Source organism: Actinophytocola sp. NPDC049390, from assembly GCF_044466355.1.
Classification (GTDB): domain Bacteria; phylum Actinomycetota; class Actinomycetes; order Mycobacteriales; family Pseudonocardiaceae; genus Actinophytocola.
In genome coordinates, this window is record NZ_JBITMQ010000001.1 from 143,415 (window position 1) to 258,757 (window position 115,343).

Below are 115,343 nucleotides of genomic sequence, written 5' to 3' on the forward strand. Positions count from 1 at the left end.
CGCGGCTGGGCGATCGCGGTCACCGCCGACAACGAGCGCGTCGTCGTGTTCGACGGCTTCACGTGGACGTTGCGGGTCCTGACCCGCACCGGCGAGGAGCTGTGGCGGGTGGACGGCCTGCGGCACAGCTGCGCCATCAGTCCCTCCGCCCGGTACGCGCTTTCGGCCACGCACGACAACAAGATGGCACTGCTGGACCTGACGACGTTCGACGTCACGGTCCTGGGCAGCGCCCGGCTGTGGAACAACGGTTTCGGCTGGCTCGCGGTCGGCGACGACGGCCGGACCGCGGTGAACACCTTCGACGTCCTGCTCCAGAGCTGGCGGCTCGACGAGGGCCGGTGCACCTTCACCACGACCGTCCACTCCCGCGATCCGATGGACGTCGCCGTGGACGCAGCCGGCAGCACGGCGCTGGTTCTCCTCGGCAGCCGCACCCCGCGCACGGTGCACACCACGGCCGTCGTCCACGTGCCCGAGCCGGGGCCCGCCGCGCCGTGGAGCTACGCCCGCCCGCAGCCGACCGACCGCATCGCCGGGGACGCGCTGGTCGCCGAGGAAAACCTCGAGCTGGCCGCCGACTTCCTCGAAACCGGCCGCGTCGCCGACGCCCAGCGGCAGCTGGAGATCGTGCGCGCACTGCCCGCCTACCGGCGGCACCCGCGGCTGCGGAAGTTGTGGCGGCGGGTCGGCGCGGTCGGCGCGCGGACCGCGTTCGCCGGTGTCTGGCCGTCCCGCCGCTTCGATGCCGTGCTGCACGGTTCCTCGGCGCTCACGCGGGACGGGCGCTACGCCTTCGCGAACTTCTTCGGCCGGGAGGCCCGGATCATCGACCTGCGCACCGGCGACGTGGTGGTGTCACGGGACCGGCACGAGGTGGACTCCGAATTCGCGACCGCCTGCGCCGACGACCGCCATGTCCTCACGCGCGACGCCGATGGCGCCGAGGTGCTGTGGCACCTCCGGACGGCCAGGCAAGCCGGTGTGATCGTGCGGGACGAGGCGGGACATCCCGTGTTCAGGGACGAGAACCCCGCTTTCGAGTTCTGGCGCCGAAGCGGACTCAGCCTCCTGCGCAACCGGGCGACCCGCCGACCGGTGCACGGGTGGTCGGCGCACGAGGACGAGTGGGTGGTGCTGTTCGGCGACGTCGCCGTCCTGGTCCGAGGCGAACGCGCCTTCGTGTTCGATACCGGGGACTTCGGGCTCGTGCGGGAGACACGCGTCTTCGCGGAGGCGGGGAAGGTCGCGGCGAGCACCGACGGCCGCGTGCTCGCCGCCGCGCCGGGCTTCGTGGACAGCAGCGGGCAGATCGTGCTTTCGGTGGCGGGGTCGGCCGAAACCGTGGCCGAGGTGGCCGACGACCGGGTGGTGTCCCTGGCGTTGTCGGCGGATGGCGACCTCCTGCTCACGGCGTCGCCGCGGCTGCTGCGCCTGTGGCACCTGCCGAGCGACAGCCTGGTCACCGAGGTCGAATGCCGCCAGGACGTCATCGACGTCGAGCTGTCCGCCGACGGCTCCACCGTGGCGGCCATCCTGGGCCACCACGACGTCCAGTGCTGGGAGCTGGACTGGGACTACCGCGTGTAGCCGTTGCGCCGCGTCACATCGCCGGTGCGCTCGCAGGCGGCGTGCGCGGGTTTCCTCAGTGCGGTTCGATCCAGTGGCGCACCCGGTGGAACGGGTAGCCGGGCAGTGAGACGCGGTTGCCGGGGAGGTCGGGGGCCGGGCCGCCCGTCAGCCAGGTGCGGGCGGCCTCCCGCAGCGGGGCGGGGCCGTCCAGTTCTGGCACGCGGTTCTCACTGAACTCGGTCAGGGCGGCGATCGTGTCGTCGATGTCCCGGCAGGTGAGCGCCGCTCGCCGCGGGAGAGCCCGGCGGCCGGTGGCCAGGGTGTGCGCGGTGTCCCGCACTGTCACGTGCCCCTCGCGCAGGTGGGTGGCCAGACGGCGGGCGAGGTCGGTCAGCGCGCGGTCGTCGGCGGCGGAGAGGGCGAGGACTGTCCAATCCGGACCGGCGGTGGACGGGGGCCGCTGGGCTGCCTGCTCGACCAGCACGTGGGCGTTGGTGCCGCCGAGGCCGAACGAGCTCACCCCGGCCCGTCGCGGCCCCGTCCAGTCCCGCGCGGTGCTCAGCACCTCGAAGGGCCCGGCGGCCAGGTTGACCTCCGGGTGGCCACGGGTGAAGTGCGGCGTCGGCGGCAACACCCCGTCGCGCACCGCGAGCACCGTCTTCACCAGGCCCACCACACCGGCGGCGGCGTCGAGGTTGCCCAGGTTCGCCTTCACCGACCCGAGCACCCACGCACCGGCGCGCGGGACGCCGCCCGCGAAGGCCCGCCGCAACGCGTCGACCTCGATCGCGTCGCCGACCGGGGTGCCGCTGCCGTGGGCCTCGACGTAGCCGAGGTCGGCCGGGGCCCAGCCCGTCGCGGCCAGCGCTTCGGCCACCACGGCCGCCTGACCGCTCACCCCCGGCAGCAGCAACCCGGCACGCGCGGCGCCGTCGTTGTTGACCGCCCAGCCCGGCAGCACCGCGTGCACCCGGTCCCCGTCGGCGTGTGCGTCGGCGAGTCGTTTGAGGACCACCGCGCCCGCGCCGTTGCCGAACACCTGTCCGGTCCCCTCGGCGTCGAACGGCCGGCACACCCCGTCCACGGCGAGGGTGCCGCCGACGCGGTGCCGGTAACCCGCCTGCCGCGTCGACACGACCGCCGCCCCGCCGGCGACCGCGACGTCGCACCGGTAGTCGAGCAGGCTCTGCGCGGCCTGGCACACCGCGACCAGGGACGACGAACACGCCGTCCGCACGGCGACCGCCGGGCCCGTGAGCCCCAGCGCGTAGGCGACCCTCGTCGGCAGGTAGTCGCACGTGCCGCCGACGAGCAGGTCGTCCCAGTCCTCGGCGAGCGTCCCGGCCGGTCGCAGTGCCGGGTTGCCGAGCAGGTGGTGGCGCAGGTACCGGTTGGTGGCGCAGCCCGCGAACACGCCGATCTGCGCCTCGGAGCGAGCCGGGTCGCACCCCGCGTCCTCCAGCGCCCACCAGGCCACCTCCAGGAACAGCCGGTGCTGCGGGTCGAGCAGCGCCGCCTCCGCCGACGGGTAGCCGAAGAGGTCGGCGTCGAAGCCCTCCAGGTCGTCCAGCACACCGAACGCGGGCACCCACGACGGGTCGTCGGCCGGGCCACCGGCGGCGGCCACGTCCTTGGGCGAGAGGCGGCGCACCGAGTCCACACCGGCGACCACGTTCCGCCACAGCCGCGCCACGTCGTCCGCGCCCGGCACCCGGCACGCCAGGCCGACCACGGCGATCCCGTCGGCGGTCGCGTCGTCGCTCATCGTCTGGCCTCTCGCCGCCTGCGCATCCGGTCCGCGGCCCTGCGCACCGCGTGTTCGGTGTGCTCGGTGTCTGCCGGGGCGCCGCGCAGGTACGCGGCCAGGCCGGCCACCGTCGGGTGTTCGAACAGTCGCGTCATCGGCACCTCGGTGCCCAGCGCGGTCCGCAGCCGCCGCTGCACGACGGCGAGCTGCAGCGAGTGCCCGCCCAGTTCGACGAAGCTCACGTCCCGCGGCACCGCCCGCAGACCGAGCACCGCGCACCAGATCCCGGCCACCACGCGCTCCAGCTCGTCGGCCGTACCGTCCACTGTGGACCCCGCGGTGGGGGTCCCCGGCACGGGCAGCGCTTCGGCGTCCAGCTTGCCGGTCGCGGTCATCGGCAACGCGGGCACGACGACCACGGCTCTGGGCAGCATGAAGTCCGGCAGCACGGCGGCGAGCCGCGTGCGCACCGCGGTGACGTCCACGTCCCGGCCCGGCGCCGGAACCACGTAGCCGATGATCTCGCGCTCGTCCGCGGCAGTGGGTCGTGCCACCACCGCCGCCTGTCCCACGCCGGGCAACGCGGCCAGCCGCGCCTCGACCTCACCCAGTTCGACCCGGAACCCGCGGATCTTCACCAGCCGGTCGGTGCGGCCGAGGAAGACGAGTCGTCCGTCCGGTTGCCGGGTCGCCAGGTCGCCGGTGCGGTAGGCCCGCGTTCCCCGGTGCTCGACGAACCGGGCCTCGGTGAGCTCCGGCCTGCGCCAGTAGCCCGGCGCCACGTGCGCGCTGCGGGCCAGCACCTCGCCACGCAGGCAGGCGGGCCGCCCGGCCGGGCTCACGAGCACCACCTCGATGCCGGACATCGGGTGGCCGACCGGGACCACCGCCTGTCCGGGCCGCTCGTCCGGCCCGATGTGGTTCTGCGCGACGAAGCTGACCTCGGTGGTGCCGTAGCCGTTGACGAACACCACGTCCGGTGCGAAGTGCCGCCGTGCCAGCGCGACGTCGTGCGCGGTGACCTCCTCGCCGCCCAGCAGCACCGCGCGGACGTTCGGCAGTCTGCCGGCGTCGCCGAGCCCGGCGACCAGGTACCGGTACACCGTGGGCGTCGAGTGGTAGACGCTGACCCGGTGTCTGTCCAGTGTGGACGTCAGGTGGTCCAGGCCGGTGTTCCTGATGTCCACCGGCACCGCGGCCGCGCCGGCGAGCAGCGCGCCGAACGTGTCGGTGACGGCCATGTCGAAGCCGAAGGAGGTGACCACGCTGGTCCGGTCCGCCGGGGTGATGCCGAAGTTGCGGACGTGGTTGGCGATCCCGAACAGCACGTTGCGGTGGCTCTGCACCACACCCTTCGGCCTGCCGGTGGACCCCGACGTGTAGAGCAGGTAGGCGATGTCGTCCGGCTCGGCCGGGCCGGCGAGCCCGGTCAGGTCCGCGTCCCCCGGCTGTCCGATGTGGACCACGGGCAGATCGCGTCCCGCGTCGGCGAGCACCCCGGCGGCCAGCCCCTCGTGTTCGGCGTCGACGAGCAGCACCTCCGCGTCGCTGTCGAGCAGGATGTCGGCCAGCCGGGCGCGCGGGTAGGTCGGATCCAGCGGCACGTACGACTTGCCCGCGGCCAGCGCGGCCAGCAGCGCGGTCACCGTCGCCGCCCCGTGCCCGCACAGCAGCGCGGCCGCCCCGCCCGGGGTCAGGGCCGCCGCCGTGCGCGCCACCGCGGTGGCCAGCTCCCGGTAGGTGAGGCACGCGTCGTCGGCCAGCACGGCGGGCCGGGCCGGATGCTCGGCGACCTGTGCGGCGAACGCCGCCGGGATCGACCGGTGCGCGGCGATCCGGTCGGCCAGGAGCACCGCGTCCGGGTGCGGGTCCGCGACCACCGGCCGGGTTCGCTCGTACGCGCAGACCGGCAGCAGGTCGGCGGTCGACCGGGCCGGGTCGGCGGCCAGCTCGGCGAACAACCCGGCGAGGTCGGCGTGCAGCGGCTCGGTCAGCCCGGCCGGACAGTCCGGCACGGACACCGTCCACATCGGACCGGACACGTCCAGTGCGCACCGCACCACCCCGGACAGCGGCAGCCCCGGGTCCGCGGGGGGCAGCGGCCCGGTCACGGACCGGACCCGTGGCGGCACGTCGGCGAACGGCCGGTCCTCGGTCAGGTCCACCGCCACGGTGCCGCCCGTCCAGGACAGCACCTGCTCCGCCGTGCCGGTGTACCGGCGCAGCAGCAGCGCGACGGCCGCGAGCACGACCCGTTCCCGGCCCGCACCCGCCACGTCCGCCAGCGCGTCCAGCTCCGCGACGTCGTCGACGACGACCTCCGGCACGTCAGCCTCCATGAGCGACACCCGGTGGCCCCGGTACTCGCCGAGCCCGCGCCACGTCGCGGTGGCGGCCCCGAGGAAACTCCCGGACGTCGTCGGTCAGCTCGGGCAGCGCGAACGCGGGTGCGAACCCGGGTGTGCCCGGGGCGTCCGCCGGTTCCGCGCCACACCCCGCCGCGGCGGCCGCGATGGTGTCGTAGTAGTCCACGATCAGGTTCCGGATGATCGCGCCGGTGTCGGTGGGCGGTGCGAGCATGGTGCGCGCTCCCTCGGTGCTCTTCTGGCCGTCAGGGGTCGGGGTGGTGCGCACGAGGACACACGACCAGGAAAAGGGAAGGGAGATCAATCAGCCAAATGGCCCCACCCGGGCCCGTCTGCGCGAAATGTGGCGGAAATTTGATCCAATCGAGCCGCCGGGAACGCCCGTTCGGGAAGGTAGATTCCGACCGTGTGTGAGCGGACTGGCCCCGGACCGACCGGCGCGGTGAACCCGGCGGCACCGGCGTTCGGTCCCCGGCTCGCCTATCCCGACCGTTGCCTGCACGACCTCGTCGCCGACCAGGCGCGGCTGCGCCCGGACGCGGTGGCTGTCGAGCAGGGCGACCGCCACCTGACCTACCGCGACCTGCTCGGCGCCACGGGCGCGGTCGCCGCGGCACTGCGTGCGCGGGGCGTGCGCGCGGACGACCTGGTCGGGGTGTGCCTGGACCGCCGCCCGGAACTGGCCGCCGCCCTGCTGGGCGTGCTCGCCGCGGGCGCGGGCTGCGTGCCCCTGGACCCGGCGCTCCCACCCGAGCGGCTGCGGGCCATGGCCGAGGAGGCCGGGCTCACGACCGTCGTGGGGGAGAACCCGTTCGGAGGGGACGTCGAGGTGGTGCCCGTGCCCGAGCACCCGGCGCCCTACCGGCCCGGGCCCGCCACGCTCGGCACGACCGCGCTCGTGCTGTTCACCTCGGGCTCCACGGGCAGGCCCAAGGGTGCCGTGCTCGAGCACCGGGGCATCACCGAGTTCGTCACCAGCTTCGCCGCGTTCGCCGGGATGAACCACGACACCCGGTGCCTCGGGTTCGCCACGATCAGCTTCGACGCCTCGGTCATCGACCTGCTCGCGCCGCTCGCCGCGGGCGGGACCGTCGCGCTGGCGAGCGCCGCCCACCGCGCCGACCCCACCCGCCTGCACCGGTTCTGCGCCGACCACGCCGTCAACACGGTGTACCTGCCAGCGGCGCTGCTGCCGGTGGCGGACCCTGCCCTCCTGCCCGACGTGCGGTTGATCATGACCGGTGGCGAGGCGCCCGGGCCCGAGCAGGTCGAGCGGTGGACCGCGGGAGGCAGGCGGTTCTTCAGCGTGTACGGCCCGACCGAGGCGACCGTGCTCGTGACGTGGTTCGACGCGAGCGGTCACTGGGAACGGCCGCTGCCCATCGGCGTCCCGGCCACGAACCACAGCATCCACGTGGTCGACGCCGAGCTGCGCGAGGTACCCGCCGGGGCACCGGGGGAGGTGCTGACCGGCGGGCCCGGCCTCGCGCGGGGCTACCTCGGCGACCCGGTCCGCACCGCCGTCCGGTTCGTGCCCGACCCGTTCTCCGGCGAGCCCGGCGCCCGGCTCTACCGCACCGGCGACCTCGCCCGCCGGCTCCCGGACGGCAACCTGGAGTTCCTCGGCCGCATCGACAGGCAGGTCAAGATCCGCGGCCAGCGCATCGAGCTGGGTGAGGTCGAGGCGGTGCTGCGCGGGCACCCCGGCGTGCGCCACGCCGCCGTCGAGGCGCTCCCCGGACCGGAACTGGTCGCCTACGTGAGCGGTGCCGTCGACGCCACCGAGCTGCGCGCCCACTGCGCGCGACGGCTCGCCGACGCGTCGGTCCCGACCCGGATCCACGTCCTCGCCGAGCTGCCGGTGAACGCCAACGGCAAGGTGGACTTCGCGAAGGTCCGTGAGCTGGCCGTCGAGGGGCCCGCCCCTCGGCAGGCGCCTTCGCCGCCCGCCACCGCCGTCGAGATCCAGGTCGCCGACGGCTGGGCGGCCGTGCTGGGCGCGCCGCCCGAGGACCGCGACACCGACTTCTTCACCCGCGGCGGCCACTCCATCACCGCGATGCGGCTGGTGACCGACCTGCGCGCCCGGCTGCGCCGCGACGTGGCGATCGAGGACGTGCTGACCGGCCGCACGCTGCGCGGGATCGCCGCCAAGGCCGGGGCCGCGGCCCCGGCCGGCACCGAACCACCCGTGCGGGGGCGCCCACCCGCGCTCTCCCCGGCGCAGCGGCGGCTGTGGTTCCTCGACCGCTACTCACCCGCCGCGGGCGCGGCGTACAACGCGGTGCTGGCCGAGCGGCTCACCGGGCCGCTCGACGTCCCCGCGTTGACGGCCGCGCTCGCCGCCGTCGCCGCCCGGCAGCAGGTGCTGCGCTGGCGCGTCCCCGACACCGACGGCAGGCCGTACGCCGTGGTCGACCCGCCGGGCCCGGTGCCGCTGCCCGTCGTCCCGGTGCGGGCGGCGGACCTGCCCGCGCGGCTCGCCGCCGGGGTCGCGCGGCCGTTCGACCTCGCCACCGACACGCTGTGGCGGGCGGAGCTGTACCGGCTCGGACCCGACGACCACGTCCTCGCCGTCCACGCGCACCACGCCGTGTTCGACGGCTGGTCACAGGCGCTGCTGTACGACGACCTGGCCGCGGCCTACGCGCGTGCCCTGACCGGTGCGCCCGCCGACCTGCCCGCCCTGCCCGCCACCTACGGCGACTACGTGGCCTGGCGCGCCGAGCGGAGCGGGCGGCGCGGAGCGGACGACCTGGCGTGGTGGGTCGACCACCTCACCGGCGTGCCCGCCGTGCTGCAGCTGCCCAGTGCCCGGCAGCGGCCCGCCGAGCAGACCTACAGCAGCGCGTCGGTCACCGCGGCGCTCGACCCGGCCCGTACCGCCGAGGTCGCGGCGCTCGCCGCCCGGCTCGGCGCCACCCCGGCCGCGGTGCTGCTCGCCGCGTTCGGGCTGGTCCTGTCCTGGCAGAGCGGGCTGCCCGACCTCGTGGTCGGCACCCCGGCCGTGGACCGCAGGCACGCCGACTTCGAGCGCATGGTCGGGTTCTTCATCGACATCGCGCCGCTGCGGCTGCGGTGTTCCGACGAGGCGGGGTTCGCCCAGCACGTCCGCGCCGCCCGCGACGAGCTGCTGGCCGCGCTCGCCCACCCCGAGGCGCCGCTGGAGCGGATCGTCGACGGGCTGGGGCTCGGTGGCAGGCTGGACCGCAACCCGCTGGTGCAGGTGCTGTTCAACATGTACACCTTCCCCGCGCCCCGCCTGGAGCTGACCGGGGTCGCAGGCGAACCCGTGCCGGTGACCGCGCCCGGCTCGCCCTTCGACCTCACCCTCTACGGCGTCGAGCGGGACGGCCGCCTGCGGCTGGAGATCCTCTACAGCACCGACGTCTACGACCACGCGCGGATGGCGGCGGTGCTGGACGCGGTCCAGCGGGTCGTGGCCGCGGGTGTCGCCGACCCGGACATCCCGGTGCGCGACCTGCCGGGCGCCGAGCGGGTCCCGCGTGACGGCGTGCTCGACGGCGTCGAGCGGGCTGCGCCACGCGCTGTCCGCGGCGGCCTCGGCACCGTGCCGCCCGCCACCGCGACCGAGCGTGCGGTGGCCGCCGTGTGGCGCGAGGTGCTCGGCCTGAGCGGGGTCGGGGCCACCGACAACTTCTTCGACGTCGGCGGCACGTCCCTGACCGCGGCCGCGGTGCAGCGGCGGGTCAACCGGGTGCTCGGCCGCGACCTGCGGGTGATGGACCTGTTCCGCCACCCGACCGTGCGCACGCTCGCCGCACACCTCGACGCCGGTGGCGAGCACGACGGCAACGGCGGGGATGTCGCCAGGGACCCGGCCGTGGTCAAGGCGGCGAGCCGGGGCGCGGTCCGCCGGGCGCGGTCCCGGCGGGGACAGCCGGGCCGGGCCGGAGGCCCCGCATGACCCACCTGGTTCCGCTCGGGGACACCGGCTGGTCGGTGTGGCGCGACGTGCTCGTGCGCAGCGCGGGGTTCCCCGCGGACGGGCTCGCCCGCTTCGCGGCACCCGACTGCGCGGCCACGGCCGACCGGCACCTGGCGGGCGAGGTCGGCGAGAACGTCTTCGCCAAGGCCCACGCCGAAGCGGTCGACGCCGCGGCCGCGCACGTGTGCGCGATCGCCGCCGACCCGCTGTTCCGGGAGGCCGTGGCCTGGCAGAACCCGGGCGTCCTGGTGGCACTGGACGGGCTCGTGGCCGCCGGACCGGCCGGTCCGCGCAACGTGCGGCGCCGCGAGCGGGAGAACGTGGTCGCCGGGTACTGGCAGCGCTACGTCGCCAAGACCGAGACGATCGGGTTTTTCGGCCCGGTGTGCTGGGGCACCGTGGCGCCCGGGCAGGCGGGACTGTCCCCGCGCCCCGGTCCCGGTCTGGTCCGCGAACGCAGGCTCTACCTCGAGTACTGGGCGCTCGCCGCGTACGCCGACCGGGTCGCGGCCGACCCGGAGGTGCGGCCGTGGCTCGCCCCGGTCCTGCCACCGCACCTGACCCTGACCGACCGCGAGGTGCTGCGCCCCGCGCAACCCCCGGCGCCCGTGTCGCTGGCCGAGGCCCAGTTCCTGCGCCGCTGCTACGGCACCCGCACGGCCCGCGACCTCGTCGACGCGTTCCTGCGCGACGGTGAGGCCGACCCCGGCAGCGGCGTGCGCAGACCCGCGGACGGGTACCTGCTGCTGGCCAACCTCGTCGATCGCCGTCTGCTGCGCTGGGACCTCGACCTGCCGCAGGGCTTCGACGCCGAGCAGGTGCTGGCCGCCAAGCTGGCCGCGATCGGCGAACCCGCGGTCCGCGACCGGGCGCTGGCCGGGCTGGCGCGGTTGTCGGCGGCCAAGGTCCGTGTCGCGGCCGCGGCCGGGGACGCGGCCGCGCTCACCGCGGCGCTGTCCGGACTCGACGCCGAGTTCACCGCGCTCACCGGGAAGGCACCCCGGCGCCGCGCAGGCCAGCCGTACGCCGGCCGCGCGCTCTGCCACGAGGAAACGGTCCGCGACCTGGACGTCACCATCGGCTCCGGGCTGCTCGACGCGCTGGCTCCGGCGCTCGAACTGCCGCTGCGGGCGGCGCGCTGGCTCACCGGTGCCCTCGCCGCGGCGTACCGGGAGGCGCTGGGTGAGCTGCACGCCGAGCTGGCGGCCGACGGCGGGCCGGTGCGGCTCGCCGACCTGTGGTTCCTCGCCCAGGGCCCCCTGTTCGGCAGCGGTGACCGGCCGCTCGACGCGGTGGCGCGGGACTTCGCCGCCCGCTGGGACCGGGTGCTCGGGCTCGCGGGCACGCCCGAGGGCACGACCCGGCTGACGTTCACCGCCGAGGAGCTGGCGCCACGGGTCGCGGCCGAGTTCCCCGCGACGCGTCCCGGGTGGAGCGCCGGCCGGATCCACAGCCCCGACCTGCAGCTGTGCGCCGACTCGGCCGACGCGGTGGCACGCGGCGACTTCCTCGCCGTCCTCGGCGAGCTGCACGCCGCCTGGCCCACCTTCGACAGCGCGCTGTTCACCGACGGCCACCCGGACGTCGCGGCCCTGCGCGAGGCGCTGGCGGCCGACCTCGGGCCACACCGGCTGCGCCCGCTCTACCCGCCGGACTACCCCCGCACCGGCGGGCGGCTGGTGCCCTCGCTGACCGGGCCGACCGACCGGGAGCTGGCCTTCGCCGACGCGCCGGGCGCCGACCGGACCCGGCTGCTGCCCGCGACCGCGGCCACCGTGTCCGAGGTGGGCGGCGAGCTGGTCGTCACCGCGCCGGACGGCACGCGCTGGCCCGTCGTCGAGGCGTTCTCGGCGCTCGTCGCCATGCACGCCGCGGAGGCGTTCAAGGTCATGACCGACCGCCCCCACACGCCGCGCGTCACGGTCGGCAGGCTGGTGCTCGCCCGCGAGACCTGGCGGACCACGGTCGCCGCGACCGGCCTGGCCGAGGGCACCGACCCCGCCCGCCGCTACCTCGCGGTGCGCCGCTGGCGAGCGGGCCTCGGCCTGCCGGACCGCGTGTTCGTGCGCGTCGCCACCGAGCTCAAACCCACGTACGTGGACCTCACCAGCCCGCTGTACGCGACGCGGCTGTGCCTGATGGTGCGCGCGGCACACCGCGCGGGTGGTGGCGACGTGCCGGTGGTGGTCACCGAACCGCTGCCGGAACCAGGGCAGGCGTGGCTGCCCGACGCGCGGGGCCGCCGCTACGTGAGCGAGCTGCGGCTGCAGGTGCGCGATCCGGCCGACCCAGGAGGAGGACCGCGGTGACCGACGACGCAGTGGAGCCGATCGCGATCGTCGGCATCAGCCTGGCGGTGCCCGGCGCCGACTCGGTCGAGGCGTTCTGGCGGAACCTGGTCGACGGCGTCGAGTCCAGGACCGTGTTCGACCGCGCCGAGCAGACCGCGCTCGGCGTGCCCGACGCCGTGCTGGACGACCCCGCGTTCGTGCCGGTGTCCTGCGTGCTCGACCGGCTGGAGTACTTCGACCCGGTGCTGTTCGGCATGACCGCGCAGGAGGCGGACCTGGCCGACCCGCAGCAGCGGCTGTTCCTCGAGCACGCGCACGCCGCGCTGCTCGACGCGGGCTGCGACCCGGCGCGCTACCCGGGCGAGGTGGGCGTGTACGCGGGCACCAACACCGACCTCTACCACTGGCTCAACGTCCGGCGGAACCCGCGGGTGGTGGCCGCGGCCGGGGACATGCGCATCGGCCTGGCCAACAAGCCCGACTACCTGGCCAGCACCGTGTCCTACCGGCTGAACCTGCGGGGACCCAGCCTCGCCGTGCACACCGCGTGCTCGTCCTCGCTGGTGGCGGTGCACCTGGCCGCGGAAGCGCTGCGGGCGGGCGAGTGCGACGCGGCGCTGGCGGGCGGGGTGTGCGTGGAGCTGCCGCACCGCGTCGGGTACGTCGCCGACGAGGGCTACACCTCCCTCGCGGGGCACTGCAGGCCGTTCGACGCGCGCGCGGACGGCACCGTGTACGGCAGCGGGGTCGGCGTCGTCGTGCTCAAACGGCTCGCCGACGCCCAGGCCGACGGTGACGCGATCCGCGGGCTGATCATCGGCAACGCCGTCAACAACGACGGCGCCACGAAGGCGGGCTTCACCGCGCCCAGCGTCGGCGGGCAGCTCGAGGTGGTCGCGCAAGCGCTTTCCGTCGCGGGGATCGACCCGCGCACGGTCGGCTACGTCGAGGCGCACGGCACCGGCACCGTGCTCGGTGACTCGATCGAGGTCGCGGCGCTGTCCGCCGCCTACGGCGACGGCACCGCCGAACGCGGCTGGTGCGGGATCGGGTCGGTCAAGTCGAACATCGGCCACCTCAGCCAGGCGGGTGGGGTGGTGGGGCTGATCAAGGCCGTGCTCGCCATGGAGCACGGGGTGATCCCGCCGACCGCGGGCTTCGAACGCCCCAACCCGGAGATCGACTTCGCGGCGAGCCCGTGCTACGTGGTCTCGACGCTCACCGCCTGGGAGGCGGACGGGACGACACCGCGCCGGGCCGGGGTCAACTCGCTGGGCCTCGGCGGCACCAACGTGCACGTGGTCCTGGAGGAAGCGCCGCGGGCGGCCCCGTCCGCGGAACCGTCGGCGGCCGAGCCCCGACTGGTCCAGGTCTCCGCGGCCACCCCGACCGCGCTCACCGCCGCCTGCACCCGCCTCGCCGCGCACCTCACCGAACACCCCGGCCTCGACCTGCGCGACATCGCGGGCACCCTGGCGGACGGCAGGCCCGCCTACCGGCACCGGGCGGCCGTCGTCGCCGCGGACCCGCGTGCCGCCGCGGCCGCGCTGACCGACAAGAAGCGGCGCGTCACCGGTGACGCGGCCGGAGCGCCGCGCGTGGCGTTCCTGTTCCCTGGGCACGGCGCGCAGTACGCGGGCATGGGCGCGCACCTGTACGCGAACGAGCCGGTGTTCGCACGGGCGGTCGACGAGTGCGTCGACGTCCTGGGACAGGACCTGCGGAAGGGGTTGGCCGCCACCGGCGCGGACGCGGAGGCGTGGCTCGACGAGCCCGCGCACCAGCAGCCCGCGCTGTTCACCGTGGAGTACGCACTGGCCGCGCTGTGGCAGCACTGGGGTGTGCGGCCCGCCGGGATGATCGGTCACTCCGTCGGCGAGTACGTCGCGGCCACGGTGTCCGGGGTGTTCGACCTGCCCGACGCGCTGCGCGTGGTGGCCGCGCGGGGACGGCTGGTCGAGGCGGCTCCGCCGGGACGCATGCTCGCCGTGCAGCACGGCGCGGACGAGGTGGCCGGGTGGTTGCCCGACGGCGTCTCGATCGCGGTGGTGAACGGACCGAGGACGTGTGTGGTGGCCGGTGCGCCGGACGCCGTCGCGGCGTTCGAGGAGACACTGCGTGAGCGCGGCGTCGGCTGCACGCTGCTGCGCACGACCCACGCGCCGCACTCACCGGTGCTCGACCCCGTGCGTGCCGAGTTCCGTGCCGTCCTCGACGGCGTCGCGTTGCGGGCGCCGGAGGTGCCGTTCTGGTCGAACCTCACCGCCGCGCCGGTGACCGCCGACCAGGCCACCGACCCGGCCTACTGGGTGGACCAGCTGTGCGGCCCGGTCCACTTCGGCGCGTCGGTGGCGGACCTCGTGCGTGACGACCCGGCCGACTGGCTGCTGCTGGAGTGCGGACCCGGCAGGCAGCTCGCCGGCCTCGCCAGGACGAACCTGCCCGCGGGCGCCCGCGCCCCGCTGCGCAGCCTGCCCGCCGCGAACGAGCGGCTCACCGACCAGCAGACGTGCCTCGACGCGGTCGGCAGGCTGTGGGTGGCGGGCGTGCCGGTCCACCGGGGCGCGGCCCACGGGGCGCGGCGCGTCCCGCTCCCGGGCTACCCCTACGAACGCACCCGGCACTGGGTCGACCCGGTCCCCGAGCAGGAACGGCCCGCGACGGTATCCGCGGCCACCACGGGACAGGAGACGGTCGTCGAGGTCCCGGTGTGGCACCAGCTGCCCGACGCCGCGGCCGGGCCGCCGCCCCGGCACTGCCTGGTGTTCGCCGCCGACGACCGGGGCCACGCGCTGGCCGACCGGCTGCGTGCCGCCGGGACCGCCGTGACGGTGGTGGCGCCCGGCACCGAGTTCGCCGCCGGACCGGAGGGCTACCGGATCCGCCCGGCGGAACCGGCGGACTGCACGCGGCTGCTGGCCGCGCTGGGCGAGGGACCGGGCCTGCCCGACCACGTCGTGCACGCCTGGGCGCTGGCGGGAGAACCCGCCGGGGACGACGCCGACGCGGTGCCGGCCGCCCAGCGGCTGGGCTACCTCAGCCTCCTCGCTCTTGTCGGCGCGCTGCCCGATACCCCGGTGCGGCTCGACGTGGTTACCGCCGACACCGAGGACGTGCTCGGCGGCGATCTGCTGCGACCCGAGCACGCGACGGTCGCCGGGGTCGTCCGGGTGCTGCCGCTCGAACGGCAGAGGAGCACGGTCCGGTGGACCGACATCGCCACCGGCGACCCGGCCGCGGCGGACGCGCTGGTGGCCGAACTGTGCGTGGCGGAACGTCCCGCGCAGGTCGCCCTGCGCCGGGGCAGGCGCTGGCACCGCGGGTTCGACGCGGTCAGCCTGCCCTCGGCCGCACCGCCCGTCCGCCCGGGCGGCCGCTACCTGATCACCGGTGGCCTCGGCAGGATCGGCACCGCCATCGCGGAGCAGCTGGCCGGGCACGGCGCGCGGCTCGTGCTGCTGTCCCGGACCGCGCTGCCGCCCCGCGCCGAGTGGACCCGCTGGCTCGACGCTCCCGACGGCAACGGACACGCCGGACCCGTCCGCACCGCCATCGCCACCATCGACCGCCTCGAACGCGCGGGTGCGCAGGTGCGGCACGTCGCTGCCGACGTCACCGACGCGACCCGCCTGCGGGCGGTCCGCGCGGAGATCGAGGCCGCCCTCGGAGGCCTCGACGGCATCGTGCACGCCGCCCGCCTCCCGGAGACCGGCGTGGTCGCGGCTGATCGACGGGCGGAAGCGGTGGACGAACTGGCTCCGAAGGTCGCCGGTGCCCTCGCCCTGGGCGCCGTGTTCGGGGACATGGCGTTGGACTTCGCCGTGCTGTGCTCGTCGGTCAGCGCCCACGCGGGCGGCCTCGGCCGGATGGACGACTGCGCCGCGAACGCGTTCCTGGGCGCCTACGCCCGCCGCGGTCCCGGCTGGCGCACCCGGGTGCTGGCCGTCGACTGGGGCGTGTGGCGCGAGCCAGGGCTGCCCGACCAGGACGGCGTCGCCCCGGCCGACGCGGTCGCGGCACTGCACCGGGTGCTCGCCGCGGGCCGGGGACCGGAGGTCGCGATCGGGGCGTACCCGGTCGCCGCGGTCGTCGAGCACGAGCAGGAGGTCGCGGCACAGCTGAGCACCGGTACGGCCACAGTGGACACGAGCACCGCGGCGGGGGAGGACCTGCAGGGGACCGTCGCGCGGATCTGGGCCGAGGTGCTCGGCGTGCCGGACGTCGGTCCGCACGACGACTTCTTCCGCGCGGGCGGGACCTCGCTCGTGGCGGCCCAGCTCGTGCTGCGGATCCGGCAGGCGGTCGGCGTCCGGCTGTCCATGCGCGCGCTCTTCGACGCCCCGACCGTGGCCACGATGGTCGCCCGAGTCGAACGCCTCCGCGCCACGCCCTCGGCGCCAGCCGCCGAGGAGGCGCCGATCCCGCGCCTCGCGCGCCCGGGGCGGCGGCCGTGACCGAGGTCGAGGCGGGCGCCGCACCGGCGGAGGCGGACGACCTGTTCGTCGTCCCCGCCTCCTACGCGCAGGAACGGGTCTGGTTCACCGACCAGCTCAGCGCGGGACGACCGCTGTTCAACGTCGTGGACCGGATCATCCTGCCGTCCGGCGCCGACGCCGGGACCGCCCGCGCCGCGCTCGCCGAGGTGGTGGACCGGCACGAGACGCTGCGCACCGCGCTGCGGCTGGAGGACGGCGGGCTCTGCCAGGTAGTCCACCCCGCCCTGGCGGTGGAGCTGCCGGTGGCGGACCTGACCGGGCTGACCGACGAGGCCAGGGCGAACGCGTGCACCGACGCCATCGCCGAGTACGCCCGCGCCGACCTGCCCGTCGACGGGTTCCCGCTGTGGCGGGCCCGGCTGCTGCGCCTCGACGCGACCACGTGGTGGCTGCTACTGGTGGCGCACCACGCGGTCGTCGACGGCACCGCGCTGCTCAACCTGCGTGCCGAGGTACTCGAACTGTGCGCGGCCGCCGTCGAGCACCGCGCCCCGGAACTGCCCGACCTGCCCGTCCAGTACGCGGACCACGCCGTCTGGGAACGGGAGCGGCTCGGCGACGGCACCGCCCGGATGGCGGAGCTGCTGGCGTACTGGCGGGACGCACTGGCCGGGTTGCCCGCCGTGCACTCCCTCGCCACCGACCACCCCCGGCCCGCCGTGCGTGGCTTCGCGGGCGCCGACGCGCGACGCGAGGTGCCCTCGCGGGTGTGGGCGCGGCTGCCGGAGCTGACCGGCGCTGTGGCGGCCAGCCCGTTCATGGTGCTGCTGTCCGCGTTCGCGGCCACGCTGCACCGCCAGGGCGGCGGGGACGACATCGTGGTCGGCCTGCCCGTCGCGGGCCGGGACCGTGCCGAGGCGCAGCCGTTGCTCGGCATGTTCGTCAACGTGCTGGTCCTGCGGATCGACGTGTCCGGGAACCCGCCGTTCCGCGAGCTGGTCCGCCGCGTCCGCCGGACCGTCCTGGACGCCTGGGAGCACCAGGACATGCCGTTCCAGAAGCTTGTCGAGGACCTCGCGCCCGGCCGTGAAGCCGGTGTGCCGCCGCTGTACCAGATCACGTTCAACCACCTGCCCACCGGCCGTGGCTCCGCGTTCGGCGTCGCCGCCGACGACCTGGCGCTGGAGGTCGCGGGCACCGAGGTGCGGCTCGAGTACGACACCGCGCTGTTCGACGACGCCACCGCACAGGGGATGGCCGACCGCTACCTGCGGCTGCTCACCGCCGCCGTCACCGACCCGGACACGAGGGTCGGCGACCTGCCGGTGGCCGCGCCGGACGAGCTGGCGCGGGTGCTGGTGGAGTGGAACGCCACCGGCGGCTCACCACCGGACACGACGCTCCACGACCTGGTGGCGGCCCAGGCCCGCCGGACGCCCGGCGCCGTCGCGGTCAGCGACGAGGACGGCGGGCTCACCTACGCGGAACTGGACGCCGCCGCCGACGCCGTGGCGCGCAGGCTGACCCGGCACGGCGCCGGCCCGGAGACCGTCGTCGCCGTGCACGCCCCGCGGTCCACGGCGCTGGTCGTCGGCCTGCTCGGCGTGCTGAAGGCGGGCGCCGCGTACCTGCCCCTCGACCCGGACCTCCCGGCCGAGCGGCTGGCGTTCATGCTCGCCGACGCGGGCGCTCCGCTCATCCTCACCGACGGGCTGCCGCCCGATGCGGACGTACCCGCCACCGTGCTGCCACTGTCCGATGTGGAGGGTGCGGAGATGGCGCTGCAACCCGCCGGGCCGGGCAACGCCGCCTACGTCATCTACACCTCCGGGTCGACCGGGCGGCCCAAGGGCGTGGTCAACACCCACGCGGGCATCGTGAACCGCCTGCGGTGGATGCAGGACGCGTTCGCGCTCGGCCCGGACGACACCGTCCTGCACAAGACGCCGATCGGGTTCGACGTCTCGGTCTGGGAGATCTTCTGGCCGTTGACCACCGGCGCCCGCATGGTGCTCGCCCGGCCCGGCGGCCACCGCGATCCCGGTCACCTGTGGGAGGTCATGGCGCGGCACCGCGTCACCACTGTCCACTTCGTACCGTCCATGTTGGACGTGTTCCTGTCCGGCTCCGGTGCCGGAGACCTCCCCGCCCTGGCGCGGATCGTGTGCAGCGGCGAGGAACTCCCCCTCGACCTCGCGCGGCGGTGTGTCGCGCTGCTCCCGGGCGCCGAACTGCACAACCTCTACGGGCCCACCGAGGCCGCCGTCGACGTGACCGCCTGGCACTGCGCGCCCGCCGCGCTGTCCTCGGTGTCACGGGTGCCGATCGGCGCGCCGATCACCGGCGTGCGGACCTACGTGCTCGACGAACGCCAGCGGCCGGTGCCCGTGGGCGTCGCGGGGCAGCTGTACCTGGGCGGTGTCCAGGTCGCCCGCGGCTACCACGGCCGCCCGGCGCTCACGGCGGAACGCTTCGTGCCCGACCCGTTCGGACCGCCGGGCGGCAGGCTGTACGCCACCGGCGACGTGGCCCGGTGGCGCCACGACGGAACACTGGAGTTCCTCGGCCGCGCCGACGACCAGGTGAAGCTGCGCGGGCTGCGGATCGAGCCCGGGGAGATCGCGGCGGTGCTCCGCGAACAACCCGGCGTCGCCGCCGCGGCCGTGGTCGTGCGCGAGCAGCGGCTCGTCGCCTACCTCACCGGCGACGCGGCGGTCGCCGACCTGCGGGAGGCGCTGCGGCGCGGGCTGCCGGAGTACATGGTGCCCTCGGCGTTCGTCACCCTCGACGCGCTCCCGTTGTCCCCCAACGGGAAGCTCGACCGCGTGGCGCTGCCCGCGCCCACGATCAGCACCGAGAGCACCGCGGCACCGGAGACCGCCACCCAGCGCGTCGTCGCGAGCGTGTGGCAGGACGTGCTCGGGGTCGCCTCCGTCGGTCTCGACGACGACTTCTTCGACCTCGGCGGCCACTCCCTGCTCGCCATCGCCGTCCTGGCCCGCCTGCGCGACGCGCACGGCATCACCGGGATCGCCGTGATGGACCTGTTCGGCCACCCCACGGTCCGCAGTCTCGCCACCATCGCCGACGGACCCGACCGCGGTGCGCGGCCGCTGCTGTACGAGCTGACCCCGCCGGTGGACCCGGCGCGGCGGGCGTGCTCGTACGTGTGCGTGCCCTACGGCGGCGGTCTCGCGACGGTCTTCCAGCCTCTGGCCGACGCCCTGCCGCCCGGGCACTCGCTGTACTCGGTGGCGATTCCCGGCCACGACGTCGGCGTGGCCGACGAGGAGCTGCCCTTCGACGAGCTGGTGGCGCGGTGCGTCGCCGAGATCCAGGAGCGGGTGCGCGGTCCGCTGGTGCTGTACGGCCACTGCGTCGGCGGCGCGCTGCTGGCGGGCATCGCGCGGGAGCTGGAGGCGCTCGGCCGCCCGATCGAGGCGGTCTACGCGGGCGGGGTCTTCCCGACCGCTCGTCCCGGCGGGCTGCTCGGCCGCCTCGTCGACTGGGTGGACGAGCGCGGCGCCGACCGGGGGTACGAGAACTTCCTGCGGTCCATCGGCGCCGAGCTGGGCGACATGGACCCGGCGCAGGTGGACCGCTTCGTGCACCACGTCCGGCGGGAGGCGGCCGTCGGCGCGGAGGCGTTCACGCGCTGGCTCGACGAGGCGCCCGTCGACGTGCGCGCCCCGGTGATCTCGGTGGTGGGCAGCCACGACGTGCTCACCGAGTACCACGAGGAGCGGTACCGGGAGTGGGGCTTCCTCGGCGGGACCACCGCGCTGGTGGTGCTCGACGAGGCGGGCCACTACTTCGTCAACCACCGCGCCGACGAGCTGGCGGAGATCGTCACGCGCACCCACCGCGAGCTGGCCGGCCCGGCGCCTGCCGGTGACCGCTGGCGGCTCGCGGCGGTCAGCAGGCCGGGGGACACGGCCACCGCGCCCGCCGGGGAGGTCCAGCCCGGGGTGCGCCGTTTCCTCGCGGTCGCCGCGGGACAGCTCATCTCGCTGACCGGCTCGGCGCTGACGCAGTGGGCGGTGCCGGTGTGGGTGTACCTGACGACCGGCTCGCTGCTGTGGTTCGGCCTGGCCGGGCTGATCGCGTACCTGCCCGCGCTGCTGACCCTGCCGGTCGCGGGCGCGGTCGCGGACCGCTACGACCGGCGCAGGGTGCTGATCCTGGCCTGCCTGGTGTCCGCCGGGGTCGAAGGCCTCCTGGCGGTGTTGCTGTGGACCGACGGGTACTCCCTCGGCACGGTCTACGTACTCGTCTCGGTCCTCGGCGCGGCCTCGGTCTTCCAGCGCATCGCCTTCCTGGCCGCGATCCCGCAGGTGATGCCCAAGCGGTACCTGGGCCACGCGAACGGCATCGCGCAGCTCGCGAGCGGCATGTCCGCGCTCGCGGTGCCGTTGCTGGCCGCCGGTCTGCTGGCCGCGGTCGGGCTGACCGGCGTGCTCCTGATCGACATCGTGAGCTACGTGTTCGCGCTCGGTGTGCTCGTCGCGGTGCGGTTCCCGGCGCTGATGGGCCGCCGCCGCAAGGAGACCTTCCTCGCCGAGCTGGTCGGCGGGGTGCGGATGGCGTGGGCCGACCGGGGTTTCCGCGCCATGCTCGGGTTCTTCACCCTCTACAACCTGTGCCTGTCCACGCTGTTGCTGGTGCCGCCGCTGGTGCTGGCGTTCGGCACGATGGGCCAGGTCGGCCAGGTGGCGTTCGCGGAGGCCGCGGGCACTGTGCTGGGCGGGCTGGTGATCGCCGTGTGGGGCGGCCCGACCCGCCACCGCATGCCCGCGATCATCGGCATCGCGTTCGGCGTCGCGTGCTGCCTCGTGCTGAGCGGCCTGCGGCCCGAGCTGGCGCTGGTCGCGGCGGGCAGCTTCGGCATCGGCCTCGGGCTCGGCCTGCACAACGGCATCTACCTGTCGATCATCCAGGTGAAGGTGCCGCAACGGTTCCACGGCCGGGTCCTGGCGACGATCCAGACGCTGACGTGGGCGACGCTGCCGCTCGGGTTCGCCGTCCTGGTGCCCGCGAGCGGAGCGTTCCTGGAGCCGTTGTTCACCCCGGGCGGTGCGCTCGCCGGGTCGGTCGGCGCCGTCATCGGCACCGGGCCCGGCCGAGGGCTCGCGTTCGCGATGATCGTGGCGGGGCTGGTGCTGGCGGTGGTGGCGCTCGGGGCGTACCGGTTCCGGCGGCTGCGGCTGCTGGACGTCCTCACTCCCGACGCCCCCGCCGACGCGGCCGTGTGGTCACCGGGGGAGCGGTAGCGCGGGATCGCGGATCTGCAGGCGCAGCTCCGAGGTGTACCGGTGGCCGCGCGCGTCGGTGAGCCAGGCGTCGCCGGGGCCCGGCAGCAGCTCGGTGACCGTCAGGACCGCGCCGTCGCCCGCCTTCGTGCGGGCGGACCGCAGCAGCGTGCACAGCAGCCGGGTGTAGACCGGGCTGGTCAGGTCGAGGAAGCAGGGTTTGAGCTCGGTGTCGACGCGGACGAACACCTGCTCGGGCAGGCCGAGCGCCCGGCGCCAGCGGCGGACCGCGAGGTAGCGGTCCCGGTCGCCGGTCACGCCGGCCAGCCCGGTCTCGCCGACCGTGGCCCGCCAGGTCTCCCGGACCAGCACCAGGCCGTCGACGGTGACCCTCGGGGTGTGCCCCGCCGTGCCCGCGAGCTTCCAGGTGTCCCACGCCTGGTAGTCGAAGAGCTGGGCGAACATGTCGAGAACCGGCCACTGCCGCCCGTCGTCCGCGCGCACCCGCAGACCGTGCGGTCCGGGGACGACGGTGAGCGCGGTGACCGGCACCAGCCTGCCGGGGTCCGCGCCGGGCGCGGGTACGAACCCGAGTTGCACGTCGTGTGGCCCGTGCAGCCACTCGGCGTTCCTGGCCGAGTGGCGCGGCCAGTCGGCGGGCAGCAGCAGCCGGACCCGCCCGTCCGGCAGGTCGTCGGCCATGGCGGCGACCAGCGCGGCCGGATCCCCGTGGCCCAGCGAGAAGAAGTGGGTGTCGAACGCGGGCATCGCGATGTGCAGCTCGCCGAGCACCACGGTGAACTCGCCGCGCGCCAGGGCGTCCCGGTCGGTGGCACAGAGCTGCAGGTCCGGGCTGTGCACGCGGGCACCGGCCCACCCGGGTGCGTCGGCGGGGAAGGCGGCGGCCACCCGCTCGCCCAGCTCGGCAGTGGACAGCCGCAGTTCACGCGTGCCGGGCGGGACGTCCGCCAGGCGCAGCACGCCGCGCCAGCGGGCGAGGAAGTCCTCGGTCACCGCCGCGGCGGGGGAGCCCGCGCCGAACACCACGCCCTGGGCGAGGCCCCAGAGGTCGGCGAGCGGGACCTCCTCGGCGCCGGTTTCGGCGGCCAGGTCGTCGTACAGGCCGCGCAGCGCGTGCTCGTAGGCGTGCCCGATCGCCGCGGTCAGCCAACGGGCGGAACGCAGCAGCGGCTCCAGCGGGGTGAGCCGCCGCAGGACCTCGTCGCCGAAGGCGATGTCGAGGTCCCGCGCGGTGTCCAGGTGGCACAACGTGCGGCCGGCGTAGGGCTCGCCGGGGCGGCGGCGGGCGGACTTCCCGGTCAGCGCGGCGAACCGCTCGTCGAGCGCGGCCATGGCGGCCGCCAGCTCGTCCGGACCGGGCGCGTCCCGCACCGCGTCGCGGTGGGCGGACAGCGCGTCCAGCTCATCGAGCGCCCAGGCACGCGCGTCCCGGTCGTCGACGTCGGCGAGCTGTGCCCGCAGCGCGTCCTCCGCGGAGAGGTCCAGCGGTAGGTCGAAGCCGACCCGGAGCACCCCGCGGGCGACCAGCTCGGTCACCTGGACGTGCACGTCCGCGGCCCGCCGGAAACCGGTGTCGGCGTCGGAATCGGTCACCAGGTCGGTGACGAGGTCGGCCACCCGGCACCGCCGGGCCGCCAGCGCCAGCAGCCGCGCGGTGGGCGGGGACAGCGGCTGCGGCGGCCGGTGCGGGGTCAGCAGGTCAGCCCCGCGGACCGTGAGGTGCGGCTGGAGCCGCACCGGCAGCCACGGCGCGACCCGAGGGTCCGCCGCGATCCGCTCGCCGATCGCGACCAGGGCCCACCACTCGAAGAACACGTGGCGCCCGCGCACCAGACCCGGTCCCGGTGTCGCGGACACGGTCTGCGCGCCCGCGCCGATCTCGCCCCAGCACATCGGGCCGAAGAAGCCGACGGTGTCGTTCTTGAGGCAGTACCGCTGCCAGTACCGCGCGACGAGGTCCTCGCGGGTGCGTCGCCTGCGTTCGGTGCGGACCGCGTCCCGGCCGTCCCGCAGCACACTGGCCACCGCGCTCAGCGCGCCGGGGTTCTGCCACGTCAGCGCGGTGCGGAACGCGGGGTCGGCGGCGGTGTCGTGGACCGCGGCGGTCAGGGCACGGGAGGCGGCCTCGAACGCCGCGCCCAGCTCCTCCTCGGTGGCGGCCCCGTCGAGGAACCGGTCGACGACCGCGGCCAGGGCCGGGGCGGCGAAGCGGGCCATGCCCGTCACCGGGAAACCTGCCGACCGGACCAGCGCCGAACGCCACACCTGCCACCCCGTGCCCGGCAACTCGGTGCGGTGCTCGTCGATCACCGCGTCATGATAGGCACCATGACCTTCGGACTGGTCTCCTTCGGGGAGGCGCTCGGCGAACCGGCGGCGGTGGCCGACGTGGTCGCCGAGTACACCGACGACGTGCACCGGGTCCTCGGCCACGGCTACGAAACGGTGCACCGGTGCCCGCCGGAGACCGGCCTCACCGACCTCGCGGTGGCGGCAGGTACGGCGGCACTGAAGGCGGCCGACGTCCCGGCGGCCGAGGTGGACCTGGTGGTCCTGGCGGTCACCGACGTCGTCGAGTACGTGTACTGGGACGCGGCCGCGGAGCTGTGCCACCGCCTCGGCGCGACGCGGGCCGAGGCGGTGCTGCTCACCCAGGCCTGCACCACCGGCGTGGTCAGCCTCGACACCGTCGCGGGCCGGTTCGCCACCCACCCCGGCTACCGCACCGCGCTGGTCGTCGCGGCGAACCGCACCTGCGAGGCGTACTGGAACCGGATGGACGTCCAGCCGATGGTGTTCTCCGACGGCGCGGTCGGAGTGGTGGCCCGGCGCGACCACCCGTCCCTGCGGTGGCTGGCGACCGAGGTGGCCACCGACGGCCGGTACGCGCGCTTCTACCGGATGGACGAGGGCGGCGCGGCGGCTCCGTTCGACGGGTCGGCCGCGGACGAGCCGCCGCGCGTGCGGGACGTCTGGGACGTCATGGAGTTCTTCGACTACGACGCCGAGGTCTTCCAGGGCTTCGCGCGGGAGCTCGACGAGCGGGCCGTGCGGGTCACCGAGCGGGCGTGCGCACGCGCCGGGACCGCTGTCACGGACCTGGCACGGCTGGTCCTGGTGAACGACAACGCCCGCGCGATGACCTCGCTCGCCGACGCGTTCGGCGTCCCGCTGTCGCGCACGAACCGGGACCTGGCCGCCCGGCACGGCCACCTCGGCGCCGCGGACCAGCTGTTCTGCCTCGGCAGGCACGTCGCCTCGGGCGAGCTGCGGCCCGGGGAGAAGGTGGCGCTGGTGTCGATGGGCCGCGGGATGCACTGGGCCTGCACGGTTCTTGAGGTCTGACCGGCCCGTCGCTGTCTTGACACGGTGGCGTCGCCGCTGCCTACGATCACGCCCGGTCCCGCCATGGAAAAGGGGTGTCGATGCCGAGTCGGCTCGCGCAGCTCGTCGCCGACGTGCTCGAGATCCCCGTCGCCGAGATCAGGTCCGACACCGGGCCCGCCACCACCGCCGAGTGGGTGAGCCTGAAGCACCTGCAGATCGTCGCGGCCGTGGAGGACGCGTACCGGGTGTCCTTCACCCCGAGGGAGATCCGGGCCATCCGGTCGGTGGGGGACCTGAGCGAGTTCCTGCGCGGCAGGGACGTCGCCGAATGAGCCTCCCACCCGGCCGATTACCCGACGACGACCTCGACCTCGCGGTGCTGATCCGGCGCTTCGAGGAGCGGGTGCTGCGGTTGTTCGCCGCCGGCGAGGTCAGCGGCACCACGCACACCTGCCTCGGCCAGGAGTACGTACCGGTGGCGCTCGCGCCGTTGCTGGCCGGGGACTTCGTGTTCAGCAACCACCGCGGCCACGGCCACTACCTCGCCCACTGCGGCGACCCGAAGGGTCTGCTGGCCGAGCTGACGGGCCGCGAGGGCGGCGTGTGCGGCGGGGTCGGCGGCAGCCAGCACCTGCGGCGGGACCGCTTCCTGTCCACCGGCGTGCAGGGCGAGAGCGTGCCCGCCGCGGTCGGGGTCGCGCTGCACTACAAGCACACCCGGCAGGCGCGGATCGCCGCCGCGTACGTCGGCGACGGCACCTGGGGCGAGGGCGCGGTGTACGAGGCGCTCAACATGGCGGCGCTGTGGCGGGTACCGCTGCTGGTGGTCGTCGAACACAACCGCATCGCCCAGTCCACGCCGACCGAAAACCAGCTCGCGGGCACCATTCCCGACCGCGCCGCCGCCTTCGGCGTCAGCGTCAGCGAGACGGACTCGACCGACATCACCACGATCCGCGCCGAGGCGGCGCCGCACGTGGCCAGCGTCCGCGACAGCCACACCCCGCACGTGCTGGTGGCCCACACCACCCGGCTCGGCCCGCACAGCAAGGGCGACGACACCCGCCCGGCCGAGGAGGTCGCCAGGCTGTGGGCGCAGGACTGGCTCGCCGGCTACGCCCGCCGCTTCCCCGCGCAGTTCGAGGATGCGGACGAGCGGGCCCGGCAGCGGGTGGACGCCGTGGTGGCGGAGGTTCTGGCCCGCCCGCTCGCGGCGGGGAGCGCGCGGTGACCGGCCGGCCGGTGCGCGCCGAACGGGTGGCGGAGAACCTGAACCGTGCGCTGCACGGCCTGTTCGCGCGGGACGAGCGGGTGTTCCTGCTCGGCGAGGACGTGGCCGACCCGTACGGCGGCGCGTTCCGCGTCACCACGGGGCTGTCCACCGCGTACCCCGGCCGGGTCCTGTCGACCCCGCTCAGCGAGAACGGCATGGTCGGTGTCGCGAGCGGTCTCGCGCTGTGCGGTGACACGGTGGTCGTCGAGATCATGTTCGGTGACTTCGCCGGCCTGGCGTTCGACCAGATCCTGAACTTCGCCACCAAGTCGGTCACCATGTACGGCACCCACGTCCCGATGCGCGTGGTCGTCCGCTGCCCGGTGGGCGGCGGTCGGGGGTACGGCGCCACGCACAGCCAGAGCGTGCAGAAGCACTTCATCGGCATCCCGAACCTCGCGCTGTACGAGCTCTCCCCGTTCCACGACGCGGCGGACGTCCTGACGTCCGCCATCGCCGGGGAACGGCCGTGCCTGCTGTTCGAGGACAAGGTCCTCTACACCCGGCGGATGTTCCGCGACGGGGAGGTGGACGGCCGCTTCCGCTTCGAGCTGATCGGCGAGGGCGGGAACTGGGCACGCGTCCACGTCCCTGGCGCGTCCGGTCCGCCGGTGCTGCTGATCGCACCCGGCGGGGTGGCACACCGGGCGCTGGACGCGGCCCGGTCGCTGCTCGACCAGGGCCGCGACGTCGAGGTGCTGGTCCCGTCCCGCCTGTACCCGGTCGCGGTGGAGGACCTGGCCGAGCTCGTGGCCGGGGCGGCCGGGGTGTGGGTCGTGGAGGAGAGCACGGCGGGCGGCACGTGGGGTGCGGAGGTGGCGACCAGGCTGTACGACACGGCGTGGCACCTGCTCCCCGGTCCCGTCCGGCTGATCAACTCCGCGGACAGCGTCATCCCGGCCGCACCACACCTGGAGAACGAGGTGCTGGTGGGAGCGGACACCATCCGGACCCGTCTGCTGGCGGACACCGCGCCCCGCGACGTGCCGACCGCGCCCGTGCCGGCCGGTGCCGTCCGGGTCCCGAAGCTGAACAACAACGACGCGACCTACGAACTCGTGGAGTGGCTGGTCGCCGACGGGTCCGCGGTGGCGGCTGGCGACCCCGTGGCCGTGGTCGAGACGTCCAAGGCGACCGAGGAGGTGGCGGCCGAGCAGGCAGGCACACTCCGGCACGCGGTGGCGGCGGGCACCGACTGCGCACCGGGCACGGTCATCGGCCACCTGACGCTCGACACCGACACGCCACCTGACGCCCCGCCCGAAGCCCCGCGCCGCGCCGAGGGCCACCCGCTGTCCCCGACCCAACGCCGGGTCGCGGAGGTCGTCACGGCGTCCCACCGCGACATCCCGGCGGCCTTCACGGTGCTGCGCCTCGACGTGGACACGGCCCTGGCCACGACCCGCCTGCTCACCGAGCGGACCGGCGCCGCCGTCGACCTCGCGGCACTCCTGATCAAGGCGGTCGCCGGCCTGCACGAGGCCCATCCGCACGTCTTCGCCACCCGCACCCCCGACGGCCTGGTCCACGCCGCCGACGCTCCCGCGGTGGGCGTGACGGTGGACGTGGGCACCGGCCTGTACACCCCGGTCATCCGCGACGCGTCGACGTCGTCGGTCAGCGACATCGCCGACGCGCTGGCGGAGCTGCGCATGAAGGCCCTCCGCACCAGACTTCGCGAGGACGACCTGACGGGCATGAACCTCTTGGTGGCGCTCAACAACAGCCCGGGTGTGGTCATGGCCCAGCCGATCATCCCGCCTGGCGTCACCTGCGCCCTCTCCCTGGCCGACGTCCACGACGAGGTAGTCCTGACCCCCGCGGGAACCCCGCGCACGAGAACGGTCACCGACCTGGGCCTGGCCTACGACCACCGCATGGTCAACGGCGCCGGGGCGGCGGCCTTCCTGTCCGCGGTCCGGGACGCGCTGAACGCCCCGGCCGAGGCCGCCGAGGAGGCGTGACCACGGCGGCGCGCCTTCAGAGTCCACTGTGGACCGGTGGCCCGAATTCCCACTGTGCGTCAGTGGTTGTGCGCGATGTCCACGACGATCCGCCGGACGCGGTCGGTCTGGTCGAGTTGGCTGAACACCCGGAACGGCAGCGTTTCGCGTACGCCCACCGCCAGTGTGGTCTGGCCCTCGAAGAAGCCGGCGTACCGCACGGCGCGCAGGCTGCGCCAGCCGCTGAGCTGGGCGGGGGAGTAGAGGTGGTCGCCGGTGTCGGCGAATGTCCTGCCGGGTTGGTGCCCGCTGTCGTCGAGGCCCTGTGGTGGTACGTGCGCGATGACGGCCAGCGCCGCTTTCCCTGCCACCGGCACGGGTTCTCCGGAGCCGTCAGCGGTGACGACGGGAACGTAGCCCACCGTGTAGCCGACATCGGACGGGCCGTTGACGTCGAGCACGACGCGGTCGTAGCAGTCGTGCCGGCCCACCCGTACCAGGTAGAGCGCGTCGGTGGAATACGGTTCCGAGGTCTCCTCGGCCGTGTTCCATTCCCGGGTTTCCGCGCAGGCCATCACGGGGATCGGCGTCGTCTCCGGACGGGGTTGCGCTGGGGGCGGGTGTGGTCGGTGCGCCACGCGCGGTCGGTTCGGCGGCGCGCGTCGTCGTGGGTGTGTCCGATCGGGACGGCTCCGTGCCGGTGGCACAGGATGCGAGCGAGGCCACGACAGCGGCCGCGGCAACCGTCAGTGCCCCGATGGTGATTGTTCGCATTCGAGCTCCTCGTCCCTGCTCCGTTGGGTGGTGACAGGACGCTCGATCACGGCGATCGGTTGCACCCGCGCTCGCGGCGGTCAGGGCGCCCTGTCAGTCCTTGGCGTGGACGAGTTGTGCTTCGAGAACGTCGGCCGCGGTTGAGGCGCCGTCGTGGTCGCGTGTTTCGGTGCCGAGCCGGTGCGCGGCTTCGCGGTGGGGGCCGTCGGCGAGCAGGGTGAGGGCTGCTGCGCGGATCGTGGCCGCGCGGGCGTGTTTGGACAGGACCCTGCCCGCACCGAGGCGGGTGACCGCGCGGGCGACGGCGGGCTGGTCCATCAGTGGGTGCATCGGCATGGTGAGCAGTGGGATGCCGTGGGCGAGGGCACGGGCGGTGGTGGCGTGCCCGCCGTGGCCGATGACGAGTGCGGTGGTCGGCAGCAGGGTGCCGTGGTCGGCGTGGCGTACCACGCGGGCGCCCGGGGGGATGCGGAGCTGTGCGGGGTCGACGGCGCCGGTGGTGGCGACCAGTTCGATGGGCAGGCCGTCGAGCGCGTCGAGGACCCGCCGCATGGCGCGGGCCTGGCCGGGGAAGTGCGTGGTGCTGAAGCTGACCAGGACTCGTGGACGGTCCGGGTTCGGTGTCGCTTCGACCGGCCGGTCCTGCCAGACCAGGCCGAGGTGGCGCACCTGGTCGGGGAAGGTGTTGTCGGGCTTGGGTTCGAGGTCTCGCCGGGTGGTGACGAGGATGACCTTGGCGGCGGTGGCCGCGCGTACGGGGTTGACGCCGCGTACGCGTGCGATGGCTCCGACGGGACCGCGGGCCAGGTCGCGGAAGTAGCTCCATTGGCTGTGCACCAGGGAGGCGACGGGAAGTCCGGCGCGGACGGTGTGGTCGAGTGCGCCCCAGAGCAGGCAGTCGACCACGACCGCGTCGACCGGTTCCGCCGTGGCCGCGGCGATGGCGTCGTCGCCGATGCCGCGGTCGGCGAACAGCGCGGCGAAGTCGCGGATGCCGCGCAGGGTGCCGCGTGGTGCGGAGGCGTCGTAGTCGCGGCCGTTGCGCAGCGGGTCGAAGCGGAAGCCGGCGCGTTCGATGGTGGACCGTTGGATCTCGTGCCCGAGGAACCGGGCGGTGCCGCCGCGGCGTTCGACCTCGCGGGCGATGCCGAGTGCGGGTGGGAGGTTCCCTCCTCCGTCAACGGTGACGAACAGAGCGCGCATCACGACGCTCCTTCCCGGGATTCGTTGAGGATGGACCGGGTCATGGTCCGGATCCGGTCCTCGGTGGTGTGGACGTCGAGGCCGCGGTCGAGGCGCAGCAGCTTCCAGGCGTACACGTCAGTCGTGACGACCAGCATGTCCACCAGCGAGTCGTGGCGCGGGCCGCGTGCCGGTAGCTCGTCGGCGAAGACGTCCTCGACCCAGCGCCGGTGCAACAGCTTGCCCGGCCCGGTGACGGTGCGGGCCGCCTCGTCGCCAGTGGCGTCCCCGGCGGTGTCGTCCGCGGCGAGCAGGCGCAGCACGAACCGGCCCCGGCGTTCGTAGTGGGATACCAGCCGGGCGATGTTCGCGTCGATACCGCCGGCGGGATCGCGCCGCTCCTCGGCCACGTCGGCGCCGGCGTGCTCGATCGCGGCGGTCATCAACCCGTCCCGGGTCCCGAAGTGGCGAAGAATCGTCTGGACGCTCGTCTCCGCGCGACGCGCGATCTGATCGAGCGTCGCGTCCACGCGTTCCAGCTCGAACGCGAGGTCGATCGTGGCCCGCACGATGCGTTGCCGGGTGGCCGCGCTCGAGTCCGCTCGTGCCCGCATCTCGTAACGGCGTGGCGACATGGTGACGACGCTAGGCTCGTCATCGATTTCGCGTCAACGACACTAACGCGAAATCATGGGCTCGGACACCAACGGTGAGCACACGGCGGCCCCAGCCCGTCATCGATGTCCGGTGTGCTCGGCCTGCCGCGGATGTGGACCCGCGCTACACGTCGTCCGGGTACACAGTGGACATAGTGGGGTGGTCGACCGCGGTGGTTTCTCACGTGCGGTGTACGCGGTGGTGGCTGTGGATCAGGCCGCACTCGGAAAGTGTGAACACGTCGGCGAAGTCGACCGTGCCGGTGCCGCACGTGTGCCGGCCGGTGACCGTGAGGACCTCTCCGCTCGGCTCGATCGTCCAGAGTTCGTGCGTGCCGGGGGATTGCTCGCGCAGCGTGCGTACCGCGTCGTCGCGGGTGTTCGTGTCGCGCGGGCCGACGCCGCGGACGTGGGCGTCCTCGTGGATGAGTGACGCGTAGCCGTCGAGTTCGAGCGCGTCCAGGTAGGCGTACAGGAGGCGGACGTGGTCGATACCCGCGGTGGTGACGGCCGCGCTGGGCGGGAGGCTCTGCGGGGTGCCGGTCATGAGGATCTCCTCGGGCGCACCGTGGTCGTACCACCGATCCTTCTGCTGCCGGACATCTCCCCGCAATCCCCGTACTATCCGCGCCCGCCGAGCCTTGATGCGCCGAACGGCGCAATTCGCCGGTGGTCAAACGATGCATTCGTTCGGACCCGTGAGCGATAGGCAGGGACGGGCCGCCGCACGTACATTTGAGGGGCCGTCCCCAGGTCGGACCATCGGCGAGAGTGGCAAGGAGTTGGCTGCGCTGCACAGAGCCCCGCACCCGAGGTTCTGCATCCTCGGTCCGGTGGACGTGGAGGGGCCCGACGGCTCCGTTCGCGTCCCGCCCGGCCGGCAGCAGGTCGTCCTCGCGTTCCTGCTGCTGGAAGCGAACCAGGTCGTCAGCATCGACAACCTAGTGGACGCGCTGTGGGACGAGAACCCGCCGAACACCGCCCGGACCCAGGTGCAGATCTGCGTGTCCCGCCTCCGCAAGAACCTCGCGGTCGGTGGGGTGAGCGCCGCGCTCGAGACCAAGGGGCCCGGATACGTGCTGCGGGTGCCGGAGGGCTACCTCGACGCGCAGGTGTTCACCGCGACGGTGGCCGAGGCGCGGGCCATCGCGGTGGAGGGCCGGACGGCCGAGGCGGCGAACATGCTCCGCGCGGCGGCCGCGCTGTGGCGCGGGGCGTGCCTCGACGGGCTGCCGAGCCGTGCCCTGCGGACCAGGGCGCTGCGGCTCGACGAGGAACGCCTGAGCGCCGTCGAGGACTACCTCGAACTGGAGCTGCACCTCGGCCGGCACCGCAGGCTCGTCGGCGAGATCACACACCTGACGCACGAGAACCCGCTGCGCGAACGACTGCGCGCGTTGCTCATGATCGCGCTCTACCGGTCCGGCCGGCAGGCCGAGGCACTCGACGTGTACCGCGAGGGCCGGGAGATGCTCGTGGAGGAGCTGGGTCTCGAACCAGGACCCGAGCTGCGGCTGCTGGAGAACGCGATCTTCGCGGGCGACGAGCACCTGCCGTTCACCCGCACGGCGCCCGTGGCCACGCCGTCGGCGCGGGAACCGGAGTCCGTGCCACCGGCGTCCCGGATGACCTGCCCGCACCAACTGCCCGCGGACACAGCCGACTTCGTCGGGCACGAAACCGTCCTCCACGCGGCGGAGTCCGTGTTGACCGGCCGCCACCGCGCCGTCGGCATCGTCGTGGTCAGCGGGCGGCCCGGCGTGGGGAAGAGCACCGTGGCCGCACATCTCGCCCACCGCGTCGCCACCGACCACTTCCCGGACGGTCAGCTGTACTGCGACCTGCGCGGCACCCGCGCCGAGCCGAGCGATGCGTTCGACGTGCTGGGCCGTTTCCTCGGCGCCCTCGGCATCCCCGGTGCCGCGATCCCGGCGGACCTCGACGGGCGCTCCGACATGTACCGCACGATCCTGACCGAGCGGCGGGTGCTCGTGGTGCTCGACGACGCGACGAGCGAACGCCAGGTGCTCCCGCTCCTCCCCGGCAGCAGTACCTGCGCGGTCATCGTGACCAGCCGCGCCCGGCTCACCGGCGTGCCCGGCGCGCACCGCGTCGACCTGCCGGTGCTGGACCTCGCCCAGTCGCTCGCCCTGTTCGTCGCGGTGCTGGGCGAGGACCGGGTGAACGCCGAGGACGCGGCGGCCAAGGCGCTCGTCGCGACGGTCGGCGGGCTGCCGCTCGCGGTGCGCATCATCGCGGCCCGGCTCGCCGCCAGGCCGCACTGGACGCTCGCGTCGATGGTGCACCGGCTCGCGAGTGAACGGCACCGCCTCGACGAGCTCGCCCACGGTGAGATGACCGTCCGCGCGAGCCTGTCGCTCACCCACGACGGCCTCGACGACCGGTCACGGGAACTGTTCGCGCTGCTCAGCCGGTTCGAGGGGCCGACCCTGCCCGGCTGGCTCGCCGGCGCGGTGCTCGACGACGACCGCCGCTTCCCGTCCGACCTGCTCGAACCGCTCGTGGACGTCCAGATGCTCGAGGTTTCCTCGGTGGCGCCGACCGGTGAGTTCCGCTATCGCTTCCAGGACATGCTGCGCCTGTTCGCCAGGGAGAAGGCGGACACCGACGTCCCGGCGGACCGCAGGGCGGGTGCGGTGGCCCGGGCGGTCGGCGGCTGGCTGGCGCTGACCGAGGAGGCGCACCGGCGCGTGTACGGCGGGGACTTCGCCGTGCTGCACGGCGACGGCGCCCGCTGGCGGCCCCATCCGGAGTACGTCGACCAGGCGATGATCGACCCGCTCGACTGGATGGAGGGCGAGCGGGAGAACCTGTGCCTGGCCGTCGGGCAGGCGGTCGACGCCGGTCTGCACGAGGTGGCCTGGGACCTCGCGGTCACGATCGCGACGCTGTGCGAACTGCGCGGCTACCTCGACGAGTGGCAGCACACGCACCAGGTCGCCCTCACCGCCACCCGCGCGGCGGGCGACGTCCGTGGCACGGCGGCGCTGCTCGGCTCACTGGGGACGCTGCACCTGACGCGGGGCCAGTACCGGCCCGCGCACGAGGCGCTCGGTGCCGCGCTGACCGAGTTCGTGACGCTGGACGAACCGCGCGGTGCCGGCTTGTGCCGCCGGGATCTCGCGTTGCTGGCCCGGTACGCGGGCGACGACGAGCTGGCATTGTCGTTGTACGCACAGGCGATCGCCGACTTCGGGCGCGTCGACGACGTCGTCGGCCGTGCGACCGTGCTGACGCAACGTGCCTACATCCTGTGCCTGCACGGGGAGTTCGACGGCGCGCGGGCCGATCTCGCCGAGGCGATGGAGATCAACCGCGGCGTGGGCTACGCGGGCGGGGTGGCGCGCGCGCTGCGGCGGCTCGGTCAGGTGCAGTCCCGCAGCGGAGCGCACGAGGACGCGGAACGGACGTTCGCCGAGGTGCTCGCGATGGTGCGCCGCAGCCGGGACGTGATCGGGGAAGGTCACCTGCTGTTCAACCTCGGTGAGGTGACGGCCGCGGCGGGCCGGTACGACGTCGCGAGCCGCTGGTTCGAGAAGGCCCTGGAGATCCGCGAGACGATCATGGACCGCCGAGGGTGCGCGGTCGTCCGGGCCGCGCTCGCCGACGTCCTGGCGCGAACGGGCGAGCGGCGACGGGCGGCGGAGCTGTTGGAGCAGGCGGTCGCGGTGTTCGCGGAGCGCGAGATGGAACCGGAGCGTGCCGCCGCCGACCGGATGTTCGGTGACCTCACCGGTGACCAGGGCGGCGGCACGCGCTGAGGTCAGTCCCAGGGGTCGCTGGCCGGCGTGGCGGCGGTCGTCGCGGCTGAGCCGTCCGCGGGGGCCGCTGTGGCGACGGCCGCGCCGGCCAGCAGGGCCGCGGCGGCGAGGGTGGCGGCGAGGGTTGTGCGGGCGGCGACGATCGTGCGGAACACGGTGTTTCCTCTCGACTTTCACTAGTGCCGGGCTGGAGTTTCGCTCGACGACACCGACGCTAATCGACCGGTCCTATCCCGCGGCTATCCCGGCGTTTGCACCTCGCTGACGCGTCGCCGCGGCCGTGTCTGGGCAGGTGACGGGGTTAAGGCCGGGATGCCGCGGTGATAGCGGACCGGAGCGAGATTGGGGCGAGCAGACGGCGCGATCGGAAGGACGAGCGATGGCCAACCCCGTACTGGCGGACGACGCCGCGACCCAGTTCGGCCCGCTGTTACGCAGGCACCGCAGCGCCGCGGGCCTGACGCAGCGCGTGCTGGCCGACCTGTCCACCGTTAGCGTCCGCACGATCCGCGACCTCGAACGGGGCAAGGTCCGGCCACGCCCGGACACCGTGCGGCTGCTGACCGGCGCGCTGCGGCTCGGTGCGAACGCCAGCGACGACCTGGAGCTCGCGGCCGGTGCCCACGCCGGCCCGACGCTGCGCGAGGAGTACGGCCCGCACATCGCGGCACCCCCGACCATGCTCACCCCGATGTTCGGCCGGGAGGCCGAACTCGCCGTCCTCACCGGGGAACTGGTGAGCGGCGACGGCAGGCTCCTTACCCTGCACGGCCTTCCCGGCGTCGGCCGCACCCGGCTCGCCGCGGCGGTCGCGGCCGACCTGCATCACGCGGGCACGCCGGTGCTGTGGGTGAGCGCTCCCGAGGCGGACGGCGCGCTCACCCAGCCGGTGCGCGACGTGCGCCTGGCGGCTCTGGTCACCTCCGCCGCGGCCGCGCTGTTCGGCCCGGGCACGACCGCGCTGGCCGGGCTGATCGGTGACCGCGACACCCTCCTGGTGCTCGACGACGTCACCGCCGCGGGCCTGCGCGCCGACGCGCTGCTCGATCTGCTCGGCGACTGCCCGCGGCTGCGGGTGCTCGTCACCGCCGACGGTCCGTGCGGTCTGCCCGGTGAGCGGCCGTTCCCCCTCGCCCCACTGCCGGTGCCCGCGACCGCCGAACCCCGCGCGCTCGCCGAGGAACCCGCCGTGCGCCTGTTCGTCCACCACGCCGCCGCCGTGCGGCAGCGGCTGACCGCCGCCGACGCGCCGGACATCGCCGAGGTGTGCGCCCTGACCGACGGGCTGCCGCCCGCGCTTGCCGCCGCCGCGTCCTGGCTGGGGGTCTACGACCTGCCGACGCTGCGCGAGGTGCTGGCCGCCGACCCCGCCGCGCTCGTCGGCGCCGACCTGATGGGCAGGCTCGCCGCCCGGGTCGCCGCGCTCGCCCCCGCGGACCGCGCCGCGCTCGCCGGGCTGACCGGGCCCGCCCGCACCCTCGCCGAGGTCGCCGACCGCACCGGTCGCACCGCCGCCGCCAGCGCCGCACTGGTGCGGGACCTGATGCAGCGCGGTCTGATCCGTGCCCGCCACGTCGCGGGGCGGTCCCGGTTCGCCGTGCCCGCGCTCGTCGACGCCCTGCTCTGACGCGGGCACCGCAGGGCCGCAACTGCCGCTGAGATGCCGGTTCCACTGCCGCTCGCGCCGCGGTGATCGCCATAGGTTCCGAACCGGAAACGCCACAACCGCTGGAGGAGTGCCGTGATGGCAGCAAACACAGCCAAGGGATCGCCCCCACAGGTGGGGCTGACGGTGCTCGTCTCGAGCGTGGCGTCCGACGCGCACACCTGGAATCTCGTCTACCTCCAGCTGCTCCTGGAGGAGTTCGGCCACCGGGTGGTCAACCTCGGTGCCTGCGTCCCGGACGACCTGCTGGTCGCGGAGTGCCTGCGGGTGCGCCCGGACCTGGTCGTGCTCAGCACGGTGAACGGCCACGGCAGGCAGGACGGCCGCAGGGTGATCGGCCGCCTCCGCGCCTGCCCGGAACTGGTCGCGACGCCCGTGGTGATCGGCGGGAAGCTCGGCATCGACGGGCCGCGCGCGCAGGACCACCGGGCGGCGCTCCTCGACGCCGGGTTCGACGCGGTGTTCGAGGACGGGTCCGGCCCAGCCCAACTCCGCTCCTATGTGGACTCGGTCTTACCCGGACTGTCCGCGAGCGTGACCAGATGACCGGGTTCGACGGCTCCTTCGGCGCGTTCGTCGCGCGGGCGGGCGCGGCGGGCAGGCTGGTCGTGCAACCGAGAATGGGGATGAGCGACCCCCGCGCGATGCGGGCCGGCCTGGTCGCCACCCGCGACGCGGCGGCGACCACGGTCGGCACGATCACCCTGGACAGCTACACCCGCGTGGGCGACCACGCCGCGGCGGGCGCCGCGCTGCGCGACGGTCTGGGCCTCAACGGGTACCCCGTTGTCGCGCACGACCGCGCCACCACGGCGGGCGTGCTCGACGGCGTGCAGGACGCCCGGTTCCCGGTGCAGGTGCGTCACGGTTCGGCGGCGCCGCAGGACATCGTGGCCGCACTGGTCGCCGCCGGGCTGCACGCCACCGAGGGCGGCCCGGTGTCCTACTGCCTGCCCTACAGCAGGACCCCGCTGCGCGAGTCGGTGCTGAACTGGGCCGAGTGCTGCGCGCGGCTCGACGCCGTCCGCGAGCACGGCGTCGAACCGCACCTGGAGTCCTTCGGCGGCTGCATGATGGGCCAGCTGTGCCCGCCGAGCCTGCTGGTGGCGATCTCCGTGCTGGAGGGCCTGTTCTTCCGCAGGCACGGGCTGCGCAGCGTGTCGCTGAGCTACGCCCAGCAGACCAACCGGGAACAGGACGTGGAGGCGGTGCGTGCCCTGCGCACGCTGGCCGCCGAGCACCTGGGCGGGCTGGACTGGCACGTCGTGATCTACGCGTACATGGGTGTCTACCCGCGCACCCCGGACGGCGCGAACCTGTTGCTGGCACAGGCCGCGCGCCTGGCGGTGCGGTCCGGCGCGCAACGGCTGATCGTCAAGACCGTCGCCGAGGCACACCGGATCCCGACGATCGCCGAGAACGTGGCCGCGCTGGAACTGGCCGCCCGGGTCGCCGCCGACGAACGCGTCGCGGTGACCGGCACCGGAACTCGCCCGGGCCTGCCCGAGGACACCGGCATCCTCGCGGAGGCCCGGGCGCTCGTGGACGCCGTTCTCGACCTGTCGCCCGACATCGGCCGGGCACTGGTCCTGGCGTTCGAGCGCGGCTACCTGGACGTCCCGTACTGCCTGCACCCCGACAACCCTGGCCTGGCCCGCAGCCGACTCGACGACGACGGGCGCCTGCACTGGTCGCGGACCGGCTCGCTGCCGCTCCCCGGGACCGCGCGCCCTGGGCCGGCGCCCGGACCGACCGCGGCCGGACTGCTCCGCTCACTGTCCTATGTGGAACGCCGCTACGACCACGCCGCACTCGAACGCCTGGCGCCCGCACCACCCGCGGTCGCCGCCACCGGTCTGATTGGAGACGAACCCGTGAACACCGGCATCGACGCCGCGCTGCCGCCCGGGCCGCGCGAGCACCTGGCCTCACCCGTCACCCGGGCAGTGCTGACCATCCAGCACCGGATGCTCGACGCCGTGCGGGAGTACCTGCGCGGCGAGGGTTTCACCGAGCTGCTGCCGCCGGTCATCGGCCCCGTCACCGATCCCGGCGCGCGCGGCGCCAAGCAGGTCGACGTCGACTACTACGGCCACCGCTACAAACTGATGACCAGCGCGATCCTCTACAAGCAGGCCTCGCTCACCGCGTTCGACAGGATCTTCTGCATCGCGCCGAACGTGCGGCTCGAGCCGCTGGAGACGTCGTCGACGAGCCGCCACCTCGCCGAGTTCCACCAGATCGACGTCGAGGTGGCGGGCGCGACGCGTGAGCAGATCATGGCGGTCGCCGAGGGCCTGGTCAGCCACGTGGTGCGGCGGGTGGTGACCGACCTGCCCGCCGAGCTGGAGGCGCTCGGCCGGGACACCAGCGCGTTCGCCGACCTGCTCGACGGCGGGTTCGAGCGGCGCCCGCACGCCGCCGCGGTCGCCGACCTGCACGGGATGGGGCACGACCAGAACCCCGACGCCGAGATCGACTGGGTGGGCGAGGCGATGCTGTCCCGCAAGTCCAGCAGGCCGTTCTTCATCACCGACTACCCCAAGGGCTCGCGCGGGTTCTACGACCGCGAGAACACCGAGCGGCCCGGTTACCTGCGCAACTTCGACCTGATAGCCGCCGAGGGCTACGGCGAGCTGTGCAGTGGCAGCGAGCGGGAGAACGACTACGCCACCATCGTCACCCGGATGCGCGAGACGGGGGAGAACCCGGCCAAGTACGGCTGGTACCTGGAGATGGTGCGTGACGGCGTGCCCGCCAGCGCCGGGTTCGGCATCGGCCTGGAGCGGTTCACCCGGTACGTCGCCGGCCTGGACCACGTGTGGCAGGCCAGTGCCTACCCGAAGGTCCCCGGCGTGGTGGCGCCGTGAACGCGCTGGCGGCGGACACCTTCCCGGAGGAGATGGTTCGCGAGCGGGCCCGCGCGGGCACGGCCGCCGCGTTCCCGCCGGAAAGCGCCTACGGGCGCACCCTGTTCGGTGCGGATCGTCCACAGGAGACGGACGAGCTGGCGGCCGCGCGGCTGGTGCCGCCGGTGTTCGTGCCGCGGCGGCTGGAGAAGCTGATCGAGCTGGCACGCGAACCGGGGTACCGCGACGTCGAGCTGGACACCGTGATCGGCGGGTTCCGCTCGCCGCTGCCGGTGTACCTGTCGGCGTTCGGGTCCACGCGGGTGGCCAGCGTGGACCTCGGCGTGGCGGCCAGCGCGCAGGCCGGTCGCCTCGGCATCCCGATGGTCGTCGGGGAGAACGTGGTGCCGGTCGACGGGTACGGCCGCGGCGGGGACGCGGGTGCGCGGTCGCTGCTCGGCCGGATCACCGCCTACGCCGGCGCGCTCCCCGACGGGCTCGGCGGGCTGGTGGTGCAGCAGAGCACCGAGGACGCTGACGCGGAGGTGTGGAACCTCGTCTACAGCGACCCGTCGGCGCGGCCCCTGCTGGAGTCGGGACGTCTGGGCTTCGAACTGAAGGTGGGGCAGGGCGCCAAGCCGGGCCTCGGCGGGATGACCGTCCTCGACGCGGCGGCCGCCGCGCGGCTTTCCGAAGCGTTCGCCCTGGACGCGGTGTTCGGGCCCGGATCGGACCGGCGGCTGCGGTGCGCGAGCCCCGGCACCTTCACCGATGAGGTGCTGCGCCAGCAGATCCGGTTGATGCGCAACAACTTCCCGCGCGCGCGGGTGTGGGTGAAGCTGCCGCCCGGCCGCGACGTGGGCTTGGCCGCGTCGGTGGCCTGGGAGGCGGGCGCGGACGCGGTCACCGTCGACGGCGCCGAGGGCGGGACGGGCTTCGCACCGGTGTCCTTCCTGGACCACGTCGGCCTGCCGCTGGCGGAGTGCCTGCGCCGAGTCGGCGCGCCCGGCGGGTGCCTGCTGGCGTCCGGGCGGATGTGGGAGGGCACGCGCGCGGTCAAGTGCCTCGCGCTCGGTGCCCGCGCGGTCGGGCTCGGCCGCGCGGCCCTGCTCGCCGCCGACACCGACGCCGAGGAGGGGCTGGTGAACCTGGTCGCCTGTCTCGCCCTGGAGATGCGGCTGCTGATCAGCGCGCTGGGCAAGTACAGCCCCGCCGACCTCGGCGCCGACGACGTGTGGTGGTCGGCCGCACAGGCGCGCGAGCCGGTCGCCGAACCGATGGGAGGCGTGCGCGGATGACCGCCGTCCACACAGGACCTGAGATGGCGACGCGCCTGATGGCCAACCGGGAGTTCCGGTTGCTGTGGGCGGGCGAGGCGACGAGCAAGGTGGGCAGCGCCATCACGGGCGTCGCGTTCCCGCTGGTCGCCGTCGTCACCCTGCAGGCGGGCACGGTCACCATGGGCGTGCTCAACGCCATGGCCTGGCTGCCGTGGCTGCTGCTCGGCCTGCCCGCCGGAGCGTGGATCGACCGCCGCTCGCGGCGCACCACCATGCTCACCTCCGACGTGGTGTCGATCGTGGCGCTGCTCAGCGTGCCGCTCGCGGCGCTCTTCGGGGTGCTCACCATCGCCCATCTGGTCGTCGTCGCCTTCGTCGCGGGCGCGGCCTCGATGTTCTTCAGCACCGCCTACCAGGCGTTCCTGCCCTCGGTGGTCGAGAAGAAGCACCTCACCGAGGCGAACGCGAAACTGCAGGGCACCGACCAGGTCGCCAACCTCGGCGGGCCGGGCCTCGGCGGCCTGATCACCCAGTGGGTCGGCGCCGTCGCCGGGCTGGTCGTCGACGTCGTCACCTTCGCGGTGTCGGCGCTGTGCCTGAGCCGGATGAACGTGGCGGAGAAGGTCGAGCGGAAGCGGCGCGACACCACGCTGCGGCGCGAGATCGGCGACGGCCTGCGGTTCGTGTTCCGCGACCGCTACCTGCGGGTGCTCACCCTGAGCGCCGCCGTCGACAACCTCACCCTCAACGCGATGTACGCGCTGACCGTGTTCTTCCTGGTCCGCACGGTCGGGGCGGAGCCGGGAGTGATCGGCTTCCTGTTCGCGGCGGACTTCGTCGGCGGGTTGATCGGCGCGATGATCGCCCGCAGGGTGGGGGAGCGGTTCGGCACCGCGCGCACCCTGCTGGGGTTCTCCATCGGGTGCGCACCGTTCGGGCTGCTGATCCCGCTCACCCAGGACGGGCTCGGACTCGGCTTCTTCGTGGCCGGTCTGCTGGTGCCCTCCATCGGCATGGTCGTCGGCAACGTCATGTCCACCGGGTTCCGGCAGGCCTACTGCCCGCCGGAGCTGCTCGGCCGGATGTACGCCAGCTCGCGGTTCATCCAGTTCGGGGTGAACCCGCTCGGTGCCGTGCTCGGCGGCGTGCTCGGCGCGGCCGTCGGTGTCCGCGAGGCGCTGTGGATCGTGCTGGTCGCAGCGGTGCTCGGCCGGTTCGTCCGGCTGATCGGCCCCATCAAGTCCCACCGTGACCTACCGACCGAACCGCCCGCGCACCTGCGGCCGGCCACCACAGAGGAGACATCGTGACCAACCCGTTCGACAACCCCGACGGCGTGTTCCTCGTGCTCGTCAACGCCGAGAACCAGCACTCGCTGTGGCCGGAGCACATCGCCGTGCCCGCGGGCTGGACCACCGCGTTCGGCCCGGACAGCCGGCAGGCCTGCCTCGACCACGTCGAAGCCAACTGGACCGACCTGCGGCCGGCGAGCCTCGCTCGCGGCTGACGGTCCACACGCGAATCGAAAGGTGCGGTTGACGGTGACCCAGTCGCAGCAGCCGGTGCGCAAGCTCGCCGACCCGTGGGCGGGCCCGGCACGCACGTGCCTGCACCACATGGTCGAGGGCCACGCCCGGCTCTCGCCCGACGCCATCGCCGTGGTGTTCGGGGACGACCGGTCGACCTACGGCGAACTGGACCTGCGTGCCTCGGTCCTGGCCGGTGCGCTCGTCACGGCGGGCGTCGGCCGGGGTGACGTCGTCGGGGTGCACCTCGACCGCGGCATCGACATGGTGGTGGCGGTGCTCGCCGTGCTCAAGGCGGGCGCCGCGTACACCATGCTCGACACGGCGTTCCCCCCGGCGCGGCTGTGGGAGGCGCTCACCCAGACCGGCGCGTCGGTGGTGGTCACGGAGGACGGGTCACTGTTCCCCGGCATGACCGTCGTGCCGGGGACCACCGAGGGCCCGGTTCTCCCGTCGGTGCCGGTGCACCCGGGCGACCCGGCGTGCGTGATGTTCACGTCGGGCTCGTCGGGGCGGCCCAAGGGGATCGTCACGCCACACGGCGCCATCGTCGACACCCTGCTCGGACAGTCCTATGCGGACTTCACCCCGGCGGAGGTCTGGCTGCAGTGCGCCCCGGTGTCGTGGGACGGCTTCGCGCTGGAGCTGTTCGGCGCGCTCCTGTCCGGTGCGGCCTGCGTCCTGCACCCGGGTGGCAGCCCGTCGCCGGAGGTGATCGCCGGCCTGCTGGTCACGCACGGGGTCACCACGATGTACGCGTCGGCGAGCCTGCTCAACTACCTGGTCGACGAGCACCCGTCGGCCTTCGCCGCGGTACGCCAGGTGCTGACCGGCGGCGAGGCGGCGTCGGCCGTGCACGTCGAGCGGTTGCTGCGGCTGCGCCCGGAGCTGCGGCTGGTCAACGGCTACGGCCCGGCGGAGACCACGATCTTCCTGTCGGCGCACACCGTGACCCCCGCCGACTTCGGCCTGCCCACGATCCCGGTCGGCCGGGTGCTGGCCGGCAAACGCGCCTACGTGCTCGACGCCGCCATGAACCCGGCGACCAGCGGCGAGTTGTACATGGCCGGTGCCGGCCTCGCGCACGGCTATGCCGGCCAGCCGGCGTTGTCCGCGGAACGGTTCGTGGCCGACGTCTTCGCACCCGGTGAGCGGATGTACCGCACCGGCGACGTCGTGCGGTGGCGCGCGGACGGGGCACTGGAGTTCCTCGGCCGCGCCGACGACCAGGTCAAGATCCGCGGCTTCCGGGTCGAACCGGCCGAGGTGCGGACGGCGCTGCTGCGCCATCCCGGGGTGCGGCAGGCCGCGGTGGTGGTCCGCGAGGACACACCGGGCGCCAAGCGCCTGGTCGCGTATGTGGTGGGCGAGGTGGACGGCCTGCGGGCGCACGCGCGCGGCCTGTTGCCCGACCACATGGTGCCGTCGGCCTTCGTGGGGCTGGAGGCGCTGCCGGTCACCCCGAACGGCAAGCTCGACAAGGCGGCGCTGCCCGCGCCCCGGGCGACCGGGGTGGCGCCGCGCACCCCGCGCGAGGCGGCGCTGTGCGAGCTGTTCGCCGACGTGCTCGGCACGGGTCCGGTCGGCGTCGACGACGACTTCTTCGCGCTCGGCGGCCACTCGCTGCTTGCCGCCCGGCTGATCGGCAAGGTCCGCGCGCGGCTGGGGCTGGAGCTGGACCTGCGGACGCTGTTCGACCGGCCGACCGTGGCCGAGCTGGCGCCGGGGCTGGTGACCGGGTCGGCGCGGCCGCCGCTGACCGTCCGCCCGCGCCCGGAGCACGTGCCGCTGTCGCACGCCCAGCACCGGTTGTGGTTCGTCGACCACCTGGAGAGCGGGCGCGCCAAGCACAACATCGCCCGGCTGGTGCGCTTCGCCGGCCCGGCGGACCCCGCCGCGCTGCGGGCCGCCGCGATGGACCTGACTCACCGGCACGAGCCGCTGCGCACGATCTTCCCCTCGGTGGCCGGCGAGCCGGTGCAGCAGGTCGTGGACCGCGACCTCGCCCGCCCGCCGGTACGCGTGGCCGCGGCACCGGATCTCGGCGCCGCGGTCCGCGCGGAGGTCGAACGGGTCTTCGACCTCGAACGGGAGCTGCCGCTGCGGCTGCGCGTGTTCGACGCCGACGGCGATCACCTGGTGCTGCTCGTCGTGCACCACATCGCCTGTGACGGCTGGTCGATGCGCCCACTGCTGCGCGACCTCACCACCGCCTACGACGCGCGCAGGAACGGCACCGCGCCGGTGTGGCCGGACCTGCCCGTCAGCTACGTCGACTACGCCCTGTGGCACCGCCAGCTGCCGCACGAGTCCCAACTGGACTTCTGGCGAACCGAGCTCGACGGCCTGCCCGCCGAACTCGCGCTGCCGACCGACCGGCCGCGCCCCGCCACGCCGACGTTCCGCGGCGCCACCGTCGGCTTCCGGCTCGACGCCGAGGCGACCGCACGCGTCGCCGAACTCGCCAGGCAGACCAGGACGACGACGTTCATGGTGTTGCACGCGGCACTGGCCGCGCTGCTCACCAGGCTCGGCGCCGGCACGGACGTCCCGATCGGCTCGGTGGTCGCGGGCCGCACCGACGAGGCGCTGGCCGACCTGGTCGGGTTCTTCGTCAACACCGTCACCCTGCGCGTGGACACGGCGGGGGATCCGTCGCTGCGTGAGCTGCTCGGCCGGGTCCGCGAGACCGACCTGCGCGCCTTCGCACACCAGGACGTGCCGTTCGACCAGGTGGTCGAGGCGGTCAACCCACCCCGCGGCGCCCGGCACCCCCTGTTTCAGGTGATGCTGGTCCTGCAGAACAACGAGGACGACAGCGCCCCCATCCGTCCGGAGTGGACGAAGTTCGACCTGATGGTGGACGTCGCCGAGCGGGCGGACGGGATCGAGGGCGTACTGGAGTACGCGACCGACCTGTTCGACGCGGAGACCGTCGCCGCCACGGCCGGGCGGCTGGCCCGCCTGCTGACCGCCGACCCGGACACCCCGATCTCCGCGGTGGACCTGCTCACCGCGGAGGAACACGCGGTCATCCGTGCCGGTAACGAGACCTCGGCCGCCATCCCCGGCCGCACGCTGCACGACCTGTTCGCCGAGCGGGCCGCGGCGCACCCGGCCGCGATCGCGGTGGTCGACGCCGACGGCGCGATCACCTACGGCGAGCTGGACGCGCGCGCGGACCGGCTCGCGCACGCGCTGGACGTGCGGGGCCAGGTCGTCGGTGTGTGCATGAACCGGGGCATCGGCCAGGTGGTGGCACTGCTGGCCGTGCTGAAGGCGGGCGCGGCCTACACACTGCTCGACCCGGCCTTCCCGGACGCCCGGCTGAACGCGCTCGCGCTGCCGCTGGTGATCACCGACCGCGCGCTCGCGCCGCGGCTGACCGGCCCGGTGCTGTGCGCCGAGGACGCCGAGCCCCGGTACGAGCTGCCCGCGGCGACGGACCCGAGGGCGTGGGCGTGTGTCATGTTCACCTCCGGGTCGACCGGCGAGCCCAAGGGCGTCACCACGTCCCACCAGGCGCTGGTCGGCACCTACTTCGCCCAGCGCTACGCCACCTTCGGACCGGACGAGGTGTTCCTGCAGTGCGCCCCGGTGTCATGGGACGCGTTCGCCCTGGAGCTGTTCGGCGCGTTGCTGCACGGCGGCCTGTGCGTCCTGCACCCCGACGGGCTGCCGGACCCCGACCTGATCGCCGACCTGGTCGTCCGGCACGGGGTGACCACGCTGCAGGCCTCCGCGAGTCTGTTCAACCACCTCGCCGACCACCACCCGCACGCCTTCGCCGGGTTGCGGCAGGCGTTCACCGGCGGCGAGGCCGCCTCGCCCGCGCACGTGGTCGAGGCGCACCGCCGCAACCCCGGCACGCGGGTGGTGAACGGCTACGGCCCGGCCGAGAGCATGGGGTTCACCACGTGGCACGAGGTCGACGACACCACCGACCCGGCCGCGTCGTCCGTCCCCATCGGACTCCCGCTCGTCAACAAGCGGGTGCACGTGCTCGACGCGCGGCTCCGTCCGGCGCCGCCGGGCGTGGCAGGGGAGATCTACGTCGCAGGGATCGGCCTCGCCGACGGCTACCTCGGTCGTGCGGACCTGACCGCGGAGCGGTTCGTGGCCGACCCGTACGGGCGGCCCGGCACCCGGATGTACCGCACGGGCGACCTCGGCCGCCGTGACCGTGCGGGCGTGCTCGACCACCTCGGCCGCGTCGACGAGCAGGTCAAGATCCGCGGCTTCCGGGTCGAGCCGGCCGAGGTCGCCGCCGCGGTCACCCGGCACCCCGACGTCGCGCAGGTCGCGGTGCTGGCCGTGGACGACCGACTGGTCGCCTACGTGGTGGCCGCCCGCCCGGCCGCCGCCGCGGACCTGCGCCGCCACACCGCCGACAGGCTGCCCGCGCACATGGTGCCGGTCGTGGTCCTGCTCGACGAGCTGCCACGCACCCCGAACGGCAAGCTCGACCGGGCGGCGCTGCCCGCGCCCGGCCCCGTCGCCGACCCGGCCGGTCGCGCGCCGCGCGACCCGCGCGAGGAGATCCTCTGCGGCCTGTTCGCCGAGGTGCTCGGCATCGACGACGTGACGATCGACGACGACTTCTTCGCGCTGGGCGGGCACTCCCTGCTCGCGACCCGGGTGGTGAGCAGGGCACGCACCGCGCTCGGTGTGGAGCTCGCGATCGCCGAGCTGTTCGCCGCGCCGACCGTCGCCGGGCTCGCGGCCCGGCTCGACACCGCCGCGACGGCCCGCGCCGCGCTGGTCCGCACGCCCCGGCCCGCGCACGTCCCGCTGTCGTCCGCGCAGTACCGGCTCTGGTTCCTCCACCAGTCGAGCGAGGCGACCGAGACCTACAACGCGCCGCAGGCGCTGCACGTCGACGGGCCGCTCGACCTCGAGGCGCTCCGGGCGGCGGTGGCCGACCTCGCACACCGCCACGACGTGCTGCGCACCGTGTTCCCACTCGTCGACGGCACCCCGCACCAGGTGGTCGGTGACACCGTTCCCGAGGTCACCACCGTCGACTCCGCCGACGGTCTGGCCGCCGCGGCGCGGCACCGCTTCGACCTGGCGGCCGAGCCGCCGTTGCGGGTCGTGGTCCACCGCGCCGCGGCCGACCGGCACGTGGTCCTGCTCGTGCTGCACCACATCGCGTGCGACGGCTGGTCGATGCGCCCGCTGCTCGCCGACCTCGCCACCGCCTACAACGCGCGCCGCACCGGCACCACTCCACAGTGGACGGAACTGCCGGTCATGTACGCCGACTACGCGGTCTGGCACCGTGCGCTGCTGGGCGCCGAGGACGACCCGGACAGCCTCGCCGCGGCACAGCTGGCGTTCTGGCGGGCGGAGCTGGCCGGGCTGCCGACGGCGTTGCCCACCGAACGGCCGCGGCCCGCGGTGTTCGACCAGGCCGGTGTCACGGTCCCGTTCACCGTCCCGGCAGACGTGCACGCGAGGCTGCGCGCACTGACCCGCACCGACGAGGTGACGGTGTTCATGGTGCTGCAGGCGGCCCTGGCCGCGGTGCTGACCCGGCACGGCGCGGGCACCGACGTCCCGATCGGCACGCCGGTCGCCGGCCGGACCGACGACGCGCTGGACGACCTGGTCGGGTTCTTCGTCAACACGCTGGTGCTGCGCACCGACACCTCGGGCGACCCGACCTTCCGCGAGCTGCTCGCCAGGGTCCGCGAACGCGACCTCGCCGCGTTCGCCAACCAGGACGTGCCGTTCGAGCGGGTCGTGGACGCGATCGGCCCCGATCGTTCGCCCGCCTGGCACCCGCTGTTCCAGGTCATGCTCGTCCTGCAGAACAACGCGGCGACGGACCTGCGTCTCGGCGGCGCACCGGTCCGGGTGGCTCCGATCCGCACCGGCACCGCCAAGTTCGACCTCCTCGTCGAAGCCCACGAGTACGACGACGGCATCACCGGCGTGCTGGAGTTCCCCCGCGTCCTGTTCGACGAGGGTTCCGTCGAACGGCTCGGCGACCGGCTGGTGCGCCTGCTCGACCGGGTCACCGCGGCACCCGACACCCCGATCGGCGCCGTCGACCTCACCGACGACGCGGAGCGGCGGCTGTTCGCCGACTGGAACGACACCGCGGGCACCCCGGTGGACGCACCGGTGCACGAACTGTTCGCGCGGCAGGCCGCCCGGCGCCCGGACGCGCTCGCGGTGGTCGCCGGCCAGGACCGCGTCTCCTACGGCGAGCTGGACGCGCGGGCCAACCGCACGGCGCGCGTGCTGGTCGCCGAGGGCGTGGCCCCGGGCACGGTCGTCGGCGTGCACCTCGACCGCGGCGTGGACATGGTCGTCGCCGTCCTCGCGGTACTGAAGGCGGGCGCGGCCTACACGATGCTCGACCCGGCGTTCCCGCGGGCCAGGCTCGCCGCCGCCATGGCAGCGGCCGGGGTAGGGCTCGCCGTCACCGACACGGCCCTGTCCGGCGTCCGTGCCGTGCGGGTCGCGACCGACGGTGACGCGAGCCCGCCCGCCGTCGGTGGCTCGGCCGAGGACCTCGCGTGCGTGATGTTCACCTCCGGCTCGACCGGGCGGCCCAAGGGAATCCTCACCCCGCACCGGGCGCTGGCGGCCACCCTCACCGGACAGTCCTATGTGGACTTCGGAGACGACGAGGTGTGGCTGCAGTGCTCACCCGTCTCGTGGGACGCCTTCGCGCTGGAGCTGTTCGGCCCGCTGCTCTCCGGCGGGACGTGCGTGCTGCACCCGGGCGGCAGCCCGCGGCCGGACACGATCGCCGACCTGGTCGCCCGGCACGGCGTCACCACGCTGCACGTGTCGGCGAGCCTGCTCAACTACCTGGTCGACGAGCACCCGGAGACCTTCGACGGGGTCCGCCAGGTGATGACCGGCGGCGAGGCCGCCTCGGTCGCACACGTCAGCCGCCTGCTCGCCAGACGCCCGGACCTGCGGCTGGTCAACGGCTACGCCCCGGCCGAATGCACGATCTTCACCGTCACCCACCGGATGCGGCGGGCCGACGTCGACCGCGGCTCGATCCCGGTCGGCGGCCCGATCGCGGGCAAGGGCTGCCACGTCCTGGACGACCGGCTCGCGCTCGTGCCGATCGGTGTCCCCGGCGAGCTGTACATGTCCGGCACGGGCACCGCGCACGGCTACGCGGGGGAACCCGGCCTGACGGCCCAGCGGTTCGTGGCGAGCCCGTTCGGCGCGGGGGAGCGGCTGTACCGCACCGGCGACCTCGTGCGGTGGCGCGCCGACGGGGTGCTGGAGTACCTCGGCCGCGCCGACGACCAGGTCAAGATCCGCGGCTTCCGCGTCGAGCCCGCCGAGGTGGCCGCGGCGCTGCTGCGCCACCCCGGCGCACGGCAGGCGGCGGTCGTGGTCCGCGAGGACGTGCCGGGGGACAAGCGGCTCGTGGCCTACGTCGTCACCGACGGCGGGGTCACCCCGGCCGCGCTGCGCGACCACCTCCGCGACCTGGTGCCCGACCACCTGGTGCCGTCGGCGATCGTGCCGCTCGACGCGCTGCCGATCACCGGCAACGGCAAGCTCGACCGGGCCGCGCTGCCCGTACCGGAGGTGCGGGCGCTCACCCGGCAGCCGGGCACACCGGCCGAGGAGATCCTCTGCGGGTTGTTCGCCGACGTGCTCGGCCTGCCCGAGGTCGGCCCGGACGACGACTTCTTCGCCCTCGGCGGGCATTCGCTGCTCGCCGCCAAACTGCTCGGCCGCGTCCGGGCCGCGCTGTCGGCCGAGGTCGACCTCCGCACCCTGTTCCGGACCCCGACCCCGGCGGCCGTTGCCCGCGCCCTCACCACGACGACCCGCCCCGCGCTCCGGCGCGGCGACGGCGGTGACCAGAGCGGTGAGCCGCCGGTCTCCTTCGCCCAGCAGCGCATGTGGTTCCTCGGCGAGGTCGAGCGGGCCGCCGCCTACAACGTCCCACTGGCCTACCGCCTGCGTGGCGCGCTCGACGAGGCCGCGCTCTACCGGGCGGTGTCCGACCTGATGGCCCGCCACGACGTCCTGCGCACGGTGTACCCCACGACCGGCGGTCGGCCCCGGCCGCGGCTGGTGGACCCGCGCCCCGTGGTCGAGGTCTTCCGCAGCACGCCCGAGGAGTACCCGGCCGCGCGCGACCGCGCGATCGGGCACGTCTTCGACCTCGCCAACGAGGTCCCGCTGCGGGTGTCGGTGTTCGTGCTCGGCCCGGACGAGGCGGTGCTGCTGCTGGTGCTGCACCACATCGCGTGCGACGGCTGGTCCGTCGCGCCACTCGTCGGCGACCTCACCGAGGCCTACGCCGCCCGCCTGGCCGGCGCGAGTCCCGAGTGGACGGAGCTGCCGGTCCGCTACGCGGACTACGCGCGCTGGCAGCGGGAACTGCTCGGCACCGAGGACGACCCGACGGACGTCGCGACCGGTCAGCTGGAGTTCTGGCGGACCGAGCTCGCCGGGCTACCGGAGTCGCCGGTGGTGCCGACCGACCGTGCCCGCCCGGTGTCGGCCGCGCTCGACGGCGACGTCGTCGGGTTCGGCCTGCCAGAGGGTCTCGCCGCCCGGCTCGCCGAGGTGGCCCGCGCCCACCAGGTCACGGTGTTCATGGTCTGGCACGCGGTGCTCGCCGCGGTGCTGAACCGGATCGGCGCGGGCACCGACATCCCGGTCGGCACCCCGGTCGCCGGCCGGAGCGACCAGGCGCTCGACGACCTGGTCGGGTTCTTCGTCAACACCCTGGTGCTGCGCACCGACACCAGCGGCGACCCGACGTTCGCGCAGTTGCTGGCCAGGGTCCGCGAGCACGACCTGGCCGCGTTCGCCAACCAGGACGTGCCCTTCGAACGCGTGGTGGAGGCGGTCAACCCGGCGCGGTCGCTGTCGTGGCACCCGCTGTTCCAGGTGATGCTGGTCGTCGACGGCGACGAGACCGCCTGCCCGCGCCTGCCCGGGACCGACTGCGCCGTCGAGCCGATCGAGGTGCCGGTCGCGAAGTTCGACCTCACCCTGACCATCGACGGTGCGGGCGGCGCGCTTTGCTACGCCACGGGCCTGTTCGAGCGCGCCACCGCCGAGTCGCTCGTCGCGCGCATGGTGCGCCTGCTCGACGCCGTCCTCGCCGACCAGGACGTCCCGATCGGTGCGATCGACCTGCTCGACGACGCCGAGCGGCACCGGGTACTGGTTGAGTGGAACGACACCGCGGCCGACGCGCCGCTGCACCGGTGCGTGCACGAGCTGTTCGCCGAGCAGGCGGCGCGCACCCCTCAGGCCACCGCGCTGGTGCTCGGCGACGAGCGGTGGACCTACCGGGAGCTGGACGGGCGCGCCAACCGGCTCGCCCACCACCTCGTGGCGCTCGGCGTGCGGCCGGGGGTGGTCGTCGGCGTCCACCTCGACCGCGGGTTCGACATGGTCGCCGCGCTGCTCGCGGTCCTCAAGGCGGGTGCCGCGTACACGTTGCTCGACCCGGACTTCCCGGTGCCGCGGCTGCGGGCGGCCGTCGAGCAGACCGCCGCGCCCGTCGTGGTGACCACGGCCGACCGGGCCGGGCTGCTGCCCGGGGTGCGGACCGTGGTCGCGGCCGACGTGGCCGGGACGGCGGAGACCGCGCCCGCGGTGCCGGTCGGCCCGGACGCGCTGGCGTGCGTCATGTTCACCTCGGGCTCGACGGGCGGCCCCAAGGGCGTCGCAGCCCCGCACCGGGCACTGACCGGGACGTTCACCGGCCAGTCCTATGTGGACTTCGGGGCGGACGAGGTGTTCCTCCAGTGCGCGCCGGTGTCCTGGGACGCCTTCGCGCTCGAGCTGTTCGGCGCGCTGCTGTTCGGCGCGACCTGCGTGCTGCACCCCGGTCAGCGGCCGGAGCCCGCGTTGATCGCCGAGCTCACCGCCCGGCACGGGGTCACCATGCTCCAGATGTCGGCCAGTCTGTTCAACCACATGCTCGACGAGCACCCCGCGGTCTTCCGGGGGCTTCGCTGGGCGATTACCGCAGGGGAGTCCGCTTCCGTGACACACGTCGAAGAGGTGTCCAGGCGACACCCGCGTCTGGGAGTCGTGAACGGGTACGGTCCGGCCGAGAGCATGGGCCTCACCACGGCACACCGAGCCGGCGCCGGGGTGGCACCGCTGCCGTCGGTGCCGATCGGCGGACCCGTCGCCAACAAGCGCGCCTACGTGCTCGACGACGCGTTGCGGCTGGTCCCGCCGGGCGTGCCCGGTGAGCTGTACGTGGCGGGCGTCGGCCTCGCCAGGGGCTACGTCAACCGGCCCGCGCTGTCCGCCGAGCGGTTCGTCGCCAACCCCTACGGTGCGCCCGGCGAGCGGATGTACCGCACCGGCGACCTGGTGCGCTGGCGCGCCGACGGTGTGCTGGAGTTCCTCGGCCGCGCCGACGACCAGGTCAAGATCCGCGGTTTCCGGGTCGAGCCCGGCGAAGTGGCGACCGTGCTGTCCGCGCACCCCGCCGCGGCGCAGGTGGCGGCCATCGTCCGCGAGGACCGCCCCGGCGACAAGCGGCTCGTCGCCTACGTCGTGCCCGCCCGCGGCGCGAGCGACGTGCCCTCGGCGCTGCGCCGGTACGCCGAGGACCGGCTGCCGCAGTACCTGGTGCCGTCGTCCATCGTGGAGCTGACCGCTCTGCCGCTCACCCCCAACGGCAAGCTCGACCGGCGGGCCCTGCCCGCCCCCGACCTCGGCCCCGACCTCGCGGGCCGCGGCCCGCGCAACCCGCGCGAGGAGATCCTCTGCGGACTGTTCGCCGAACTGCTCGGCCTCCCCGAGGTCGGCATCGACGACGACTTCTTCCTGCTGGGCGGCCACTCCCTGCTGGCGACCCGGCTGATCAGCAGGGTGCGCACGGCACTCGGCGTCGAGGTGCCCATCCGGGGGCTGTTCCAGTGGCCGACGGTCGCGGGCATCAGCGAGCGGATCGCCGACACCGACACCGCCCGTCCGCCCCTGCGGCCCGCCGAACGTCCGGAGACCGTGCCGCTGTCGTTCGCCCAGCGGCGCCTGTGGTTCCTCGACCGGCTCGACGGCCCCAGCGCCACCTACAACGCGCCGCTGGCGCTGCGGCTGCGCGGGGACCTCGACCTCGCCGCGCTGACCGAGGCGCTCGGCGACGTCGTCGGCAGGCACGAGGCGCTGCGGACGGTGTTCCCGGTCGTCGACGGGCAGCCGCACCAGGTGCTCGTCGACACATGCGTCGAGCCGGCGGTGGTGAGCTGCGCGGAGGAGGACCTGGCCGGGGCACTCGCCGCCGCGGTCGCGCGGCCGCACGACCTGTCCCGCACCGACCGGCCACCGCTTTCCGCCACGGTGTTCGAGCTGGCCCCCGACGACCACGTGCTGCTGCTCCTGCTGCACCACATCGCGAGCGACGGCTGGTCGCTCGGCCCGCTGCTCACCGACCTGTCCACCGCCTACGCCGCCCGCCGGGACCGCACGAGTCCCGAGTGGACGGAGCTGCCGGTGCAGTACGCGGACTACACGCTGTGGCAGCACGAGCTGCTCGGCGACGAGACCGACCCGGAGAGCCTGGCCGCCCGCCAGGTGGCGTTCTGGCGTGAGACCCTCGCCGACCTGCCCGAGGAGCTCGCGCTGCCGACCGACCGGCCCCGCCCGGCCGTCGCGGGCAACCGGGGCGACGTCGTGTCCCTGCGCCTGGACGGCGAGCTGCGCGACCGCCTGGTCGAGCTGGCCCGCGCCAACCAGGTCACCCTCTTCATGACGTTGCAGGCCGCGCTCGCCGCGCTGCTCACCCGGCTCGGTGCGGGCGAGGACGTCCCGATCGGCTCACCGGTGGCCGGGCGGACCGACGAGGCGCTCGACGACCTGGTCGGGTTCTTCGTCAACACGCTGGTGCTGCGCACCGACACCTCCGGCGACCCGACGTTCCGCACGCTCCTCGCGCGGGTCCGGGAGGCCGACCTCGCCGCCTACGCCAACCAGGACGTGCCGTTCGAGCGGCTGGTCGAGGCGCTCAACCCGGAGCGGACGCTCGCGAGGCACCCACTGTTCCAGGTCAACATGGTGCTGCAGAACAACACCCGCGCCGAGGCGGACCTCGCCGGGCTGGCCGCCGAGGAGGTGCCGGTCGGGGCAGACGTCGCCAAGTTCGACCTGTCCGTCGCCTTCTCCGAGGACGACGCGGGGCTGACCGCGCACCTGGAGTACGCGGTCGACCTCTTCGACCGGTCCACAGTGGACGCCATGGCGCGCAGGCTCGGCCTGCTGCTGGCCGCCGTCGTCGCCGACCCGGACGCCCGCATCGGCAGGATCGACGTCATGGCGCCCGGCGAACGCGCCCGGGTGCTCACCGAGTGGAACGCCACCGCCACCGGACCGGTCGCGGAGGCTTGCGTCCACGAGGTGGTCGCCGGCCACGCCGCCGCCACCCCGGACGCCACGGCGCTCGTGTTCGCGGGCCACCGCGTCAGCTACGGCGACCTCGACACCGCGGCCAACCGGATGGCGCACCGGCTCATCTCCCTCGGCGTCGGCCGCGGCGCACTGGTGGGCATCCACCTCGACCGGGGACCGGACCTCGTCACCGCACTGCTCGCGGTGCTCAAGACGGGCGCGGGCTACACGCTGCTCGACACCGACTTCCCGACCCGGCGGCTCGCGGGCGTGCTCGCCGACGCCGCCTGCCGGCTGGTGATCACCACGGGGGACAACCCCTTCGACGTCCCCGCGCTCGACGCCGGCGAGGACCTGTCCGGCCAGCCCGCCACCGCCCCGGCAGGCGCCGCCCGCCCCGGTGACGTCGCGTGCGTCATGTTCACCTCGGGGTCGACCGGCAGGCCCAAGGGCATCGCCGCACCGCACCGCGGTCTGGTCAACACGTTCCTCGGCCAGTCCTATGTGGACTTCGGTCCGGACGAGGTGGTGCTCCAGTGCGCACCGGTGTCCTGGGACGGTTTCGCGCTCGAGCTGTTCGGCGCGCTGCTGTTCGGCGGCACCTGCGTGCTGCAGCCGGGGCAGAAGCCCGAACCGCACGTGATCGCCGAGCTGATCGCCGGGCACGGCGTCACCACGGCGCACCTGTCGGCGAGCCTGCTCAACCACCTGCTCGACGAGTACCCGGACCTGTTCGCCGGTGTGCGGCAGGTGATGACGGGCGGCGAGGCGGCGTCGGTCCCGCACGTCGCGGCCATGCTCGCCCGCTACCCGCAGATCCGTCTGGTCAACGGCTACTCGCCCGCCGAGAGCACGATCTTCACGCTGACCCACCGGGTCGTGCCCGCCGACACGGAACGGGCGTCCATCCCGGTCGGCAGGCCGCTGGCGCACAAACGGGTGCACGTGCTCGACCGCGGGCTGCGCCCGGTCCCGCCCGGGGTGGTCGGCGAGCTCTACATGTCCGGCATCGGCCTGGCCGACGGCTACGTCGGGCAGCCAGGGCTCACCGCGGAGCGCTTCGTCGCGAACCCGTTCGACCCCGGCACGCGCATGTACCGCACCGGCGACCTGGTGCGCTGGCGCGCCGACGGCGTCATGGAGTTCCTCGGCCGCGCCGACGACCAGGTCAAGATCCGCGGTTTCCGGGTCGAGCCGCGCGAGGTGGAGGCCGTGGTCGGCACCTACCCGTCGGTGGCCAGGACCGCGGTCGTGGTGCGTGACGTCGCGCCGGGGGACCGGCGGCTGGTCGCCTACGTCGTGCCGGCCCCCGGCACCGCGCTGAGCGTGCCGGACCTGCGCAGGCACGTGACCGACCGGCTGCCCGAGCACCTGGTGCCGTCGGCGTTCGTGCCGGTGGACGCGTTCCCGATCACCGCGAGCGGCAAGCTCGACCGTGACGCGCTGCCCGCCCCCGACTTCGCCGCGGCGGCGACCGGCCGGGCACCGCGCACCCCGCGCGAGGAGATCCTCTGCGGGCTGTTCGCGGACGTGCTCGGCCTGCCGGGTGTCGGCATCGACGACGGCTTCTTCGACCTCGGCGGCCACTCCCTCCTCGCCGCGAAGCTGATCAGCCGGGTGCGCACCGCGCTCGGTGCGGAGCTCGGCATCCGCACCCTGTTCCAGTCGCCGACCGTCGCGGGTCTCGCCGCGCGGCTGGACGACGAGCAGCGCGTCAGGACGCCGCTGCGTCCCATGCCGCGCCCCGAGCTGCTGCCGCTGTCCTCGGCCCAGCAGCGCCTGTGGTTCGTCGACCAGCTCGACGGCCCCAACCCCACCTACAACGCGCCGTTCGCGCTGCGGCTGCGTGGCGAGCTGGACCGGGCGGCGCTTACCGCGGCGGTCCGCGACGTGGTCGGCAGGCACGAGTCACTGCGCACGGTGTTCCCGGTCGTCGACGGCAGGCCCCACCAGCGGATCCGCACCGACGCGGACGTGCTCGTGGCGTTCGAGCCGTGCACGGAGGCTGAGCTGCCCGAGCGGCTCGACCGGGCGGCCCGCGTGGTGTTCGACCTCGCCGAGGACCTGCCGATCCGGGTGACCGTGTTCGAGACCGCACCGGACGAGGCGGTCATGGTGCTGGTGTTGCACCACATCGCGAGCGACGGCTGGTCCATGGGGCCGCTGCTGTCGGACCTGTCCACCGCCTACGCCGCCCGCGTGGCCGGGGCCGGTCCGGAGTGGACGGAGCTGCCGGTGCAGTACGCGGACTACACGCTGTGGCAGCAGGAGCTGCTCGGCGCCGAGGACGACCCGGACAGCCTCGTGTCCCGCCAGCTGAACTACTGGGCGAGCGCGCTCGCCGACCTGCCGGAGGAGCTCGCCCTGCCGACCGACCGGCCGCGGCCGCCGGTCGCCGGACACGACGGCGGGGTCGTGGACGTGCGGATCGACGCCGACCTGCACGCCCGGCTCGCCGACCTCGCGCGGGCACACCAGGTGACGCTGTTCATGGTCGTGCAGGCCGCGCTGGCCGCGCTGCTCACCCGGCACGGCGCGGGCACCGACATCCCGATCGGCTCACCGGTGGCCGGGCGGACCGACGAGGCGCTCGACGACCTGGTCGGGTTCTTCGTCAACACCCTGGTGCTGCGCACCGACACCGCGGGCGACCCGACCTTCACCGAGCTGCTCGGCAGGGTCCGCGAGCACGACCTGACCGCCTACGCCCACCAGGACGTGCCGTTCGAACGGCTGGTGGACCTGCTGCGGCCGGTCCGCTCGCCCGCACGGCACCCGCTGTTCCAGGTCAGCCTCGCCGTGCAGAACAACGCCCGGGGTGAGCTGAGCCTGCCGGGGCTCACCGTGCGCGGCGAGCAGGTGGGTACCGGCGCCGCCAAGTTCGACCTGACCCTCGCGCTCGGTGAGAACCACGACGAGACCGGGGCGCCCGCGGGCATCGACGGGGCGCTGGAGTACGCCTGCGACCTGTTCGACGCGGGCACCGTGCGTGCCATGGCCGACCGGCTGGTGCTGCTGCTGACCGCCGTCGCCGCCGACCCCGGCACGCGCATCGGCGAGGTCGAGCTGCTCACCGACGCCGAGCGGAACCGGCTGCTGGTGGAGTGGAACGACACGGCGGCGGACTGCCCGCTGGACCGGTGCGCGCACGAGCTGTTCGAGGAGCAGGTTCTGCGCACCCCCGACGCGGTGGCCGTGGTGTTCGGCACGCGCAGGCTGACCTACGCCGAGGTCAACACGCACGCGAACCGGCTGGCGCACCACCTCGCCGACGCCGGTGTCGGCCGGGGTGTCCTGACCGGTGTCTACCTGGAACGCAGCCCCGAGCTCGTGATCGCGCTGCTGGCGGTGCTCAAGGCGGGGGGCGGGTACACGTTGCTGGACCCGGACTTCCCGGCCGCCCGGCTGCGGGCCGCGCTCGCCGACACCGCGGCGCCGGTGGTGGTGACCCGGCACGGGCTCGTCGACCAGCTCGGCGCCGAGGACGTCGTGCACGTGCGGATCGACACCGACTCGGCCGTCATCGCCGCGTGCCCGGCGCACGACCCCGCGATCCCGGTCGACCCGCTGGACACCGCCTGCGTGATGTTCACGTCCGGGTCCAGCGGCAGGCCCAAGGGCGTCGCGGCACCGCACCAGGCGCTGGTCGGCACGTTCGTCGGCCAGTCCTATGTGGACTTCGGGGCGGACGAGGTGTTCCTGCAGTGCGCGCCGGTGTCCTGGGACGCCTTCGCGCTGGAGGTCTTCGGCGCGCTGCTGTTCGGCGGCTCCTGCGTGCTGCAGCCCGGCCAGAACCCGAGACCGGACGTGATCGCCGACCTGGTCGCCGAGCACGGCGTCACGATGCTGCAGATGTCGGCCAGCCTGTTCAACCACATGACCGACGAGCTGCCCGAGGTCTTCGACGGCCTCCGCTGGGCCATCACCGCCGGTGAGGCTGCCTCGCCGAACCACGTGGTGAAGGCGATGAGCTCCTACCCGGACCTGCGGGTCGCCAACGGGTACGGGCCCGCCGAGAGCATGGGCCTGACCACCGCCTACCAGGTGCCGCGCAGCTTCCTCGACCCCACGGTCCCGATCGGCGGTCCGGTGGCGAACAAGCGCTCCTACCTGCTCGACGCGAACCTCACCCCGGTCCCGCCCGGTGTCGTCGGCGAGCTGTACGTCGCGGGGGCCGGGCTGGCGCACGGCTACGTGGGCCAGGCGGGCGCCACCGCGGAGCGGTTCGTGCCCGACCCGTTCGGCGACCCCGGGCAGCGGATGTACCGCACCGGTGACCTCGCCCGCCTCCGCGACGGCGCGCTGGAGTTCGTGGACCGCGCCGACGACCAGCTCAAGGTGCGTGGCTTCCGGGTCGAGCGCGGCGAGGTGGAACAGGTGCTGCTGCGCCACCCCGCGGTGTCCAGGGCGGCCGTCGACGTCCGTGAGGACCGGCCCGGCGACGTCAGGCTCGTCGCCTACGTCGTCGCGTCCGGGGCGGGCACCGACGAGCTGCGGTCCTTCGTCGAGGAGACGCTGCCCGCCCACATGGTCCCGGTGGTGGTCGTGCTCGACGAGCTGCCGATGACGCGGAACGGCAAGCTCGACCGCGCGGCGCTGCCCGCCCCGGAGTACTCGAGCTCCGGCCGGGCGCCGCGCACCGAGCGGGAGGTCGTGCTGTGCGGGCTGTTCGCCGAGGTGCTCGGCCTGCCGTCGGTCACCGTCGACGACGACTTCTTCGCCCTCGGCGGGCACTCGCTGCTGGCGACCCGGCTCGCGGGCATGATCGAGCGCGACCTCGGGGTGCCGACGAGCATCCGCTCGCTGTTCGAAGCCGCCACCGTCGCCCGGCTCGCGCCGCGGCTGGGGGAGACGTCCGACCCGCTGGCACCGATGCTGCCGCTGCGCACCGACGGCACCGCGCCACCGCTGTTCTGCGTGCACCCGGCGGCCGGTTTCGGCTGGGTCTACTCCGGACTGCTGCGGCACGTGCCGGGCCCGATCCACGCCCTGCAGGCACGCGGCCTGTCCGGTGCGGCGGTGACCGATCCGGCCGAGATGGTCGACGACTACCTCCGGCTGATCCGCGAGGTCCAGCCCGAGGGCCCGTACCACCTGCTCGGCTGGTCGTTCGGCGGCGGTGTCGCGCACGCCGTCGCCACCCGCCTGCGCGCGGACGGCGAGGAGGTGGCCCTGCTCGCGGTGCTCGACGCCTACCCGTTCGCCGAGAACCCGGCCGCCGAGGCCATGTCGCCGGACGACCCGGCGACCGTGGCGGCGGTGCTCGCGTCGCTCGGCCGCGAGGTCCCCGGCGAACCGGTGACGGCGGAGGCACTGCCCGCCCTGCTGGGGCTGGACGGTGGCCCGCTGTCGCACACCGCCGCGGCCGAGGCGGTGGTGGCGGTGTTCGCCGCCGCCGTGACCATCACCCGCACCACGACGTCCGGCGTCTTCGACGGCGACCTGCTGTTCTTCTCCGCCACCGACGGCACCGGCTCACCCGATCCCGGCCTGTGGCGGCCGCACGTGACCGGGGACCTGACCGTCGTCCCGGTGGCCGCCACCCACGGCACCATGACCGGCCCCGACGCCATGGCGCGGATCGGTCCCCTCCTGGCCGAACGACTCGCCCGCTGACCCGACCACCACAGGAGAGCCACCGTGACCAGTCTCGTGACCCGGTCCCACGCCGACACCGTCCGGCACTACTTCGACCTGATCGACGACGGCGACCTGCTCGGCTCGGTCGCCCTGTTCGCCCCCGGCGCCGTCTACCACCGCCCCGGGCACGCGCCCTTCCACGGCACGGACGCCATCGCGCACTTCTACGTCGACCTGCGGCCCATCCGCTCCGGCAGGCACACCCTCACCGCCGTGCTCACCGAGGGCGCCCGCGTCGGCGTGCACGGCGAGTTCCACGGCGAGGCCCACGACGGCTCGCCCGTCGACCTGCGCTTCGCCGACTTCTTCGAGTTCGCCGCCGACGGCGCGATCACCCGCCGCGACACCTACTTCTTCGCCCCCCTCGTCTGACAAGGAGCACAGCCATGACCGTCGAACTGCAGCGCACCGCCCCCGCCGAGCACGGCGCGGTGTTCACCGACCACCTGGTCACCGCCACGTGGACCGGGGACCGGGGCTGGTCGCCCGCCCGCACGGGCCCGCTGGCCGACTTCGCGATGCACCCCGGCATGATCGGGCTCCACTACGGCCAGGTCGTCTTCGAGGGGCTCAAGGCCCACCGCCAGGCCGACGGGTCGATGGCGGTGTTCCGCCCCCGCGAGAACGCCCGCCGCTTCCAGCGTTCCGCCGCCCGCCTGGCGATGCCCGAGGTGCCCGAGGAGATGTTCCTCGCCGCGGTCGAGGAGATCGTCGCCGCTGACGGGCACCTGATCGACGACGATCCCGACATCAGCCTCTACCTGCGTCCGCTGCTGTTCGCGAGCGAGGCCAACCTGATGCTGCGGCCCTCGCGCGAGTACACGTTCATGATGATGGCGTTCGTGGCGGGTGGCTTCTTCGGCCACGTCCTCGAACCGGTGCGCGTGTGGGTCAGCCGGGACCAGCCGCGTGCGTTCCCCGGCGGCACGGGCGACGTCAAGTGCGCCGCGAACTACGCCGGTGCCTTCCACGCCCAGCGCAGGGCCCAGGAGGCCGGCTGCCAGCAGGTCGTGTGGCTCGATTCCGTGGAGCACCGCTACGTCGAGGAACTCGGCGGCATGAACCTTTTCCTGGTACGCCGAATCGGCGACGACGTCGAACTGGTGACCTCACCCCTGACCGGCACCCTGCTGCCCGGGGTCACCCGCGACACGCTGTGCACACTGGCCGCCCGCCTCGGCTACCGCGTCCGCGAGGAGCGCTTCACCGTGGAGCAGTGGCGCGACGAGGCCGCCGCGGGCGTGGTCACCGAGGCGTTCGCCTGCGGCACGGCTGCCGTGGTCACGCCGGTCGGCCAGGTCCACGACGGCGGCGCGGAGTGGACCATCGGCACCGGCGGACCCGGCGAGGTGACCATGCGCGTCCGCGAAGCCCTGCTGGACGTCCACAAGGGACGCGTGCCGGACCCGGACGGCTGGATGCACCACATCCGGTGACCTCCTGGCACGGGGCGGCCCGTCACCGGCCGTTCCGATGGACCGCATGGTCCAGCAGGAGGTGGGAAGGTGATCAGACAGGGTAGCCTGGGTCCGTGAGCAGGCCGGAGGACGCCCAGGCGGTGCGAAGGCTGACGCCCCGTGGCGCCGCCACTCGCGCGCGCATTGTGGCGGCCGCCCTCGAACTGATGTACGTCAAGGGGGTGAACGCGACCACGCTGGACGACGTCCGCGCCGCGAGCAACACCAGCAAGTCGCAGCTCTACAACCACTTCGCGGACAAGGAGCAGCTGGTTCGTGCCGTCGTCGCGGCGCGGGCCGCGCAGGTTCTCGAGCGCGAGCGCGGCTACCTGCAACGGTTGAAGTCCTTCCAGGGGCTGGTCCGGTGGCGCAACGCCCTGGTGCAGCGCAACGCGCTCCAGAACGGCGCGTACGGGTGCGGGCTGGGGTCGATGGCCAGCGAGCTGGCCGACCAGGACGAGCCTGCCCGCTCCACGCTCGCCGAGTCGTTCGCGGAGTGGGAGGGTCTGCTCGCCGCCGGCCTGCGCCGGATGCAGGACGGCGGGGTTCTCCGGCGGAACGCTGATCCCGAGCGGCTCGCGACCGGCCTCATGGCCGCCCTGCAGGGCGGGTACCTGCTCGCCGAGACCGCGCACGACATCACACCCATGGAGGTCGCGCTCGACATGGCGCTCGACCACGTCAGGTCCTTTCTCGCCTCGTGACGCGCTTGAACGTAGCCGAGGGCCATGTCCAGCGCTGTCTCGAGTTGTCCGCCCCCCGTGCAACGCGGCCATCATGCCGGTGGCGAGCCGGTCCGGTTCGACATCCGGTGACAGGTCGCCGCTGTCCTGTACTCGGGTGATTCCCGCCGCCGGCAGTGACTTCCAGGTCAGGAAACCGGCGTGGACGACCAGCCGTCGGCCGTCCTCGCCCGCCGGCAGCAGGTAGACCAGGCCGCGGAACGTGCCCGCCGTGCTCCTGGCTCTCGAACCGCGTCGTCAATGACGATGTGCACCGCGGCCTCCTCGGCGGACGCGGCGGATCCGTCCACGCCGATGTCGCGCGCGTAGAGGTAGGCGTACGGGGTGTCTTCGTCGACGCCTTCGACAAGACGTCCGGCGCGGTCGACGCCAACCTCGTCGTCGTACGGTTCGCCGTCGGTGTCGCTGCTGTCGCCGATCCCGTCGCCCTCGTCGACCGCCGCGATGTCAGGCACCTCTCGGGCGAGCCGCCCTGCCAAGGGCTCGTGGCCCGCCGCCTCCCGGGCCGTGACGCCCCAGTCGAAGACAGCGATCGGTCGCTCCGGCGGTGAGTAACCTCGTCGAGCACGTCGGTGACGCCGCGGTCGTCGAGGCTCTCGGCGGGTTCGAGCAGCCCGGAGTCGTTGTCGATGTCGTCTCTCATCTCGGCGTCCCGGCGGTGAGGGGCACACGCACCGACTGTGCGCCACACAGGTCCAGCCACGCATCGGTCGGCGTGCGCACGAGTCGCGCGAGGACCGACGTGCACTCCGGGCAGCGGGACACCAGCCCGGCACCGCCGTAGACGTGGGTTTCGGCGAACCTGCTGGGGCTCGCGCACCGCGCACAGGTCAGCACGGCCGTCGTGGCGTCGATGCCGAGGGCTTCGCTGAACGGGCCCGCCGCGCCGTTGCCATCGATGTGGTCGCCGTCCGAGATCGTGCTCATCATCGTCCTCCGCTTGGTCCGAAGCGTTCAGTGCGGATGGTGCCGGGGTTGTGCCCTTGAGCCAGGAGGAGCACGGAAACCGTCTCGACGAAGCTGGTCGGGCCGCAGATGTAGGTGCGCGCGTCCATTCCGGACGGACGGGCGGCGGCGAGGTCCGCCGGGCCGATCCGGCCCGCCGGGCGACTGGTGCCGAACGCCTTGCGGCTGAACAGGATCGTGACGTCGACACCGGGGTAGGACCGCAGTTCGGCGTCGTGGTAGATGTCGGCCGGGGTGCGGACGGAGTAGAGAAGGGTGAACGGCGGCGGGTCGGTGACGTGTGCCCGCTGCCGGACCATGGCCATGATCGGAACGATGCCCGACCCGCCGGCGACCAGGAGTACCGGCATGGTCTCCGTGCCGCGCCAGGTGAACCAGCCGCCGATCGGTCCGCGCAGTTCGACCTGGTCGCCGACCATCAGCTCGTCGACGAGGTAGGGGGACACCTCGCCGTCCGGCAGCCGCTGCACGGTCAGCTCGACGAGGTCTCCGTCGGCCGGGGCGGCGATGGAGTAGCTGCGTTGCGCGCTGTACCCGTCGGGGGCGGTGAGCCGCACGTCCACGTGTTGTCCCGCGATGTGGCCGGGCCAGCCGGGGACGTCGAACACGATCGTCCGCGCGGTGGGGGTCACCTCGCGGATCTCCACCGCCGTCGCGACCCGCCAGCCGAGGCGCAACCGGGTGATCGTCGCCGGTTCAGCCATCGCTCAGTCTCCCGTGTAGCGCTGTTCGCGCCACGGATCGCCGTAGTTGTGGTAGCCGAGCTGTTCCCAGAACCCGGGCTCGTCGTCGTGGAGGAGATCGATCCCGGTCACCCACTTCGCCGACTTCCAGAAGTAGAGGTGCGGCACCAGCAGCCGCGCGGGGCCGCCGTGTACTCCGGGCAGCTCCTCACCCTCGTAGCGGTAGGCGATCCAGGCCTTGCCGTCGAGCAGATCCTCCAGCGGCATGTTCGTCGTGTAGCCGCCGTAGGAACGGACCAGGGCGTAGTCGGCGGCCGTCGCCACGTCCTCGAACAGCGTGTCGAGCGAGACGCCCTCCCACGTGGTGTCGAACTTCGACCACTTGGTCACGCAGTGGATGTCCACCGTCGGCCGCTCGGCAGGCAGGGCCATCAGCTCCGGCCACGTCCACGTCGTCTCCGTCCCGGTCTCCGCGCGGATGGTGAACCGCCACGCGTCGAGGGGAACGCTCGGGGTCGGCCCGGCCTGCAGCACGGGGAAGTTCCTGGTCAGGTACTGGCCGGGAGGCAGATCGGCGGCGGCGCTGTCGCGGCGCCCGTGAAACCCTCTGCTGATGACACTCATCGACACCTCCTGAGTCGAAGCGAAGCATAACTGAACCAAAAAGTCCATTCCAGTGGCAGGTCTCGCCAACGGGAACGGTGCGACCCGGCGCCGCGGCGCGTGGCGGAGTCGCTACCAGGCGAACTCGATCACCCCATGGCGCGATGGCGACGCCTCGCCGCTGCGCACGGGTCGACGGTCGCATAAGTGGACTTGACAGTCCAGTTTGGTCGAAGCTAGGTTCGGGGCCCACCGACGCGTCCATTCGCTGGAGAAGAGACAACGGAGGCAGCAATGAAGGCAGTCGTCGCGACGGACCAGGCCGCGGAAGCGGCCGGGATCATGCTCGCGGAGCGGCCCGAGCCGACGCCGGCGATCAACGACGTCATCGTCGAGGTCCACGCGTCGGGCTTCGTCCCAGCGGAGTGGGAGTGGCCCTCGACGTGGGTCGACCGCTCCGGTCACGATCGAACCGGTGCGATCATCGGCCACGAGTTCGCCGGTGTGGTCTCCTCGCTCGGCTACGGCACGACGGGGCTCTCGCTGGGACAGCGGGTGTTCGGGATCACCGACTGGCACCGCGACGGAACCCTGGCCGAGTACACGGCCGTGGAGGCACGCAACCTTGCGCCGCTGCCGGGGAACGTCGACTTCACAGTGGGCGCGAGCCTGCCGATCTCCGGCCTGACCGCGTGGCAGGGCCTGTTCCAGCACGGTCGTCTTCAGGCGGGGCGGAGCGTCCTCGCGCACGGTGCCGCTGGCGCGGTCGGGTCCGTGGTGACGCAGCTCGCCCGGGAGTTCGGCGCCCACGTCATCGGCACCGGGCGGGCGGCGGACCGCCAGGCGGCGCTCGACTTCGGCGCGAACGAGTTCCTCGACCTCGACCACGATGATCTCGGCGACATCGGCGGGGTCGACCTGGTCTTCGATGTCATCGGCGGTGACATCCAACGGCGCTCCGCGAGCATCATCCGTCCTGGCGGAACGCTCGTGTCGATCGTCGGGCCCGCCGAGACCCGACCCGTCGACGGCCTCGCGATCGACTTCGTCGTCGAGTCCGTTCCCAGTCAGCTGGTGCAGATCGTCGACCGGGTGCGGGACGGACGCCTTCGCTCGCACATCGGTACCGTCGCGACCCTCGACGACGCCATCCCCGCGCTCAACCCGACCGAGCGGCGCAAGGGCAAGACCGTCGTTCGCGTCCGCCCCTGAGCCCCCAGGAACGGGTGCACGAGGCCGCCTGACCGGGCAACCTCGACCCAGCCGTGCGCGGTGGCCGCCGACCTTGATCGAGCTTGATCGTTTTTCTTTCCTCCGCGGGTGGATGCGGTGAGCGTGGACGCGTTCTGTTCGTCGCTCGACGGAAGGGAGATCCTCGTGAAGCGAGTTCTGCGCCGTGCCGGTGAACGGCTGGCAGCGCTGGTCGTGCCGAAGGTGGAGGCCGGTGCGTGCGTGCCGGAGGCCGGCGACTGCTGCACGCGACGCAACTACCGGCACAACTGCTACGGCGTCTGCACGTACAGCCTAACCTGCTGAGTTGTGTGCCGGCGGGGGCGTGAGCACGGCCCCCGCCGGCGCGGGCCGCACCGATCCGGGGAGGTCCTGTGCTCGATCTTGTCGCACGTGCGCTGCTGGTCGTCGTGTTCGTGGGAGCGGTCGCCGGGAAGCTGCGGTCGGCGCGCGCGTTCGCCGAGTTCGTCGACTCGGTGGCCGTGCTGGCGCCTGCGCGGCTACCGGCGCGGCCCGTCGGAGCGCTCGTCGTCGCCGCCGAGGGCGCGGCCGCCCTGCTGCTTCTCGCACCCGTGACCCGGCTCGCGGGCTACGCGCTGTCCGTACTGATGCTCGTCCCGTTCGCCCTGGGCATCGCCCGGGTCGTCCACAGCGGACAGCGGGTTCGCTGCAGCTGCTTCGGCGGCGGAGGCGGGCTGCTCGGCCGCGGTCACATCGTGCGCAACACGCTGCTCGTCGCGGCCGCGTGCCTCGGCGCGCTCGACGGCACCGCCGCCACCACGCCGGGAGCGCTCGTCGCGCTGACGGCGGGTGTGTCGCTAGGCCTTGTCACCGTCCGCTGGGAGGACATCGCGTTCCTCCTGCGCCGACCCGCGCCCACCGGGAGGAACCGTTGACCGTGCTCACGACCGCAGTTGTCCTGCTCGCCGTGGTCACCGCGCTGCATGTGCTCCTGACCTTCGGTCTCGTCACCAGGATCCGCGAGCTGCAGCAGCAGGTGGCCGGCATGCCGGCCAAGGACCCGGACCTGCCGCGGTTCGGCCAGGTCGTGGCGCCGTTCTCGGTCACCGACCTCGACGGCGACCCGATCTCCGAGGCCGATCTCGCCGGGCCGGTGCAGGTCGGGTTCTTCGCCGCCGGGTGCGCGCCGTGCACGACGATGTCCGACTGGCTCGCCAAAGAGCCGCCCGCGACGCGGTTCATCGCGCTGATCGACGGTGATCCGGCCGCGGACAACACGAAGCGCCTGATCGCGAAGCTCTCCCCGCTGGGCCGCGTCGCGCTCATCGATCCGGAGCACACGTCGGTCCTCGCGTTCGCCATCACGTCCTTCCCGACGCTCCTGCACCTGGACTCCGGTGTGGTCACCGCGTCCGGTTCGCGGCCGAGCCACTTCACCGGCACGCCGTTGCCCGTGGCATGACTCCCACCGCGCAGCCCACCCACCGCGCGGCCGCTGCCGCGCTCGCACTGCCCTTCCGGGCCGCGCCGGTCGTCGCCACGGTGACGCTGCTGCTCACCGTTGTCGCCGGGGTCGCCCCGGCCGGTGGCGCGTGGCTGACCATGCTGCTGGTCGACGAACTCACCGCGGGCACCGCGAGCACGGGTCGTGTGGTGCTGCTGGCGGTCGCCGGGGCGGCGGTCGGCGGCCTCGCGATCGCGCTGCTGTACGTCGGCGGGCACCTCGGCGAGGTGCTGCAACAGCGGGTCACGCTCACGGTGGAGAGCGCCCTGTTCCACCGCGTCTCGACGCTGCCGGGCATGCGCCACCTCGAGGATCCCGCGTTCCACGACCGGCTGCGGCTCGCCGAGCGGGCCGCGCAGGACGCCCCGGCCACGATCTCGCAGTTCGCGCAGGAGCTGATCCGGTCTGCCGTGCTGCTGACGAGCTTCACCGGTGCGTTGCTGGTCGTGTGGCCGCCGATGGTCCTGCTGCTCGCCGCCTCGGTCGTCACCGCGGTGTTCGCGCGACTGGCGACCGCCCGCCGGGAAACGGCCACCGAGGAGACGTGGGTGGCGACCGACCGGCGACGGCTGTTCTACCGCGCGCTGCTCACCGACGTCCGCGCAGGCAAGGAGATCCGCCTGTTCGGCCTCGGCCCGCTGCTGCACACGCGGATGGTGGACTCGCTCCGGTCGACCTCACGGGCACGGCTCGTCGTGGCCCGCCGCAGCACGGTGGTGCAGAGCCTGCTGGCGCTGCTCGGCGCCGGGGTCACCGGCGTCGGCACGGTCGTGGTCGCGGTGAACGTGGTCCACGGTGGCTCGTCGGTCGGCGACCTCGTGCTGTTCCTCGGCGCGGTCGCTGGGGTGCAGACCGGGCTGTCGGGCGTAGTGCTCCAGCTCGGCGAGGCCAGCCGCGCGCTGCGGCTCTTCGGCCACTACCTCGACGTCCTTCAGACCGGCGACGACCTCACCACGGGCACGGCACTCCCGGCCCGGCTGGCGACGATCGAGCTGCGCGACGTGTGGTTCCGCTACCGCGACGACGGACCGTGGGTGCTGCGCGGTGTGGACCTGACCATTCCGGCCGGGGCGGCCGTCGGCATCGTCGGGGTGAACGGGGCGGGGAAGAGCACGCTCGTGAAGCTGCTCTGCCGGTTCCACGACCCGGACCGGGGCACGATCACGTGGAACGGAACCGACATCCGGGAACTGGACCTGGCGGCGCTGCGCGCCCGCATCAGCGTCGCGTTCCAGGACTTCATGACCTACGACCTCTCCGCCGCGGAGAACGTGGGCCTCGGCTGGGTGGACCGGATCGGCGACCGGCCGCGGATCGTCGCCGCTGCCCGGTCCGCGGAGATCGCCGACAAGATCGAGGCCCTGCCGGACGGCTACGACACGATGCTCTCCCGCACCTACGGCGACGAGGACCATCCCGGGGTCGTGCTCTCCGGTGGACAGTGGCAGCGCGTGGCGCTCGCCCGCTGTCTGATGCGCGCCGAGGCCGAACTGCTCGTCCTCGACGAGCCGACCGCGGGCCTCGACGCCGAGGGCGAGCACCGTGTGCACGCCACGCTGACGCGGCACGCGGCGGGGCGCACCCGGTTGCTCGTGTCGCACCGCATGGCGGCCCTGCGCGCCGCCGACCTCGTCGTCACGCTCGCGGGCGGGCGGATCGTCGAGCAGGGCAGCCACGACGAACTGATGGACGCGGACGGTGAGTACGCGCGGTTGTTCCGCCTGCAGGCGGGCGGATACCAGGACGCGCGGGTGGCCACGGGAGACGGGGAGGCGACGTGACGCTGCTCGGCAGGTGGCTGACCTGGGTGACCGTGCGCGGGCACAGCATGTCGCCCACGCTGCACGACCGGCAGCGGTTGCTCGTGCGCAAGCTGCGCCGCCCCCCACGACGGGGAGACGTCGTCGTCTTCGCCGTGCCCGACACGGGATCCGACGCTGGCGATCCGCCATACCGGGTCAAACGGGTCGCCGCGGTCGGCGGCGACCCGGTGCCCGACTGGCTCGCGGGGACCATGCCGGGCGTCGCGCGTGTGCCGGCCGGGCACGTGGTCGTCGCCGGGGACAACCGGCGCTCCCAGGACTCCCGTCACCTCGGCCTGGTCGCCGTCGACGACATCGTCGGCACCGCACCGACCTCAGCGCCCTGAAAGACGCTTGCGGGACTCAACGTCTCGGGCGCGGCTTTCGCGGCACAGCACCCAGCGACACATTCTGGAGCTGGCCGGAACAAGAACCGCATCGGCCACGGTCAGTGTCACTGGACGACTTGGATCTGGATGCCGCTCGTTTGTCGTCGTCCCCGCCGCGAGTGCGGCGTTGGGCCTGTCCAGCTCGTACGGCGCCCGGTGGTCGACGCGACCGGCGGGCGGGTGGTCGGCTCGCTGGTGTCTCGATCAACTCGACGCCGTGCGGGAGCTTCAGGTCAGGGACGGCCCGGACGATCGGCGCACAGGTCGAGCGGGGACGGCGTGGCGGGCGCGGTGTCGGCGCGGGGGCAGAGCGACGGCGTGACCACACACCACCCCGCGTCGTCCTCGTTGCGCATCAGCAGAACCAGGTCAGTGTCCGCGGGGTTGCCGATCACCAACGTCGCGGTGGCCACGTCGTCGTGCTCGTCGGAGACCGCCAGGACGGTTGTCGTGCCCAGGCGCGTCCAGCCGTCGGGCAGCGTCACATCGTCGGGGTAGCAGGTGTAGGACGCGAACGCGGACCTGTCGCCGTCGCTGAGCGCCGCGGCGGCGAGGTTCGCCGTGCCCTGGGCGGAGTCGCGCGGATCGTCCGGCTGGGCGAGGTACACGACGACGCCCACGGTCGCGGCCAGCAGCACCACGAACCCGACGGCCTTGACCCACAAGGGAAACGGCTTGTGCGGCGCCGGTCTCGGTGCCACCGGCCGGCGCATCGGCACGTGCCCCGGCGGCAGGCCGAGTGCTTCGGGCTCGCCGTCGGGTTCGTGGTCGGGTTCGTGGTGGGACCGGGATGCCTTCGGGCTCATCGCCCCATCCCACCACACGATACGGCGGCAGATCTCCGGATCATTACGCTGCCGCCGTATCGCGTCTGGCCTCCGTGCGTCAGCCGACCAGGGCCCGCCAGGTGATCGAGCCCGCCACGCCGTCGACCACGAGCCGGTTGACACTCTGGAACGAGCGCACCGCCGAGGTGGTCACGGAGCCGAACTGGCCGTCGACCAGCAGTCCTGCGCTGCGCTTGTTGAGCGCGGTCTGCAGACCGCGGACGTGGTGGCCGACGTGGCCCTCACGCAGCACGAGGTCCAGGTGCGGCCAGGTCGCCGGGCCGACCTGGCCGTCGGCGACCAGGCCCGCGCCCGACTGGAACCGCTTGACCGCGTTCACCGAGACCGACCCGTAGACGCCGTCGACGACCAGGCCGTAGCCGCGCTGGTTCAGCAGGTGCTGGATGACCTTCACGGTCGCGCCACTCGCGCCCGGGTCGATCCTTGGCCAGCCACCGCCCAGGTCGACACCGCGGGCTGTCATGAACGTGACGGGGTTGACCGTCGGGCCGAGCCCACCGGAGTGGACCTCGAAATGCAGGTGCGGTCCGGTGACGTTGCCGGTCGCACCCATGTCGGCGATCCGCTGACCTGACGAGACGCGCTGGTTCAACGCGACCCGGTACACGTTGAGGTGACCGTAGTAGGTGTACACGCCGCCGCCGTGGGAGATGACGATGGCATTGCCGGTACGGCCACCCAGTCCGCCGCCCCACTGACGGCGGATGACGGTCCCGGCGCCCGCCGCGTAGACCGCGGTGCCGGTCGAGTTCGTGATGTCCTGACCCGCGTGCGGACCGGCCGGCCGTGGCGCACCGTAGTAGCCGCCGGAGGGGAAGTATCCCAGCGCCGGGTTGCACCAGGCGCCGTTCTTCAGCGTTGCCGCCGAGGCCGGCGTCGTCAGGACAGTCATCCCGACCGCCGCGGCGCCGAGCCCGAGCCCGGCGATGAGCGCGCGGCGGGAGACCCTCGCGTCCGGCCGGTCCACATCGGCCGCGCTGCACGATTCACACATGGTCGCTCCTTGTCGGAAAACCAGGGATCACGTGTCGGTACGACGTGGGGCGCGGGCAGGGTTCCGGCCCCGGTGATCACCTCCGCCCAGACGTTAGTGACCGTTTACATGCGTGTGGGCCACTGAAACGCCGAATCCTCGTTGGACCAACGGCACCAGGCCCGATGCCCTGAAAGACGCTTTCGGGGCGCTCAACGTCACGAATGCGGCTTTCGCGGCACCGTGGTGCTGGTGACCAGCGTGAGGCCGTAGGCGTCGAGTGCCTCGTTCACCGGCTGGTAGAACGTCTCGCCGCCGTCCGTGCAGTCACCGGAACCGCCGGACGTCATGCCCTGCGCCTGGTCTCCCGCGACGAAGGAACCGCCGGAGTCGCCGGGCTCCGCGCAGGCCGTCGTCTGTGTCAGCCCGCTCACGATGGCGCCGTCGATGTAGACGACGGTCTGGTTCCTGGCCTCGATCCTGCCGCAGTGCCAGCCGGTGGTGGACCCGGACCGGCAGACGGAGGCACCGACCGGGGCCTCGGTCGACCCGCGCACCACCACGTCGGTGCCGCCGTAGCGGTTGACGAGGTTGGTGAGCGTCCACCCGGCCGACGTCACGTCGACCTTGCCGTAGTCACCGAAGTAGCTGAACGTGCTGCCGCCCAGCATGCCCATCTGCTCGTCGTCGTGGCCGAACGCCGGTCCGGCGCCCTGTGTGCAGTGTCCGGCGGTGACGAAGTGCTTGGTGCCGCCCGCGCCGGTCGCGCTGAAGCCGACCGAGCAACGCCACGCCAGCGTGGTCCACTGGTCGCCGCCGCGCACGTGCGACAGGGCCCGCGGCGATTCGGTGACGTCGCTGACCTGGACCGCCGGGCTGGTCCGCCGCACCTCGGCGAGGTACGCGTCGGTCGCGGCGTCCGCGCGTGCCCGGTTCACCTCGACGACGACGCGGTTGCTCCGCACGTCCACGTACCAGCCGGTGACCCCGGCCGCTGGGGCCCGACGGTCGAGGGCGGACTTGATCGCGTCCAGCTCACGCATGGAGTAGCGCACGAGGGTCGGGTGCGCGCCCTCGGCGCGAACGGTGGCCGCGGCGGCCCGTTCGGTGACACCGACGACGAGCGTGTTCGTGGTGTCGTCGAAGTAGGCGCCGCCGAAGGCTTCGCCCAGTGTGTCGGTCAGTGTCGACTCGACGGCGGCGGCCTCGGTCTGACTGGCGAACCGCTGCTGCGCCTGCTGCGCGGTCAGGCCGAGATCACGGCTGATCGCGGCCTGCGGTGACGTGTTCGCGTCGGCCGCCGCTGGTGTGGCCAGGATGCTCGTCGCCGTGACGAAGACGCAGGCGAAACCGAGCGCTCGTCCGAGATGCATGATGTCTCCCTCGCTGGACTGGAGTGCAGGGGGTGGCCGGCAGGGCGGCCGTACGGACATCGGGACATCGGCCGGCGCGCAACACTTTTCTCGGCGATCAGGCCGAATGCCGGGGACGTCGTCGGCCGACTGGACGTAGGGGATCCGTCGATCGGACCGGTGCACACGAACGCATCACGTGCCTGGCAGGTCGATCAGTGCCAGCACCTGGTCGACGACGCGTGCCATCGGCTCGGTGGACTCGAAGGCGCGGCAGAGCACCAGCGCGCCTTCGAGGGTGGCCAACATCAGCATCGCCAGGTTGTCGGCGCGGTCGCCGGCGACGCCGTACTCGGTGAGGCCCTCGGCGAGCGCGTCGAGCCAACTCCGGTACGCGGAGCGGCTGGCGTGGGTCAGCGGCTCGGAGGAGGGCACGGTGTCGAGCGTGACCGTGGTGACCGGGCAGCCCTCGGTGAAGTCCGACGCGCGCAACGCCTCGGCGAAATGGCCCGCCATCCGCTCCACCCAGTCCCGTGGGGTCGGGCTCGCCGCTCTGGCCTGGCGGATCAACTCGCTCCACTCGGCGGTGGACGCGCGGACGCTCTCGACGGCCAGCTGTTCCTTGCCGCCGGGGAAAAGGAAGTACACCGAGCCCCTCGGGGCGCCGCTGTGCTCGATCACCTGCGTCAGCCCGGTGGCGTGATAGCCCTGTCGGCGCATCAGTGTGCGGGCGCTCGCGATGATCCTGGCCCGCGAGTCCGACCTGGGTCGTGGCACCACGTCTCCTTCCGCCGAGTTTGACTGTACCGGTCGACATAGTTTTAACTATGACGGACGGTCAAGTTACCTTCTCGTCCGTCCATGCCGCCCACATCGGGGCTCTCACCAGGAGGATGGACATGACCACGGTCTTCGTGACCGGAGGATCCGGGTTCGTGGGCGGCCGGCTGATCACGCGGCTCGTCGCGGACGGGCACACCGTGCGTGCGCTGGCGCGCAGCGACTCCGCGGCCGCCCGGGTCAGCGAGCTGGGCGCGACGGCGGTGCGCGGAGACCTCGGTGACGTCACCGGTCTGCGTACCGCGGCGGCGGGCGCCGAACTCGCCTTCCACGCCGCCGCGCGCACGACCCGCGACGGCGACCGCGCGCGGTTCTGGGCGGACAACGTCGACGGGACCGCGAACGTCGTGCGTGCGGCGCGGGACGCCGGGGTGCGCCGCCTGGTGCACGTGGGCACCGAGGCGGCGTTGATGGCCGGACGGCCACTGGTCGACGTTGACGAGACGGTGCCGGTGCGCCCGGACTCCCGTGCCTGGTACGCGGCGTCCAAGGCGGCCGCCGAGCGAGTCGTGCTCGCCGCCAACGACGAGACCCTGCAGACGGTCGTGCTCCGGCCGCGGTTCGTGTGGGGCGCCGGAGACACCACCGTGCTGCCCGAACTCGTCGCCATGGTGAGCTCCGGGCGGTTCGCGTGGGTCGGCGGCGGGCGTCACCTGACCGACACCACGCACGTCGACAACGCCGTCGAGGGGCTCGTGCTCGCCGCTCGGCGGGGCGTCCCGGGCGAGGCCTACTTCGTCACCGACGGGGACCCGGTGGTGTTCCGGGACTTCGTCACCGACCTGCTGGCCACCCAGGCGGTGACAGCGCCCACCCGGACGCTGCCCGCGTTCCTCGCCAGGATGGCCGCCGGTGCCGGTGAGGCGATCTGGCGCGGCCTGCGCCGCAACGGCGCGCCGCCGCTGGACTACATGAGCCTCTGGCTGTCCAGTCAGGAGTGCACGATCAACATCGCGAAGGCCCGCGCGGAACTCGGCTACCGCCCACCGCGCACCCGTTCCGACGGACTCGCGGAACTGCGCGCCGCCGCGGGATCAGTCGCCGGGTCGTGACGTGGACGGCCTGCTGCGGCGGTGTCGCCGACGCCCGCGATCGCGTTCGGCCGTGACCGTCGGGGGCCCGTGCCGCCAACGGGCCGGCGTCCGGACGCGGCGGTGGGGGAGGAAGACGGCGACGAGGGCCGCGCCGGCGACGAGGAGGACGGCGGCGCCGGTCATCCCGAACGAGAAGCCCTCCGTCGCGGCCTGCCGCGAGACGGTGTGGCGGGTGGCCAGTGTGACCAGGACGGCCAGCCCGACGGCGCCGCCTATCTGCTGGACGGAGCTGAAGATCGCCGCGCCGAGGCCGGCGTTCTCCTCGGTCGTGCCCGCGACTGCGGCGCCGGTCAGCGCGGGCAGGCTCAGGCCGCAGCCCACGCTCGTGACGAGCATGCCCGGCAGCACACCCAGGGCGTAGCCGTCACCAGGTGCCACACCGGACAGCAGCAGCAGCCCGGCCGCGCTGATCAGGAACGCCACGACGAGGAGCGGCCGGGCGCCGAACCTGGTCACCGCGCGGGCGGAGAGCCACATGCCCGCGAGGATTCCGGCGCCGTACGGCAGGTAGGCGACACCGGCCTCGAGCGGGCGGTAGCCCACCACGGTCTGCAGGTGGATCATCAGCAGGAAGGCCATCGCGTAGAAGGCGGCGGAGAACAGCAGGGTGGCGGTGTTGGCGACGGCACGCGGCCGGAACGCCAGGAACGCCAGGGGCACCAACGGTTCCGCCGCACGCGCCTCGATCACGAGGAACGCGCCGCCCAGCGCGACGGCGAGGACCAGGGAGGCGATGACGGACGTGCTGCCCCAGCCGGACTCCCCGGCGTCGAGCAGGCCGTGGACGAGCGCGAGCACGGCGCCGGTGCCCACCACCGCGCCTGCCACGTCGAGCCGCGCCCGGCTGGTGGTCCTGTTCTCCGCGACCAGCCGGGGCAGCGCCACGAGCGCCACTGCCGCCACGGGCAGGTTGATCAGGAAGATCCAGCGCCAGGAGGTCAAACCGGTGAGCGCACCGGAGATCACCAGGCCCGCGGTGCCGCCGAGACCGGCGATGCCGCCCCAGACACCGAGCGCCCGCGCACGTTCGTCGTCGCCGGGGAACAGGAGCGTGATCAGCGACAACGCGGCTGGGCCCGCCAGGGCCGCGCCCGCACCCTGGAGGAACCGGCCCGTCACGAGCTGCCAGGGTTCCTGGGCGAGTCCGCAGAGCAGGCTCGCCGCCCCGAACAACGTCACACCCAGGAGGAAAGCGCGGCGGCGGCCCCACAGGTCCGCGGCGCGGCCGAACAGCAACAGCAGCCCACCGAACGCGAGGAAGTACGCGTTGACCGCCCACGCGAGGCCCGTGGTGGCGAACCCGAGGTCGTCACGGATGCTCGGCAGGGCGACGCTCACCACGGTGTCGTCCAGCACGAGCATGAACTGGACGAAGCACAGCACGACCAGAGCGGACCGTCGCCGCGCGTGGGTGACCGACATGCCACGACGCTATGAGCCGCATCGCGATGGCCGCAATTCGCGACGAGGCCAGACGATGTCGCGCTGAGGACATACCCTGGCCGCATGACCGAAGCCATCTTCGACGACCCGCCACCGGCCGTGGGCGCGATCGTCGTCGGCAACTTCCCGTTGTCGTCGGGGGAATGGATCCCGGCGCACCGACACTCGCACCACCAGGTGGCCTGGACACGCAGCGGTGTGCTCAGCGTCGCCGTCGACGACTCCTACTGGATCCTTCCGCCCACCCGCGCGCTGTGGTTGCCCGCCGGGGTGGTGCACCGGACGGGCGCCACCCGCGACGCCGTGCTGTGCGGCCTCTACCTCGAACCGGCCCGGTGCCACATCGACTGGACCGAGCCGACACCCGTCGCCGTCGACGGGCTGCTCGCGCACCTGATCGGCTACCTCAACCGGCCCGGCCTCGCCGACGACGCACGGCTGCGCGCCGAGGCGGTCGTGCTGGACCTCCTGCGGCCCTTGCCCATCACACCCATCGACGTGCCCGTGCCCACCGACCCCCGCGTGCTCGCCGTGACCGGCGCACTGCTCGCCGATCCCGCCGACCCGCGAAGCCTGGAAGCACACGCACGGGCGGTCGGCGTGAGCAGACGCACCCTGACCCGGCTGTTCGTGCAGGACACCGGCATGAGCTTCGACCGCTGGCGCGGGCACATGCGACTGCGCGCCGCGCTACCCATGCTGGCCGAGGGACAGCCCGTGTCCCGGGTCGCCCACGCCGTGGGATACGCGACTCCGAGCGCGTTCCTGGCCGCGTTCCGCAGAACCGTGGGCACATCCCCGATGCGCTACCTCAACGGCGACCGCCCGCACGCGTGACACGTGTACCTCTGATGCCGACACGACTATCAGTCCGCATCACCTTCGCCTACATTCATCCAATCGGATGTAGCTGTAGTGCTGTATGAAATCTTACACTCAAGCTCGTGGTTGAAGACACATCGCTGCTAGTCGAGGATCTCCTGAGCGCCAGGCAACGCCTGGAGCTCGAGAGCCTTGGCGACCCGGTGACGTACCCGCCCAACCACACCATCTTCTGGGAGGGGCAACCCTCGCACGCTGTGCTGATCATCCAGTCCGGGAACCTCAAGGTCACCCGCGAGGCCGATGACGGCACCGAGACCATTCTCGCGATCCGGGGTGCCGAGGAGGTGATGGGCGAGGAGGGCGTGCTGATGGACGAGCCGCGTTCGGCGACCGTCACCACCATCAACGACGTCACCGGGATCCTCGTGCGCGCGGATGTGTTGCTGCTGTTCGTCGAGGAGCAGCGACTGTGGCCGATGATGTACCGGGCCGCTGTTCGCCGTCGGCGGCAGTTGGATCAGCGTCTTCTCCTCGTGCGGTTGAACGTGCGGAACAAGTTGGCTCGCTGGCTCCTGGAACTCGCTACCGAGGTGGGTGAATCCACCGACGAGGGGTGGGTCATCGAGTCGTCGTTGTCCCAGGAGGACCTCGCCGGACGGATCGGTGCCTCCCGTGTCACGGTGGCCACCGAACTGCGCAAGTTGCGGGACCGCGGGCTGATCAGCACGGGGCCCCAACGTATCGTTCTGCACGATCTTGAAGCACTGCAGATGCTCACCACCACCTGAGGCAGGCAGGAGGGGGGAACGAAGGGTAGAGACGATGACCGGAGAACTGGGCCCCTTCCAGGACTTCTGGGAAGCCTGGAACGAAGTGGGGGACCAGATCCAGGACAAGCCGTTCGAGCACTTCCCACGTGCCGTGGAGATCCAGTTCGAGGAGATGCGCGAGCACATCCACAACCATGACAAGCGTGCCGCGGCGCGTGAGGCGGCGGACGTGATCAGCATCGCGCTCAACACCATGCGCTGGCTCGGATACCAACCCGCCGAGATCGCCGAGATCGCGCGCGACCGCGCCGACCAGCGAATGCGTGGCAGGACAAGCGAGATCCTCACGAAATACCAGCAGAAGTACGGCATCTGAACGCCGGACCCGCCCGTATGGGGGTAGCCATGCCTGGTTCCAACCGACTTCGAACTCGACTGGCCGCGAGGTACGACGAGGTGCCCGCGATCCTCCTGATCAGCGACGAGTGGACCCCCACACGAGGCGGAATCTCGCGCTTCAACCGAAGCCTGGCGATCGCGTTCGCGGAAGGGGGTTACCGGACCGCCTGCCTGGTGCGGGCCGCCACGGACGTCGAACGAGCGGACGCGGAGAACCATGGCGTGGAGCTGTTCCAGGCCGCGGTCACTCCCGCTGGTCCGGACCTCTCAGTACGTGTTTCCGAGGTCGTCGCCTGGCGGCCGGACATCGTGATCGGTCACGAACTCGTGAGCGGTTCGGTGGCGTGGACCTACACGAACCACTACGTACCGACGGCATCGCTGGTGTACATCCTGCACACGGTTTCCCTGAACGAGCCCTACAAGTCGTATCCCGACACGGCGAGGCGCGCGACGAACCGAGAGCGTGAGATCGAGAAGACCGCGGCCGGAGCCGCCGTCGTGGCCGCCGTCGGCCCGCTGCTGAAACGCCGGGGTGAGGCGGCGCTCGGGGACAGCAGGGTCGTGCAGCTCGTGCCCGGTATGGACGTACCCGATGATCCTCGGTGGCTGCACCGCAAACCGCCGCCGAACTCGATCGTGTTGATGGCCTGCCGCACCAACCACATCGAAGCGAAGGGGCTGGACATCGCGGCGGGTGCGATCGCGGACCTGCGTCTGCCGCGCCAGCTGCCACCGGTGGAGCTGCGCATCCGTGGCGCCCATGGTGACTCGTGCGACTCGTTGAAGGCCGAGCTGCTGGGGCGGGTGCGGGTCGCGCGTCACCAGATCGACGTCCGTGAGTACACGGCGGATCCCACGGAACTCGCGCGTGACCTCGGGCAGGCTGCGTTGTACGTCATGCCGTCGCGCGCGGAGGGTTTCGGTCTCGCCGCGCTGGAGGCCATCGGCCTGGGCACACCCGTTCTCGTGAGTGACCGAAGTGGACTGGCGGATCTGCTCGACGACTGCCTCGGCGAGTTCGCCAAGGCCATGATCGTCCCGGTGGTGGACGATCATGAACGGGACGTGAGCACGTGGCGGGCCGCCGTCGAAGCCAAGCTGCAGGACCTGCCGCGTGCGTTTGCCTACGCGCACGACGTGCGCAAGATGCTTCTGCCGCGCCTGCGGTGGCAAACCACGGTGAGCACGCTCATGTCGCGCTTGCCGGTGCCGGCGCCTAGGACGATGTGAGACGCGCCAGCACCCGGTCCGCCGCGGGGTGGTGGATCTCGCGGTAGATGTCCAGGGCCTCACGCAGGGCCGACATCGTCGTCGCCGGATCGCGACACGCGTCGGCCAGGTGTTCCAGTGCCACGGCCTCCCAGTACCGGTCGCCGAGTTGCCGGTCGAGTCGCGCCGACTCCCGATAGCACGTGATGGCGTTCTCGTACTCGCCCGCTGTCTCCGCGATCTCCCCCAAGGTGAGCAGCGCGTCGGCCTGGCCTTCCACCTGACCGATCGACCCGTACAGCTCGAGCGCCTGTGAACAGAGTGGCCGCGCCTGTTCATGTCGCTCCAGCGCGCACATCTGCTGTCCCATCGCGATCAACGCGTCCGCACGGGCAAGGGGACTGTCGCCGTCACGGCTGAGTTCCCAGGCGGCGCGGGCGTGGGCCAGCGCCTCGCTGTGGTTGCCGCGTCCGCCAAGGACCCTGGCGTACACGAGATGGTTCTTGACGATGCCGTCGTGATCTCCCAGGGCGTGGTAGAGCGCGGCGGCGCGGTCGAGCAGGTCGACCGCTTCGTCGTGGTGACCGAGGCGGGCGAGGGAACTCGCCAGGTGCCGGGACATCACGGCTTGACCGAGGCGGTCTCCGCCACTGACGACCGCGGCCAGGGCGGTCCGCTGAACGTCCACCCGCTCGCCCCACCTGCCGCTGCGGCGAATGTAAGTCGTGCCGGCCCACGCGAGACGCCAGGCACGATCCACGAAACCGTGTTCTGCCGCGACGCCGACCATCGCCTGCAAGGTGGTGTGCTCGCGGCTGAACCAAGCGATCGCGCTCTCGTAGTCGGTGACCTCCGGGTTGGCCGGCGGCTGGTCCGGTGCCGCCCTCTCGTGCCGGTGCGGCTGGATGATCCGGTCCGCGTGCGTCGTCGTCCGCAGGTAGTGGTCGACAAGCCGGTCCACCGCGGCGCGTCGTTCCGGGTCGTCCGCGCACAGTTCGGTGGCGTAGGCCCGCACCAGGTCGTGAAAGCGGAATCGTCCGGGCACGTACTCGGTCAGCAGATGAGCGCGGGTCAGCTCTCGCAGCGCTGCCGGAGCCTGGTCGCCGACCAGCGCGAGGCAGGCCGCGACGCCCACGTCGGTGCCCGGATGAGCCCCGAGCAGCCGGAACAGCCGTGCGGCCGCCGCCGTCAGCACCGCGTAGGACCATGAGAACACCGCTCGCGGGCTCAGATCGGCGTCACCCAGCGACAGCCGGTCTAGCCGGTGACGTTCGTCGCGCAGGCCGCGCACGAGCGTGCCGATCGACAGCGCCGGCTGACTCGCCGCCTGCGCGGCGGCAACGCTCAGTGCGAGCGGCAACCGGACACACAGCTCGATCAGCTCCGCGGTGGCTTCCGGCTCGGACCTCAGCCGGGCCGGGGCAACCCGCTCGGCCAGCAACGCGAGTGCGTCGGACTCCGGCAGTGCGTCGAGTGCGATGCGGTGTGCACCATCCCTGACCACCACGCTGTCCATGCGGTCGCGGCTGGTGATCACCACGGCGCAGGTCGGCGACGCGGGCAGTAGCGGGCGGACGTGGTTGCTGGAGCGTGCGTTGTCCAGTACGACGAGCATGCGCCGCTCGGCGAGAAGGCTGCGGTAGAGCGCGGTCTTGGCATCAAGCTCGATCGGGATCGCGTGTGCCGAAACGCCGAGCGCCTGCAGGAAACCATGCAGGGCCTCGCCGGAATCCATCGGTTCCCGCTCGTCGAAGCCGCGAAGGTCGACGTGCAGCTGGCCGTCGGGGAACAGGTGCCGGACGCGGTGTGTCCACGTGAGTGCCAGGGCCGTCTTGCCGACGCCGGCCATCCCGTCGATCGTCGCGATGACAAGGCCCGCACGTTCGGTGACCAGTTCGGTGAGGTGGGTCAGCTCGGCCTCCCGGCCGACGAACTGGCGGGTGGCGGGCGGGAGTTGATGGGGCACCGGCGAGACCACGTGCCGCGGTCGTTCGTTGCCCGGCAACGGCGCGCCGTCCACGAGTCGCACCCATGCCGGCGTGTCGGTCTCCTTCTCCGAGATGTGGATCTGGCGGTAGGTGTCACGTTCGGCGGTCTCGCTGTGCCAGACCACCTCGTCGAAGAACCAGTCCGACACGACGATCGCCAGCAACCCGGTCGAGAGCTCGTGCGCCTGCTTGAACGCCGCGGAGTCGATCAGCCGGAACGCGAGGTTCACCGCCCTGCCCGCGACGCCGTGGTCGTCGTGGTGCACTTCGCCCGCGTGCAGCGACAGCCGCAACCGGATCCGCTCCTCCTCGGGACATGTCGAGTTGTGGGCGCGCAGCGCGGTGACGAGCCGATCGAGCAGTTTCTCGACGAGAACGCTCTTCGGGACGGTCGCCGCGATCACCACGAGCACGCCGTCGCCGCGGTCCTCGTGGTGGCAGTCCCGCCACCGGACACCTGCCTCGTCGAGCGCCCTCTCCAGCAGCTGGTACATGGCCCGGCGGATCGCGAGCTGGTGCAGGTTGGTCCGCCGCGGATCTCCGAACGCGGACACGTCGACGACCAGCACTGTCCGATGAACCGCCGGTGGAACCGCCATGGCACCATCAAACGCACCACCGGAAGGGGTGTGCAAGGAAGGACTCCGCCGCGAGAAGGTCTGCCGCGTGGGCTCATCGCGGTGCGGCTACCACGGTCGCGCGCCTTGCCCTGCCAGAGCTCCAGGGCGGAGCCGAGCGCGGCGAGCTCGCCCAGCGACGTCCCGCGCCACACGGCGTTCCCGTGCCGGCTCGCACAGTTCCTGTCGTCACCGTGTCACGAGGACCTGCCGGCCGGCGTCCGCGCCTGGACCTCGGCGATCGCGTCCGCCAGGTCGGCGACGAACTGACCCAGCGCGTCGTCGTCGAGGTCGTGCAGGGTGAGCCGCACGAACGGGGTGTCGGAGTCCGCGTCGACGTGGAACGTCTCGCCGGAGCGGACCAGCCAGCCCCGCCGCATGAGCGCGGTGGACACCGAGCCCGCGTCGCACCCGGTGTCGGCCCACAGGTTCAGGCCGTCGCCGACCCTGGCGGAAACGCCCTGGGCGGCAAGGAGTTCTCCCGCGGCGCGGTTGCGCTCACCGTAGTGCGCGGCGGCCCGGTCCACGAGCGCGCGGCTGTCCGGCTCCGACAGCATGGCGAACGCAGCCTGCTGGAGGATGTGGCTGACCCAGGTGCTTCCCGGGGACAGCCGCGTGCCGAGCCGCTGCGCCGTGACCGGGTCGCTGGCGACGAACGCGAGCCGCAGGTCCGGGCCGAGGAACTTCGACACCGAGCGGACAAGTGCCCATCGACGGTGTTCCGGAGCGATCACCGTGTGGTAGGCGTTCGCGGAGAGCATCGAGAAGTGGTCGTCCTCGATCACCAGCAGGTACGGGTGCGCGACGAGCAGGGCGCGCAGCTGTTCTGCCCGCCGCGGCGACAAGCTCGCCCCGGTCGGGTTGTGGGCGCGTGGGGTGCAGACGACCGCGCGGATGCCCGCCGCCACCGCGGCCTCCAGGCCGGCGACCGTCATGCCCTCGTCGTCGACCGGGATCGCCACCGGCCGGTACCCGGCCAGCCGCACCGCGTTGATGCTCGACAGGAAGCAGGGTTCCTCGAGTCCCACGAGGTCACCCGCGGTGAGTGTCTGCGTCAGCAGCCGCTCGACCGCGTCGACCGCGCCACCGGCGAGGCTCAGCCGGAACCCGCGCGGCTGCGCCGCCTCCAGCCACGACGTCGCCCACGCGGCCAGGTCCGGGTCGATCAGCGCGTCGCCGTACAGCGCGGCCCGGCGGACCCCGGCCAGTGCCGCGCCGAGATCCGGGAGCAGTGCGGGATCGGGGTTGCCGCTGCCGACGTCCCGCAACGAGGTGCCCGCGGCGAACCCCTCCTGGCCGAGCGGCGCCGGTTCCCCGGCCACCACGGTCCCCGCGCGGCCTCGGCTGACCACGGCACCGGCTCGGGCCAGCGCGAGGTAGGCCGCCGAGACGGTGTTGCGGTTCACCCCCAACTGTGCGGCCAGTGCCCGCACCGGCGGCAGCGCCTCGCCCGCACGCAACTGCCCGGCGTCGATCTGCGCACGCACACTGTCGACGATCTCGCTCGCCGTCGCCCCTTCGATCATCCGGGCCCTCCTCGAAAGTCCGCCCCCACAGTGGCACGGGGTGCGGCCATGCCGGTGCACCGCATCACGTCGAACCATCTGGAATATTTGTCCTAGGACATGTTAGCGTCTGTCCTATGACAAAAGTGGAACGGCGCGGCCCGTCCACTGATCGAGGAGAAACCATGAACCGAATCGACCTGATCGCCCCCGACCAGATCACCGACGGACGGGCCGAGACTCTCGCCGAGATCAAGAACGCGTTCGGTCTCGTGCCGAACATGTTCAAGGCGGTGGCCAACTCGCCCGCCGCGCTCACGAGCATGTGGGCGCAGTTCGGCGCGCTCGCCGACGGCGTGCTCGGCGCGAAGCTCGGTGAGCAGGTCGCCGTCGCCGTCGCCGACCGCAACCGTTGCGACTACTGCCTTTCCGCGCACACGCTGCTCGGGAAGAAGGCGGGTGCGACCGCCGAGGAGATGGCCGAGGCGCAGAGCGGGCGCTCGGCCGACCCGCGCACGAGCGCCGTGCTGACCCTGGCCACCGCGCTGGTGGACAAGCGCGGCCAGATCGCCGACTCGGACGTCCAGGCCGCTCGCGACGCCGGGCTCAGCCAGGAGGAGATCGTCGAGACCGTGGCACACGTCGCGTTGAACGTGTTCACCAACTACATCAACGTGGCGCTTGGCGTCCCGGTCGACTTCGAGCGGGTTCCGCTCACCAGGTAGGCCACCGCCGCGACACCCGCCGGTTCCCTCCGCCCGCCACCGCGGATGTCGCGCGGTCCCCGGTGCTCGTGCATCCGAGTTCGCTCGTTCTCGGGTGCACGAGCACTTCGCGTGTCGATTACCATGGATGTGGTAAGGAGTCCTATCCTCAAGGCGGAGTGCATGACCGGGAACCGAGCCGAGTCTGATCTGGACCGGCGGCTGACCGACGCGATCGAGCGGCTCGGGCACGGTCTGCGCGCGCTGTCGCAGCGCAGCGCCCGCGCGCAGGGTCTTTCGCCGCTGCAACAGCAGGCGGTGCTCGCGCTGGCCAGGATGCCCGCCGCCCAGCGCGAGGTGAACGCACTGGCCGCGGAGTTCGACGTCACCACGCCCACGATGTCCGACGCCGTCAGCGCGCTCGAACGCAAGGAGTTGCTCACGCGGTCGCCGGGAGCGGATGGCCGCCGCCGCCTGCTCACCCTCACCGAACGCGGCGGCGACGTCGCCCGTGAGCTCGCGGTGTGGGATCAGCAGGTGGTGGCAGCGGTCGCGAAACTGCCGGTGGAGGACCGCGCGACCACGCTGCACACGCTGCTGCGCGTGATCGCCGACCTGCAGAGAGACGGGGTGGTGAGCGTGACACGGATGTGCACCACCTGCCGGTTCTTCGGCCCGGGCGTGCACGCCGACCCTGCGGCTCCGCACCACTGCGACCTCCTGCGGAAACCCTTGCCGCTCACCGCTTTGCGCACCGACTGCGCCGAACACGAGCCGATCACCGCGTGAGCGCCGCCGTGCCCGCGGATCCACCTCACAGCGCGCCGATCGCCTCGCACGCCTTGCGCACTCCGGCGCCGTAGGCCGGGTCCGCCTGGCCGCAGTTGGCGATGTGCCGTTCGACGGTTTCCCGCCGGGCCCCCTTGATCGCCCGTGCCGTGTTCTCGAACAGCTGTCGCCGCTGCTCCTCGTCCATCAGGCGGAAGAGGTCACCCGGCTGCTGGAAGTAGTCGTCGTCCTCGCGGAAGTCGAAGTGGTCGGCAACGGAGCCCACGACCTGCCCGGGGTCGCCGTACCATGGCTGCTCGGCCCAGCGTCCGACGTTGTCCGGTTCCACGCCCGGAACGCCGATGCCCGGCACGAGGTTGGCGAGGGTGAGCGCGGCCTGCTCGACGTCGGCGAAGTAGTTCTCCGGGTTGCGGTTCAGCTCCAGCTTCCCGACCTCGATGAGCGGGTAGTCGGCCTTGCGCCACACCTTCGTGAGGTCGAAGGGGTGGAACCGGTAGTTCCGCGCGTCGGCCTCCGGCATGACCTGCACGTACAACGTCCACTTCGGAAACTCGCCGCGCTCGATGGCCTCGTACAGGTCACGGTGGTGCGATTCCCGGTCGGCGCCGATGATCTCCGCCGCCTCCGCGTCGGTGAGGTTCTGGATCCCCTGCCGCGTGCGGTGGTGGAACTTCACCCAGTGCCGCTCGCCCGTGGCGTTGACGAGGCTGAACGTGTGCGAGCCGAAACCGTGCATGTGCCGGTAGGACTTCGGGATCCCGCGGTCGCTCATGATGATGGTCACCTGGTGCAGCGACTCCGGAAGGTTCGTCCAGAACCCCCAGCTGTTCTCCGGGTCGCGCGTGTTCGTCCGCGGATCGCGCTTCACCGCACGGCTGAGGTCCGGGAACTTCAACGGATCGCGGTGGAAGAACACCGGGGTGTTGTTGCCCACCAGGTCCCAGTTGCCCTGCGACGTGTAGAAGCGCACGGCGAACCCGCGGATGCCGCGCTCGGCGTCCGCGGCACCGCGTTTCCCGGCCACCGTGGAGAAACGCACGAAGGTCTCGCACTCGTTGCCGATCCTGTCGAACAGCGCGGCCTTGGTGTAGCGACTGATGTCGTGGGTCACCGTGAACCGTCCGAAGGCGCCGGACCCCTTCGCGTGCATCCGCCGTTCCGGGACCACCTCGCGGTCTGCGAACGTCATTGCTTCTCTTTCGTGTTCACGCATGCTCGGCGAAGTTCGACCGTCGCACAATTAGGTAGGACTCCTAGCTAAAGTGTGGCATGCTGATCCGGGCGGCACAAGAGAGATCTCGACCGGTCCGGTGCGCCCGCTCGCGTGGCGCGACGGCACTGCCCCTCCGGAATCCGCGAGACGCCGGTCGACGGTCCAGCTTCCCGCCACCACCCGCTCCTGGACGTGGTATTGATGACGCTGTGTCGCTCAACGACGATCGAACGACGGAGCCGCGCCAGCTGAGCGCCCGGCTCGACCAGGTTGCCGCCGCCCTGGACTCGATGGGGCTGACCGTCGTGCGCCGCGCGGTCTACGAGGACGACCAGGGCGACGGCACCGGGGCGCTGGGGTGGCTGTGGGCCCAGAGCGAACCGCGGCGGTTCCCGGGCGAGACGTTCGATGTGGCAGTCACCTACAGCGCCGCCGAGGGCACCTGGAGCGTGGGCACGCCGTCCGGCAGCCTCTACCGGTTGAGCGACTCCGACGAGCCCGGCCAGAGAATTCGTCAGCTCCTCGCCGAACCCGGGAACGGCAGCACCGAGGACGCAACGTCGCGAACGGTCCCCGAATGGGTGTGGCTGGTGCTCGGCGGAGTCGGCACGACCGTCGTGGCACCGTTCGTGCAGGCGGTTGTCGGGAAATCGGCCGAGGACGCGTATGCCGCGCTGCGTTCCCTGTTGCGGCGCAAGGAGAAGCCGCAGCAGGACGTCGGCATGCTCGAGCACACCTCGATCCTGGATCCGGACCACGACGTCCGCATCATCGGGCCCGACCCGATGCCGGCCGAGGCGGTGCGCCAGCTCGCCACGATGGACCGGGCGGAGATCGACGGGCATGTCCTCGTCTGGAACGACGACACACGAACATGGCACCGCTACCGGCGGCAGGGGTGACCGCCGGACGCGAACCGGTACGGAGCCGCCTGGTCGCCCGCCTCCAGGACGACGACGCGCCGATCGCGCCCGACGCGGAGGTCGACGCGGACGCGGCCGAACTGCTCGAAGCCGAGCTGCACGCGGTGCTCTCCGGCGAACCCGACGCGCCGGCGTACTGCATGGAGGCCCTGGTCGTTCTGGGGTGGTTGTACTGGCAGCGTTGCCTGAAAGGCGGGATGGCGGACGACCGCTGTCTCGGGCTCGCGCTGGTGCTGTTCGCCCCGGTGGCGGCGGGAAATCCCGCCGTCGTGCCGGACGTCGTGCCCGCGGCCTTGTTGCGTGAGCTCCCTCGCTCCTCGCCGTCCGGTGAGCACCCGGTCGGCGCGTGGATCAACCTGGTGGGAGAGGTCGTCACGAAGGCGGAGAAGGGTGACCGCACCGCGCTTCTGGCGGGCGCCGCCGTCCTCGCCATGGGGTTGGGCATGTCCCCGCCCCACAGCGAGAACCGCAGGCGTTGCCAGGACAACCTCGTTCACGTGCTGTCGTCGCTGTACGAAACGCACCACGACTCCGCCGCGCTGACACAGGCCGTGCGGCTGGCCCGCTGGTCCGTCGCCGACGCCACCCCGGGCACCGACGCGCACGCGCGCGGCGTTCGACGCCTCGCCGAGACGCTGCGCCTGGTGTACGACGCCACCGGGGACCACGTCGTTCTCACCGAAGCCATCGAGCACGTGCGGGTGGCGGTGCGCGAGTGCCCGCCCGGGCACGAGGAACTCGTCGACCTGACCAACATCCTCGCCGGACTGCTGACCTCCCGCCACTCCGCCACCGGCGACACCAGCTCCCTCCGGGAAGCGGCCGACGTGCTGCGCGGCCTTCTCGATGAGCTGCCGGCCGACCATCCCCTCCACGCGACGTCCTCCGGACACCTCGCCACCGTCCTCGGCCGGCAGCACCGCGCGGACTCCGACCCGGCGCAGGCGGACGAGATCGTGGCCCTCTGCCGGTCCGCGCTCACCGGCATCCCGCGGGACCACCCGGTCCGTCCCCGCGTTCTCGCCGCGCTCACGGACGCCCTGGTCGTCCGCGCCCGGCGGACAGGTTCCGCCGACGACCTCGACGAGGCGATCTCGTCCGCTCGCCGGGCGGTCGCCGAAGTGCCGACCGGAACACGCGTGTCGGGCCAGGCGCTGCACACGTTGGCGACGGCCCTCGCCGCCCGGCACGAGCAGTTCGATGACACCGCCGCCTTCGACGAGGCGGTCGACCTCCTCGAACGCGGCGTGTCCGCGGCGGTCAACGAGGTCGAGCGGGCCAACCTGCGCTTCAACCTCGCTGCGCTGTGAAACAACCGCTATGCGACGACCCGTGACCCGGAGCACGCGCGGACAGCCGTGACCGCGCTGCGTGCCGCCGCGGCGTCGAGCGGCTGTTCGGCCCGACAGCAGGTTCGCGCGGCCGTCGCCGCGGCGGAGATCCTCGGTGAGCTCGGGGAGTGGCACGAGGCCACCGAGCGGATGGGCACCGCCGTCGAACTGCTGGCCACCCTGGCCGGACGACACCTGCCCATCGGGGACCGCCGGTCCGCGCTGAGGGAGTTCAGCACGGCTCCCGTGCGCGCCGCGTCGTACGCCGTCGAAGCCGGTCAGCCGGCGCGCGCGCTCGAACTCCTGGAACGCGGCCGAGGCCTCCTGTTCGCGGAGAACACCGCGTTCCGCAACGGAGTCGGGGAACTCGCCTCGCGGGCACCCGCGCTCGCTTCCGCGTTGACGCGGGTCATCACCGAGTTGGACGTCGCCACCGACGCGGACAGCCGCCACCAGCTCGACCGGGACCGGCAGAGACTCCTCGAACAGATTCGTGAGCTGGACGGCTTCGAGACCTTTCTCAAGCCCCAGCGACTCAGCGAGATCCTCGCCGCCTGCCGGTCCGGGCCTGTGGTGGTCCCGCTGGCCGCTCGTGAACGCCTGGACGCGCTGATCGTCACCACGGACGGAGTGCGCCCGGTCTCGCTTCTCCATGAGCCCTTCGAGACGTTCAGCACCCACGTGCGGCAACTGGTGGAAGGAGTGGGGATCGCCACCGACGGGCACAGTGGCAGCGCCGAGCGCGGGCACGGTGAGCACCTCGTCCGGCTGGGCCTCGACTGGCTGTGGGAGGCGATCACCGGACCGGTCCTCGATGCTCTCGGGCTGCTCGACGCCCCGGACGGGGGGAAACCGCCACGGGTCTGGTGGTGCCCGACCGGAATACTGCCGTACCTCCCGCTGCACGCCGCGGGCCGCGTCGGTGGACCGCACGCACTCGACCGCGCGGTCTTCTCCTACACCACGTCCATCCGGATGCTGAGCCAGGCGCCGTCCTGGCAGCTGCGCGAGGACTCGAGCCCGCTGGTCGTCGGGCTCTCACGCACACCCGGGCTGCCCGATCTGCCCGCGGTCGAGCAGGAACTGGCGTTCCTGGCCGGGACGTTCCCCCGCCGCCGCATCCTGCGCAACGCCGCCGCGACCCGCGCTCAGGTCGTGGCGGCACTGCCGGAACACGACATCGCGCATTTCACCTGCCATGGCGGGGACGACCCAGAACGCCAGTACGAGGGGCAGCTGTTCGTGCACGACGGGGCGTTGCGCCTCCCGGACATCGCCACCATGCGCGTCGACCAGGCCAGGCTGGCGTTCCTGTCCGCGTGCACCACCGCCCGGCCCGCGCTGGCGCTGCCCGACGAGGCTCTGAGCATCGCGACCGGGTTCCAGCTCGCGGGTTTCAGCGACGTCGTGGCGAGCCTCTGGCCGATCGCCGACCACAAGGCCTTTCAGGTGGCGGCCGACTTCTACACCGCACTCACCACCGGCGCGGAAAGCGCCGCCCACGCGCTGCATCATGCGGTGCACCAACTCCGCGCGCGAGAACCGGAGCGGCCGTCGTTGTGGGCCCCGTACATCCACCTGGGAGCGTGACGCCGGATCAGGGCGCGGGCCGGCGGAAGACCTGTCGTGAACCGCCTTCCGGGCCAGGGTCGGCGGGCTCGGCGGGGACGAACCCGAGCGCCTGGTAGAAGGCGCGCGCGTTGCTGGCAGTGGCGCCGGGATGATCGGCGCCGAACGTGATCACCTCGATGACGCCGGGGCCGTGCACGAACCGGCGGAACGCGTCGGTCAGCAGCGCGCGGCCGACACCTCCGCCGCGGCTCGCCTCGTCGACGACGAGCCAGTTGATGCGGAAGACCGGCGGTTTCGGGCTGAACAGGAGGCCACCGGCGAGCCCGGTGTCCGGGTCCGCCGCGACGAGTGCCGTGGCTCGGCGGATGTTCTTCGCCACGACGGCGCGGAAACCCGGATCGTCGACCATCGGACCGAACCAGTGTTCCACCTGGGCGGCGAGACCGAGGAAGCCTGCGAGGTCGCGTTCCTCGGCGAGACGGACGTTCACCCCCCACAGTGTGGGGTCGGCCGTCGTCCGCACCGCGACCGGCCCCCGGGTACGCCGCCGTCCGCGGACGAAGCAGGCCTCGCGCCACCTGTGATCACGGCTCGGTGAACCGGCCTCCCCGGAAGCGTTTCGGCAGCTCCCGCCACGCCCGTGCGAAGCCGGGTGGCGCGGCGGAGAGCACCGGCGGTGTCCGCCAGGTGCCGAAGTCACCGAGCACGGGCACCTTGCCGGCACGACAGGCCGACGCGAGCACACCAGCCTGGCGCCGCAGGTGGGTCAGCGCGAACCGGGCGATGCCCTCCTCCCGGGTCCAGGACGGATCCCAACCGGTCTGATCCTCGCCGCCGTCGTCCTGGCCGCCCAGCCGGTCCAGCCATGCCAGCCAGGCCGCGGCCTGGCGCGGTCGCCCGGCACCGCCGTCCGAGACCGGCGTGCGCAGGTAGTGGTACCACCCGGCCGGAAACCACCACGGACCCCGCGACAACTCCGAGATCCCACGCGTGACGCCGGGCGCGGCCGGGCCGGTCGCGTCCCAGAAGGGCACGGCCAGCGCACCGATCAGGATGTCCGGCCCGTCGGGCGGCGCCCCGGCGCCGAGCACCGCCCGGAGCCGGTCCCACACCAGGGACGGATCGTCGGCGAAGCCGCCCTGATCAGGTCGCGGCAGCCGCAGCACGGCGTTGCGCCCGTCCCGCCACTCGGCGTCACCGTCGGACAGTCGCTCGGTCCACCGCATCGTGCCCGGCGGGCCGGCGGCGAGCGTGGGCAGTGGGTACTCGGCATCCGCGTCACGCCGTGGCACCGGTATCGGGATCAGCGGAGTCAGGTCCGGCAACCGCAACCCGTACATCAGTTCGTCGTCGTCGAGGTAGGACTCGCGCAGGTACCACAACGTCGCGTCCCCGGAAGGATCGTCCTCGGCGAGCGTCGCCGCCCGGCCGCCGAGACGCACCCAATGCGCCTGCACGCCGTCCAGTCCCGGTGCCCGCAACGTGAGTCGCAACAGGTGTTTCCGGCCGCCCGACCAGTTGTAGACGACCATGAGGCTTTCCCCCGGGTAGCCGAAGAACCGAAGGAAGTCGACTCCGGTCACCTTGTCGTCCCGGTCCGGCGTCAGGCTCACCGACACCCGTGGCTTCGGTTCCTGGTGCACCCACCCCGTGATCCGGGGCAGGTCCGAGGTGCCTTCGCCGGACAGGTTCAACCAGACGCTGACCCACCCGGCGTCCTGGAACCGGTGCCGCTCCACCCAGGCGACACGATCACGCTCGCGGTCGATCACCCCGCCCAGCACCCGTACCGCGGGCCCGTCCTCCCCGCCGCCAGGGTGTTCCCGGAACGGATGGTCCAAGCCGGTCGCCCGGCCGATCGCTTCCAGCAGCACCGCGTGATCCCCCGGCGGCACCGCGTACTGATCCACGTCCATATCCGCCCCCAGCCTACGGCAGTCCGGTTCGGCTCCAGGCCGTCTGTGGAGCCCGGACAACAGTCGCGCCGTCTTTTGTCCCTTCCGGACAAGCGACGGGGTCCTCGGCAGGGCATCCTGACGTTGTCCCGCTGGAACCGGTTGAGGCCCTCGGAAGCGGAGACAGTGCGGCGGTCCGGTGTGGATCGGGAGCACGCTCCCGGGACATGCCCCCGCCGCCCAGGACTCGCGCGGACTTCGCACGCACCCGAATCCGCGCGAGTCCGATGCCGTCAGGGCGGTTCGTGTCCTCCCACCGCCCTGACGGCGCCTCACGAAGGGAACGGAGTGATGCCGATGCTCGGCGACAGCGAACGGGCGGTGCCGTCGCGCAACAACGCGACCTCGCACAAGACGGGTGTTCCGATGACCGACGTGGTCGCGGTTCTCCCGCGCCCCGACATCGACGAACGCCAACGTGCCGACGTTCCGGACGAATGGGGGCACCAGTCCTTTCCGGCCAGCGATCCACCGCAGAACTGGTGACATCGGCACACGACGAGAACCGCAGCGGCCCGTGACCCAGGGAGGACGATGATGCCCACCGCACTCGACACGGAGAAACGGCCCGCGTTGCGGATCCGGCCCACCCGGGACGTGGCCGGACAGCTGGGCCGTTACGTCTCGGCCATCGTCGCCAAGGTCCGGGCGGCCTACGACACCGGAGAACCGGGCGAGCTGGTCATCGACCTGTCCCATGCCGCGACGGTGCCGCAGGCGCAACTGATCCTGCTGCTCAACCTGCTGCGGCCCATCGTCGGCAACGACACCCGCATCACACTGTCCGGCATGCGGCCCATGAATCTCGGTTCGCTCGTGGGCTACGACCTTCCCGACAACGTGGTCGTGGTCGACACCCGAGGACGCAGGTGGACCACCGCGGGATGACCGCGGTCCCGAGTCGTCTGTCACGGGGCCCGGCAAGCGAGAGGAGAAAGCCGATGTCCGACCTCGTCGTGCGGGGACAACGCCTCCCCGGCATCGGCTGGCGCTACGACACCCCTGTCGAAGCGGCCGGCGGCCGCACGCGACGGCTCTCCGTCATCGTGGAAGACCACGGCCCGCGCCACATCATGATGTTCGACGAACAGTCGGACGAACAGCTGATGAGCGTGCGGCTCTCCCAGACCGAGGCGGCCGGGATCGCTGCCCTGCTGGCCGGTGCACGGCTCGCCGTGGTCCCCGCGTCGGGGAGCCCGTGACGACGACGACCGTGTTCACGTGTGCGGTTCGCTCGTGGTGAGCCGCTCCCTGATCTCGGCTTTGAGGATCTTGCCGACCTTCGACCGGGGCAGGTCGGGCCAGATCTCCACCTGTTTGGGCGTTTTCACGCTGCCGAGGCGTTCCTTGACGAACGCGGTCAGCTCCGCCGGTTCGGCCTGCCTGGCGGCGCGGAGCTGGACGACCGCCGTGACGCGCTCACCCCATTTGTCGTCCGGGAGCCCCACCACGGCGCTGTCCTGGACGGCGGGGTGGGCCTGCAGCGCCTGTTCGACCTCGGCCGAGTACACGTTGAAGCCGCCGGTGATGATCATGTCCTTGGCCCGGTCGACGATGTAGAGGTAGTTGTCCTCGTCGAGGTAGCCGATGTCGCCGGTGTGGTGCCAGCCGTGCCTGCTCACCTCCGCGGTGGCGGCGGGGTTGTCGTGGTAACCGGCCATGACCAGCGGTCCGCGGACCACGATCTCGCCGCGACTGCCCGGCGGCAGGAGGGTCCCGTTCCGGTCCATGATGGCGACCTGGGTGAGCGGGGTCGGGGTGCCGGCCGAGGACAACCTGGCGGTGGCGACCGACCCGTCGGGCAGGAAGTGGTCGGCTGGCGCGAGCGTGGCGATCATGTTCGGCGCCTCGGTCTGGCCGAACAGCTGACCCATCACGGGCCCGATCCGGTGCAGTGCCTCGGTGAGGCGGGCCGGGGACATCGGTGCCGCGCCGTACCAGAGGCAGCGCAGCGACGACAGGTCCGTCGAGTCCAGCGCGGGGTGGTCCAGCAGCCCGTAGATGACCGTCGGCGGCAGGAACGCGTGCGTGATCCGGTGCCGTTCGACCAGCCGCAGGAACTCGCCGAGGTCCGGGGCCGGCATGATCACCGTCTCGCCGCCGGTCGCCATGATCGGGAAGGTGAGCACACCGGCGGAGTGCGTGAGCGGGGCGAGCGCCAGGTACCGCGGCCGGCGACCGATCGGGTAGCTCATCAGCGTCAGCGCGGTGGCCGTCTCCAGGTTGTGGCCGGTCAGCCGCACGCCCTTCGGCCGCCCGGTCGTGCCGCCGGTACCGGCCAGCACGCAGAGGTCGTCGTCGGCGACCGTGACCGGTGAGGGCACGCGGCCGTGCCGGTCGAGCCAGTCGGCGAAGGTGACCGCACCGTCCACCTCGCCGTCCAGGCACACCAGGACCGTCAGCGCGGGCAGGTCGCCGCGGATGCGCTGGACGAGCGGGGCGAACTTCTCCTGGAAGAACAGGCACCGGCAGCCGAACAGGTCGAGCAGCTCGCGGTTCTCGGCCGCCTCGTTGCGCGGGTTGACCGGGCACCACACCGCGCCCGCGCGCGAGATGCCGAACACGCACGTGAGCGCGAGCGGGTCGTTCGCGGACAGCACCGCGACGCGGTCGCCCCGCGCGATCCCGCTGTCCTGCAGCGCTCCCGCGATCAGCAGTGACCGCTGCCGCACCTCGGCGTAGCTGGTGGTCACGTCCCCGATCGTCAGGCACGGCGCGTCACCACCCAGTGACGCGCCCTTGTCCAGGTAGTCGCACAGCCGCACGAACGCCTCCGGGCGAGGAATGGGACGGCGCCGGCCGCGGGTCTGGGCGGCCGGCGCCTGCTTGTGGGGTCAGCGATGGACTTCGAGGATCGGATCGAGCACGAGGCCGAACGACCGCAGCGTGCCGAGCAGTTCGCGGTGCCCGAAGGCCTGGCAGCCGGACGCGAACCCGACCTTCCTCGGCACGTCCTGCAGCAGGTGCGCGGCGGCGTGGACGTTCAGCAGCGCGGTCTGCTTGTAGTTGCAGTTGCCGTGGATGACGCAGTGCGCGCGGCCGAGCGGGCCGGACGCGTGGACGGAGTCGAGCGAGATGTTGATCCTCGGGTTCTCCCTCGGTGGCATCTCACTGCGCACCATCGCCGACTGTTCGTCGATGATCCGGTACTTCTCCTCGTCCGGCTTGCCCGCCATCCTCTCCAGCGCCGCGGCGACGATCTGCGGCACGCCGAGCATCAGGGGACGGTTGAACACCCCGCCGAGCGCGCGCACGGACGCCACCCGCGGGTCCTTCCTGAACCACACCGGGTGTGCCGTACCGCCCCACGGCAGCGCGAGCCCCAGCTCGTGCTGCCCGGGTACGACCAGCTCGTACAGCCCGGCGTCCGGCGGCCATTCCACGTACTCGTTCTGCTCCAGGTAGTACGCCTTGGCGAACGCCGCGTTGGTCAGGATGGTGTTGGTCGACGCGACCGTCGGATAGCCCTTCCAGAACACCTGGATGTCCAGCGTGTCCATACCGGGCGTCTCGAGGCAGATCTGCGCGGCGATCTCACCGACCGTGTACATCTGCGCGATGCCCGGCGAGAGCAGCAGGCCCTGCTCGGCGAACTGGGTGCCGTACCGCGCCTCGGCGTCGATCATCCAGTCCTGTTCACCGTTGGTGTCGGTGTAGTGCGCGCCGATGTTCAGGCTGGCGCGCACGGCTTCGTGGCCGTGGCGGGAGAACGGGCCGACGGTGTTCACCACGACCTTCGCACCGCGGAACGCCTCGGTCAGACCGGCCTCGGTGTGCTCGACCGCCACGATCTCGTGGTCGACGGTCTGGACGCCGGGGACCGCCTCGACGGCCTCCTTGACCCGGTTGTGGTCGCGGCCCGCGGCGAGGAAGGGCACGCCGTACTCGCGCAGGTACTCGCAGACGAGGCGTCCGGTGTAGCCGGAGGCGCCGTAGACGACGACGGGCTTGTCGGTGGGCATGGCGTCATATCCCCATTCCGCCGTCGACCGGGAGACCGGCCCCGGTGATGAACTTGGCCGCGTCGGAGGCGAGGAACACCACGGCGTCCGCCATGTCGTCCACCTGGCCGAGCCTGCCGAGCGGGGTCAGCTCCACGACGGCGCCCGCGGCCGCCTCGGGGGAGGGGAACAGGCCGAGTTCGGCGCAGTCCACGGCGAGCTGGTTCCCCATCGCCGTCGGGGTGAGCCCCGGGTAGATGCAGTTGACCCGCACGCCGTAACCGAGTTTCCCGGACTCCGCGGCGGCGACCCTGGTCAGCCGGTCGATGCCGGACTTGGTCGCGGAGTAGACGCTGATCCCGGGGAACGCGATGGTCGCGGCCACCGACGCGACGTTGATCACCGAGCCGCCGGTGCCCGACGCGCCGCCCGGGCGCATGGCGAGCAGTGCGTGCTTGAGGCCGAGCGCCGTGCCCAGGACGTTGACGTCGAGCATCGTGCGCACCTGCGCCGCGTCGAGGTCGGTCACCAGGCTCGTGATCTCGATGCCCGCGTTGTTCACCACGATGTCCAGCCCGCCGAACACGTCGATCACCGTGGCGACGGCAGCGGTCCAGCTCTCGTCGTCCGTGACGTCCAGCGGTACGAACTCGGCGGTGGCGCCCGAGTCCCGCAGAGCCTGGGCGGTCTGCTTGCCCTCCTCTTCGAGGATGTCGCCGATCGCGACCGACGCCCCGGCGGCGGCCAGCGCCCCGGCCATCCCGGCACCCAGCCCGCGTGCACCCCCGGTGACCAGCGCTTTTCGTCCGGTCAGCTGATAGCTCGTCATTGCGCAACCTCCGTCGGTGATGTGGCTCACCCTAGCCGACTTGGGACGGACGTCAAGATTTTCTAGGACATGTGTCCGAACTTTTTCGGGCGACTGTCCGAATAGCTCGGGTGGGGGAGGATAGACTCCGGACAGCGGATCACCGGACACGAACCGCACGCAGCACCACGAAACGCCGACAGGACGCCCACGTGACCGACGTCGCCCCGACCAAGCACGACAAGATCGCCCGCCGCCAGGTCGACAAGTTCCAGGCGCGGCGCACCCAGCTGGCCACGGACGCCCTGCACACGCTCGCCGAACTGGGCTACGCCCGGACCAGCCTGCGCGACATCGCGCAGAACTCGGAGTTCTCGCTCGGCGTGATGCACTACTACTTCGCCGACAAGCGCGACCTGGTCACCCAGGCCGTCCGCCAGTACGAGGCGGTGTGCGTGACCCGCTACGACGAGGTGGTGGCACGCGCGACGAGCGCCGACCAGCTGCGTGACGAGTTCGTGGTGATGTTCTTCGACACCCTGGCCGAGGACGCCGCGCTGCACCGGCTCTGGTACGACCTGCGCAACCAGAGCCTGTTCGACGAGTCCTTCCGCGCCGACGTCCTGGAGATCGACGGGCACCGGGAAGCGATGGTGGGCCGGGTCGTCAGCCGGTACGCCGAGCTGCGCGGCGGCGAGCTCACCGGGCCGCCTGCCGTCGCCTACACGCTGCTCGACGGCATCTTCCACCGCGCGTTGCTGCACCACCTGACCGGGATGAGCGAGGCCGTGGCGCAGGTGCGGCTCGAACTGCCCAAGGTCATGGACTACCTGGTGACCGGCCCCCAGTAGACGCTGACCACGAAAAACCTCGGCCGGGTTGTCGAGACCGGCGTGGCGGCTCCGTCCCAGGGGCGGAACCAGCACACGTACCGGAAGGCCGGCCATGCGCAAGCTCATCGTCCAGCAGTGGGTCACCGTCGACAACATCGCCGCCGAGGAGGACGGCGGGCTCGGCTTCGTGTCGGGGGAGCCCTTCTCCGAGAAGACCGATCCCGCGTTCAAGGCGAGCCTGATGGGGTTCATCGACTCGGTCGACACGATGCTTCTCGGCGCGAACACCTACGCCCAGTCCAAGGACTACTGGCCGCACGCCGTCGAGCAGGGTGAGTACGGCGAGAAGCTCAACAACCTCACCAAGTTCGTCGCCTCGTCGGCGTTGGCCGCCGCGCCCTGGGGCGACTTCCCCGCCGCGACCGTGACACGCGACCCGGCCGCGACCGTCCGGGACCTGAAAGCCCGCGGCGGCAAGGACATCTGGCTGTGGGGGAGCCTCTCGCTCATGCGCTCGCTGCTGGCCGCCGGCCTCGTCGACGAGGTGCGGATGCTGGTCTGCCCGGTGTCACGCGGCACGGGCACGCGTGTCTTCACCGACCGGCAGGACCTGGAGCCGGTCGAGGCCACCCTGTTCGGCAACGGCCTGGCCCTTCTGCGCTACGCGATCAGGAAATGAGCCGGCGTTCGGCGACGGCCCGGCTGCCACCGCACATCGCCGGAGCCGGGCCTGCCCACGGGACGCGCCTCGCGAGTCCGATCCGCCCGTTTCCCGGCGGCGTGCCGCGGTCCGCGGGTAGGGTCGCGGCGCGGTGGCTGACGTGGTGCGATGTGGACGGAGGTGTGCCGTGCCGTTCCTGCTGGCACGACTGCTGGCCAGGTTGTCGTTCCTGACGAAGTGGGCGACGCCGATGGTCGTGATCGTCGTCGTCTTCGTGACGAGCTGGCCGCTGATGGCGCTCGCCGAACCCGCCGGTAGCGCGCTGGTCCAGCCGGGCAACTACTGGTGGTACTTCGTGGTCACCGCGGCCACCGTCGGCTACGGCGACCTCTTCCCGGAAACAGGTCTGGGCCACGCGGTCGGCGCCTACGTCATCGTCGGTGGCATCGCGACGCTGACGACCGTGTTCACCAAGCTGGCCTCGATGATCGAACAGGCGAAGGGACTGCGCATGCAAGGGGCGATCAGCGTGACCGCATCCGACCACGTCGTGGTGCTCGGCTACCTGGCGGGACGCACCGAGCGCATCGTCGGCCAGCTGCACAGCGACGGCTGCACGGTCGTGCTGTGCGCGTGGGACGAGGTGGGCACACATCCGATGCCCGAGCACGGCATCGACTTCGTCCGTGGTGACCTGACCGAGGAGGAGACGCTGCGCCGTGCCGCCGTGCCGGCCGCGTCCACTGTGCTCGTGGACGCCCGCGACGACAACGAGGCGCTCGCGATCGCGGTGACCGTCCACCACGTCAACCCGGACGTGCACCTGGTCGTCCCCCTGCGCGACATGGAGCGGTCGACCCTGCTGCGGCGGATCAACGACAACATCCGGTGCGTGCAGTGGCACACCCCCAGGATGATCACCGAGGAGCTGACCACCCCCGGCATCGCCGAGGTGTACGCGGACCTGATGACCCACGGCGGCGCCAACACCTACGCCCTGCGGTTACCGGAGTCGCTGGGAGCCGTGCTCGTGGAGCGGTGTCAGATCGCGCTCGGCCGCCGCCACGGCGCGACCGTGCTCGCCGCGCGCACCGACGGCGGGCTGGTCGTCAACCCGCCGTGGGAGACCGAACTGCCCGCCGGTTCGATGCTGTACTACGTCAGCCCGCGGCCACTCACGGCGGCACAGGTCTCCGACGCGCTGAGCGGTACCGCGCCCAGCGGCCGGGGGTAGGGGTGCGACCGTCGTCGCAGGTCCTCGGGCTGGTGGCGCCTGGGGTGGGCGTCGCTTGCGGCGTCGCGCTCGCTCTCACGTCCTCCCATCGGTCGGCTCCGATGTGGGCGTGTGGGCACCGCTCACGGTCGCGCTCCTCGCCGCCGCGGGCACGACGTTCACCTACGGCAGCCGTCGCTGGGCCGACCTGACCGCGGTCCCCGCGGGTCGGCACGATGTACGGCGTCCGGTTCGTGGCATCCGCCGACGCACTGTCGGACAGCCCTGGTGGGCTCGTCGCGCTGCTCGTGGCGATGGTCTTCGTGCCGGGCTGGACGGCGCTGCGAAACCGGGGAGCGGAGCTGTGCGACCGGCTTTTCTCCCCGGACGGCCTGCGCACCCCGTCGGCGATCGTGGCCAAGGTCGAGGAACGCCAGAAGATGGAGCAGGTTCTCGGCGTCGATCGCGGTGTGCTGGCCGAGATGCGGTCCGGCATCTGGATCCTGTCGCCCCTGCTGGCGAGTGCGGCTGCGACGTTCCTGCCCGGATAGCCCTGTTTCGGGGGACGTGACGTTGTGGGCGGGGGCCCGGCCGCAGGGTGAGACGGTACTCCGGCCGAGCCCCCTTCGCTGAGCCCCGAAGGGGTTCGAAGGGGCTCAAGCTCGAGGCCCGATCATCGCACGGATCTCACGCGCCGTGCCGGATCGTCATGGAGTCGTCAGGTCCGGCCCGCGTTCCGGCGGCCAGGATGGGATCACGTCCGCACGTTCCAGGAGACACAGTGACTTCGCCCGTGGCCGACGGCCAGGCCGTGCTGGTCGTTCCGCATCGCGTCGACGCGTCCGCTTCCCTGGTACGTCTGTGGGTCGCCGCCGCCATCGACGGGGTGCCGGTGACGTCGCGCCTGGCGGTGACCCTCGTCGTCGACGAGCTCGTGTCGAACGCGCGCACACACGGCGGCTCGCCGTGTGTGCTGCGGTTGTCCCTCGACGACACGCGCCGGTTCCTGTTCGTGTACGTCGACGACGCGACGGCCCGTGACACCGCGTCCTGGTCCGCCGGGGCCGGGTTGACGTTGGTCGACGCTCTGACGGTGACCTGGGGTGTGCACCGGCGTGCCGGTGGGAAGGCGGTGTGGGCCGTGCTGCCGCTCGGTGTGCGCCTCGACGGCCTCGCGAACCCGCCGCAACCCCCGCCCGGCGCGTGGACGGCGACCTGACGCGAGTGGATTGTCAGGCAGTCGTCAGGTCGAGGTGCCGCCGACCCGGCCAGGATGATCGGGACCGGAGGGAGACGGCGCAGCGATGCCGATGGCGTGGGGCGACAGGCAGGCCATGCTGATCATGCCCACTGACTTCGACCCGCCGACGGGGCTCGTGCGGGACTGGGTCGGTGCCGCGCTGACCGCCGTGCCGACGCTGGTGCGGCTGCGTGCGGCGCTCGTGACCGCCGAGCTGGTGGACCACGCGCGCACGTACGGCTTCGGGCCCTACGTGCTGCACATCTCGCTGCACCAGGCGCGCCGCGTCCTGCTGATCGCGGTGGAGGACGAACTGCCGACCATGGGCGCGGACTGGCCGGACCGAGCCGGACTGATCCTCCTCGCGGGCATGTCCGAGTGCTGGGGTGTGGAGTACACGGACGAGGGCAAGACGGTGTGGGCGGAGCTGGGCATCGGCACGGCTCGCCTCTCGGCGCTCTGACAGGATGCCGCCATGGGGATCAAGGATTTCGAGGTGTCCGTGGCGGCCGTGCTGCCCGACATCGTCGCACTGGTACCGAAAGAGCCCGCGGCGAGGCTGGGCCGGTGGGAGCGGAAGGAGTCGACCCGGGAACGTGGCACGCCGGTGCGGAGGGCGCTCGACGACCTCGGCGGTCTGCTCACCGAACGTCTGCTGGGTGCGCTGGAGCTGACCGTCGACCGGCTCGTCGTGGACATCCCGCCGGACCTCGTCTCCGGTCTGACACCGTTCACCGGGACCACGTTCGGCATGGCGTGGATGGGCGAGAAGTCCGCCACGGAGCTGCCGGTGGCGCTCGTCGAGAAGGTGCACCCCGGCGCGGCGGATCTCGTGGTGAGCCTGGTGGACACGTTGCGGGACATGGCTTCCCGGCCGGACGCGACCGGCGACGAGGAGGCGATCGCCGCGCAGCACGGTGCCGCGCACCTCGCGCTCGCGGTGGCCGTGTCCACCGCGGTGCTGCGTTCGCTCGGCACCGAGGTGGCCGCCGAGACGCCCGCGATCATCGGTGTCGCGCTGGGCGCGGCGGCGATCGTGCTGCCGACCGTGCCCAAACCACACGCCTACGCCGCTGCCGTGCTGGAGCAGACGCGCGCGGGGTATCTGATGCCGCGGTCGTCGACCGAGAGCGCGCTGGTGACCGATCACCGGTTCTGGTTCACCGAGGGCGCCGAGCCCGAGACCGTCGACTTCTCCGCCAACGGCCTGGTGACGGCGGTCCAGGACGGCGTGGTGATCCGCACGGGCACGGCGGAGGGGCGCGTGTCGGTGTCGACGGAGATCCGGACCGGGCCACCCGACGAGCTCGACCTCACCCACTGGGACGACGTCGTCGAGATCAGCTGGACCGCGCCGCGGGGTGGCGCGCTCATGCACGGCGCGGGGTCCAAGGGCGGCCGTCAGCCCCGGTGGCTGGCCCCGCCGTGGCCGGGGGACTACCGCGTCCGCGTGCACGTGTCGGGCCGCGACGGCGACGACGTGCTCCAGCACCGGCTGGTGATCTGGCAGGCGCCCGCCGCACCCGAGGTCGTGCACAAGAAGACCGACCGGCTCGGCCACCGGCTCCGCGGGGAACCCGAGCCGCCGCTGGTGATCCCGCCCTACGCGGACCACCGGTGGATCGAGAAGGGCCCGCTCTGTGTGGCCGCCACGATCACGGTCGTCCACGGCCTCACCCCCGACGAGGTGGTCAGCGCGTTCGGCGCGGACCCGGCCGCGCCCGTGTCGATCGAGCAGACGGCGGGGCAGCCCTCGCGGCGGCTGGGTGGCTATCCGGAACAGTTGGTCGCCGTACTCGCGGTGGACGACGTGGTGCTGGCCGTCGAGGACAACGGCTTCCAGGGTGCCGACCAGGGCACGCTGAAGGCGTTGTCCCGCAACGGGAAAGCGGCCAGCCTGTACTGGAACGTCAACGCCAACTTCCAGTTCGCGATCGCGGAGCGCGGCGAACTGGTGTACGCGGGCGATCCACGTGACACCCCCGGCGCGCCACACATGGAGGACCTGGACATCGACGACTTCCGGCACCGCAACGCGAAGGGCCTGACCGCGCTCGCGCGCGCCACCGGCCGTGCCGTCACCGCGGCCGACATCGCCGCGATCCACGCCGCCGACCGGGCCTACGTCCTGGAGCCGCGGTCGAGCAGCCGCGGGGCGACATCGGCCCGTGCCACGTCGACGCGCGTCAGGTCCTTCCCAGCGCGAGGTGGTGGACCGACGCCCCGGCCATGATCGGCTGAATCAGGAACGGGGTGGTGGGGCGGTGGCCGGTCCGTACTCCCCAACGCCGCCGGCGATCGCCGCCAGGAACGCCGTCAGGAGGCCGAAGATGATCGTCAGCCCGACGGCGGTGCCGTCGGGCTGGTCGAAGCCGAGCTGTGCGCTGAGGGGCGTGTCCACGCGCCGGAGACCTTGCGGGCGAACGTGAAGCCCGCCGCGGCCAACAGCAGCCCGGCGCCGGTGAGGCCGCCGACCACGTTCTGTGTCACCACGCCGGGCTGGGGCCCCGGCCCGGCGGCGTCGACGACGTTGTGGAGTGCGAACCAGACGAGCATGCCGGTGGTGACCAGTGCCAGGATGCCGCCCGCCACCGGCGGCTGACCGTACTGGGGGAAGCCGGGCGGCGGTGGATTCGGCTGCATCCGCACTCCTCGCGTGTTTCGGCGACACGAACCTGCCCGCCATCATGGACGGCGATCACCACGGCAGGTGACCGTGGCAGGTTGGTGACAGCGCGCGGCGCGCGTCGGTGGACGTGCACGCCCTCGCGCTCGGCGGTCGAGCGGCTAACGCGCGGTGAACCGGTTGCGGGAGACCGGTGACGCGGGGCGGGTGTGGATGCTCGCGAGGACCGCGCTCAGGGTGGGGAGCCAGCGCTGTCGCGGGTCGGGTGGGCAGAGCCATTCGATGGCGCCGCCGGGGGACGGGGGACCGAACGGCAGGGGCAGCACCGCGCCGCAGTCGAGCAACGTGACGTCACCGGGCAGGGCGGTGCGTGAACGGACGACGCCGTCGTTGTCGGCGAGCAGGGCGACGCTCGTGCCGTCCGACGTCGACAGGGTCAGTGCCGGGCCCTGGCAGCCGACGGCGGCGAGCCGGTCCAGAACCGGCCCGGCGTTGCGCTTCGGCAGCGTCACGGCGCAGAGCCCGTTCTCCAGCGCGAGAAACGGCCCGTCGTCGCGCCACCGCACCGACCAGCCGAAGAGCTGGCCGTAGTAGGCGTCGAACCGGTCGGCCGCGGAACCGGCCGCGGTGGTCAGCGGCACCTGCTGGTCGATGGTCATCGTCGACGCCTCCCGCTCGATCGGGCCCGGAAGCCACAGCCTAACGGCACTCAGTGCCGTTAACAAGACCTGGCTGCTACTGTCTCGACGCATGACGGGTTCGCCGAGTCGTGCGTCAGCCACCCGGGTCGGGGCGACCCCGGCGGGCAGGCGACGGTTGCGCCGCGCCATCGCGGCCGCGGCCGTGGACCTGTTCGTGGCCAACGGTTACGAGACCACCACGGTCGACGAGATCGCGGCGGCCGCGGGGGTCGGCAGGCGCACGTTCTTCCGGTACTTCGACGCGAAGGAGGACGTGCTGTTCGCCAACCACGACGAGATCGTGGCCGAGATGGAACAGGCGTTCGACGCGGCGGACCCGGAGCAGGACCCGGTCGTGGTCGCGTGCGCCACGGTCGGCCTCGTGCTCGACTTCTACGCCGCGGAACTTGACGTGTCGCTCAAGCGGTTCGCGCTCACCAGGGCGGTGCCTTCCTTGCGGGACAAGGAGGTCGCGACCGTCGACCGGTACCAGCGGGTGATCGCCGGGTATCTTCGGGGCCGGTTCGAGGTGCGCGGTGACGAGATGGCGAGCCTGCGTGCGGCCGTGTCCGCCGCCGCGATCGCGGCAGCCAACAACCACGTGCTCCGCCGCTGGCTGCGCGACGGCGGAAAGGGTGACGTCGCCGCCAGCGCCGCGGAGGCGTTCGCGCTGGTCAGAGCCGCGTTCGCGGACACGGGCGACGGCACCGTGGTCGCGGTGATGAGCAGCGCGGCGCCGCTGGACGAGGTCGTCGCCAAGGTCGGCGCCGCCCTGCGCGGTCGCCACTGAGACACAAGGGCACTCAGTGCCACACAGCCCCGCTCGAAGGAGGCGCGTCGGCGCGGTACTCGTGGATCCACCGGATTCGGTGCGGCACGTTCGCGAGGTCCTCGTCGCGTCGGGGCACGGCCTCTCCGGTGAGTTTCATCAGCTTGCCCGCCATGCGCGAGTAGTGCTGCACCCTGCGCGTGCGGTGCCTGCGCGACCGCTCGTAGGTCTCGAACGCGTGCCGGTGGCCTCCCGGACCGGCTTCGGCCAGCAGGTGGCCCAGCGTGTAGGCGTCCTCGATGGCCTGGCCCGCGCCCTGACCCTGGTGTGGCAGCGGTGCGTGTGCGGCGTCGCCCGCCAGGGCGACCCGGTCACTGCTCCACCGGCGCAGCCGCGGCAGTTCCTGCAACGCCCAGAAACGCATGTCGCCCTCGATGTTGCGGATGAGCTCGAGCACGCTGTCCGCCCACCCGGCGGCGGAGAAGATCGCGAGGGCTTCGGCGCTGGTGGCGGGCACCCGGTTCGTCGACCGCGTCCATGCGGGCAGGGTCTCGGGCACGAACACGGCCAGCAGGTTGATCAGCTGTCCGTCGTCCACGCCGTAGTAGACGGTGTGGGTCCGCGGACCGCACCAGACGTGCAGCGACGTCGGGTTGGGCAGCTCGGGCGAGGCGTCCACCGGGATGACGCCGCGGAACCCGATCTCACCGGAACAGACCGGCGACACGTCCCCGGCGACGTGACGGCGCACCACGGAGTGCACGCCGTCCACGCCGACGACGACCCTGGCCACGACGTCCGGCCGGTCGGCGAACCGCAGGCGTACCCCGTCGGGTTCCTCGACGAGCCCGGTCACCTGGTGGCCCAGGTGGAGGTGCTCCTTCGGCACCTCGTCGGCGAGCATGCGCTGCAGGGTGCCCCGGTGCATGGTGACGTACGGCGCGCCCATGCGATCCCGGTACCAGCTCCCGATCTCGTGCGACCGGATCAGGGCACCGTCGTGCCAGCGGCGGAACTCCAGGCGGGGTGGGATGTTGCCGGCGTGCTCCAGTTCGACGCCGAGGTCCCGCAGCAGGCGGGCGCCGTTCGCCGCGATCGCGACGCCTGCCCCGATCTCGCGCAGTTCGGTCGTCTGCTCGAAGACCGCCACCGGAACGGACCGGCGCAGCAGGCTGATCGCCAGGGTCAACCCGCCCAGCCCGCCCCCGACGATCGCGACGTCCACGTCATGGTGCATCGCACACACCCCCCGGCGTCAGGCTACCCGGGCGGAGCGTGAGGCGCGGGGAAATGGCTTTCCCGCCGGTTCACGACCCGGGGTCGCGCTCCAGGCGGACGCAGCAGTGTCCGGGTTCGGGTGCGAGGCGGGCGGTGAGGCCGGTGGTCGCGAGACCGTCGAGGATGCCGTCGACAAGGCACAGGTTCATCCCGCACACGAGGTCGGTGTGCCGTTGGGCGAGGCTGTGGAAGGGGCAGTTGACGAGCACCACGGCGTCGTCGGCGTCGTCGGTGTCGTCGGCGGGCCGGGGTTCGAAGCCGAAGTCGCGCAACGTGTCCATGGCGTCGTCGGTGCGGGACGTCTGGCCGATCTCCTTGCCGAGCTCGTGGGCGCGCCTGCGGAGGACGGCGCTCGGGGGTTCCCCGGTGGTCTCCGCTTCGTGGAAGGAGTCGGCCATCAGGCGGGCGGCGAGTTCGTAGCGCCGTTCGGGCAGGGAGACGGTGATGTGGTCGGGGGAGCGGCGGTACAGCTTGGACGGCCGTCCCGCGCCGGGGCCGCTGCGTCCGGTGCGGCGTTGGTAGACGACCTCCAGCAGCCCCTCGGCCGCGAGCTTGTCGAGGTGGAACGCGACCGTGTTCCTCGGCGCCGACACCGCGTCGGCGGCCTCGTCCCTGCTCACGGGCGCGGCCTGGCGTGCCACGAACTCGTACAGCCGCCTGCGCGTCGGCTCGTCGAGCGCGGCGATGGCCGAGATGTGCGATGACCGGGTCTCGTCGACCATTCTAAAACCTACTTCTGTTGACTAAAACCGTCCGGCTCTTCTAAGGTTAGCCGTAGTTGTCTATAGAGGGAGAAGGCATGGACGGCAACGGATTCGTGATCGTCGGTGCCGGTCTCGCCGGCGCGAAGGCGGCACAGACGCTGCGGGAGGAAGGGTTCGACGGGCGGGTGGTACTCGTCGGCGACGAGGCCGAGCGCCCCTGCGAACGGCCACCCCTGTCGAAGGGTTACCTGCTCGGCGACCAGGACCGTGCCGCGGTGTACGTGCACGACGAGGGCTGGTACGAGGAGAACTCGGTCGAACTGCTGTCCGGCCGGCCGGTCGTCGCGCTGGACAGGGCCGCGCACGAGGTCGAACTCGAGGGCGGTGAGCGGATCGGTTACCGCAAGCTGTTGCTGGCGACCGGCGCGTCGCCGCGCACGCTCCCGGTTCCCGGCGCCGACCTGCCCGGCGTGCACCACCTGCGCCGTTTCCCCGACTCCGACCGGCTGCGTGCGGCGTTGCGCGGCGGGGGGCGGGTGGTGATCGCGGGTGCCGGATGGATCGGGTTGGAGATCGCCGCCGCCGCCCGCGGGTACGGGTGCCCGGTCACCGTGGTGGAGCCCGCGCCGACGCCGTTGCACGTCGCGCTGGGCCCGGAGATGGGGACCTTCTTCGCCGACCTGCACCGCGAACGGGGTGTCGAGTTCCGGTTCGGCGCGGGCGTCGCGGCGATGCACGGCGACACGCGTGTGACGGCCCTGCGCACGACGGACGGCACGGAGATCTCCGCGGACGTCGTGGTCGTCGGGGTCGGCGCCCGGCCGAACACCGCGCTGGCCGAGGCCGCCGGTCTCGCCGTCGACGACCACAACGGTGGCATCGTCGTCGACGGGGGCCTGTGCACCGACGACCCGGACATCCACGCGGCCGGTGACGTCGCCGCCGTCCCGAACCCCCACTACGGCAGGCGGTTGCGGGTCGAGCACTGGGCGGGCGCCATCAGCGGCGGGGAGATCGCCGCCAGGGCGATGCTCGGCCGGCCCGTCACCCACGACGAGCTGCCGTACTTCTTCTCCGACCAGTACGACGTCGGCATGGAGTTCACCGGGTGGTTCACCCCCGGCGGCTACGACCGCGTCGTCACCCGCGGCGACGTCGCGGGGCGCGCGTTCCACGCGTTCTGGCTCGGCGGCGACCGGGTGCTCGCCGGTATGCACGTCAACCTCTGGGACGACGGGATCGGCGCGATCCAGGAACTCGTCCGCGGTGGCCACCCGGTCGACCCCGACCGTCTCGCCGACCCGTCCGTTCCCCTGCCCGTCCACACGGCGTCGCGAACCTAGCGGAAGGGCTTGGACCGGCCGCTTATATCGCGATACGATATAAGCGGCCGGTCCGCATCCCCTGGACTCGGCGGCAGGGAGGGCGCACGTGCTCAGTGAGCGGGAACAGCAGGTGCTGCGGGACATCCAGCGGCACCTGTGCGTGGACGACCCGGACTTCGAGCGTCCCTTCCGTGTCTTCGAGGACCCGGCGCCGTCGTCCCGGTACCGGTGGGCCTACACCACGCTCGTGGTGATCACGGCCGTGCTGGCAGTGGGCATGCTGCTGACCGGTGTGCTCGGCGGCGCAGTGGCGTTCGCCATCGCCGCGTGCACGCTCTGGTGGACTCGGCACCTCGAGTTCGCCTCGACCCGGCCAGAACGCGACGGCTGACGTCGACCGGGGCGGCTACTTCGGCGCGGCCTGCCGGGGGACCGGCGGCGTCGCGTGCTCCAGGAACCGCAGCAGTTCGACGGGGAAGGGCAGCACGAGCGTCGAGTTCCGTTCGGCGGCCACCTCGACAACCGTTTGCAGCAACCGCAACTGCAGCGCCGCCGGCTGCTCGGCCATGGTGCCCGCGGCCTCGGCCAGCATGCTCGACGCCTGCAGTTCACCGTCCGCCGTGATGACGCGGGCCCGCCGTTCACGCTCGGCCTCCGCCTGACGCGACATCGACCGCTTCATCGACTCGGGCAGCACGACGTCCTTGATCTCCACCCGGTCGATGTGCACACCCCAGTCGAGCGCCGGGTTGTCGATCATCAGTTCCAGGCCCTGGTTGAGCTTCTCCCGGTTGGACAGCAGGTCGTCCAGTTCGCTCTTGCCGATGATCGAGCGCAGCGACGCCTGCGCCACCTGTCCGATCGCCGAGTTGTAGTTCTCCACGTCCACCACGGCACGTACCGGATCGGAGACCTTGTAGAACACCACGGCGTCCACCCGTACGGTCACGTTGTCGCGGGTGATGCCGTCCTGGGCGGGCACCGGCATGGTGATGACCTGCATGTTGACCTTGCGCAACCGGTCGGCGCCCGGCACCAGCACGGTCAGGCCCGGCCCCCGGACGGCGTCACGCACGCGCCCGAACCGGAAGACGACGCCGCGTTCGTACTGGGTGATGACGCGGATGGACGAGGCGAGCCCGGCCAGGCCGACGCCCGCGAACGCGAGGACCGTGTACAGGGTGGTCACAGAGGTCGCCTCCTCGGCGCGGGCAGGGCGTGCAGGGCCGCGATCTGGCTGTCGGTCAGCGGTTGGGGATCCATGATCGTGAGCGCCGCGATCATCTCCGCCACGAGCCGGCTCAGGCGCGGCCGGCGACGGCGCGCGGGCCGCGCACGTGGTTTCGGGAAGTCGAAGAGCCGTACGAAGTCGGGGTCCTCGACGGACAGGTGTCGCTGCATCTCCTGCAGCGCTTGGCGTTCGGCATCACTGAGCACGACACACCTCCGGTGTCTCCGCGACAAAAATATCGTATCACGATATAGTTCTGTTCGGGCGTGGCAGTGACCGCCGAGACGGGCGGGCGTGGTGCGATGGGGTCATGAGTAACGAGGAGCCCGAACCGGAGCCGCTGACCAAACAGGACTTCGAGGCGCTCGCGCGCTTCCGGTTCGGCATCCGGCGGTACCTGAGGTTCAGCGAGGAGACCGTGCGCCAACACGGTCTCACGCCCCAGCACTACCAGTTGCTGCTCGCGCTCAAAGGGTTCCCCGGGCGGGAATGGGCCGTGGTCTCGGAGCTGGCCGAACGACTCCAGCTGCGGCACCACAGCGTCGTCGAACTGATCAACCGCGCCCAGAAGCAGGACCTCGTGCGGCGAACGCCGCACCCTGGCGACGCGCGGTCGGTGCGTGTCGAGCTGACGGACAACGGCCAGCAGATCCTCGGCCGGCTCAGCGCCCTCCACCGCGACGAACTGCTCCGGCTGGGGTCCACGCTGGCGCTGCCCACCTGGGACGAGGTCTGACCCGGTTCACGCGTCGAGAAGACGGTGACCGTTCGCGGTCCGGGCGAACAACCGTCCTGGTCATCGCGCGGATCTCGTCAGCAGGATCCAGTCGTCGGTTCGCTCGACTTCGACGTAGTGCGCGTCGAGGTGGGAACCGTAGAGGTCGAGCATGGCCCGCACCGTTTCCTGACAGCAGCCCTGTCCCGGCGCCATGCGCGGAATCATCACCCACCGCGCGTTCTCGAAGACCCGCTCGGCGGCGGGATGGCTCTCGTCGTCGAAACTGATGTCGACGTCCCACCACAGCGGCACGCCGCGTGCGGGCGGGAGTGACAGCGCGAACGAGAACGGATTGGTCAACGCCACCGTCGTGACCGTGTCGGTGGGCCGGACATGACGGCGTAGCAAGGCAAAGCCGTCGTTGAGCATGTCGGGCACCTGGTTGGCCGTCCGGTAGGCCGTCTGCCACGTGCTGTGCGCGGGGACGACGAAGTCCCTCAGATGCGGGGCGGCCAACCGACTGTCGCGGGGTGGGTCGGTCACCGTGGCGTGTTGTGCGGCGCTGTTGCCCAGCGACACGGCGTCTCTCGCCGCCACGGGACCGGCCGTGACGACGAGCAGTCCCGCGAGGCAGAGCAACGACAGGCGCGACAGGGAGGCGGTGCGCCCGGTGGACGTGGTCGGCGCGACGGAAACCACCCGCGCCGCCTTGTGCAGCAGCAGAGCGACGACCACGAGCGCGGGCATGTCGACGCCCTCGGCCGAGTTCCCCGCGGACACCAGGACACTGGAGCCCAGGACATAGGCCGCCGCGATCGAGACGGGCACCAGCGCGCGCACGGGTTCGTGCTGCCGCCGGGCCTTGACGACGAGGACGGCGAGGACCGCGACGGCGAACGTCGTCGCGGGCAGGCCGTGGATGATGCTGTTCGCCAGCATCGAAAGCCGCTGCTCGCCACCCTGTGCGCCCGCGCTGGCGGCGATGTCGCCGACGTAGCCGGTGACGTCGATCCCGAAGGCGAGCCAGAACGTGACCCCGACGGCGAGGAAACCCCCGACGGCCGCGACACCGAGGCCGAGACGTCTTGGCAACGTGCCGAGGCACAGACCGAGGACGACCGCGCCCACACCGACCACGAAATAGCTGATCTTGCAGTAGAACGACAGTCCCAGCAGTATCCCGAGCACCGCTCCCTGGCCGTGCGCACCGCGGGTGTCGGGACCGCGTGTCATGAGGACGAGTACCAGCAGCGTCGCGTAGAGCACCCAGCCGTAACGGTTGTAGAGCATCGCATAACTCGTCAGGTCCGGCGCGTAACCCAGCGGCCGCACGGCCACCACGGTCAGCCCGACGAAGACCGTGAACCCCAGCGCGTGCGGCGGGCGCATCCGCCGCCACGCCACGATCCACGCCAGAAGCGCCGCGACACCAAGGAAAACCAGGTTTCCGTACGTCACGGCCGCGAGGGACGGCACGTCCTGCATGCCCATTCCCCACGAGACCAACCCGTAGACCAGCGGGCCGATGGGGTTGCCGAAGTCGGTGCCCGGTGCCTGTCCGAGGAACATCCGGTAGCCGCCGTCGAGGAGGATGAAATTGTCCCACGGCGCGGCCAACGGAGCCGGCCCAGACCACAGGGAGAAAGCTCCGAGGGCCAGAATGGACAATCCTGCTGCGAGGGACCACCGAACCGGGTCGCAATTTACGTGACCAAGCTCACGTAAATTGCCGTCGGGATCGTCGTCCTGAGCGTGCTTCTCGCTCTCCAAAACAGACAATTCGCACTGATCCTTCGACCGGCAGTTGTTGGACAGAACAAGTCCCAGTGGTCGGTGGTGATCGCGACCTGTCTGGCGTGGAGAGGGTCGCCCAAGTGGCGTCACTCGTTACCACTTGCGTGTATCACCGATCGTCACGCCCGCATCGAAGTGAACCGACCGTCACGGCCAATCCGGATTTACCGCACGAAAGGGTGAATCGAGGACGCCGGTGACCGATCTATGATCGATCGTGGCTGAGGAACCGTCGTCGTTGATCCCACAGGGACTCCAGGGTGGTGCACCAGTCCGGCTCAGCTCGCTGGAGCACGCACAGGCGTTCTACCAGGAACTGGTTCCATTTCGGATCGACCCGCTCGATCGGCAGCCCTTCGGGTGGGCTCTGCGTGCCACCGCTCTGGGGCAGATCGCGCTCCTGCGATGTCGGCACGACGGCGCCGTACGGATGAGTGGCCCCGGCGATCCCGACCTGTTCGTGCTCACCCTGCCCACCCGCGGTGGCGGCGAAGCCGGACCTCTCGGTCGTCCGTTTCCGCTGGCGGCCGGGAGGTCCGCGGTCATCGTCGCGTCGACCGCGATCTCATCGCGGGTCGACGACGGGTTTGGTGCGATCCAGCTGATGATCCCGCGTGCTCGCCTCGCGCACGCACTGGCCGCGTTCCTGGGGACCGATCTTCCGACAACGCTCGACATCGCGCCCGAGATCGACATCGAGGCGGGCGGCGGCGCCGCGCTGGCGCGCCTGCTCTCGTTCGCCGCCGACGAGGCGGGACGGCCGGTCAGCGTGCTCGGCACACCCCTGGTGGCGTTCGATCTGGCCGAAGCCGTGCTGCGTCAGATCCTGTTCGGGCTCTCCCACAACCACGTCGCACGACTGCACGAGCTTTCCCGTCCGGCGGAGCCCCACTACCTGCGACAGGCCGAGGAGTTCCTCGACGCCAACGTCGACCGGCCGGTGAGCAGCGTGGAGCTGGCGAAGCAGGTGGGGGTGGGCGTGCGCGCGCTCCAGCTCGCGTTCCGCCGCTACCGCAACTCGACACCGCAGCGCTTCGTGCGCGAACGCCGTTTCGAACTGGCTCGTCGCCGGCTGGTCGCGGGTGTCGGGCCGACCGTCACGGACGTGGCCCTGGCGTCGGGTTTCGAGCACCTCGGGCGCTTCAGCGTCGAGTACCGCGCGCGGTTCGGTGAGTCGCCGTCGGAGACGCTTCGCCGCCACACGCGCTGATCCCGTTGCGCGATCCGGACAACATGCCTGCGCAACACGGATAGCCCCGTGCGGTGCGTGGTCCGCATATTAGAGAGATCCGCATTTCGTGAAAGGGGATATCTCGTGGGATCGATCACCATTCTCAACGGGACGAACGTGCCGATCAACTCGGCCATCAGCGCCGGTGTCAACTACAGCTGGTGCAATGAGCTCTTCCCGAAGGAGTACTACGTCCACAACGGTGCGGCCGGGGTCTACTCCCTCAACACACGGTTCTGGCTCGGTGAAGAAAGCGAGTACTCGAACAACGGCACCGAGATCGGTCTCTGGGTCGCCGGGGTCGTGCTCGGCATCGTGGGCATCGTCGCGATTCCCATCACCGGTGGCGCCACCGCTCCCGCAGTGGCGTTCATCGGCTCGGCGCTCGCCGGCGGTGCCGGTCTTGCCGTCGGCGGGATCTCCATCGCGGCACGTGAGTTCACCAACGAGCCGAATGTGTGGACCAACATCCACGCCATCCACGACCGGAAGTTCATCGCCGAGGGAACCGTCGACCTCACCAGGGGTCAGGACGGCGTCATCACCTACAACGGCCAACCGAAAATCACCCTCCGCCAGCTCAGCGAGGAGGAGTTCGAGACCTACCGGAAGAGGGAGAAGTTCGTCGAGCACGGCACGGGGGAGGCGATTTCCGACCACGCCACCGTGGATGACCTGAAAGCCGTTCTCGACAAGCCCGTGCGGCTCTTCCCCGCGCTCGGTGGCAGGGCGTGCTGGGAGGTGGAGAACGACCAGACGGCCGAGCACAGTGTCATGCAGCTCTGGGAAAGGGACACCGCCGACCAGACGAAGTGGGAGATCTCCGCGAAACCGCGGCCCACAGATGCGGGCACCGACTGCGTGGACACGTTCTACCTGTACAACACGGCGCTCGGGATGTACGCGAGTTCAAACGGTGAACGAATGGTGACGACCAAGAACCAGGATGCCGCGGAGTTCCGGATCTACAAGTCTGCGGGCACCGACGGAAGATTCGCCTTCATGCCCGTCGCGCATCCGAACTACCTGGTGATTCCCGAGAGCGGCAACCTCGGCAACAGCACCAAACTGCGGTTGGCCTTGAAAACGTCACTGCGTAACCCACTGTGGGCGCGGTGGAAGCTGAACCCGGCCGGCTGACCCACTGCCGCGACACTCCGGTGAGAGCGGGCGCAGCGCGGACGGCGTTGCGCCCGCGTGGGGCGACCGGCGCGGGAACCGTCAGGCGGGTTGCCCGGGCAGGTGAATGGTGAACGTGGTGCCGGTGCCCGGCGTGCTGCGGACCTCGATCCGCCCGCCGTGCGCGGCGATCAGGTGGTGGGTGATCGCCAGGCCGAGGCCGCTGCCGCCCGACGCCCGGCTCCTCGACCGGTCGGCGCGCCAGAAGCGGTCGAAGATGTGCGGGAGCGACTCGGCGTCGATCCCGGATCCGGTGTCGGCGACGTCGATGAGCACCTCGTCGTGTGCCCCGGCCTGTGTTCCGTCGCGGGCCCACAGGGTCACCCGGCCACCGGCGGGGGTGTGGCGCAGCGCGTTGGACACGAGGTTGCCGAGCGCCTGGCGCAACCGGGTCGGGTCGGCGGACAGGTCGGGTTCGCCGTCGATCGTGACCCGCAGCGTGACGCGCGCCGCGGTCGCGTGGCTCTGGTGTGCCGATGCGACCTGCGTCAGTATCGACCGCACCGACACCTGTTCCGGGTGCATCCGCAGCTTCCCCGCGTCGGCGAGAGCGAGGTCCTGCAGGTCGTCGATGATGTGCTGCAGCAGCACCGTTTCCTCGACCAGCGAGGCCACCAGCGCCGGTTCCAGCTTCGCCATCCCGTCCTGCGCGGCCTCCAGCCAGCCGCGGATGTTCACGAGCGGGGTCCGCAGCTCGTGCGCGACGTCGCTGACCATCGTCCTGCGCTGCCGTTCGGCGGTCTCGATCTGTTCGGACATCCGGTTGAACGCGGTCGCCAGCTCGCCGATCTCGCCGCGGGCGGTGGTCTCCACACGTGCGGACCGTTCGCCGTCGCCCATCTTGCGTGCCGCCGACGTGATCGCGTGGATGGGCCGGACGAGGCGGGTCGCGGCGAGTGCGGTCACGCCGACCGTCAGCACGAGCACCGCCAGCGCCGTCCACGCGATCCTGGCGTAGCCCACCGTGGACAGGTCGAACCGGTCGGCCCGCGCTCCTGGCCTGCCGATGTAGAGGTACGCGGGCGCGGACACGTGGGACGCGAGCTGTTCGCGGCGCGCGGAGTCGACGCAGCGCTGGTCGTCCGGTGCGGCGCGCAGCTCGTCCGGCGCGGTCAGCTCCGCCGGTTCCGTGGCCAGCGGCGCCTTGCCCTGCCGGTCGAGGCACGCGTTGACCAGCGTCAGCAGTTCGGTGCTCGCCGCGGTCTCGGTCCTGGTCGTCGGCGCCGGTCGCGGACAGGAATCGGTGCGTTCGGACGGCGGTGTGACGCCTTCCTGGACCGGGTCGGCGGAGGGCCGTACCGCGACCGGTGGCGCCCGGTCGACCGGCGCGGCGAGGTCGGAGGGCGCCGCCCGCTCCGGGTCGCGCGCGGCGCCGGTCACCTCGTCGACGGCCGGGCGGCCGTTGGGTTTCTCGACGATCACCCCGTCACGGCCGAGTCCACGCAGGCAGGTCAGCTGCGCCTGCGCCGACCGCCGCAGCTCGTCGCGCTCGGCCGTGGTCAGGCGGTACGGGCCGACGGCACGCGCGTCGATGCCCG

General features: G+C 72.6%; 87 protein-coding genes (2 of these 87 cut by a window edge). 52 read left to right on the plus strand and 35 right to left on the minus strand.

Going from position 1 to position 115,343, the window contains the following annotated elements; translation table 11 throughout:
- Nucleotides 1-1,590, plus strand: the final stretch of a protein-coding gene (locus tag ACIBVP_RS00630) for a protein kinase (protein WP_396103806.1). It extends 1,617 nt beyond the left edge of the window; the window shows 1,590 of its 3,207 coding nt (coding positions 1,618-3,207); its start codon lies beyond the left edge, outside the window; it ends in the stop codon at nucleotides 1,588-1,590.
- A 55-nt stretch (nucleotides 1,591-1,645) separates the two neighbouring features.
- On the opposite strand, the gene ACIBVP_RS00635 is transcribed toward ACIBVP_RS00630, so the two are convergent.
- The 3 genes from ACIBVP_RS00635 to ACIBVP_RS00645 are packed head-to-tail and all read right to left on the minus strand — an operon-like array spanning nucleotide 1,646 to nucleotide 5,899.
- Complete coding sequence (locus ACIBVP_RS00635) at nucleotides 1,646-3,337, minus strand: beta-ketoacyl synthase N-terminal-like domain-containing protein (RefSeq protein ID WP_396103807.1); 1,692 nt, start codon at nucleotides 3,335-3,337, stop codon at nucleotides 1,646-1,648.
- On the minus strand, nucleotides 3,334-5,658 hold the full coding sequence (locus ACIBVP_RS00640; protein WP_396103808.1) for an amino acid adenylation domain-containing protein: 2,325 nt from the start codon (nucleotides 5,656-5,658) through the stop codon (nucleotides 3,334-3,336). Before ACIBVP_RS00640 ends, ACIBVP_RS00635 begins: the two co-directional genes overlap by 4 nt.
- The gene (locus tag ACIBVP_RS00645; protein WP_396103809.1) at nucleotides 5,648-5,899 is read right to left on the minus strand and encodes a DUF6002 family protein; all 252 of its coding nucleotides are present in this window, start codon (nucleotides 5,897-5,899) and stop codon (nucleotides 5,648-5,650) included. The genes ACIBVP_RS00640 and ACIBVP_RS00645 overlap by 11 nt, the downstream gene beginning before the upstream one ends.
- 192 nt (nucleotides 5,900-6,091) lie before the next feature.
- On the opposite strand from ACIBVP_RS00645, the gene ACIBVP_RS00650 reads away from it, so the two are divergent.
- Genes ACIBVP_RS00650 through ACIBVP_RS00665 form a run of 4 tightly spaced genes read left to right on the plus strand, consistent with a single transcriptional unit; the run spans nucleotide 6,092 to nucleotide 21,631 of the window.
- Nucleotides 6,092-9,613 (plus strand): amino acid adenylation domain-containing protein, encoded by a 3,522-nt coding sequence (locus tag ACIBVP_RS00650; RefSeq protein WP_396103811.1) that lies wholly within the window; start codon nucleotides 6,092-6,094, stop codon nucleotides 9,611-9,613.
- Nucleotides 9,610-11,943, plus strand: coding sequence for a lantibiotic dehydratase (locus ACIBVP_RS00655; RefSeq protein ID WP_396103812.1), 2,334 nt, complete (start codon nucleotides 9,610-9,612; stop codon nucleotides 11,941-11,943). Before ACIBVP_RS00650 ends, ACIBVP_RS00655 begins: the two co-directional genes overlap by 4 nt.
- The gene (locus tag ACIBVP_RS00660; RefSeq protein WP_396103813.1) at nucleotides 11,940-16,379 is read left to right on the plus strand and encodes a beta-ketoacyl synthase N-terminal-like domain-containing protein; all 4,440 of its coding nucleotides are present in this window, start codon (nucleotides 11,940-11,942) and stop codon (nucleotides 16,377-16,379) included. The genes ACIBVP_RS00655 and ACIBVP_RS00660 overlap by 4 nt, the downstream gene beginning before the upstream one ends.
- A complete protein-coding gene (locus tag ACIBVP_RS00665; protein ID WP_396103814.1) occupies nucleotides 16,376-21,631 on the plus strand; it encodes an amino acid adenylation domain-containing protein in 5,256 nt (1,751 codons plus the stop codon). The genes ACIBVP_RS00660 and ACIBVP_RS00665 overlap by 4 nt, the downstream gene beginning before the upstream one ends.
- Here ACIBVP_RS00665 and ACIBVP_RS00670 read toward each other — a convergent pair.
- Nucleotides 21,614-23,941: a lantibiotic dehydratase gene (locus ACIBVP_RS00670; RefSeq protein ID WP_396103815.1), complete on the minus strand. Its 2,328-nt coding sequence runs from the start codon at nucleotides 23,939-23,941 to the stop codon at nucleotides 21,614-21,616. The genes ACIBVP_RS00665 and ACIBVP_RS00670 overlap by 18 nt on opposite strands.
- A gap of 18 nt (nucleotides 23,942-23,959) precedes the next feature.
- On the opposite strand from ACIBVP_RS00670, the gene ACIBVP_RS00675 reads away from it, so the two are divergent.
- From ACIBVP_RS00675 to ACIBVP_RS00690, 4 genes are all read left to right on the plus strand, one after another.
- Nucleotides 23,960-24,976 carry a 3-oxoacyl-ACP synthase III family protein gene (locus tag ACIBVP_RS00675; RefSeq protein ID WP_396103816.1) on the plus strand — a complete coding sequence of 339 codons (1,017 nt, stop codon included), beginning with the start codon at nucleotides 23,960-23,962 and terminating at the stop codon, nucleotides 24,974-24,976.
- A gap of 80 nt (nucleotides 24,977-25,056) precedes the next feature.
- Entirely contained in the window at nucleotides 25,057-25,290 is a 234-nt protein-coding gene (locus tag ACIBVP_RS00680) for an acyl carrier protein (RefSeq protein WP_396103817.1), read from the plus strand.
- Entirely contained in the window at nucleotides 25,287-26,189 is a 903-nt protein-coding gene (locus ACIBVP_RS00685; protein ID WP_396103818.1) for a thiamine pyrophosphate-dependent dehydrogenase E1 component subunit alpha, read from the plus strand. The genes ACIBVP_RS00680 and ACIBVP_RS00685 overlap by 4 nt, the downstream gene beginning before the upstream one ends.
- Complete coding sequence (locus tag ACIBVP_RS00690) at nucleotides 26,186-28,195, plus strand: 2-oxo acid dehydrogenase subunit E2 (protein ID WP_396103819.1); 2,010 nt, start codon at nucleotides 26,186-26,188, stop codon at nucleotides 28,193-28,195. Before ACIBVP_RS00685 ends, ACIBVP_RS00690 begins: the two co-directional genes overlap by 4 nt.
- A 59-nt stretch (nucleotides 28,196-28,254) precedes the next feature.
- Here the strand turns inward: ACIBVP_RS00690 and ACIBVP_RS00695 are convergent, their stop codons facing one another.
- The 4 genes from ACIBVP_RS00695 to ACIBVP_RS00710 form a co-directional block, all read right to left on the minus strand.
- A complete protein-coding gene (locus ACIBVP_RS00695; RefSeq protein WP_396103820.1) occupies nucleotides 28,255-28,749 on the minus strand; it encodes a hypothetical protein in 495 nt (164 codons plus the stop codon).
- Nucleotides 28,750-29,041: 292 nt separating this feature from the next.
- Entirely contained in the window at nucleotides 29,042-30,151 is a 1,110-nt protein-coding gene (locus ACIBVP_RS00700; RefSeq protein ID WP_396103821.1) for a glycosyltransferase, read from the minus strand.
- Nucleotides 30,151-30,765, minus strand: coding sequence for a TetR/AcrR family transcriptional regulator (locus ACIBVP_RS00705; RefSeq protein ID WP_396103822.1), 615 nt, complete (start codon nucleotides 30,763-30,765; stop codon nucleotides 30,151-30,153). Before ACIBVP_RS00705 ends, ACIBVP_RS00700 begins: the two co-directional genes overlap by 1 nt.
- A gap of 202 nt (nucleotides 30,766-30,967) precedes the next feature.
- Entirely contained in the window at nucleotides 30,968-31,333 is a 366-nt protein-coding gene (locus tag ACIBVP_RS00710; RefSeq protein WP_396103823.1) for a hypothetical protein, read from the minus strand.
- 286 nt (nucleotides 31,334-31,619) lie between these two features.
- Here ACIBVP_RS00710 and ACIBVP_RS00715 point away from each other — a divergent pair, with 286 nt between their 5' ends.
- Nucleotides 31,620-34,568 carry an AfsR/SARP family transcriptional regulator gene (locus tag ACIBVP_RS00715; RefSeq protein WP_396103824.1) on the plus strand — a complete coding sequence of 983 codons (2,949 nt, stop codon included), beginning with the start codon at nucleotides 31,620-31,622 and terminating at the stop codon, nucleotides 34,566-34,568.
- 2 nt (nucleotides 34,569-34,570) lie between these two features.
- On the opposite strand, the gene ACIBVP_RS00720 is transcribed toward ACIBVP_RS00715, so the two are convergent.
- Nucleotides 34,571-34,723: a hypothetical protein gene (locus tag ACIBVP_RS00720; protein WP_396103825.1), complete on the minus strand. Its 153-nt coding sequence runs from the start codon at nucleotides 34,721-34,723 to the stop codon at nucleotides 34,571-34,573.
- 224 nt (nucleotides 34,724-34,947) lie between these two features.
- On the opposite strand from ACIBVP_RS00720, the gene ACIBVP_RS00725 reads away from it, so the two are divergent.
- The 10 genes from ACIBVP_RS00725 (at nucleotide 34,948) to ACIBVP_RS00770 (ending at nucleotide 62,044) form a co-directional block, all read left to right on the plus strand.
- Nucleotides 34,948-36,195, plus strand: a complete 1,248-nt coding sequence (locus ACIBVP_RS00725) for a helix-turn-helix domain-containing protein (protein ID WP_396103826.1) — start codon at nucleotides 34,948-34,950, stop codon at nucleotides 36,193-36,195.
- Between the two features lie 117 nt (nucleotides 36,196-36,312).
- Nucleotides 36,313-36,780, plus strand: a complete 468-nt coding sequence (locus ACIBVP_RS00730) for a cobalamin B12-binding domain-containing protein (RefSeq protein WP_396103827.1) — start codon at nucleotides 36,313-36,315, stop codon at nucleotides 36,778-36,780.
- Nucleotides 36,777-39,104 carry an amino acid--tRNA ligase-related protein gene (locus ACIBVP_RS00735; protein WP_396103828.1) on the plus strand — a complete coding sequence of 776 codons (2,328 nt, stop codon included), beginning with the start codon at nucleotides 36,777-36,779 and terminating at the stop codon, nucleotides 39,102-39,104. Before ACIBVP_RS00730 ends, ACIBVP_RS00735 begins: the two co-directional genes overlap by 4 nt.
- Nucleotides 39,101-40,381: a glutamate synthase-related protein gene (locus tag ACIBVP_RS00740; protein ID WP_396103829.1), complete on the plus strand. Its 1,281-nt coding sequence runs from the start codon at nucleotides 39,101-39,103 to the stop codon at nucleotides 40,379-40,381. The genes ACIBVP_RS00735 and ACIBVP_RS00740 overlap by 4 nt, the downstream gene beginning before the upstream one ends.
- A 23-nt stretch (nucleotides 40,382-40,404) precedes the next feature.
- A complete protein-coding gene (locus ACIBVP_RS00745) occupies nucleotides 40,405-41,673 on the plus strand; it encodes an MFS transporter (protein ID WP_396103830.1) in 1,269 nt (422 codons plus the stop codon).
- Nucleotides 41,670-41,870, plus strand: coding sequence for an MbtH family protein (locus ACIBVP_RS00750; RefSeq protein ID WP_396103831.1), 201 nt, complete (start codon nucleotides 41,670-41,672; stop codon nucleotides 41,868-41,870). Before ACIBVP_RS00745 ends, ACIBVP_RS00750 begins: the two co-directional genes overlap by 4 nt.
- A 22-nt stretch (nucleotides 41,871-41,892) precedes the next feature.
- The gene (locus ACIBVP_RS00755) at nucleotides 41,893-59,859 is read left to right on the plus strand and encodes a non-ribosomal peptide synthase/polyketide synthase (RefSeq protein ID WP_396103832.1); all 17,967 of its coding nucleotides are present in this window, start codon (nucleotides 41,893-41,895) and stop codon (nucleotides 59,857-59,859) included.
- A 24-nt stretch (nucleotides 59,860-59,883) separates the two neighbouring features.
- Complete coding sequence (locus ACIBVP_RS00760) at nucleotides 59,884-60,255, plus strand: nuclear transport factor 2 family protein (RefSeq protein WP_396103833.1); 372 nt, start codon at nucleotides 59,884-59,886, stop codon at nucleotides 60,253-60,255.
- Nucleotides 60,256-60,269: 14 nt separating this feature from the next.
- Complete coding sequence (locus tag ACIBVP_RS00765; protein ID WP_396103834.1) at nucleotides 60,270-61,319, plus strand: branched-chain amino acid aminotransferase; 1,050 nt, start codon at nucleotides 60,270-60,272, stop codon at nucleotides 61,317-61,319.
- Between the two features lie 95 nt (nucleotides 61,320-61,414).
- Nucleotides 61,415-62,044, plus strand: coding sequence for a TetR/AcrR family transcriptional regulator (locus tag ACIBVP_RS00770; protein WP_396103835.1), 630 nt, complete (start codon nucleotides 61,415-61,417; stop codon nucleotides 62,042-62,044).
- Nucleotides 62,045-62,211: 167 nt separating this feature from the next.
- Here the strand turns inward: ACIBVP_RS00770 and ACIBVP_RS00775 are convergent, their stop codons facing one another.
- The 4 genes from ACIBVP_RS00775 to ACIBVP_RS00790 form a co-directional block, all read right to left on the minus strand.
- Nucleotides 62,212-62,538 (minus strand): DUF5709 domain-containing protein, encoded by a 327-nt coding sequence (locus ACIBVP_RS00775; RefSeq protein ID WP_396103836.1) that lies wholly within the window; start codon nucleotides 62,536-62,538, stop codon nucleotides 62,212-62,214.
- A gap of 184 nt (nucleotides 62,539-62,722) precedes the next feature.
- On the minus strand, nucleotides 62,723-63,013 hold the full coding sequence (locus ACIBVP_RS00780) for a DUF6510 family protein (RefSeq protein ID WP_396103837.1): 291 nt from the start codon (nucleotides 63,011-63,013) through the stop codon (nucleotides 62,723-62,725).
- The gene (locus tag ACIBVP_RS00785) at nucleotides 63,010-63,753 is read right to left on the minus strand and encodes a ferredoxin reductase (protein ID WP_396103838.1); all 744 of its coding nucleotides are present in this window, start codon (nucleotides 63,751-63,753) and stop codon (nucleotides 63,010-63,012) included. The genes ACIBVP_RS00780 and ACIBVP_RS00785 overlap by 4 nt, the downstream gene beginning before the upstream one ends.
- A gap of 3 nt (nucleotides 63,754-63,756) precedes the next feature.
- A complete protein-coding gene (locus ACIBVP_RS00790; RefSeq protein ID WP_396103839.1) occupies nucleotides 63,757-64,356 on the minus strand; it encodes a sulfite oxidase-like oxidoreductase in 600 nt (199 codons plus the stop codon).
- A gap of 273 nt (nucleotides 64,357-64,629) precedes the next feature.
- Here ACIBVP_RS00790 and ACIBVP_RS00795 point away from each other — a divergent pair, with 273 nt between their 5' ends.
- The 6 genes from ACIBVP_RS00795 to lepB all read left to right on the plus strand — a co-directional run bounded on the left by ACIBVP_RS00795 (nucleotide 64,630) and on the right by lepB (nucleotide 69,179).
- Nucleotides 64,630-65,547 carry an NADP-dependent oxidoreductase gene (locus tag ACIBVP_RS00795; RefSeq protein WP_396103840.1) on the plus strand — a complete coding sequence of 306 codons (918 nt, stop codon included), beginning with the start codon at nucleotides 64,630-64,632 and terminating at the stop codon, nucleotides 65,545-65,547.
- 165 nt (nucleotides 65,548-65,712) lie between these two features.
- Entirely contained in the window at nucleotides 65,713-65,871 is a 159-nt protein-coding gene (locus tag ACIBVP_RS00800; protein WP_396103841.1) for a hypothetical protein, read from the plus strand.
- A gap of 68 nt (nucleotides 65,872-65,939) precedes the next feature.
- Complete coding sequence (locus ACIBVP_RS00805; protein WP_396103843.1) at nucleotides 65,940-66,461, plus strand: MauE/DoxX family redox-associated membrane protein; 522 nt, start codon at nucleotides 65,940-65,942, stop codon at nucleotides 66,459-66,461.
- Nucleotides 66,458-66,988 carry a TlpA family protein disulfide reductase gene (locus ACIBVP_RS00810; protein ID WP_396103844.1) on the plus strand — a complete coding sequence of 177 codons (531 nt, stop codon included), beginning with the start codon at nucleotides 66,458-66,460 and terminating at the stop codon, nucleotides 66,986-66,988. Before ACIBVP_RS00805 ends, ACIBVP_RS00810 begins: the two co-directional genes overlap by 4 nt.
- Complete coding sequence (locus tag ACIBVP_RS00815; RefSeq protein ID WP_396103845.1) at nucleotides 66,985-68,811, plus strand: ABC transporter ATP-binding protein; 1,827 nt, start codon at nucleotides 66,985-66,987, stop codon at nucleotides 68,809-68,811. Before ACIBVP_RS00810 ends, ACIBVP_RS00815 begins: the two co-directional genes overlap by 4 nt.
- Complete coding sequence (gene lepB / locus ACIBVP_RS00820) at nucleotides 68,808-69,179, plus strand: signal peptidase I (RefSeq protein WP_396103846.1); 372 nt, start codon at nucleotides 68,808-68,810, stop codon at nucleotides 69,177-69,179. The genes ACIBVP_RS00815 and lepB overlap by 4 nt, the downstream gene beginning before the upstream one ends.
- A 275-nt stretch (nucleotides 69,180-69,454) precedes the next feature.
- Here lepB and ACIBVP_RS00825 read toward each other — a convergent pair whose 3' ends face one another.
- The 4 genes from ACIBVP_RS00825 to ACIBVP_RS00840 all read right to left on the minus strand — a co-directional run bounded on the left by ACIBVP_RS00825 (nucleotide 69,455) and on the right by ACIBVP_RS00840 (nucleotide 73,171).
- On the minus strand, nucleotides 69,455-70,027 hold the full coding sequence (locus tag ACIBVP_RS00825) for a hypothetical protein (protein ID WP_396103847.1): 573 nt from the start codon (nucleotides 70,025-70,027) through the stop codon (nucleotides 69,455-69,457).
- A 79-nt stretch (nucleotides 70,028-70,106) separates the two neighbouring features.
- Complete coding sequence (locus ACIBVP_RS00830; protein ID WP_396103848.1) at nucleotides 70,107-71,063, minus strand: peptidoglycan-binding protein; 957 nt, start codon at nucleotides 71,061-71,063, stop codon at nucleotides 70,107-70,109.
- 197 nt (nucleotides 71,064-71,260) lie between these two features.
- Nucleotides 71,261-72,415 (minus strand): S1 family peptidase, encoded by a 1,155-nt coding sequence (locus ACIBVP_RS00835; protein WP_396103849.1) that lies wholly within the window; start codon nucleotides 72,413-72,415, stop codon nucleotides 71,261-71,263.
- A 174-nt stretch (nucleotides 72,416-72,589) separates the two neighbouring features.
- Nucleotides 72,590-73,171 (minus strand): TetR/AcrR family transcriptional regulator, encoded by a 582-nt coding sequence (locus ACIBVP_RS00840; protein WP_396103850.1) that lies wholly within the window; start codon nucleotides 73,169-73,171, stop codon nucleotides 72,590-72,592.
- Nucleotides 73,172-73,293: 122 nt separating this feature from the next.
- On the opposite strand from ACIBVP_RS00840, the gene ACIBVP_RS00845 reads away from it, so the two are divergent.
- Entirely contained in the window at nucleotides 73,294-74,286 is a 993-nt protein-coding gene (locus ACIBVP_RS00845) for an NAD-dependent epimerase/dehydratase family protein (RefSeq protein WP_396103851.1), read from the plus strand.
- Here the strand turns inward: ACIBVP_RS00845 and ACIBVP_RS00850 are convergent.
- Nucleotides 74,269-75,750: an MFS transporter gene (locus ACIBVP_RS00850; RefSeq protein WP_396103852.1), complete on the minus strand. Its 1,482-nt coding sequence runs from the start codon at nucleotides 75,748-75,750 to the stop codon at nucleotides 74,269-74,271. The genes ACIBVP_RS00845 and ACIBVP_RS00850 overlap by 18 nt on opposite strands.
- Nucleotides 75,751-75,834: 84 nt before the next feature.
- Here ACIBVP_RS00850 and ACIBVP_RS00855 point away from each other — a divergent pair, with 84 nt between their 5' ends.
- The 4 genes from ACIBVP_RS00855 (at nucleotide 75,835) to ACIBVP_RS00870 (ending at nucleotide 78,998) form a co-directional block, all read left to right on the plus strand.
- Complete coding sequence (locus ACIBVP_RS00855; protein ID WP_396103853.1) at nucleotides 75,835-76,608, plus strand: AraC family transcriptional regulator; 774 nt, start codon at nucleotides 75,835-75,837, stop codon at nucleotides 76,606-76,608.
- A gap of 188 nt (nucleotides 76,609-76,796) precedes the next feature.
- Entirely contained in the window at nucleotides 76,797-77,384 is a 588-nt protein-coding gene (locus ACIBVP_RS00860; protein WP_396104899.1) for a Crp/Fnr family transcriptional regulator, read from the plus strand.
- A 34-nt stretch (nucleotides 77,385-77,418) separates the two neighbouring features.
- Nucleotides 77,419-77,742 (plus strand): hypothetical protein, encoded by a 324-nt coding sequence (locus ACIBVP_RS00865; protein WP_396103855.1) that lies wholly within the window; start codon nucleotides 77,419-77,421, stop codon nucleotides 77,740-77,742.
- An 80-nt stretch (nucleotides 77,743-77,822) separates the two neighbouring features.
- The gene (locus ACIBVP_RS00870; protein WP_396103856.1) at nucleotides 77,823-78,998 is read left to right on the plus strand and encodes a glycosyltransferase family 4 protein; all 1,176 of its coding nucleotides are present in this window, start codon (nucleotides 77,823-77,825) and stop codon (nucleotides 78,996-78,998) included.
- Here the strand turns inward: ACIBVP_RS00870 and ACIBVP_RS00875 are convergent.
- Entirely contained in the window at nucleotides 78,985-81,564 is a 2,580-nt protein-coding gene (locus tag ACIBVP_RS00875) for a tetratricopeptide repeat protein (RefSeq protein ID WP_396103857.1), read from the minus strand. The genes ACIBVP_RS00870 and ACIBVP_RS00875 overlap by 14 nt on opposite strands.
- Nucleotides 81,565-81,779: 215 nt before the next feature.
- Nucleotides 81,780-83,108, minus strand: a complete 1,329-nt coding sequence (locus tag ACIBVP_RS00880; protein WP_396103858.1) for an aminotransferase class I/II-fold pyridoxal phosphate-dependent enzyme — start codon at nucleotides 83,106-83,108, stop codon at nucleotides 81,780-81,782.
- A 164-nt stretch (nucleotides 83,109-83,272) separates the two neighbouring features.
- On the opposite strand from ACIBVP_RS00880, the gene ACIBVP_RS00885 reads away from it, so the two are divergent.
- A complete protein-coding gene (locus ACIBVP_RS00885; RefSeq protein WP_396103859.1) occupies nucleotides 83,273-83,812 on the plus strand; it encodes a carboxymuconolactone decarboxylase family protein in 540 nt (179 codons plus the stop codon).
- 162 nt (nucleotides 83,813-83,974) lie between these two features.
- Nucleotides 83,975-84,580 (plus strand): MarR family winged helix-turn-helix transcriptional regulator, encoded by a 606-nt coding sequence (locus ACIBVP_RS00890; RefSeq protein ID WP_396103860.1) that lies wholly within the window; start codon nucleotides 83,975-83,977, stop codon nucleotides 84,578-84,580.
- 25 nt (nucleotides 84,581-84,605) lie between these two features.
- Here ACIBVP_RS00890 and ACIBVP_RS00895 read toward each other — a convergent pair whose 3' ends face one another.
- On the minus strand, nucleotides 84,606-85,793 hold the full coding sequence (locus ACIBVP_RS00895; protein ID WP_396103862.1) for a catalase: 1,188 nt from the start codon (nucleotides 85,791-85,793) through the stop codon (nucleotides 84,606-84,608).
- Between the two features lie 209 nt (nucleotides 85,794-86,002).
- On the opposite strand from ACIBVP_RS00895, the gene ACIBVP_RS00900 reads away from it, so the two are divergent.
- From ACIBVP_RS00900 to ACIBVP_RS00910, 3 genes are read left to right on the plus strand one after another with little or no spacing between them, the layout of a single operon-like run.
- A complete protein-coding gene (locus ACIBVP_RS00900; protein WP_396103863.1) occupies nucleotides 86,003-86,695 on the plus strand; it encodes a hypothetical protein in 693 nt (230 codons plus the stop codon).
- A complete protein-coding gene (locus ACIBVP_RS00905) occupies nucleotides 86,668-88,026 on the plus strand; it encodes a hypothetical protein (RefSeq protein ID WP_396103864.1) in 1,359 nt (452 codons plus the stop codon). The genes ACIBVP_RS00900 and ACIBVP_RS00905 overlap by 28 nt, the downstream gene beginning before the upstream one ends.
- A 48-nt stretch (nucleotides 88,027-88,074) precedes the next feature.
- Nucleotides 88,075-89,637, plus strand: a complete 1,563-nt coding sequence (locus ACIBVP_RS00910; RefSeq protein ID WP_396103865.1) for a CHAT domain-containing protein — start codon at nucleotides 88,075-88,077, stop codon at nucleotides 89,635-89,637.
- Between the two features lie 7 nt (nucleotides 89,638-89,644).
- Here the strand turns inward: ACIBVP_RS00910 and ACIBVP_RS00915 are convergent, their stop codons facing one another.
- Nucleotides 89,645-90,109: a GNAT family N-acetyltransferase gene (locus ACIBVP_RS00915; protein ID WP_396103866.1), complete on the minus strand. Its 465-nt coding sequence runs from the start codon at nucleotides 90,107-90,109 to the stop codon at nucleotides 89,645-89,647.
- Between the two features lie 94 nt (nucleotides 90,110-90,203).
- On the minus strand, nucleotides 90,204-91,529 hold the full coding sequence (locus tag ACIBVP_RS00920) for a hypothetical protein (protein ID WP_396103867.1): 1,326 nt from the start codon (nucleotides 91,527-91,529) through the stop codon (nucleotides 90,204-90,206).
- A 336-nt stretch (nucleotides 91,530-91,865) separates the two neighbouring features.
- Here ACIBVP_RS00920 and ACIBVP_RS00925 point away from each other — a divergent pair, with 336 nt between their 5' ends.
- Genes ACIBVP_RS00925 through ACIBVP_RS00935 form a run of 3 tightly spaced genes read left to right on the plus strand, consistent with a single transcriptional unit; the run spans nucleotide 91,866 to nucleotide 92,776 of the window.
- Complete coding sequence (locus tag ACIBVP_RS00925) at nucleotides 91,866-92,060, plus strand: hypothetical protein (RefSeq protein WP_396103868.1); 195 nt, start codon at nucleotides 91,866-91,868, stop codon at nucleotides 92,058-92,060.
- A gap of 48 nt (nucleotides 92,061-92,108) precedes the next feature.
- Nucleotides 92,109-92,462, plus strand: a complete 354-nt coding sequence (locus ACIBVP_RS00930; protein WP_396103869.1) for a hypothetical protein — start codon at nucleotides 92,109-92,111, stop codon at nucleotides 92,460-92,462.
- A 53-nt stretch (nucleotides 92,463-92,515) separates the two neighbouring features.
- Nucleotides 92,516-92,776: a hypothetical protein gene (locus tag ACIBVP_RS00935; RefSeq protein ID WP_396103871.1), complete on the plus strand. Its 261-nt coding sequence runs from the start codon at nucleotides 92,516-92,518 to the stop codon at nucleotides 92,774-92,776.
- 15 nt (nucleotides 92,777-92,791) lie between these two features.
- Here the strand turns inward: ACIBVP_RS00935 and ACIBVP_RS00940 are convergent, their stop codons facing one another.
- The 3 genes from ACIBVP_RS00940 to ACIBVP_RS00950 form a co-directional block, all read right to left on the minus strand.
- Nucleotides 92,792-94,339 carry a long-chain fatty acid--CoA ligase gene (locus ACIBVP_RS00940; protein ID WP_396103872.1) on the minus strand — a complete coding sequence of 516 codons (1,548 nt, stop codon included), beginning with the start codon at nucleotides 94,337-94,339 and terminating at the stop codon, nucleotides 92,792-92,794.
- Nucleotides 94,340-94,408: 69 nt separating this feature from the next.
- A complete protein-coding gene (locus tag ACIBVP_RS00945) occupies nucleotides 94,409-95,536 on the minus strand; it encodes a DUF5938 domain-containing protein (protein WP_396103873.1) in 1,128 nt (375 codons plus the stop codon).
- A 4-nt stretch (nucleotides 95,537-95,540) separates the two neighbouring features.
- The gene (locus ACIBVP_RS00950) at nucleotides 95,541-96,344 is read right to left on the minus strand and encodes an SDR family NAD(P)-dependent oxidoreductase (RefSeq protein ID WP_396103875.1); all 804 of its coding nucleotides are present in this window, start codon (nucleotides 96,342-96,344) and stop codon (nucleotides 95,541-95,543) included.
- A gap of 191 nt (nucleotides 96,345-96,535) precedes the next feature.
- Here ACIBVP_RS00950 and ACIBVP_RS00955 point away from each other — a divergent pair, with 191 nt between their 5' ends.
- From ACIBVP_RS00955 to ACIBVP_RS00985, 7 genes are all read left to right on the plus strand, one after another.
- Complete coding sequence (locus tag ACIBVP_RS00955; protein WP_396103876.1) at nucleotides 96,536-97,174, plus strand: TetR/AcrR family transcriptional regulator; 639 nt, start codon at nucleotides 96,536-96,538, stop codon at nucleotides 97,172-97,174.
- A 94-nt stretch (nucleotides 97,175-97,268) separates the two neighbouring features.
- On the plus strand, nucleotides 97,269-97,835 hold the full coding sequence (locus tag ACIBVP_RS00960) for a dihydrofolate reductase family protein (protein WP_396103877.1): 567 nt from the start codon (nucleotides 97,269-97,271) through the stop codon (nucleotides 97,833-97,835).
- Between the two features lie 169 nt (nucleotides 97,836-98,004).
- Nucleotides 98,005-99,051, plus strand: coding sequence for an NAD-binding protein (locus ACIBVP_RS00965; protein WP_396103878.1), 1,047 nt, complete (start codon nucleotides 98,005-98,007; stop codon nucleotides 99,049-99,051).
- A 233-nt stretch (nucleotides 99,052-99,284) separates the two neighbouring features.
- On the plus strand, nucleotides 99,285-99,581 hold the full coding sequence (locus tag ACIBVP_RS00970) for a hypothetical protein (protein WP_396103879.1): 297 nt from the start codon (nucleotides 99,285-99,287) through the stop codon (nucleotides 99,579-99,581).
- Nucleotides 99,582-99,811: 230 nt separating this feature from the next.
- Nucleotides 99,812-100,249: an ATP-binding protein gene (locus ACIBVP_RS00975; RefSeq protein WP_396103880.1), complete on the plus strand. Its 438-nt coding sequence runs from the start codon at nucleotides 99,812-99,814 to the stop codon at nucleotides 100,247-100,249.
- Nucleotides 100,250-100,334: 85 nt separating this feature from the next.
- On the plus strand, nucleotides 100,335-100,733 hold the full coding sequence (locus tag ACIBVP_RS00980) for an ATP-binding protein (RefSeq protein ID WP_396103881.1): 399 nt from the start codon (nucleotides 100,335-100,337) through the stop codon (nucleotides 100,731-100,733).
- A gap of 12 nt (nucleotides 100,734-100,745) precedes the next feature.
- Nucleotides 100,746-102,503 (plus strand): DUF6461 domain-containing protein, encoded by a 1,758-nt coding sequence (locus ACIBVP_RS00985; RefSeq protein ID WP_396103882.1) that lies wholly within the window; start codon nucleotides 100,746-100,748, stop codon nucleotides 102,501-102,503.
- A gap of 9 nt (nucleotides 102,504-102,512) precedes the next feature.
- Here ACIBVP_RS00985 and ACIBVP_RS00990 read toward each other — a convergent pair whose 3' ends face one another.
- The 3 genes from ACIBVP_RS00990 to ACIBVP_RS01000 all read right to left on the minus strand — a co-directional run bounded on the left by ACIBVP_RS00990 (nucleotide 102,513) and on the right by ACIBVP_RS01000 (nucleotide 103,555).
- A complete protein-coding gene (locus ACIBVP_RS00990; RefSeq protein ID WP_396103883.1) occupies nucleotides 102,513-102,671 on the minus strand; it encodes a hypothetical protein in 159 nt (52 codons plus the stop codon).
- Nucleotides 102,608-102,913 (minus strand): hypothetical protein, encoded by a 306-nt coding sequence (locus ACIBVP_RS00995; protein WP_396103884.1) that lies wholly within the window; start codon nucleotides 102,911-102,913, stop codon nucleotides 102,608-102,610. The genes ACIBVP_RS00990 and ACIBVP_RS00995 overlap by 64 nt, the downstream gene beginning before the upstream one ends.
- Nucleotides 102,914-103,057: 144 nt before the next feature.
- Nucleotides 103,058-103,555, minus strand: a complete 498-nt coding sequence (locus ACIBVP_RS01000) for a hypothetical protein (protein ID WP_396103885.1) — start codon at nucleotides 103,553-103,555, stop codon at nucleotides 103,058-103,060.
- 91 nt (nucleotides 103,556-103,646) lie between these two features.
- Here ACIBVP_RS01000 and ACIBVP_RS01005 point away from each other — a divergent pair, with 91 nt between their 5' ends.
- A complete protein-coding gene (locus ACIBVP_RS01005) occupies nucleotides 103,647-104,366 on the plus strand; it encodes a TetR family transcriptional regulator (protein ID WP_396103887.1) in 720 nt (239 codons plus the stop codon).
- A gap of 13 nt (nucleotides 104,367-104,379) precedes the next feature.
- On the opposite strand, the gene ACIBVP_RS01010 is transcribed toward ACIBVP_RS01005, so the two are convergent.
- Both ACIBVP_RS01010 and ACIBVP_RS01015 read right to left on the minus strand, forming a co-directional pair.
- Complete coding sequence (locus tag ACIBVP_RS01010; RefSeq protein WP_396103888.1) at nucleotides 104,380-105,582, minus strand: FAD-dependent monooxygenase; 1,203 nt, start codon at nucleotides 105,580-105,582, stop codon at nucleotides 104,380-104,382.
- Nucleotides 105,583-105,652: 70 nt separating this feature from the next.
- The gene (locus tag ACIBVP_RS01015; protein WP_396103889.1) at nucleotides 105,653-106,345 is read right to left on the minus strand and encodes a helix-turn-helix transcriptional regulator; all 693 of its coding nucleotides are present in this window, start codon (nucleotides 106,343-106,345) and stop codon (nucleotides 105,653-105,655) included.
- Nucleotides 106,346-106,422: 77 nt separating this feature from the next.
- Here ACIBVP_RS01015 and ACIBVP_RS01020 point away from each other — a divergent pair, with 77 nt between their 5' ends.
- Nucleotides 106,423-107,670 (plus strand): NAD(P)/FAD-dependent oxidoreductase, encoded by a 1,248-nt coding sequence (locus ACIBVP_RS01020; protein ID WP_396103890.1) that lies wholly within the window; start codon nucleotides 106,423-106,425, stop codon nucleotides 107,668-107,670.
- A gap of 88 nt (nucleotides 107,671-107,758) precedes the next feature.
- Entirely contained in the window at nucleotides 107,759-108,043 is a 285-nt protein-coding gene (locus ACIBVP_RS01025; protein WP_396103892.1) for a DUF3040 domain-containing protein, read from the plus strand.
- 15 nt (nucleotides 108,044-108,058) lie between these two features.
- Here ACIBVP_RS01025 and ACIBVP_RS01030 read toward each other — a convergent pair whose 3' ends face one another.
- Both ACIBVP_RS01030 and ACIBVP_RS01035 read right to left on the minus strand, forming a co-directional pair.
- On the minus strand, nucleotides 108,059-108,841 hold the full coding sequence (locus tag ACIBVP_RS01030; RefSeq protein WP_396103893.1) for a slipin family protein: 783 nt from the start codon (nucleotides 108,839-108,841) through the stop codon (nucleotides 108,059-108,061).
- Entirely contained in the window at nucleotides 108,838-109,089 is a 252-nt protein-coding gene (locus ACIBVP_RS01035) for a DUF3040 domain-containing protein (RefSeq protein WP_396103894.1), read from the minus strand. Before ACIBVP_RS01035 ends, ACIBVP_RS01030 begins: the two co-directional genes overlap by 4 nt.
- 104 nt (nucleotides 109,090-109,193) lie before the next feature.
- Here ACIBVP_RS01035 and ACIBVP_RS01040 point away from each other — a divergent pair, with 104 nt between their 5' ends.
- Nucleotides 109,194-109,619 (plus strand): MarR family winged helix-turn-helix transcriptional regulator, encoded by a 426-nt coding sequence (locus ACIBVP_RS01040; RefSeq protein WP_396103895.1) that lies wholly within the window; start codon nucleotides 109,194-109,196, stop codon nucleotides 109,617-109,619.
- 60 nt (nucleotides 109,620-109,679) lie between these two features.
- Here ACIBVP_RS01040 and ACIBVP_RS01045 read toward each other — a convergent pair whose 3' ends face one another.
- Nucleotides 109,680-111,380 (minus strand): hypothetical protein, encoded by a 1,701-nt coding sequence (locus ACIBVP_RS01045; RefSeq protein ID WP_396103896.1) that lies wholly within the window; start codon nucleotides 111,378-111,380, stop codon nucleotides 109,680-109,682.
- A 232-nt stretch (nucleotides 111,381-111,612) separates the two neighbouring features.
- Between ACIBVP_RS01045 and ACIBVP_RS01050 the strand changes: the two genes are divergently transcribed.
- Together ACIBVP_RS01050 and ACIBVP_RS01055 are read left to right on the plus strand one after the other, a co-directional pair.
- Complete coding sequence (locus tag ACIBVP_RS01050; RefSeq protein ID WP_396103897.1) at nucleotides 111,613-112,605, plus strand: helix-turn-helix domain-containing protein; 993 nt, start codon at nucleotides 111,613-111,615, stop codon at nucleotides 112,603-112,605.
- A gap of 48 nt (nucleotides 112,606-112,653) precedes the next feature.
- Complete coding sequence (locus ACIBVP_RS01055) at nucleotides 112,654-113,766, plus strand: hypothetical protein (protein ID WP_396103898.1); 1,113 nt, start codon at nucleotides 112,654-112,656, stop codon at nucleotides 113,764-113,766.
- A gap of 81 nt (nucleotides 113,767-113,847) precedes the next feature.
- Here ACIBVP_RS01055 and ACIBVP_RS01060 read toward each other — a convergent pair whose 3' ends face one another.
- On the minus strand, nucleotides 113,848-115,343 hold the 3' portion of the coding sequence (locus ACIBVP_RS01060) for an ATP-binding protein (RefSeq protein WP_396103899.1). The gene runs 385 nt beyond the window's last position; only the last 1,496 of its 1,881 coding nucleotides appear in the window; its start codon lies off the right edge, out of view; it ends in the stop codon at nucleotides 113,848-113,850.

Bases quoted from the DNA above. Each gene is read 5' to 3' on its own strand.
- ACIBVP_RS00875 (WP_396103857.1), bottom strand. From the start codon at position 81,564: ATGGCGGTTCCACCGGCGGTTCATCGGACAGTGCTGGTCGTCGACGTG.
- ACIBVP_RS00765 (WP_396103834.1), top strand. From the start codon at position 60,270: ATGACCGTCGAACTGCAGCGCACCGCCCCCGCCGAGCACGGCGCGGTG.
- ACIBVP_RS00795 (WP_396103840.1), top strand. From the start codon at position 64,630: ATGAAGGCAGTCGTCGCGACGGACCAGGCCGCGGAAGCGGCCGGGATC.
- ACIBVP_RS00935 (WP_396103871.1), top strand. From the start codon at position 92,516: ATGTCCGACCTCGTCGTGCGGGGACAACGCCTCCCCGGCATCGGCTGG.
- ACIBVP_RS00735 (WP_396103828.1), top strand. From the start codon at position 36,777: ATGACCGGGTTCGACGGCTCCTTCGGCGCGTTCGTCGCGCGGGCGGGC.
- ACIBVP_RS01010 (WP_396103888.1), bottom strand. From the start codon at position 105,582: ATGCACCATGACGTGGACGTCGCGATCGTCGGGGGCGGGCTGGGCGGG.
- ACIBVP_RS00745 (WP_396103830.1), top strand. From the start codon at position 40,405: ATGGCGACGCGCCTGATGGCCAACCGGGAGTTCCGGTTGCTGTGGGCG.
- ACIBVP_RS00815 (WP_396103845.1), top strand. From the start codon at position 66,985: ATGACTCCCACCGCGCAGCCCACCCACCGCGCGGCCGCTGCCGCGCTC.
- ACIBVP_RS00865 (WP_396103855.1), top strand. From the start codon at position 77,419: ATGACCGGAGAACTGGGCCCCTTCCAGGACTTCTGGGAAGCCTGGAAC.
- ACIBVP_RS00640 (WP_396103808.1), bottom strand. From the start codon at position 5,658: ATGGAGGCTGACGTGCCGGAGGTCGTCGTCGACGACGTCGCGGAGCTG.
- ACIBVP_RS00655 (WP_396103812.1), top strand. From the start codon at position 9,610: ATGACCCACCTGGTTCCGCTCGGGGACACCGGCTGGTCGGTGTGGCGC.
- ACIBVP_RS00945 (WP_396103873.1), bottom strand. From the start codon at position 95,536: ATGCCCACCGACAAGCCCGTCGTCGTCTACGGCGCCTCCGGCTACACC.
- ACIBVP_RS00925 (WP_396103868.1), top strand. From the start codon at position 91,866: ATGCCGATGCTCGGCGACAGCGAACGGGCGGTGCCGTCGCGCAACAAC.
- ACIBVP_RS00785 (WP_396103838.1), bottom strand. From the start codon at position 63,753: ATGGCTGAACCGGCGACGATCACCCGGTTGCGCCTCGGCTGGCGGGTC.
- ACIBVP_RS01040 (WP_396103895.1), top strand. From the start codon at position 109,194: ATGAGTAACGAGGAGCCCGAACCGGAGCCGCTGACCAAACAGGACTTC.
- ACIBVP_RS01005 (WP_396103887.1), top strand. From the start codon at position 103,647: ATGACGGGTTCGCCGAGTCGTGCGTCAGCCACCCGGGTCGGGGCGACC.
- ACIBVP_RS00960 (WP_396103877.1), top strand. From the start codon at position 97,269: ATGCGCAAGCTCATCGTCCAGCAGTGGGTCACCGTCGACAACATCGCC.
- ACIBVP_RS00635 (WP_396103807.1), bottom strand. From the start codon at position 3,337: ATGAGCGACGACGCGACCGCCGACGGGATCGCCGTGGTCGGCCTGGCG.
- ACIBVP_RS00995 (WP_396103884.1), bottom strand. From the start codon at position 102,913: ATGCAGCCGAATCCACCGCCGCCCGGCTTCCCCCAGTACGGTCAGCCG.
- ACIBVP_RS00780 (WP_396103837.1), bottom strand. From the start codon at position 63,013: ATGATGAGCACGATCTCGGACGGCGACCACATCGATGGCAACGGCGCG.
- ACIBVP_RS00890 (WP_396103860.1), top strand. From the start codon at position 83,975: ATGACCGGGAACCGAGCCGAGTCTGATCTGGACCGGCGGCTGACCGAC.
- ACIBVP_RS00790 (WP_396103839.1), bottom strand. From the start codon at position 64,356: ATGAGTGTCATCAGCAGAGGGTTTCACGGGCGCCGCGACAGCGCCGCC.
- ACIBVP_RS00675 (WP_396103816.1), top strand. From the start codon at position 23,960: ATGACCTTCGGACTGGTCTCCTTCGGGGAGGCGCTCGGCGAACCGGCG.
- ACIBVP_RS00710 (WP_396103823.1), bottom strand. From the start codon at position 31,333: ATGACCGGCACCCCGCAGAGCCTCCCGCCCAGCGCGGCCGTCACCACC.
- ACIBVP_RS00705 (WP_396103822.1), bottom strand. From the start codon at position 30,765: ATGTCGCCACGCCGTTACGAGATGCGGGCACGAGCGGACTCGAGCGCG.
- ACIBVP_RS00730 (WP_396103827.1), top strand. From the start codon at position 36,313: ATGGCAGCAAACACAGCCAAGGGATCGCCCCCACAGGTGGGGCTGACG.
- ACIBVP_RS01015 (WP_396103889.1), bottom strand. From the start codon at position 106,345: ATGGTCGACGAGACCCGGTCATCGCACATCTCGGCCATCGCCGCGCTC.
- ACIBVP_RS00895 (WP_396103862.1), bottom strand. From the start codon at position 85,793: ATGCGTGAACACGAAAGAGAAGCAATGACGTTCGCAGACCGCGAGGTG.
- ACIBVP_RS00930 (WP_396103869.1), top strand. From the start codon at position 92,109: ATGATGCCCACCGCACTCGACACGGAGAAACGGCCCGCGTTGCGGATC.
- ACIBVP_RS00985 (WP_396103882.1), top strand. From the start codon at position 100,746: ATGGGGATCAAGGATTTCGAGGTGTCCGTGGCGGCCGTGCTGCCCGAC.
- ACIBVP_RS01020 (WP_396103890.1), top strand. From the start codon at position 106,423: ATGGACGGCAACGGATTCGTGATCGTCGGTGCCGGTCTCGCCGGCGCG.
- ACIBVP_RS00850 (WP_396103852.1), bottom strand. From the start codon at position 75,750: ATGTCGGTCACCCACGCGCGGCGACGGTCCGCTCTGGTCGTGCTGTGC.
- ACIBVP_RS01000 (WP_396103885.1), bottom strand. From the start codon at position 103,555: ATGACCATCGACCAGCAGGTGCCGCTGACCACCGCGGCCGGTTCCGCG.
- ACIBVP_RS00700 (WP_396103821.1), bottom strand. From the start codon at position 30,151: ATGCGCGCTCTGTTCGTCACCGTTGACGGAGGAGGGAACCTCCCACCC.
- ACIBVP_RS00645 (WP_396103809.1), bottom strand. From the start codon at position 5,899: ATGCTCGCACCGCCCACCGACACCGGCGCGATCATCCGGAACCTGATC.
- ACIBVP_RS00725 (WP_396103826.1), top strand. From the start codon at position 34,948: ATGGCCAACCCCGTACTGGCGGACGACGCCGCGACCCAGTTCGGCCCG.
- ACIBVP_RS00835 (WP_396103849.1), bottom strand. From the start codon at position 72,415: ATGCATCTCGGACGAGCGCTCGGTTTCGCCTGCGTCTTCGTCACGGCG.
- ACIBVP_RS00905 (WP_396103864.1), top strand. From the start codon at position 86,668: ATGGCACCGCTACCGGCGGCAGGGGTGACCGCCGGACGCGAACCGGTA.
- ACIBVP_RS00845 (WP_396103851.1), top strand. From the start codon at position 73,294: ATGACCACGGTCTTCGTGACCGGAGGATCCGGGTTCGTGGGCGGCCGG.
- ACIBVP_RS00825 (WP_396103847.1), bottom strand. From the start codon at position 70,027: ATGAGCCCGAAGGCATCCCGGTCCCACCACGAACCCGACCACGAACCC.
- ACIBVP_RS00830 (WP_396103848.1), bottom strand. From the start codon at position 71,063: ATGTGTGAATCGTGCAGCGCGGCCGATGTGGACCGGCCGGACGCGAGG.
- ACIBVP_RS00855 (WP_396103853.1), top strand. From the start codon at position 75,835: ATGACCGAAGCCATCTTCGACGACCCGCCACCGGCCGTGGGCGCGATC.
- ACIBVP_RS00980 (WP_396103881.1), top strand. From the start codon at position 100,335: ATGCCGATGGCGTGGGGCGACAGGCAGGCCATGCTGATCATGCCCACT.
- ACIBVP_RS00950 (WP_396103875.1), bottom strand. From the start codon at position 96,344: ATGACGAGCTATCAGCTGACCGGACGAAAAGCGCTGGTCACCGGGGGT.
- ACIBVP_RS00685 (WP_396103818.1), top strand. From the start codon at position 25,287: ATGAGCCTCCCACCCGGCCGATTACCCGACGACGACCTCGACCTCGCG.
- ACIBVP_RS00885 (WP_396103859.1), top strand. From the start codon at position 83,273: ATGAACCGAATCGACCTGATCGCCCCCGACCAGATCACCGACGGACGG.
- ACIBVP_RS00680 (WP_396103817.1), top strand. From the start codon at position 25,057: ATGCCGAGTCGGCTCGCGCAGCTCGTCGCCGACGTGCTCGAGATCCCC.
- ACIBVP_RS00880 (WP_396103858.1), bottom strand. From the start codon at position 83,108: ATGATCGAAGGGGCGACGGCGAGCGAGATCGTCGACAGTGTGCGTGCG.
- ACIBVP_RS00695 (WP_396103820.1), bottom strand. From the start codon at position 28,749: ATGGCCTGCGCGGAAACCCGGGAATGGAACACGGCCGAGGAGACCTCG.